The sequence below is a fragment of the Rhizobium leguminosarum genome (assembly GCF_002953715.1).
GTDB lineage: Bacteria > Pseudomonadota > Alphaproteobacteria > Rhizobiales > Rhizobiaceae > Rhizobium > Rhizobium leguminosarum_V.
The window spans coordinates 3,308,117-3,423,459 of sequence record NZ_CP025012.1; the positions used below are offsets into that span (position 1 = coordinate 3,308,117).

The 115,343-nt window shown below is 57.2% G+C and carries 100 protein-coding genes and 7 pseudogenes (2 of these 107 running past the window's edge); 65 read left to right on the plus strand and 42 right to left on the minus strand.

Features of this window, described 5'->3' with window-relative positions:
- The 4 genes from CUJ84_RS16665 to CUJ84_RS16680 all read left to right on the plus strand — a co-directional run.
- Window positions 1–773, plus strand: partial view of an aldehyde dehydrogenase gene (locus CUJ84_RS16665; protein ID WP_105007020.1) — the 3' portion only. It extends 709 nt beyond the left edge of the window; 773 of the gene's 1,482 nt are visible here — the last part of the coding sequence; its start codon lies beyond the left edge, outside the window; its stop codon occupies window positions 771–773.
- A 189-nt stretch (window positions 774–962) separates the two neighbouring features.
- Window positions 963–1,601: an SDR family NAD(P)-dependent oxidoreductase gene (locus tag CUJ84_RS16670; protein WP_245457487.1), complete on the plus strand. Its 639-nt coding sequence runs from the start codon at window positions 963–965 to the stop codon at window positions 1,599–1,601.
- 23 nt (window positions 1,602–1,624) lie between these two features.
- Entirely contained in the window at window positions 1,625–2,113 is a 489-nt protein-coding gene (locus CUJ84_RS16675; RefSeq protein ID WP_105007022.1) for a tripartite tricarboxylate transporter TctB family protein, read from the plus strand.
- 11 nt (window positions 2,114–2,124) lie between these two features.
- Entirely contained in the window at window positions 2,125–3,618 is a 1,494-nt protein-coding gene (locus CUJ84_RS16680; protein WP_105007023.1) for a tripartite tricarboxylate transporter permease, read from the plus strand.
- Window positions 3,619–3,676: 58 nt separating this feature from the next.
- On the opposite strand, the gene CUJ84_RS16685 is transcribed toward CUJ84_RS16680, so the two are convergent.
- From CUJ84_RS16685 to CUJ84_RS16695, 3 genes and pseudogenes are all read right to left on the minus strand, one after another.
- On the minus strand, window positions 3,677–4,384 hold the full coding sequence (locus CUJ84_RS16685) for a dihydrofolate reductase family protein (protein WP_105007024.1): 708 nt from the start codon (window positions 4,382–4,384) through the stop codon (window positions 3,677–3,679).
- 77 nt (window positions 4,385–4,461) lie between these two features.
- Window positions 4,462–4,584, minus strand: a pseudogene (locus CUJ84_RS38000) (NAD(P)(+) transhydrogenase (Re/Si-specific) subunit beta); the annotation flags it as partial.
- Between the two features lie 46 nt (window positions 4,585–4,630).
- On the minus strand, window positions 4,631–5,656 hold the full coding sequence (locus CUJ84_RS16695; protein ID WP_105007026.1) for a zinc-dependent alcohol dehydrogenase family protein: 1,026 nt from the start codon (window positions 5,654–5,656) through the stop codon (window positions 4,631–4,633).
- Window positions 5,657–6,127: 471 nt separating this feature from the next.
- Between CUJ84_RS16695 and CUJ84_RS16700 the strand changes: the two genes are divergently transcribed.
- The 4 genes from CUJ84_RS16700 to CUJ84_RS16715 all read left to right on the plus strand — a co-directional run bounded on the left by CUJ84_RS16700 (window position 6,128) and on the right by CUJ84_RS16715 (window position 10,806).
- A complete protein-coding gene (locus CUJ84_RS16700; protein ID WP_105007027.1) occupies window positions 6,128–7,150 on the plus strand; it encodes a sugar ABC transporter substrate-binding protein in 1,023 nt (340 codons plus the stop codon).
- 31 nt (window positions 7,151–7,181) lie between these two features.
- A complete protein-coding gene (locus CUJ84_RS16705; RefSeq protein ID WP_245457488.1) occupies window positions 7,182–8,705 on the plus strand; it encodes a sugar ABC transporter ATP-binding protein in 1,524 nt (507 codons plus the stop codon).
- A 30-nt stretch (window positions 8,706–8,735) separates the two neighbouring features.
- The gene (locus CUJ84_RS16710; protein ID WP_033184586.1) at window positions 8,736–9,953 is read left to right on the plus strand and encodes an ABC transporter permease; all 1,218 of its coding nucleotides are present in this window, start codon (window positions 8,736–8,738) and stop codon (window positions 9,951–9,953) included.
- 67 nt (window positions 9,954–10,020) lie between these two features.
- A complete protein-coding gene (locus CUJ84_RS16715; protein WP_085065848.1) occupies window positions 10,021–10,806 on the plus strand; it encodes a glucose 1-dehydrogenase in 786 nt (261 codons plus the stop codon).
- A 19-nt stretch (window positions 10,807–10,825) separates the two neighbouring features.
- Here CUJ84_RS16715 and CUJ84_RS16720 read toward each other — a convergent pair whose 3' ends face one another.
- Complete coding sequence (locus CUJ84_RS16720; RefSeq protein ID WP_105007029.1) at window positions 10,826–12,211, minus strand: MmgE/PrpD family protein; 1,386 nt, start codon at window positions 12,209–12,211, stop codon at window positions 10,826–10,828.
- 196 nt (window positions 12,212–12,407) lie between these two features.
- On the opposite strand from CUJ84_RS16720, the gene CUJ84_RS16725 reads away from it, so the two are divergent.
- The 5 genes from CUJ84_RS16725 (at window position 12,408) to CUJ84_RS16745 (ending at window position 17,555) form a co-directional block, all read left to right on the plus strand.
- A complete protein-coding gene (locus CUJ84_RS16725) occupies window positions 12,408–13,151 on the plus strand; it encodes an SDR family oxidoreductase (protein WP_026238545.1) in 744 nt (247 codons plus the stop codon).
- Window positions 13,152–13,176: 25 nt separating this feature from the next.
- On the plus strand, window positions 13,177–14,001 hold the full coding sequence (locus CUJ84_RS16730; RefSeq protein WP_105007030.1) for an SMP-30/gluconolactonase/LRE family protein: 825 nt from the start codon (window positions 13,177–13,179) through the stop codon (window positions 13,999–14,001).
- Window positions 14,002–14,107: 106 nt separating this feature from the next.
- Window positions 14,108–15,046 (plus strand): NAD(P)-dependent oxidoreductase, encoded by a 939-nt coding sequence (locus CUJ84_RS16735; protein WP_105007031.1) that lies wholly within the window; start codon window positions 14,108–14,110, stop codon window positions 15,044–15,046.
- 29 nt (window positions 15,047–15,075) lie between these two features.
- Entirely contained in the window at window positions 15,076–16,560 is a 1,485-nt protein-coding gene (locus tag CUJ84_RS16740) for an NAD-dependent succinate-semialdehyde dehydrogenase (RefSeq protein ID WP_245457489.1), read from the plus strand.
- A gap of 56 nt (window positions 16,561–16,616) precedes the next feature.
- Entirely contained in the window at window positions 16,617–17,555 is a 939-nt protein-coding gene (locus tag CUJ84_RS16745; protein WP_011654912.1) for a LysR family transcriptional regulator, read from the plus strand.
- A gap of 128 nt (window positions 17,556–17,683) precedes the next feature.
- Here CUJ84_RS16745 and CUJ84_RS16750 read toward each other — a convergent pair whose 3' ends face one another.
- The 3 genes from CUJ84_RS16750 to CUJ84_RS16760 all read right to left on the minus strand — a co-directional run bounded on the left by CUJ84_RS16750 (window position 17,684) and on the right by CUJ84_RS16760 (window position 20,593).
- Window positions 17,684–18,139: a cyclophilin-like fold protein gene (locus tag CUJ84_RS16750; RefSeq protein ID WP_105007032.1), complete on the minus strand. Its 456-nt coding sequence runs from the start codon at window positions 18,137–18,139 to the stop codon at window positions 17,684–17,686.
- Complete coding sequence (locus tag CUJ84_RS16755; RefSeq protein WP_105007033.1) at window positions 18,136–19,338, minus strand: MFS transporter; 1,203 nt, start codon at window positions 19,336–19,338, stop codon at window positions 18,136–18,138. The genes CUJ84_RS16750 and CUJ84_RS16755 overlap by 4 nt, the downstream gene beginning before the upstream one ends.
- A gap of 415 nt (window positions 19,339–19,753) precedes the next feature.
- A complete protein-coding gene (locus CUJ84_RS16760) occupies window positions 19,754–20,593 on the minus strand; it encodes a hypothetical protein (protein ID WP_105007034.1) in 840 nt (279 codons plus the stop codon).
- A 235-nt stretch (window positions 20,594–20,828) separates the two neighbouring features.
- Here CUJ84_RS16760 and CUJ84_RS16765 point away from each other — a divergent pair, with 235 nt between their 5' ends.
- From CUJ84_RS16765 to CUJ84_RS16805, 9 genes and pseudogenes are all read left to right on the plus strand, one after another.
- On the plus strand, window positions 20,829–21,617 hold the full coding sequence (locus CUJ84_RS16765; RefSeq protein ID WP_245457490.1) for an HpcH/HpaI aldolase family protein: 789 nt from the start codon (window positions 20,829–20,831) through the stop codon (window positions 21,615–21,617).
- Between the two features lie 105 nt (window positions 21,618–21,722).
- Window positions 21,723–22,547: an SDR family NAD(P)-dependent oxidoreductase gene (locus tag CUJ84_RS16770; protein ID WP_018494287.1), complete on the plus strand. Its 825-nt coding sequence runs from the start codon at window positions 21,723–21,725 to the stop codon at window positions 22,545–22,547.
- A 25-nt stretch (window positions 22,548–22,572) separates the two neighbouring features.
- A complete protein-coding gene (locus CUJ84_RS16775) occupies window positions 22,573–24,024 on the plus strand; it encodes an aldehyde dehydrogenase family protein (protein WP_105007036.1) in 1,452 nt (483 codons plus the stop codon).
- Complete coding sequence (locus CUJ84_RS16780; RefSeq protein WP_027687926.1) at window positions 24,021–25,112, plus strand: tartrate dehydrogenase; 1,092 nt, start codon at window positions 24,021–24,023, stop codon at window positions 25,110–25,112. Before CUJ84_RS16775 ends, CUJ84_RS16780 begins: the two co-directional genes overlap by 4 nt.
- Window positions 25,113–25,137: 25 nt before the next feature.
- The gene (gene ltnD / locus CUJ84_RS16785; protein WP_105007037.1) at window positions 25,138–26,037 is read left to right on the plus strand and encodes an L-threonate dehydrogenase; all 900 of its coding nucleotides are present in this window, start codon (window positions 25,138–25,140) and stop codon (window positions 26,035–26,037) included.
- A 24-nt stretch (window positions 26,038–26,061) separates the two neighbouring features.
- Window positions 26,062–27,330, plus strand: a complete 1,269-nt coding sequence (otnK, locus tag CUJ84_RS16790) for a 3-oxo-tetronate kinase (protein ID WP_105007038.1) — start codon at window positions 26,062–26,064, stop codon at window positions 27,328–27,330.
- Window positions 27,327–27,969: pseudogene (locus CUJ84_RS16795) on the plus strand (aldolase). The gene otnK and the pseudogene CUJ84_RS16795 overlap by 4 nt, the downstream one beginning before the upstream one ends.
- Window positions 27,966–28,727, plus strand: coding sequence for a hydroxypyruvate isomerase family protein (locus CUJ84_RS16800; RefSeq protein ID WP_199788719.1), 762 nt, complete (start codon window positions 27,966–27,968; stop codon window positions 28,725–28,727). Before CUJ84_RS16795 ends, CUJ84_RS16800 begins: the two are co-directional and overlap by 4 nt.
- A 26-nt stretch (window positions 28,728–28,753) precedes the next feature.
- The gene (locus CUJ84_RS16805) at window positions 28,754–29,668 is read left to right on the plus strand and encodes an NAD(P)-dependent oxidoreductase (protein ID WP_105007040.1); all 915 of its coding nucleotides are present in this window, start codon (window positions 28,754–28,756) and stop codon (window positions 29,666–29,668) included.
- A 99-nt stretch (window positions 29,669–29,767) separates the two neighbouring features.
- Here CUJ84_RS16805 and CUJ84_RS16810 read toward each other — a convergent pair whose 3' ends face one another.
- Both CUJ84_RS16810 and irrA read right to left on the minus strand, forming a co-directional pair.
- Window positions 29,768–30,940 carry an MFS transporter gene (locus tag CUJ84_RS16810; protein WP_105007041.1) on the minus strand — a complete coding sequence of 391 codons (1,173 nt, stop codon included), beginning with the start codon at window positions 30,938–30,940 and terminating at the stop codon, window positions 29,768–29,770.
- Between the two features lie 58 nt (window positions 30,941–30,998).
- Window positions 30,999–31,415: an iron response transcriptional regulator IrrA gene (gene irrA, locus CUJ84_RS16815; protein WP_199788825.1), complete on the minus strand. Its 417-nt coding sequence runs from the start codon at window positions 31,413–31,415 to the stop codon at window positions 30,999–31,001.
- A 371-nt stretch (window positions 31,416–31,786) separates the two neighbouring features.
- On the opposite strand from irrA, the gene CUJ84_RS16820 reads away from it, so the two are divergent.
- Entirely contained in the window at window positions 31,787–32,875 is a 1,089-nt protein-coding gene (locus CUJ84_RS16820) for an alpha/beta hydrolase (RefSeq protein WP_105007043.1), read from the plus strand.
- A gap of 377 nt (window positions 32,876–33,252) precedes the next feature.
- On the opposite strand, the gene CUJ84_RS16825 is transcribed toward CUJ84_RS16820, so the two are convergent.
- On the minus strand, window positions 33,253–34,026 hold the full coding sequence (locus CUJ84_RS16825) for an SOS response-associated peptidase (protein WP_105007044.1): 774 nt from the start codon (window positions 34,024–34,026) through the stop codon (window positions 33,253–33,255).
- Window positions 34,027–34,110: 84 nt separating this feature from the next.
- Between CUJ84_RS16825 and CUJ84_RS16830 the strand changes: the two are divergent.
- Together CUJ84_RS16830 and CUJ84_RS16835 are read left to right on the plus strand one after the other, a co-directional pair.
- A pseudogene (locus CUJ84_RS16830) lies at window positions 34,111–34,925 on the plus strand (Ku protein).
- Window position 34,926: 1 nt separating this feature from the next.
- Window positions 34,927–35,190 (plus strand): hypothetical protein, encoded by a 264-nt coding sequence (locus CUJ84_RS16835; protein WP_105007045.1) that lies wholly within the window; start codon window positions 34,927–34,929, stop codon window positions 35,188–35,190.
- A gap of 254 nt (window positions 35,191–35,444) precedes the next feature.
- Here CUJ84_RS16835 and CUJ84_RS16840 read toward each other — a convergent pair whose 3' ends face one another.
- Window positions 35,445–35,900, minus strand: coding sequence for a hypothetical protein (locus tag CUJ84_RS16840; RefSeq protein ID WP_158686945.1), 456 nt, complete (start codon window positions 35,898–35,900; stop codon window positions 35,445–35,447).
- A gap of 161 nt (window positions 35,901–36,061) precedes the next feature.
- On the opposite strand from CUJ84_RS16840, the gene CUJ84_RS16845 reads away from it, so the two are divergent.
- Window positions 36,062–36,307, plus strand: a complete 246-nt coding sequence (locus CUJ84_RS16845; protein ID WP_105007047.1) for a hypothetical protein — start codon at window positions 36,062–36,064, stop codon at window positions 36,305–36,307.
- A 187-nt stretch (window positions 36,308–36,494) separates the two neighbouring features.
- Here CUJ84_RS16845 and CUJ84_RS16850 read toward each other — a convergent pair whose 3' ends face one another.
- The 6 genes from CUJ84_RS16850 to CUJ84_RS16875 all read right to left on the minus strand — a co-directional run bounded on the left by CUJ84_RS16850 (window position 36,495) and on the right by CUJ84_RS16875 (window position 41,763).
- Window positions 36,495–36,761 (minus strand): DUF982 domain-containing protein, encoded by a 267-nt coding sequence (locus CUJ84_RS16850; protein ID WP_105007048.1) that lies wholly within the window; start codon window positions 36,759–36,761, stop codon window positions 36,495–36,497.
- Window positions 36,762–37,063: 302 nt separating this feature from the next.
- Window positions 37,064–37,390, minus strand: coding sequence for a hypothetical protein (locus CUJ84_RS16855; RefSeq protein ID WP_105007049.1), 327 nt, complete (start codon window positions 37,388–37,390; stop codon window positions 37,064–37,066).
- A 149-nt stretch (window positions 37,391–37,539) separates the two neighbouring features.
- On the minus strand, window positions 37,540–38,319 hold the full coding sequence (locus tag CUJ84_RS16860; RefSeq protein WP_105007050.1) for a heparin lyase I family protein: 780 nt from the start codon (window positions 38,317–38,319) through the stop codon (window positions 37,540–37,542).
- Between the two features lie 783 nt (window positions 38,320–39,102).
- A complete protein-coding gene (locus tag CUJ84_RS16865; protein WP_158686946.1) occupies window positions 39,103–39,366 on the minus strand; it encodes a metallophosphoesterase in 264 nt (87 codons plus the stop codon).
- A 20-nt stretch (window positions 39,367–39,386) separates the two neighbouring features.
- Window positions 39,387–41,288, minus strand: coding sequence for an AAA family ATPase (locus tag CUJ84_RS16870; RefSeq protein WP_105007052.1), 1,902 nt, complete (start codon window positions 41,286–41,288; stop codon window positions 39,387–39,389).
- A 37-nt stretch (window positions 41,289–41,325) separates the two neighbouring features.
- The gene (locus tag CUJ84_RS16875) at window positions 41,326–41,763 is read right to left on the minus strand and encodes a hypothetical protein (protein WP_158686947.1); all 438 of its coding nucleotides are present in this window, start codon (window positions 41,761–41,763) and stop codon (window positions 41,326–41,328) included.
- Window positions 41,764–42,256: 493 nt separating this feature from the next.
- Between CUJ84_RS16875 and CUJ84_RS16880 the strand changes: the two genes are divergently transcribed.
- Entirely contained in the window at window positions 42,257–42,820 is a 564-nt protein-coding gene (locus CUJ84_RS16880; RefSeq protein WP_199788720.1) for a type II toxin-antitoxin system VapC family toxin, read from the plus strand.
- 28 nt (window positions 42,821–42,848) lie between these two features.
- On the opposite strand, the gene CUJ84_RS16885 is transcribed toward CUJ84_RS16880, so the two are convergent.
- Both CUJ84_RS16885 and CUJ84_RS16890 read right to left on the minus strand, forming a co-directional pair.
- A complete protein-coding gene (locus tag CUJ84_RS16885) occupies window positions 42,849–44,114 on the minus strand; it encodes a pentapeptide repeat-containing protein (RefSeq protein WP_105007054.1) in 1,266 nt (421 codons plus the stop codon).
- Entirely contained in the window at window positions 44,107–45,927 is a 1,821-nt protein-coding gene (locus CUJ84_RS16890) for a glycosyltransferase family 4 protein (protein ID WP_105007055.1), read from the minus strand. Before CUJ84_RS16890 ends, CUJ84_RS16885 begins: the two co-directional genes overlap by 8 nt.
- Window positions 45,928–46,065: 138 nt before the next feature.
- Here CUJ84_RS16890 and CUJ84_RS16895 point away from each other — a divergent pair, with 138 nt between their 5' ends.
- The 8 genes and pseudogenes from CUJ84_RS16895 (at window position 46,066) to CUJ84_RS16930 (ending at window position 57,335) form a co-directional block, all read left to right on the plus strand.
- Window positions 46,066–46,998, plus strand: a complete 933-nt coding sequence (locus tag CUJ84_RS16895; RefSeq protein ID WP_105007056.1) for a patatin-like phospholipase family protein — start codon at window positions 46,066–46,068, stop codon at window positions 46,996–46,998.
- A 7-nt stretch (window positions 46,999–47,005) separates the two neighbouring features.
- Window positions 47,006–47,899: a nucleotidyltransferase domain-containing protein gene (locus CUJ84_RS16900; protein ID WP_105007057.1), complete on the plus strand. Its 894-nt coding sequence runs from the start codon at window positions 47,006–47,008 to the stop codon at window positions 47,897–47,899.
- A gap of 1,528 nt (window positions 47,900–49,427) precedes the next feature.
- Window positions 49,428–50,684, plus strand: a complete 1,257-nt coding sequence (locus CUJ84_RS16910) for a DUF4238 domain-containing protein (protein WP_105007058.1) — start codon at window positions 49,428–49,430, stop codon at window positions 50,682–50,684.
- Between the two features lie 715 nt (window positions 50,685–51,399).
- On the plus strand, window positions 51,400–52,068 hold the full coding sequence (locus CUJ84_RS16915) for a hypothetical protein (RefSeq protein WP_245457491.1): 669 nt from the start codon (window positions 51,400–51,402) through the stop codon (window positions 52,066–52,068).
- Between the two features lie 48 nt (window positions 52,069–52,116).
- The gene (locus CUJ84_RS16920) at window positions 52,117–54,432 is read left to right on the plus strand and encodes a DDE-type integrase/transposase/recombinase (protein WP_105007060.1); all 2,316 of its coding nucleotides are present in this window, start codon (window positions 52,117–52,119) and stop codon (window positions 54,430–54,432) included.
- A 3-nt stretch (window positions 54,433–54,435) separates the two neighbouring features.
- Window positions 54,436–55,446 carry an ATP-binding protein gene (locus tag CUJ84_RS16925; protein ID WP_105007061.1) on the plus strand — a complete coding sequence of 337 codons (1,011 nt, stop codon included), beginning with the start codon at window positions 54,436–54,438 and terminating at the stop codon, window positions 55,444–55,446.
- A gap of 11 nt (window positions 55,447–55,457) precedes the next feature.
- Window positions 55,458–55,823 (plus strand): annotated as a pseudogene (locus CUJ84_RS39375) (TniQ family protein); the annotation flags it as partial.
- 72 nt (window positions 55,824–55,895) lie between these two features.
- Window positions 55,896–57,335: a hypothetical protein gene (locus CUJ84_RS16930; RefSeq protein WP_245457492.1), complete on the plus strand. Its 1,440-nt coding sequence runs from the start codon at window positions 55,896–55,898 to the stop codon at window positions 57,333–57,335.
- A gap of 196 nt (window positions 57,336–57,531) precedes the next feature.
- On the opposite strand, the gene CUJ84_RS16935 is transcribed toward CUJ84_RS16930, so the two are convergent.
- Window positions 57,532–58,719, minus strand: coding sequence for an IS481 family transposase (locus tag CUJ84_RS16935; RefSeq protein WP_425349269.1), 1,188 nt, complete (start codon window positions 58,717–58,719; stop codon window positions 57,532–57,534).
- A 416-nt stretch (window positions 58,720–59,135) separates the two neighbouring features.
- On the opposite strand from CUJ84_RS16935, the gene CUJ84_RS16945 reads away from it, so the two are divergent.
- Window positions 59,136–59,675, plus strand: coding sequence for a HEPN domain-containing protein (locus tag CUJ84_RS16945; RefSeq protein WP_245457493.1), 540 nt, complete (start codon window positions 59,136–59,138; stop codon window positions 59,673–59,675).
- A 137-nt stretch (window positions 59,676–59,812) separates the two neighbouring features.
- Here the strand turns inward: CUJ84_RS16945 and CUJ84_RS16950 are convergent, their stop codons facing one another.
- Both CUJ84_RS16950 and CUJ84_RS16965 read right to left on the minus strand, forming a co-directional pair.
- The gene (locus CUJ84_RS16950) at window positions 59,813–60,013 is read right to left on the minus strand and encodes a hypothetical protein (RefSeq protein WP_105007064.1); all 201 of its coding nucleotides are present in this window, start codon (window positions 60,011–60,013) and stop codon (window positions 59,813–59,815) included.
- An 873-nt stretch (window positions 60,014–60,886) separates the two neighbouring features.
- Window positions 60,887–61,051, minus strand: a complete 165-nt coding sequence (locus tag CUJ84_RS16965) for a DUF3102 domain-containing protein (RefSeq protein WP_105007067.1) — start codon at window positions 61,049–61,051, stop codon at window positions 60,887–60,889.
- Window positions 61,052–61,791: 740 nt separating this feature from the next.
- Between CUJ84_RS16965 and CUJ84_RS16975 the strand changes: the two genes are divergently transcribed.
- Window positions 61,792–63,168 carry a DUF882 domain-containing protein gene (locus tag CUJ84_RS16975; protein WP_105007069.1) on the plus strand — a complete coding sequence of 459 codons (1,377 nt, stop codon included), beginning with the start codon at window positions 61,792–61,794 and terminating at the stop codon, window positions 63,166–63,168.
- Window positions 63,169–63,189: 21 nt separating this feature from the next.
- Here CUJ84_RS16975 and CUJ84_RS16980 read toward each other — a convergent pair.
- Window positions 63,190–63,397: pseudogene (locus CUJ84_RS16980) on the minus strand (ABC transporter permease); the annotation flags it as partial.
- Between the two features lie 479 nt (window positions 63,398–63,876).
- Here CUJ84_RS16980 and glnQ point away from each other — a divergent pair.
- The 8 genes and pseudogenes from glnQ to CUJ84_RS17020 all read left to right on the plus strand — a co-directional run.
- Window positions 63,877–63,951 (plus strand): annotated as a pseudogene (gene glnQ, locus CUJ84_RS38805) (glutamine ABC transporter ATP-binding protein GlnQ); the annotation flags it as partial.
- A 288-nt stretch (window positions 63,952–64,239) separates the two neighbouring features.
- On the plus strand, window positions 64,240–65,196 hold the full coding sequence (locus CUJ84_RS16990; protein ID WP_105007070.1) for an NAD-dependent epimerase/dehydratase family protein: 957 nt from the start codon (window positions 64,240–64,242) through the stop codon (window positions 65,194–65,196).
- A 31-nt stretch (window positions 65,197–65,227) separates the two neighbouring features.
- Window positions 65,228–66,448 (plus strand): glycosyltransferase family 2 protein, encoded by a 1,221-nt coding sequence (locus CUJ84_RS16995; protein ID WP_105007071.1) that lies wholly within the window; start codon window positions 65,228–65,230, stop codon window positions 66,446–66,448.
- Window positions 66,442–69,444 carry a trifunctional glycosyltransferase/class I SAM-dependent methyltransferase/polysaccharide deacetylase gene (locus tag CUJ84_RS17000; protein ID WP_105008219.1) on the plus strand — a complete coding sequence of 1,001 codons (3,003 nt, stop codon included), beginning with the start codon at window positions 66,442–66,444 and terminating at the stop codon, window positions 69,442–69,444. Before CUJ84_RS16995 ends, CUJ84_RS17000 begins: the two co-directional genes overlap by 7 nt.
- 7 nt (window positions 69,445–69,451) lie before the next feature.
- Window positions 69,452–70,525, plus strand: coding sequence for a glycosyltransferase family 2 protein (locus tag CUJ84_RS17005; RefSeq protein ID WP_105007072.1), 1,074 nt, complete (start codon window positions 69,452–69,454; stop codon window positions 70,523–70,525).
- A complete protein-coding gene (locus CUJ84_RS17010; RefSeq protein ID WP_105007073.1) occupies window positions 70,518–72,269 on the plus strand; it encodes an ABC transporter ATP-binding protein in 1,752 nt (583 codons plus the stop codon). The genes CUJ84_RS17005 and CUJ84_RS17010 overlap by 8 nt, the downstream gene beginning before the upstream one ends.
- Window positions 72,266–73,435, plus strand: coding sequence for a glycosyltransferase family 2 protein (locus CUJ84_RS17015; protein WP_105007074.1), 1,170 nt, complete (start codon window positions 72,266–72,268; stop codon window positions 73,433–73,435). Before CUJ84_RS17010 ends, CUJ84_RS17015 begins: the two co-directional genes overlap by 4 nt.
- 1,199 nt (window positions 73,436–74,634) lie before the next feature.
- A complete protein-coding gene (locus CUJ84_RS17020) occupies window positions 74,635–74,841 on the plus strand; it encodes a hypothetical protein (protein WP_032980530.1) in 207 nt (68 codons plus the stop codon).
- 372 nt (window positions 74,842–75,213) lie between these two features.
- Here CUJ84_RS17020 and CUJ84_RS17025 read toward each other — a convergent pair whose 3' ends face one another.
- The 7 genes from CUJ84_RS17025 to CUJ84_RS17055 all read right to left on the minus strand — a co-directional run bounded on the left by CUJ84_RS17025 (window position 75,214) and on the right by CUJ84_RS17055 (window position 80,883).
- Window positions 75,214–75,462, minus strand: a complete 249-nt coding sequence (locus tag CUJ84_RS17025) for a hypothetical protein (RefSeq protein ID WP_027683454.1) — start codon at window positions 75,460–75,462, stop codon at window positions 75,214–75,216.
- 102 nt (window positions 75,463–75,564) lie between these two features.
- Complete coding sequence (locus tag CUJ84_RS17030) at window positions 75,565–76,272, minus strand: TfuA-like protein (RefSeq protein ID WP_105007075.1); 708 nt, start codon at window positions 76,270–76,272, stop codon at window positions 75,565–75,567.
- Window positions 76,269–77,462, minus strand: coding sequence for a YcaO-like family protein (locus CUJ84_RS17035; RefSeq protein ID WP_105007076.1), 1,194 nt, complete (start codon window positions 77,460–77,462; stop codon window positions 76,269–76,271). The genes CUJ84_RS17030 and CUJ84_RS17035 overlap by 4 nt, the downstream gene beginning before the upstream one ends.
- 42 nt (window positions 77,463–77,504) lie before the next feature.
- Window positions 77,505–77,717 carry a hypothetical protein gene (locus tag CUJ84_RS17040; RefSeq protein ID WP_105007077.1) on the minus strand — a complete coding sequence of 71 codons (213 nt, stop codon included), beginning with the start codon at window positions 77,715–77,717 and terminating at the stop codon, window positions 77,505–77,507.
- A 20-nt stretch (window positions 77,718–77,737) separates the two neighbouring features.
- A complete protein-coding gene (locus tag CUJ84_RS17045; protein WP_105007078.1) occupies window positions 77,738–79,585 on the minus strand; it encodes a peptide antibiotic resistance protein in 1,848 nt (615 codons plus the stop codon).
- Window positions 79,586–79,594: 9 nt separating this feature from the next.
- Window positions 79,595–80,020, minus strand: coding sequence for a helix-turn-helix domain-containing protein (locus CUJ84_RS17050; RefSeq protein WP_105007079.1), 426 nt, complete (start codon window positions 80,018–80,020; stop codon window positions 79,595–79,597).
- A 170-nt stretch (window positions 80,021–80,190) separates the two neighbouring features.
- Window positions 80,191–80,883: a class I SAM-dependent methyltransferase gene (locus tag CUJ84_RS17055; RefSeq protein ID WP_105007080.1), complete on the minus strand. Its 693-nt coding sequence runs from the start codon at window positions 80,881–80,883 to the stop codon at window positions 80,191–80,193.
- A 627-nt stretch (window positions 80,884–81,510) separates the two neighbouring features.
- Between CUJ84_RS17055 and CUJ84_RS17060 the strand changes: the two genes are divergently transcribed.
- Entirely contained in the window at window positions 81,511–82,401 is an 891-nt protein-coding gene (locus CUJ84_RS17060) for a DUF6030 family protein (protein ID WP_105007081.1), read from the plus strand.
- 124 nt (window positions 82,402–82,525) lie between these two features.
- On the opposite strand, the gene CUJ84_RS17065 is transcribed toward CUJ84_RS17060, so the two are convergent.
- Window positions 82,526–82,903 (minus strand): hypothetical protein, encoded by a 378-nt coding sequence (locus CUJ84_RS17065; protein ID WP_199788826.1) that lies wholly within the window; start codon window positions 82,901–82,903, stop codon window positions 82,526–82,528.
- 205 nt (window positions 82,904–83,108) lie between these two features.
- On the opposite strand from CUJ84_RS17065, the gene CUJ84_RS17070 reads away from it, so the two are divergent.
- From CUJ84_RS17070 to CUJ84_RS17135, 15 genes are all read left to right on the plus strand, one after another.
- Window positions 83,109–84,182 carry an endo-1,4-beta-xylanase gene (locus tag CUJ84_RS17070; RefSeq protein WP_105007083.1) on the plus strand — a complete coding sequence of 358 codons (1,074 nt, stop codon included), beginning with the start codon at window positions 83,109–83,111 and terminating at the stop codon, window positions 84,180–84,182.
- Window positions 84,183–84,213: 31 nt separating this feature from the next.
- Window positions 84,214–85,365 (plus strand): glycosyltransferase, encoded by a 1,152-nt coding sequence (locus CUJ84_RS17075; RefSeq protein ID WP_105007084.1) that lies wholly within the window; start codon window positions 84,214–84,216, stop codon window positions 85,363–85,365.
- Window positions 85,365–85,871, plus strand: a complete 507-nt coding sequence (locus CUJ84_RS17080) for an acyltransferase (RefSeq protein WP_018481602.1) — start codon at window positions 85,365–85,367, stop codon at window positions 85,869–85,871. The genes CUJ84_RS17075 and CUJ84_RS17080 overlap by 1 nt, the downstream gene beginning before the upstream one ends.
- Window positions 85,868–86,770 carry an exopolysaccharide glucosyl ketal-pyruvate-transferase gene (gene pssM, locus CUJ84_RS17085; RefSeq protein ID WP_105007085.1) on the plus strand — a complete coding sequence of 301 codons (903 nt, stop codon included), beginning with the start codon at window positions 85,868–85,870 and terminating at the stop codon, window positions 86,768–86,770. The genes CUJ84_RS17080 and pssM overlap by 4 nt, the downstream gene beginning before the upstream one ends.
- A gap of 150 nt (window positions 86,771–86,920) precedes the next feature.
- The gene (locus tag CUJ84_RS17090) at window positions 86,921–88,423 is read left to right on the plus strand and encodes a lipopolysaccharide biosynthesis protein (protein WP_027683442.1); all 1,503 of its coding nucleotides are present in this window, start codon (window positions 86,921–86,923) and stop codon (window positions 88,421–88,423) included.
- Between the two features lie 29 nt (window positions 88,424–88,452).
- On the plus strand, window positions 88,453–89,484 hold the full coding sequence (locus CUJ84_RS17095; protein ID WP_105007086.1) for a polysaccharide pyruvyl transferase family protein: 1,032 nt from the start codon (window positions 88,453–88,455) through the stop codon (window positions 89,482–89,484).
- A gap of 12 nt (window positions 89,485–89,496) precedes the next feature.
- A complete protein-coding gene (locus CUJ84_RS17100) occupies window positions 89,497–90,318 on the plus strand; it encodes a galactosyl transferase (protein WP_105007087.1) in 822 nt (273 codons plus the stop codon).
- A gap of 83 nt (window positions 90,319–90,401) precedes the next feature.
- Window positions 90,402–91,346: a glycosyltransferase gene (locus CUJ84_RS17105; protein WP_105007088.1), complete on the plus strand. Its 945-nt coding sequence runs from the start codon at window positions 90,402–90,404 to the stop codon at window positions 91,344–91,346.
- A 171-nt stretch (window positions 91,347–91,517) separates the two neighbouring features.
- Window positions 91,518–92,486 (plus strand): glycosyltransferase, encoded by a 969-nt coding sequence (locus CUJ84_RS17110; protein WP_105007089.1) that lies wholly within the window; start codon window positions 91,518–91,520, stop codon window positions 92,484–92,486.
- 91 nt (window positions 92,487–92,577) lie between these two features.
- Window positions 92,578–93,552: a glycosyltransferase gene (locus CUJ84_RS17115; RefSeq protein WP_105007090.1), complete on the plus strand. Its 975-nt coding sequence runs from the start codon at window positions 92,578–92,580 to the stop codon at window positions 93,550–93,552.
- Window positions 93,549–94,433, plus strand: coding sequence for a glycosyltransferase family 2 protein (locus tag CUJ84_RS17120; protein ID WP_105007091.1), 885 nt, complete (start codon window positions 93,549–93,551; stop codon window positions 94,431–94,433). Before CUJ84_RS17115 ends, CUJ84_RS17120 begins: the two co-directional genes overlap by 4 nt.
- Window positions 94,430–95,410, plus strand: coding sequence for a glycosyltransferase family A protein (locus CUJ84_RS17125; RefSeq protein WP_105007092.1), 981 nt, complete (start codon window positions 94,430–94,432; stop codon window positions 95,408–95,410). The genes CUJ84_RS17120 and CUJ84_RS17125 overlap by 4 nt, the downstream gene beginning before the upstream one ends.
- Complete coding sequence (locus CUJ84_RS38005) at window positions 95,397–95,609, plus strand: hypothetical protein (protein ID WP_128410300.1); 213 nt, start codon at window positions 95,397–95,399, stop codon at window positions 95,607–95,609. Before CUJ84_RS17125 ends, CUJ84_RS38005 begins: the two co-directional genes overlap by 14 nt.
- Before the next feature lie 13 nt (window positions 95,610–95,622).
- The gene (locus tag CUJ84_RS17130; protein WP_027683437.1) at window positions 95,623–96,081 is read left to right on the plus strand and encodes a glucuronosyltransferase; all 459 of its coding nucleotides are present in this window, start codon (window positions 95,623–95,625) and stop codon (window positions 96,079–96,081) included.
- Window positions 96,078–96,554: a glycosyltransferase gene (locus tag CUJ84_RS17135; RefSeq protein ID WP_027683436.1), complete on the plus strand. Its 477-nt coding sequence runs from the start codon at window positions 96,078–96,080 to the stop codon at window positions 96,552–96,554. Before CUJ84_RS17130 ends, CUJ84_RS17135 begins: the two co-directional genes overlap by 4 nt.
- A 45-nt stretch (window positions 96,555–96,599) precedes the next feature.
- Here CUJ84_RS17135 and CUJ84_RS17140 read toward each other — a convergent pair whose 3' ends face one another.
- From CUJ84_RS17140 to CUJ84_RS17155, 4 genes are all read right to left on the minus strand, one after another.
- The gene (locus tag CUJ84_RS17140) at window positions 96,600–97,295 is read right to left on the minus strand and encodes an SGNH/GDSL hydrolase family protein (RefSeq protein ID WP_105008220.1); all 696 of its coding nucleotides are present in this window, start codon (window positions 97,293–97,295) and stop codon (window positions 96,600–96,602) included.
- A gap of 141 nt (window positions 97,296–97,436) precedes the next feature.
- Window positions 97,437–98,744, minus strand: a complete 1,308-nt coding sequence (locus CUJ84_RS17145; RefSeq protein ID WP_027683434.1) for an HlyD family type I secretion periplasmic adaptor subunit — start codon at window positions 98,742–98,744, stop codon at window positions 97,437–97,439.
- Window positions 98,745–98,759: 15 nt separating this feature from the next.
- Window positions 98,760–100,526, minus strand: a complete 1,767-nt coding sequence (locus tag CUJ84_RS17150) for a type I secretion system permease/ATPase (RefSeq protein WP_105007093.1) — start codon at window positions 100,524–100,526, stop codon at window positions 98,760–98,762.
- Window positions 100,527–100,896: 370 nt separating this feature from the next.
- Window positions 100,897–102,507, minus strand: a complete 1,611-nt coding sequence (locus tag CUJ84_RS17155; RefSeq protein WP_105007094.1) for a right-handed parallel beta-helix repeat-containing protein — start codon at window positions 102,505–102,507, stop codon at window positions 100,897–100,899.
- A gap of 688 nt (window positions 102,508–103,195) precedes the next feature.
- Here CUJ84_RS17155 and CUJ84_RS17160 point away from each other — a divergent pair.
- Window positions 103,196–103,894 carry an Ig-like domain-containing protein gene (locus tag CUJ84_RS17160; protein ID WP_105007095.1) on the plus strand — a complete coding sequence of 233 codons (699 nt, stop codon included), beginning with the start codon at window positions 103,196–103,198 and terminating at the stop codon, window positions 103,892–103,894.
- A gap of 232 nt (window positions 103,895–104,126) precedes the next feature.
- On the opposite strand, the gene CUJ84_RS17165 is transcribed toward CUJ84_RS17160, so the two are convergent.
- From CUJ84_RS17165 to CUJ84_RS17185, 5 genes are all read right to left on the minus strand, one after another.
- A complete protein-coding gene (locus CUJ84_RS17165; protein WP_105007096.1) occupies window positions 104,127–104,831 on the minus strand; it encodes a hypothetical protein in 705 nt (234 codons plus the stop codon).
- The gene (locus CUJ84_RS17170) at window positions 104,831–107,107 is read right to left on the minus strand and encodes a polysaccharide biosynthesis tyrosine autokinase (protein WP_105007097.1); all 2,277 of its coding nucleotides are present in this window, start codon (window positions 107,105–107,107) and stop codon (window positions 104,831–104,833) included. Before CUJ84_RS17170 ends, CUJ84_RS17165 begins: the two co-directional genes overlap by 1 nt.
- A 51-nt stretch (window positions 107,108–107,158) precedes the next feature.
- Window positions 107,159–107,866 (minus strand): sugar transporter, encoded by a 708-nt coding sequence (locus tag CUJ84_RS17175; RefSeq protein WP_105007098.1) that lies wholly within the window; start codon window positions 107,864–107,866, stop codon window positions 107,159–107,161.
- Window positions 107,867–107,940: 74 nt separating this feature from the next.
- Window positions 107,941–109,152, minus strand: coding sequence for a polysaccharide biosynthesis/export family protein (locus tag CUJ84_RS17180; protein WP_105007099.1), 1,212 nt, complete (start codon window positions 109,150–109,152; stop codon window positions 107,941–107,943).
- A 289-nt stretch (window positions 109,153–109,441) separates the two neighbouring features.
- Window positions 109,442–110,866 carry an O-antigen ligase family protein gene (locus CUJ84_RS17185; protein ID WP_105007100.1) on the minus strand — a complete coding sequence of 475 codons (1,425 nt, stop codon included), beginning with the start codon at window positions 110,864–110,866 and terminating at the stop codon, window positions 109,442–109,444.
- Between the two features lie 308 nt (window positions 110,867–111,174).
- On the opposite strand from CUJ84_RS17185, the gene CUJ84_RS17190 reads away from it, so the two are divergent.
- A complete protein-coding gene (locus CUJ84_RS17190) occupies window positions 111,175–111,774 on the plus strand; it encodes a transglutaminase-like cysteine peptidase (protein WP_024319421.1) in 600 nt (199 codons plus the stop codon).
- Between the two features lie 269 nt (window positions 111,775–112,043).
- On the plus strand, window positions 112,044–113,372 hold the full coding sequence (locus tag CUJ84_RS17195; RefSeq protein WP_105007101.1) for a UDP-glucose dehydrogenase family protein: 1,329 nt from the start codon (window positions 112,044–112,046) through the stop codon (window positions 113,370–113,372).
- Between the two features lie 166 nt (window positions 113,373–113,538).
- Here the strand turns inward: CUJ84_RS17195 and CUJ84_RS17200 are convergent, their stop codons facing one another.
- Both CUJ84_RS17200 and CUJ84_RS17205 read right to left on the minus strand, forming a co-directional pair.
- Entirely contained in the window at window positions 113,539–114,330 is a 792-nt protein-coding gene (locus CUJ84_RS17200; RefSeq protein WP_105007102.1) for a metallophosphoesterase, read from the minus strand.
- Window positions 114,331–114,833 (minus strand): annotated as a pseudogene (locus tag CUJ84_RS17205) (TolC family protein); the annotation flags it as partial.
- A 350-nt stretch (window positions 114,834–115,183) separates the two neighbouring features.
- On the opposite strand from CUJ84_RS17205, the gene CUJ84_RS17210 reads away from it, so the two are divergent.
- Window positions 115,184–115,343 carry the 5' portion of a KTSC domain-containing protein gene (locus tag CUJ84_RS17210; protein ID WP_012758625.1) on the plus strand. Its footprint extends 83 nt past the window's final position, so 160 of the gene's 243 nt are visible here — the first part of the coding sequence; the start codon lies at window positions 115,184–115,186; its stop codon lies beyond the right edge, outside the window.

Here is a 115,343-nt window from a genome sequence, read left to right on the forward strand (position 1 = left end):
ACGAGACCGCTGCCAAGCAGATGAAGCGAGTCGCGCTTGAGCTGGGCGGCAAGTCACCCAACATCGTATTCGAAGACGCCGATCTCGACCTGGCTGCGGCGGGCGTCGTGTCCGGCATCTTCGGTGCAGCCGGACAAATGTGCACCGCCGGCTCCCGCCTATTGGTCCAGAACTCGATCAAGGACGTTTTCACGACCAAACTCGTGGATCTCGCTCGGTACATCAGGATGGGCGATCCGATGGACCCGAACACCAACGTCGGTCCGATTTCGACACCTCCGCAGTTTCAAAAAGTCCTGGATTACATAGAGATCGCCCGCAAAGACGGCGCGCGATGCATCCTCGGCGGCAACAGAGCCACCGGTGCGGGCCTGAGTGCTGGCCAGTTCGTGGAGCCGACCATCTTCTCCGACGTCACCAACGACATGAGGATCGCACAGGAGGAGGTCTTCGGCCCGGTCCTGTCCATCATCGAGTTCGATACCGAAGAAGATGCCACAAGGATCGGCAACGACATCGCCTATGGCCTCGTCGCTGGTGTGTGGACGCAGAACATCGGCCGCGCGATGCGCATGACGAAGGCCCTCAAGGTAGGAACCGTCTGGGTGAACACCTACCGTGCCTACAGCTTCATGATGCCGTTTGGCGGGACCAAGAAATCCGGCCTTGGGCGAGAGAGCGGGATCGAGGCGATCAACGAATATCTCGAGACCAAGAGCGTCTTCCTGTCCACGGCGACCGAAGGCCCAACCAATCCCTTCATCATGCGGTGATGGTCCCTTTCCACGCGCGAAGCGCAGACTGCACCAAGCGAACTTAATACAAGAAAGTAAACCGCAATGAGCGCATCACCCCTTTCAACCTCGGCACATACCACAGGCCAATCCGTAAGACTGGCCGGCCGAAGGATTATTGTCACGGGAGCTGCCTCGGGTATCGGCCGCACGACAGCCGGCCTGTTTGTGGCGGAAGGCGCGAAAGTCACTCTCTTCGACCGAAACACCGACGCGGTTCAAAAGGTCGCCGAGGAGATTGCTGCCGGCTTCTGCAGCGTCGATATCACTAATGAACCTGACGTTGCACGGGCCGTCGAAAAGGCCGCGTCCGAGATGGATGGCATCGATGGACTGATCAACGCGGCAGGTATCATGTCCAAGGGGCTTGCTACCGAGGTGCCGGCCGACGATTGGCGTCGGATCATCGAAGTCAATCTGACCGGCACATACATCGTCGCGCGCTGCTGCATTCCGTTCCTGCAGTTGCACGAGCACTCCACGATCGTGAACATCGCCTCGGCTCAGGGACTTCTGCCGAACGCACCCGGCCACACGGCCTACGCGGCATCCAAGGGCGGCGTGGTAAACCTGACCCGCGCGCTTGCTGCGGAACTCGCGCCGAAGATTAGGGTCAACAGCATCGCACCCGGTATGGTGGACACGCCAATGGCGGATGGCTACCGCGCCAATGTGGGCATCTACGCGCTCAAGCGGTTGGCCGACCCAGAAGAAATTGCGCGAGCGCTTCTGTTCCTTACGTCATCGGAATCCTCCTACGTCACGGGCGCAGCGCTAGCGGTCGATGGCGGCCGTTCCTTCCACTGAAAACAAAACCGGGGAACACTCAAATGCAAAACGATCAACCAGCTCCGTCTCCACGCCGTCCGCTGGGAGCGAAAGATGTGACGGCCGGGGTGTTCCTGGTCGCCGTCGCTCTAGCCGGGCTCTACTATAATCAGGACTACGAAATCGGTTCGGCCGCCCAAATGGGGCCTGGCTACATGCCGATGCTTGTCTTCGGTTTGCTGGGCCTGCTCGGCGCAGCGGTGGCCATTCTCGGCATCAAAGGCGAGCACGATCCCCTGGAGAGTTGGGCGTGGAGGGAGATGGTCCTGATCCTTGGCGCGATGGCGGCATTCGGCGTCCTGATCGAGCGTGTCGGGATGGCCGTCTCGGTCGCGGTCGTCGTCGTGATCAGTGGCCTCGCTGACAGGGAGCAGACCATCCGGGGGATCGCCGGCCTGACTGTGGCGCTCGTTGCGATCTGTTGGGCAGTATTCACTCTCGGACTTGGCTTGAACGTGTCGTTCCTGCCTCCCGCCCTCACCCAGTTCTGAGCGAGAAAGCCATGATCGAGAACCTCGCCCTCGGCCTTTCGGTCGCGATGACTTTTCACAATCTCGGCTTCGCCTTCATCGGCTGCATGATCGGAACGGCAATCGGGGTCCTTCCCGGTATCGGTCCGCTCGCGACCATCGCCCTTCTTCTCCCGCTGACCTTTGCGTTGGACCCAATTACAGCGCTGATCATGCTTTCCGGCATCTACTACGGCGCTCAGTACGGTGGGTCCACGTCGGCGATCCTCTTGAACCTGCCCGGCGAAGTCACGGCTGTCGTAACGACACTGGAGGGTCACAAGATGGCGAAACGGGGCCGAGCCGGCGCGGCCTTGGCCACAGCGGCGATAGGATCGTTTTTCGCTGGAACTGTGGCAACGCTGGTAGTCGCCGCTTCCGGCCCCCTACTGACGAACCTCGCGCTCTCTTTTGGCCCGGCAGAGTATTTCTCACTGATCCTCCTTGGCCTGATCATCGCAACGGTGCTCGCCCAAGGTAGCATCTTCAAGTCGATCGCCATGCTCGTGCTCGGGGTGGCGCTCGGCCTCGTCGGCACAGACGTCCAGAGCGGCCAGGTCCGGTTTTCGTTCGGCTTCTTCGAACTTTTCGAGGGCATCGACTTCGTAGCCGTGGCAATGGGGATATTCGGTGTCGCCGAAATCATCCGCAATCTTGAACACCCGGAAAACCGGAGCGGGACGGTCGCCAAGGTGGGAAGCTTGATGCTGACCAAGGAAGAGTTCAAGCGGGCAACGCCGTCGGTGATCCGCGGCACCATCGTGGGATCAATTCTTGGCATCCTCCCCGGTGGCGGATTGGCACTGTCAACCTTCGCCTCATACATGCTCGAGAGGAAGGTCTCGAAATACGGCCACGAGTTCGGCACCGGAGCAATCGAGGGTGTCGCCGGCCCTGAAAGCGCGAACAACGCTGCTTCGCAGACCTCGTTCATTCCGATGCTCACCCTCGGCATCCCGGCAAATGCAGTTATGGCTCTCATGATCGGCGGCCTGATGATCCACGGTATTCAGCCTGGCCCTGGCGTGATCCAGGCCCAGCCCGCTTTGTTCTGGGGTCTGATTGTCAGCATGTGGATCGGGAACCTGATGTTGCTTGTGATCAATCTGCCATTGATCGGGATGTGGGTGTCGCTCCTGAGGCTTCCGTACAAGTACCTGTATCCGGCGATCCTCGTGTTCTGCGCCATCGGCGTCTACTCGGTAAACTATTCGCCGTTCAATGTGTTCGAGACGGTCCTGTTCGGCTTCCTGGGATACGTGTTCTTCAAGCTCGCGCTCGAGCCAGCACCTCTGCTGATCGGCTTCGTGTTGGGACCGATGCTGGAAGAGTATCTGAGGCGGGCCATGGTCGTATCCCGCGGCAGCGCTTGGGTCTTCGTAGAGCGTCCTGTCAGCGCCGTGCTCCTCGCGATCGCGGCCCTCGCTCTCGGCGCAATGCTTCTTCCTTCGATCCGCCGGAAGAAGGACCAAGCGCTCGAAGAGTAGCAACACTTACCCTCGATCAATCACAAGCACGGAACTCGTCGGGATATCCAGCGCAAAACTACGAATTTGATGGCTTGCTTGCTGCATAGCGAAGGTTGACCATCCCGTGACCGAGCTGCTGGCATTCAATCAAGGAGAGTTCCACCTTGCCAGCTAGGCCATCGGTGCCGAACTCCACCACGCTGTCGGTGCCGGACCGTGCTTCCAAGGCCGGCGCAACGATGAAGTTGAGTTCATCCACCAATCCACTGGCCAGTAATGCACCGTTGGTCGCCGCGCCGCCTTCAAGCACGATCCGTTCGATACCAAGCTCCCGATTCACGACAGCCAGCAATTCCCCGACGTCAAAATCGGCAGTCTCGGCGACGACGTACGAGACGCCGTCTGCCGCCAACTCAGCAAGATAGCTGTCAGGAACATCGTGTCCGAGTAGCGCAATGATGTGATCGCCGAAGAGGTCCGGTCCTCTGTAGTGAACAGCGCCCGATCGGTCGATCGCGATCCCAAAGCTCTTCGCCTCGCGGTTTGCGAAATGGGTAGGCCTGGCCACCTTTTGCGAACCTTCAGGTGCGTGGGGAGCACCTTTCGCCATCTCCGCCATGGTCACGCGACCCACCATCCATGCTTGGCACCGAAGTTCCTCGCGCACCTTGTCGCAGATTTTCGAAAAGTCGGAACGGTCTCCGTCCGGTGACTTGGTCCATCGACTTGGATGAAGGCTTCCATCCGGTGACGTCAGCATCAAACATGCGATAAAAGGTTTCACGAGCGATACCTGCTTCTTCGATTTCGATCGGACAGATTTGGAGTTCAGCGTCTGCCAGCCTCAGATGGCGCAATATCCTACGCCACCAAGAGAATAAGTCCGTCAATCGACTTCTTGTCGTCACCATAGAACACCCGGGTATTCTCCCTAAAAAATAGGGGGTTTTCGATCCCGGAGTATGCCGTCCCCTGCCCGCGTTTCTTGCAAGATCGCGACGTAGGCGCGAAGCTGGCCGTGACAGCGCCCTTAATCGAACACGAACACGCCCTTGCCGATTTTCCGCTGCTCGAAGAGAGCGTAGGCCTCGACGGCCTGATCAAGCTGGAACTCGTGTGTAAAGAGCGCGTCCACGTCTATACCGCGTTCGGCGACGAAGCCCGCGCACTCATCCTGAAGGTTCTTGTTGAAGGTGAGCGAGCCCACGAGGTTTTTCTGATTGGTGATGAGTTCGTCGCACTCAAACTGCATCGAGCCATGGACCCCTACCAGGCAGGTAGTTCCCCACCGCCTGATAGCCTGAAGGGCCTGCTGGCGCGCCACCAAGTTGGAACTACATTCGATCGCTTTGTCTGCCCCCAGGCCACCTTTCGTGAGGTCGCGTATAGCCTTCACGGGATCGTCTTTCATCGGGTTTATGACAAAGTCCGCCCCGAAGTCTTTGGCCATTTGGAGGCGTTCTTCACCAACGTCGAGGGCGATGACGCGCGCACCGAAGGCCCTGGCGAAGACGGTGCAGCTTAGGCCCACCGGCCCCTGTCCGAAGATCGCGATCGTCTCATCCGCGAGCAAATTGACCCTTTTCAAAGCGGCGTAAGCCGTGCCGCTACCACATCCAACGGCTGCTCCCGCGTTGAACGAAAGCTGCTCCGGAAGCTTGATGATCGTGTGAGCCGGCACCTTCATGAAAGGAGCGTGCGCCCCATGGCCATTCCCGCCGAACGCGATCCGGGTGTTGTCGCAGTTCTGCATCCAACCGGTGCGGCAGTTCGGGCACGTGCGGCATCCGTCATAATGGTATACCATGACCCGATCACCAACCCGCGCTTCCCATGGACGAACCGCGGACCCAACCTCTTCGACAATACCGCAGGGCTCATGCCCTTCGATGACGATTTGATCCTCGCGCCTCTTGGGCTCGTTGAGGTGGTTCAGGTCGCTACCGCACATTCCGGACGCCTTGATCCTTACGATAACCTCATCAGGACCGGGAACTGGATCGGGATAGTCCCGAAACTCCATCTTCCCCTCGCCTAGAAACACGAGACCCTTCATAGTCTTTCCTCCACCTCGCTGGCTCGGGCCTGGCCCGGCCATTTACCCGCTGCGCCCTTGGAACGCAGTTGCTGCTCGCAAATCTCGCGCATCAGCACAACAACGATAAGGGGCGAATGCGGCTCAGGCCGCGTGGCTTATAGCTCGGGATTATAACCCGTCATAGCGTTGAGACTGCAGTCTAGCCTCTATAAGCGAAGCGCTAAGCCAATGCTTTAGGCCCTATCCGGCGCGATCTGCCGTTATAACCTTACGTTATACCACCTTGGTCGCCCCACTGTTTTGAGCAGTTCTAGCGTGTTACCCAATTTAATCAGGAGGCACGAGACGCTGGCCATTCGGGAGCATAGGCCGCGCTCGCAAAGCCTAACAGATTACTTGGCGATACTAGCTGTTTGGCCAGGTGGAAATACCGGAGACCGATGCCGGAGACCCACGTCTTCAGACGCTGGGATCGGAGGAGCAACATGCATGAGGGAGGTTTCCATGCACGCTACGCAGAATAGATACCGCACACACTCCAAGGCCGTATCAGGCTCGATTTTCCGGTCGTCAGCTTTGACGCTGACAGCCCTGCTCTTCGCCGGTTCCGCAATGGCGAAAGACCTGACCTTCGGCTACGTTCCGGCGAGCCTCGAATATCCCTACAACGTCATGACGGCCAAGGGCTTCGAGGAGGCCGCCAAAGAAAAGGGCGTTAAAACAGTCGTCATTGACCCGCGCGGCAGCGTGGAAAAGCAGGGGAACTCCCTCGACGATCTGCTTTCTCAGAAGGTCGATGCAATTGGTTTCCTCCCGCTCGACTCCGTCGTCGCGGAAGGGTTTGTTGACAAGGTCAGCGACGCAAAGGTGCCAATCGTAGCTATCGCCTTACAGGTCGGCGATTCAGCGAAGCGTCAACTGAAAGACCCCTACCCAGGCCTATCGGCCCTGGTTGCAACGGACAACTATCAGTCCGGAGTTGTTGCTGGCGAGATGGCAGCTGGTGTGTTGCCAAAGGACAAGACAGCTAAAATTGGCATCGTCATGGGTGATCCGGCCTACACGATCGTCAAGCTCGATACCGACGGTTTCAAAGCCGCACTGGACAAGGCTGGGGCGAAATACACCATCGTTGCCGAGCAGCCGACGAACTGGACACCCGATGAAGGCGAAGCCGTTTGCCAGAACTTCCTGACGGCTCATCCCGACATCGACTTGATTTACAGCCATGCCGACGACATGGCGATCGGATGTGCACGCGCAATCGATGCATCAGCCTCGAAGCCGAAACTAATCGCGACTGGCGGTGGATCTAAACTCGGCCACGACGCAATCCTTGCCGGGGAAATGTATGGCTCGGTCTGCACGAGACCTCAACTTCTCGGCAAGCTGATGTTTGACGCCCTCTACGAGGCTGCGACAAAGCCGGAAACTCCCAAAGGTCGCTTCGTGACTTACGACATGCCTCCGATCACCAAGGAAACCATCGACTCCTGCCCTGAGCAGTGGTGAGATCTTTCGATTGATGAATGGGAGGTGTCCTTTGCAACACGAAAACCCGATCATGCAATTACGTGGTGTTGTTAAGGGATTTCCCAATGGCACACTCGCCCTGCGCGGTGTCGATCTCGACATCGAGCAGGGCAAAGTCCACGGCCTGCTTGGCGCGAACGGCGCTGGCAAATCCACGCTGATCAAAATCCTGTCCGGCGCGTATTGGGCCACGCTGGGCGACATAATCTGGCGAGGTGAGCCAGTGAAATGGGATAGCCCCAAGGCAGCCAACGACATGGGGGTTGCCACCGTTCACCAACACATTCCCTTGGTCCCGACACTCTCCGTTATCGAGAATATCTTCCTCGGCAACCGCGGTCTCTGGCGTCTCTCCACGGGCATCCGCCGGGAATACGAGACCCTGTGCGAACGCATTGGCTATCGTCTCGATCCCGATGCGCTGGTGGGTGATCTCTCCATCGGCGAGCGCCAAATGGTGTCCATCATGACAGCTGTGGGGACCGGAGCCGATCTGATCGTCATGGATGAGCCTACGGCCTCCTTGGCAGCGGACGAGCGTGAGCTGGTTTACGCCACCGTACGGCGGCTCTCGAAGGGGGAAAACAAAGCGATCTTGTTCGTCAGCCACTTCTTGGATGAAGTGATGGCGCTGACTGACCAAGTTACCGTCTTGCGAGACGGAACGGCCGTCCTCCGTGCCAACACTGCGGACCTGGACGAAGACCGTATTGCCGAAGCCATTGTCGGAAAGCAGATTGTCGCCCTCGAGCGACAAGCGCAGGAACGGACACCAACCACTGGAACGGCGCGTCTGCAGTTGCAGAACCTGGCCTCCAAGGGTCGCTTTGGCCCTATTTCGCTGGATGTCGCTCGTGGAGAGGTCTTAGGCGTTGCCGGGCTTCTGGGCTCTGGCCGGAGCGAATTCCTTCACGCGATCTATGGCTCCGACCGAAACGCTACCGGGACAGTGCTGCTCGACGGATTGGCGGTTGCGCGCAACACCGGAGCGGCCGTAAAGGCGGGGATGGGTATGGTCCCGGAAGACCGAATGGCTCAGGGCTTAGTCCCGGAGTTCGAGATTTGGCGAAACACCACGTTGCCAGCACTGGGCGGCGTCTCTGTTCTGAATTCAATGCCAGTCGAGGAACGCGAGCGCGAACGCGGTTGGGAAGCGATCCGCACTCTATCGATCAAGGCAAGTTCGCCCGACATCCTTGTGAAGGACCTCAGCGGTGGTAACGCCCAGAAGGTTACCATCGCCAAGTGGCTCTATAGCAACGTGAAGCTATTCCTGCTTGACGAGCCCACGGCCGGCATCGACATCGGAGCAAAGACTGACATCCTGCGTCTTGTACGCAAACTGGCCAGCGAAGGTCAGTCAGTCATCATAGTCTCTTCCGAATTCGAAGAGCTGCTCGCGGTCTCGGATCGCATCATCGTTCTGCGGGACGGTCATTGCGTAGCGGTTCGCAGTGCCCATGAAACATCCGAACACGAATTGCTTCTGCTTGCCGGCGGGCAGGCTGCTTCCCTTGAAGCGGCCGTCCACTAACCGGCATCGTTGAGAAAGCGAGAGAACGCCATGAATACAATTACCCAAAGCCCGGTCGAGAAAATCCCGGAAGCTCCCCAAATCAACTACGCTGCGCCGGCCACCAACTGGCGTCGCCTGTTCGGTCTGAGAGAGCGTGGCGTCTATTACGCCCTGCTGCTGTTGATTGCCGTGATAACGCTACTCACGAGTTACCTCGGTCAGTCAAACTACCTGAGTGTTTTGAACCTCTCGAACGTGGTCTATCAGTCATCGTTGATGGCCATCATGGCGGTCGCTATGACCGTCGTGCTCATCAGCGGAAACTTCGACCTCTCTGTCGCTTCGGTCGCGGCGCTAGCTGCCGTGATCCTGATCGGCAATGCCGACGCGATTGGTTTCATTCCAGCTGCGGCCCTTGCTATGGCAGTGGCTATGGCAATCGGCCTGATCAATGGATCGATCGTCCAGTTCCTGGGCATTAACGCCTTCATCGTCACCCTGGGCACGATGACTGCCGTACGCGGTCTCGTTCTGATCTACACAGACGGTCGCTCGCTATCTGCGTCGGACCCCGACGTCATCGCAACAATGAAGGCCTTCGAGGGCGGTCGCCACGATGGTTTCTGGCTGATTGTCGCGGGCGGCGTCTTACTGCTGGCTTTGGGAGCTATCGGCCTGGCGAGGACGCTGAGCAACAAAGCCCCAATGCGCCCCTCCTCTATTGGGATGACGATTGGCGGCATCGCGCTTCTTCTGCTCGCTTGGGCGTCGGGCGGTGAGCTGACTCTGCGCAATCCGGTAATCTACCTCGCCATCTTCACCACGATTGTCTGGTTCACGTTGACCTTCACAATGGTGGGACGCCGCGTATACGCCGTCGGCGGCAACTCCGAAGCAGCCAGGCTTTCCGGCATCAATGTGCTTCTCTACAAGCTGATGGCCTTCGTCTTCTGCAGCGGAGCAGCAGGGTTCGCCGGCATCCTTTTCGCCAGCCGGCTGCGCTCCATCAATCCCGCTGGCCTCCAAGGCGCTGAGCTTACAGTTATAGCGGCAGCCATCCTCGGTGGGACGTCCCTGTTCGGCGGCGCGGGCAGCGTGATCAAAACCCTTGCGGGCGCGCTCCTCCTGTTCTCCCTCACGAATGGCTTCAACATCTTGAACCTTGGCGCGAACTGGCAGGGCCTGATCGAGGGCATTGTCGTGGTCGTAGCCGCCGCGATCTACACGGTCGGTGGGAACAAGTCGAAGTCAAAGACCGGCGGCTGATCTGACATACGTTCAGACCGCCCGGTCCACTGACGGACGGTCTTTTCTTCAATATCTGAACACTGGAGTGCATTTCGTGACCGATATTCCAAGAGTAGACTACGCCGGCAAGGTTGCCTTCGTGACCGGAGCCGGAAGCGGCGTCGGAAGGGCTACGGCTCTGGCATTCGCCAAGGCTGGTGCTTCGGTTGCCGCCGTCGATATCAACGAAGTCGGCCTGAATGAGACCGCTGCCATCATCCGTGACGCAGGCGGAAAAGTCCTCCCGATCACATGCGATGTCACCAAGGGTGACCAGGTGAAGGGCGCGATCGACAAGACGGTGGAGACGTTCGGACGACTGGATGCGGCCCACAACAACGCCGGTATCGAACAGCCGGCGCAACCGATCGGCGACATTTCAGAGGAGCTTTGGGACCGCGTCATCGCGGTGAACCTCAAGAGCGTGTTCCTCTGCATGAAGTACCAGATCGAAATCATGCTTAAGCAAGGCGGCGGGGCCATCGTAAACACGGCGTCGGGTGCCGGTGTCCTCGCTATCAGAAACCAATCCAGCTACTGCGCATCGAAGTTTGGCGTAGTCGCGGCTAGCAAGGTGGCAGCACTAGAGTATGCCGACAAAGGCATCCGAGTGAACGCCATTTGCCCTGGCATCATCGATACCCCCATGATCTCCCGTTACACCAATGACACGGACGAAGGCCGCGCCTTTATGATTGCCCAGGAGCCTATAGGTCGAATGGGCCGTCCCGAGGAAATCGCGGGTACGGTGCTTTGGCTTTGCTCAGAGGCGGGCGGGTTTGTCACGGGTCACGCCATGATCGTTGACGGCGGCCAGACAGCAGGCATCTGAAGCGCGACGGGAACGCTGGTCAGGCGAGGCACCTGACCAATTCGGTTGCATCATCGAGCGTTTCCAATCGTTCGGCGAGGGCCACGGCTCTCGCCGAAATTGCTTCCGGGACCGGATCTTTCGCAACGGACGCGCATTCGAAAAACTTCACACAGACTTCCTCCCAGCTCATCGGATTGTCCGCGTTGCCGGGAACACGACGCCCTTCCTCGATCCACCGGCCGCCCTCACCGGTGGTTATTTCCACGCGCCCTGGCGGCAGCTCCAGCTTCCAATCCAGTGTGGAATCTCGCACCAAGGTCATCTTCTGGCCCACTGACAGCACTTTCTTGTCGTTGAGCGCCGCTTCCGTGAAGTCGGTAACGCTCAATCCCCTCCGCACGACGGCTACCGAGACCAAATACGGAAGGCTGAACTTGGCGTCGGCGAGAGTTGCGGGCGCGCGCCGCTCATCAAGCGGCTGACACATCAGGTCGTGATAATCGCCGACGTGCAGGCGGATTTCAGCAATTTCATCCGGCTGTATGTTGTTACGGGTCACGATGTCGATGGCGGCCTTCATGTGGCTGTGCGCGGTGCCGACACATGGCCAACGCTTGTACAGCGTTCCACTCCCGAGGAATTCCCGCCCGAGGTCGGCGACTATCTTTTCGCGATCGTAGCGGCCGCCGAAATAGGTATTCAAGAAGCCGTATTGCCCCTCGAAGGCCTTGTCGATGCCCGTAACGCCCTTCTCGGCCATCATCGCGGCAAGCACAGCTCCCTTGGCCGAAAACCCCGCATACATTCCACGCAGGTCACTTCCCCTGCCCGCTACCATCTCCATGATCCCTGAAGACTGCATGGTCGCGATCCCCATAGCGGCTGCCGTCTGCGAGGGTGACAGACCCATCACGCGACTGGCGGATGCTGCCGCCGCAAAGACCGCCAACACAGTCGATAGGTTCCAGTCTTTGTTCCATCCGACATTGCACCTGAGCCGGGCGAAGATGTCCTGGCCAGCGGCCACCGCGGCGATCAGATCTCTCCCATGCACTCCACCTTGCCGCTCCGCGACAGCGAACACGGCCGGCACAATCGAGCTGGCGGTATGTTGTCCCCACGGCGTTTGGTCATCGTAGTCGAGGCAATGAGCCAGGGCACCGTTCGCCATGGCCGCCATGAGGGCCGGAGCCTTCCCTCCGAACCCGAGGACCGTGCAGTCTGGCCGCCCTCCGGTTTCGGCGACGATTTCCGCGACTGCCTGAACTGCCGGTTCCATACCGCTGGCGGCAAGGATGACGCCAAGCGTGTCCAGGATGCTCTTTTTCGCCGCCCAACGTGCGCTTTCATCGAGTCGATCGTAGTCGACCTCGGCAGCGTGAGTACCGAAGATATGGACAAGATCGCGCGTTTCATCAGTCATTGTCGAAAACCCTATTCCTAGTCAGTGAGCTGATGTTGCACGAACCGAAACTGATCTCATCACCAACCTGCATCAACGAGGTCCCCCAAACGCGATGATATAACTTTAAGTTATATCGTCCTGGTCGCTAGCGACATTGGTGGTTCTCAATTCAGCTCCAAAGTGGAAAGTTCTAAGAATGAACATGGAGGAGAATATGCCGTCACTAAATGGCAAGACCGTATTGATCACAGGTGCACTGGGAACGATCGGTAGATCTTTGGTCGAACGCTATGGCCAGGAAGGAGCGCGGGTCATCGCGTCCGATCTTCCGGGGGCGGAAAACGCCGATGAAACGGTTCGCGGTCTGGCGCAGGAAGCCCGCTATTTCGGCGCGGATCTGAACCAACTCTCCGATCTCGAATCCGCGGTCACGAAGCTTGCCGACGACGTCGGCGGCATCGATATCCTGGTGAACAACGCGGCATTCGTGGTCAACAAACCCCACGAGGAGTTCTCCATAGAAGAATATGAGGAGGAGGTCCGCGTCAACTCTACTGCCGCCTTCGTGCTGGCAAGAGCCTGCAGCAAGCACATGAAGCAGAAGATGTACGGCAAGATCATCAATCTGACTTCTCTGACCCTCAACGGAAACTGGGAGGGTTTCGTACCGTACGTCGCCTCCAAGGGCGCGATGTTCGGGCTGGTGAAGTCGATGGCGCGGGAACTTGGCAAGTACAACATCACCGTGAACGGCATCTCCCCTGGCGCGGTCGTCTCGGACGCCGAATGGAGGCATTTTGGCGAGAAACGAGAAGCCTATCACCAGTGGATTCTTGAGCGTCAGAGTATCAAACGTAGGATCGAGCCGGTCGATATCGCCAACCTCGCCGTGTTCTTATCCAGCCCGCAGGCGGACCTTATTAGCGGACAGGACGTACACTGCGACGGCGGCTGGTAAGCCATCGGTACTGGGAGGAAATGTAATGGGAGAGGAACACCCGCGGTTGCTCGCGGACGGCTTTCTATTTCTGGAGGCCCCAAAGTGGCATGAGGGCCGCCTGTGGCTGTCCGACGTATTCGATCACAAAGTCCACGCTCTGGACGCCAGTGGCAAGCGCAGCGAATATCTGGAGATACCGAACAGGCCATCGGGGCTGGGGTTCATGTCTGATGGATCCCTGGTGATTGTGTCGGCCATGGATCGCAAGCTTCTGCGTTTCGATGGATCGGCGATCAGCGAATACGCCGATCTTTCAGCTCATACGAAGTGGTGGCTGAACGACTTCGCGATAGACGCTTCGGATCGCATCTACATCGGAGACTTCGGCTACGACTTCGTCGCCAATGATCCGCCCTGCTCTACGACGCTCCATCGAGTGGACAGAGACGGGTCAATCTCGGTGGCAGCGAGCGATGTGGATTTCCCGAACGGCTCCGTTGTCATCGATGGCGGGCGCACTCTTGTAGTTGCCGAGACCTGGAAAGCCCGCATCAGCGCGTTCGACATCGATACGCAAGGAAACCTGAGCAACCGTCGCATTTTTGCCGATCTCGATGGCCGCCAACCGGATGGGCTCTGCGCTGACGCGGACGGTGGCGTCTGGGCCGGCATATACAACACCGGCGAGTTTGTCCGGGTGCTCGACGGGGGCCGGATCACCAACACCTTCAAGTTCGATGGCTCTGCAATATCGTGCACACTCGGAGCAAAGAGCGGCCGCCGTCTTTTCATGACGGCGTTCTTGGGCTCCGAGGCTGATATGGCTGCAGGCCTGCGCAAAAGCGCGGTTTTCTATGCCGATCTTTGAAGTGCCGCGTGGATATAACCTAAAGCTATACCCACGCCACCGAACGCGTTGCGACCCGTCTCGTCGGCCGATAGCCTGACGCCAACTCAACCAAATCGAAGCTGCCATGACTGTAAAATCCATCCTGTCATTCCCGCCGCTCGCCGGCATGACCTACCCAAATCTCGATCAATCGGATCTGATCCGGATCGTGGCCGGCCCTGAAGGCGTCGCCGAGGTGTCCGAGGCAGATAGATCGGCCGTGCGGGTTCTGATGACGAGCGCCACAAGAGGATGCAGCGCAGAGCTTGCCGATAAGCTGCCCAATCTGGGCTTTGTGGTTTCGCAGGGAGCTGGAAGTGACAAGATCGACATTCCGGGTCTTGAAAAGCGCGGCGTGCGGGTTCGTTGCGTTGGCGAGGCGTTGACCGACGACGTCGCTGATCTTGCCATGACGTTGACCATCATGCTCTGCCGCGATCTCGTCCGGGCGGATGCCTTTGCGCGGGGCGGCGAGTGGGAACGCGGTAGATTTGATGTCGGCGATAGCCCGGTCGGCATGACGATCGGCATCGGCGGGCTGAGCGGCCGCATTGGTCAAGCAATCGCCGCGCGTGCCTCTGCCTCGAAAATGAAGATCGCGGGATTGAAAAGGGGATCGAACGAGGGTCTCGGCGCATCCCTTTACGACGGATGGGAGGCACTGGCCGAAGCGAGCGATGTCCTCGTCCTGGCCGTTCCCGGCACAGCGGACCTCAAGCATGTGATCGGATCGCGAGAGCTTGCAGCTCTTGGGCCGAAAGGACGGCTCATAAATGTCGGCCGCGGTAACCTCGTCGACACAGAAGCGCTCATCGTCGCTCTGGAGACTAAGGCGATCGCTGGTGCAGCGCTTGACGTTCTCGACACAGAACCAGTGATCCCTCCCCGGCTGGCGGCTTTGCCCAATGTGATCCTGACACCGCACATCGGCGGACAGACTTGGGGGCAGCGCTCTCGAGGTGCCCGGATCGCCGAGGATGAGGTCCTCGCATTTCTTGCGACCGCGCACCCGCTGCAGAACTAACCTGCCTACATCAATCAGAGGCGAGATCGATGCCGATCGATTTCCAAAGGACCGACGAAATGACTGACAAACATCAATACACTTACCCGAAAATTGGGCTCCTGATTGATGGAGAATGGATTTACGACCGCGAGGCGCTCTGCGACGTGGAAAACCCCAGTGACGAGTCGATCCTCGGCCAAGTGCCCAAGGCGACGGCACGGGATCTGCAGAACGCATTGGAATCGTCAGCGCGCGGTTTCGAGACGTGGCGTAAGACACCCCCAACGGCAAGGGCAGCGGTGATGCGACGCGCCGCGGCGCTTGTTCGTGAACGTGCAAAAGACATGGCACCAATCTTCACGGCTGAATCGGGGCGGACCTACGCTGAGGTCTTGGCCGAAATCGAGCGGTCCGCGACGTTCCTGGACTGGGACTCCGAAGAAATCCGCCGCCTGTACGGCCGGATAGTGCCAACCGATCCGCCCATCCAGCAATTTGTGGTCCGCGAACCTGTTGGTCCAGTCGCAGCCTTTACGCCGTGGAACGTTCCGATGAGCGCTCCCTCCCGTAAGATCAGCGCGTCGCTGGCCGCCGGCTGCTCGATCATCCTCAAACCCGCCGAAGAAACCCCAGCAACGGCGTGCCTGTTCGCTCAGTGCTTCCTCGACGCCGGCCTTCCAAAGGGCGTTCTGAACGTCGTGTTCGGCGAACCCGACGAGGTGTCGCGCACGCTGGTCCTCTCGCCCATCACCAGGCTTGTTACGCTCACCGGTTCGATCAACGTGGGCAAGCACCTTACAAGACTGGCAGTCGAAACAATGAAGCCGGTCCTTATGGAGCTTGGCGGTCATGCGCCTGTTATCGTCGATGAGAACACCAATGCCGACGAGATCGCACAGCTGGCCGTGAATTGGAAGTTCAGGATGGCCGGGCAGTTTTGCTCCGCCCCCTCTCGTTTCCTGATCCATCGCTCGCGGTACGAGGATTTCGTCTCAAGCATCTCTGAAAAGGCAAGCAAGCTGAAGGTCGGCGATGGCTTTACCGAAGGTGTGCAGATGGGTCCGCTCGCCAATCGACGGCGTTTGGCCGCCATGGCTGACCTCGTTGAGGATGCGGTTTCCCATGGGGCGAGAGTCACAACCGGCGGCAAGCGTGTCGGGAACCGTGGATGGTTCTATGAGCCCACGGTTTTGGCGGACGTGCCACTCGACGCCCGGGTCATGAGCGAGGAACCCTTCGGTCCGATCGCTCCGTGCATGGCGGTGGATTCCATGGACGAAGCCCTGAAGATCAGCAACAGCCTCAGCATGGGGCTTGCCGCTTTCGTGTTCACCAACGACATGGAGCGCGCCGACTATCTGTCGCGGGAGCTTCAGGTTGGATCGGTCGCCCTCAACGTCTTCACCAGTCCGGGGGGCGACGCGCCCTTCGGCGGCGTTCGCGAAAGCGGTATTGGCCGCGAGGGCGGAACGGAAATGTACCACAGCTATACGGTTGCGAAGACGATCGCGGAGCGTCGGGTAAAAGTTTGATTTTCAAGCTCAAAGGCTTAGACTCATCTTCGAACCAATGGAGGTGAGTTCTAGCGATGGCGCTTGAGATCGATCCCAAAAAGCTTCTCTATTTTGCCGCCGTCATCGAGCAAGGCAGCTTGAATCGCGCGGCGCGCCAGTTGAGCGTGTCGCAGCCGGCCTTGTCGACATCGATGGATCGCCTGGAGGCCGAGCTTGGGATGCAACTTCTCGAGCGCGGCCCTAAAGGCATTGTCGCGACAAGGAAAGGCGACATCCTTTACTGTCATGCGCGTCTTATCAGGGAAGAGATTCAGCTCGCGGAACGGGACCTTTTGAACGCGGACGATTGTCGGAGCGAGTCCATTCGCATCGGCAGCCTACCAAGCCTTGCCAGCAAAATCGTGCCGATGGCGCTCAGCAAATGGCGCGAGACCCACGAGGGCGGCCATCTCGAGGTCGTCGAAAACGCTCAAGTCGATCTTCTCACGGGTCTTCTTCGTCGCGATTTTGATTTCGTGATCGGGTTCACAAAGGTCTTCGATATGCTCGACGGCCTACGTCAGAGGGTCCTCTTCCGCGACACCCTGCGTGTGATCGCTGGAATAAACCATCCGCTGCGGGAATTGGAAACGCTTACCTGGGGCGATCTGGTGAAATATCCGTGGATCAGCCCAACGTCACGCAGGACACACACGGTCTTGGATCACATCATGCGGACCATGGACGCTCCCCTTCCCCAGATTACGGTCTGCGGATCGGTGTCCTTGCTCAAGTCATTGGTGGCAGAGACCGAGCACTTGGCCCTGTTGCCGGCCCATGCTGTCCGCGAGGAGGTCGCCGAGCAAAGGCTCTACGAACTGCCTTTCTTCGATCCCACGCTCAATAGAGATATCGCGGTCTTTTTCCGTGAGGGTTACGTCATGGATCAGCCAAGGAAAGACCTTGTCGCGTGTGTGACCGAGGTTGGCATGGAGCTTTGCAGGGACAAGAAGTTGGACGAAGTTCCAGCTTAACGCCATCATGCGCAACCGCCCCTCCCCAACCGAGACCGAGTGAGCTTCAGCGTCCCGTCTGCGGGTTCTGTAGCGGAGCCGTTTGGCCTTGATGCTGAAAGTTGAGCTATCGTTGGCTCGACGAAAGTTTAGGCACGTTCGATGCGGACCGAGAAATTTCCTCGAATGCGCAGCGGATCAAAGCCATCCTCGAACCGACCGAGACGGATCAGGCCATCCCATTTGTAGCCGCCATAGAAAAGCGCCAGATTCCCCCACGGCTTGAAATAGCAGAGGTCTCCGGGTCGCTCGTTATCAAAGGGCCCACTTCCCTCTTCGGTTAGCTTTCTGGGTAGCCGAACGATTTTTTCGTTATGACTGTAGTCCTCGATTGTGAGGTCCAAAGGCAACATCGATGCGAAGTCCCCCGCGGGCGGACTGTCGTCGAGTGTGGCGGTCATTGTGGAGTCGCCAAAGGTAAATCTCACCCGTACAGCAGTCGAACTGTTTCCGTTGACCTGGGCAGGTTGTTGGCCGAGTCCAGCATTTGGTACGGTCATGGCGGCACCTATCCCGAGAAGAATGTTTCTGCGACGAGTAATCATGGCTTCACCGTTGCACGCCATACGAGGACCGCAAACATAGACGACCCAACGAGAGTGACCGCAGCGAACAGAAAAGTAGTTTGCCAGCCCGCTCCATCAAACAGCACCCCACCCAACGAAGCGCCGAACGTGATGGCGAGCTGGATTGTCGCAACCTGAAGGCCGCCCCCCGCCTCCGCGTCATCAGGCATCGCTCTGGTAAGCCATGTCCCCCAACCAACGGGTACCGCCGTCCCCAAGAGTCCCCAGCCTACAAGAAGAATTGCTGTGATCGGAACTGAGGTGCCGAAAGCCACCAGACCTACGGCGACTGCTGCCATGGCAATCGGAACTACGCTCAGAACGCTGAATAGCCGGGTCTGCAGCAAACCACTGATTAAGTAGGTCCCCGCAACGCCCGCCAATCCCATCAGCAGGAGGAGAAGCGAAAGGGTCGACACAGATACCGCCGTCACAGTCTCTAGAAAGGGTCGGAGATACGTGAACAGCGCGAACTGTCCGGCGAACAGCAGGGTAATGGACGCCATCCCGAGAGCCACCTGTTTACGCCGGAGCAATCTGATGACGTGTGGCGGCCCCTCTCTCTTCCGTGGCGGGAGGGACGGAAGGCTGACCCATTGCCAAACAAGCGAAAGCAACGCGAGCGGGACAACAGCAAAGAACGCGCCACGCCACCCGACATAGCTCCCCAGCATGCTCCCCAAAGGCGCTGAGATCGTTGCCGCGATGGCATTGCCAGCGTTGAGCGTGGCCAGCGCTTTGGGAACCGAGCCGGCAGGGACTAGGCGCATGACTATGGCGGTGGACATGGACCAGAAACCGCCGATGGCGACGCCCAGAAGAGCGCGTCCGACCATCAGAACTGAGTAGTATTGCGCAAAGGTGACGACCAGCCCCGAGATCACAAGGATTAGCGACAGCGATACCAACACGAGGCGTCGGTCGATCCTGCGGGTGAAGTTCGACACGAAGAGGCTGGTGACAACCGCGAAGATGCCGGAGACCGATATCGCCTGACCAGCGCGACCGTCGGTGATCCCGAGGTCGCCAGCTATAGGTGACAGCAGGCTGACTGGCATAAACTCAGAAGCGATCAGCACCGCGACGCAGAGGGCCATTGCGAAAACCGCACCCCATGCCGCAGGAGCTGCTTGGGACTCGGGATGGATGCTGGATTCGATTACAGATTGATGTGTCATTCCTCAAAGGTAAGCCAGGCGACGTTATTTGATTACCCGCTGCAATTCGCTTGTACTTATCGATGACAGTCATCAATCGGCGTCATCGCTAGGCAAGTTGTGGGGTGAAAGTTGAACGAGGCGGTGTCGAGAACACCGGCCAAGATCAGAAAAGGGACCGAAAAGACGGTGAGCCCTGAAGTTGGCAACGTCAGAGTCTGTGGTCGCGGGTCACATCGAACGTGGAGAACTGACCCAAGTGCTCGATGATTGATGTCCATTGTTCGAGGGATACGACTTCTACTATCCCAACCGCAGGCAGGACAATCCTGCGCTCTCACTAAAAGCGGGTTCCCTGCGGTCCAAAGTCGGACAGGAACCAATGCGCCAGGCACAATAATGCCGGCGTGACGGGTCACGCCGGCATTTTGCGTTATCAGAACTTTGGCAGCGTAACCGAGAAGAACAGGGAATCTTCGTTCGCCTTGATGTCAATCGGAGCGTCGGACGGCAGCAGTTCAATGGCCGTCTTGTCGCCATAGGTCTTTCCGTTGACGGTGATATTGCCCTTGCTCATGAAAAGCACTTCGATCTGGGACCGGGTGCCCGTGTTGAACGTTGCGCCGCCGTCGACCTTCACGAAGCCGATCTTGGTATCGCGTTCGGTGAACGTGCCCAGGAGCTTCTTGGATACGCCGGACGTCCCGGTCTCGATCCAATCGTACGATTCCGGGTCCATCATGACGACGTCGTCGTACCGCGGCTTGGCAAGAACCATCTTCTTACCCATGGCTTCTTCGTAGCAAGCCGTCGCGCCGTCCACGTTGTGCTTCTGACCCTTGTCGTCGATCCAGGTGAAGATGCCGTCCTTGAACTCGCCCTTGGCCTTGAGAGCCTCATTCGCTTCTTCCCGACGCGGCGTGCTGAGGAAGCCTTCTCCGCTCGCGCCACCGAACTGGATCACCATCATTTCGAGGCCTTCCGGACGATCCTGCGGCCCGTAGTGGACGCTTTCCGGGAAGTACGCGACGGAGCCTTCGCCCATGATCTTGTGCGGCGACGCCGGATACTTGCCCTTTAGGACATAACGGATTTGATCGAAGTTGTGGCGATGGCGTGGGGTACCCCAACCGCCGGAGCCCGTGAGGCCTACGTTGAGCAGGTAGTTGTTCGGAGAGCCATCCTCTCCTTGCAGCAGGAACTTCTGATCGAGCTTGCCTACACGCATTGATCCGACTGCACCGCCCTCTGCACTAGCTACATCTGAAATACGCATCTTTCACTCCTCTCTTGTCTTCGGTGAAAACCGTCCGGTTAACTCCAGATAATAGAAAAGTGGGTCGCTCCGTAATCCTCCCCAAAATCGAGCTATAACATCTTGTTATTACTCTGGGCCCTCGCCCCGCCGGCGCTCTTGATCGCGGTCATGGTTGCCTGCACAACCTTAGCACAGCCAAACGGCACGAATGATGAAGTCAGAACGCGAGACCCTCGCGAGTTTGGAATTCCATATGCATCCGATCGAAACGCCTATCAAAAACCTGATGAAGACACGCATGAACGCCGGCGAGGTAGCCGTTGGCATGATCGTGCGCATCGTCCGCGGCGTCGAGATCGCAGCGATTGCCCACAGCGCGGGCTTCGACTGCCTCTATATCGACCTGGAGCACAACAGTTTCTCGCTCGAGACCGTCAGCCAGATCAGTATCACGGCGGCCGCACTTGGGGTGACGCCGCTTGTTCGTGTAGCCGGGCACAACAAGGCCGACATCAGCCGCACCCTCGAAACAGGAGCGCAGGGCGTGATCGTCCCTCACGTGGAAACCCGGGCTCAAGCGGAAGACATCGTCGAAGCGGCATTGTTCGCGCCCAAGGGTGATCGATCGCTCCTCGCGACCAACGCCCATACGCTTTTTCGAGGGGGACCGGCTGCCGAAACCATGGCGAAGATGAATGAAGCGACTTTGGTCGTTGGGATGATCGAGTCCGTAAACGCCGTTGAGAATGCGGCGGACATCGCGTCGGTGGACGGCATGGACATGCTTCTCGTGGGCACCAACGACCTCTGCAACTCCTTGGGCATTCCCGGCCAGCTCGATAGCCCGAGAGTCATGGAGGCCTACAAGCACGTCCTTGAGGTCTGCAGTGCGAAGGGCAAGCACCTGGGAGTGGGCGGGCTCAACACGCGTCCTGAAATCGCGAAGGAAATCCTCCGCATGGGCGCGCGGTATGTCTCGACGGGCAGTGACACAGGCTTCCTGACGAACACGGCGATAGCAACGGCCGCTTCGTTTCGCTGAGCCCAACAAGAACATAGCCGTCCAGTTGGCGGCCTGAGGAATCACATCTCGATCCATTGGACCGCAAAGCGAAAGTCCAGTTGGAAAGTCTATCGGAGGACTATCGTGAACATTGGAACCGCCTCGAACAACGTTGCTTCCGCTCTCCTGGCCGAAGCTCGAGATTTCAGCGTTAAAGACCGGGTCGTCCTCGTGACTGGTTCCGGCCAAGGTATCGGCCGCGAACTCGCCCGACAGTTCGCCGCTGCGGGAGCGATAGCTGTCATCGCCGACCTCAGCATAACCAACTCCGAAAACGTCGCGAAAGAGATCTCGGAGGCCGGCGGCAGGTCGTTGGCGTTGTCGGTGGACGTCTCCCAGAAGGACTCTGTCGATGCGATGGTCGCTGCGGTTAAGAAGGAATTCGGCCGCATCGATGTCCTGGTCAACAACGCTTCCCTCTTCTCTGCACTCGTAAAACGCCCGTTCGATGAAATACCGGAGTCGGAATGGCAGAAGGTAATGGACGTCAATGTGAACGGCGTCTTCTTCTGTGCTGCCGCTGCAGCGCCCGGAATGCGGGACCGCGGATTTGGTCGCATCATCAACATCTCTTCCGCCTCCGTCCATCGGGGAACGAAGAACTACCTGCATTACGTGACGTCGAAGTCGGCCCTCATCGGGATGACCAACTCGCTCGCCCGTGAGCTTGGGCCGTTTGGCGTCACCGCTAACTGCATTCGTCCCGGCACCGTCGCGACCGAGGTGGCAGAGCGCAAAGCCGGCCTGACTCAGGAAATCCTTCAGCGAAACATCGATCTCCAATGCATACCACGCACCATCGTCCCCTCGGACCTGGTTGGTATCACGATGTTCCTCGCCTCGCCGGCAGCGTCTTTCATCACCGGGCAGACTATCGCTTGCGACGGTGGTTACACACATAGCTTCTGATCGGTCGATCAAGCGGAGTAAGTTGATGAGACATTACGGAAACCTTTACATCGATGGCCGCTGGCAAGAGCCTGCTAAGGCCGGCCAGAAGCTGTTGACAGACCCGTACACGGAGACATCGTTTGCTTCCGTTACCACGGGCGGCATGGCTGCCGACGTGGACAAGGCCGCGTTGGCAGCGCGCCGGGCCTTTGAGACCTTCTCGAAGACATCGCTGGAAGAGCGGGCAGCACTGATCGACCGCATCATCGCGGCCTACGAAGAGCGTGTCGATGAGTTCGCCGACGTGATGGCGCAGGAAGTGGGGATACCTGTCAGCGCGCGAGCGCAGGCAACCGGTCCCATCGGCCATATGAAGGTCGCACGCGACCTCCTGCGAACATATCATTTCGAAAGCCGCCTCGGGGACACAATCATCCGTCGCGAGCCAATCGGAGTTTGCGCACTGATCTCGCCCTGGAATTGGCCCGTCCAAACGCCGGTTATCAAAGCGATCTACGGCATCGCTGCCGGCTGCACCCTGCTTCTGAAGCCTTCAGACGCATCGCCCATCAGTTCAATCATCCTTGCCGAGGTCTTCGAGAAAGCCGGCGTACCCGCTGGCGTCTTCAACCTGATCATCGGCAGGGGCAGCGAAGTTGGCGCAGCGATGTCGATCCATCCCGAGGTCGACATGATCTCTTTCACAGGCTCGACATCCGCCGGCGCACGTGTTGGCGAGGCCGCTGCCCAGACGATCAAGCGTGTGTCGCTGGAGCTTGGCGGCAAATCGGCGAACATCGTCCTCAAGGACGCCGACTTGGAGAAAGCCGCCCGGTGGAATATCCAGCGCTGCTTCTTTAACGCAGGCCAATCGTGCCATGCTCCCAGCCGGATGCTTGTTCACGAAAGCCAGATCGACGAAGTCTCCAACTACCTGGTCGACGAGGTTTCGAAGTACAAGCTGGGCGATCCTCGTGATCCGGCCACGACCATGGGTCCCGTGGTCAATCAGTCTCAGTACGATAGCATCCAACGCTATATCCAGATCGGCATCGACGAAGGTGCCCGCCTCGCTTGCGGCGGTACCGGGAAACCCGAGAGCCGTAATCAGGGTTATTTCGTCAAGCCGACGGTGTTCACCCACGTCACCCCGGAGATGACTATCGCCAAGGAAGAAATTTTTGGTCCGGTGCTTGCTGTCATCTCCTACTCTTCCGAGGCACAGGCCTTGGAGATCGCGAACGACAGCCCCTACGGCTTGGGCGGCTACGTCTTCGCCGGCGACAGAAAAAAGGGCTATGAGTTCGCTGCCGGCCTTCGTGCCGGACGCATCTGCTTTAATGGAGCTGCCACCAATTCGGTCACGCCGATGGGCGGCTACAAGCAGTCCGGCATCGGCCGGTCCATGGGCAGCGTCGGCCTCGAGGAATATCTCGAGACAAAGTCCGTCTACGGGTTTGAGGAGGAGGCAACCTCGTTGCCAGAATTCGCATGACATCCCCATCCGGAGACCGCACCCACAAAATCGCCGCGATACCCGCCGATGGTATCGGGCCGGAAGTCATCGGTGCGGGTCTCGAAGTCCTGCATGCCCTTCAGCAGCGCTCAGAGGGATTGCGTTTCGAGATCACGCAATTCGACTGGGGTTCTGACTACTACCGCAAGCACGGCAAGATGATGCCGGAAGACGGTCTCGCGCAGCTGCGGAAACATGATGCGATATATTTCGGCGCTGTTGGCGCGCCCGACATTGCAGACCACATCACCCTGTGGGGCCTGCGGCTTCCGATCTGCCAGGGCTTCGATCAATACGCGAATGTCCGCCCAACGCGGATTCTCCCGGGGATACCGACTCCTCTACGCGACAGAGGGGTCGGTGACCTCGACTGGGTTATCGTCCGCGAGAACTCGGAAGGCGAATACTCCGGCCACGGCGGCCGCGCACACCGAGGCTTGCCAGAGGAAGTGGCTACCGAGGTAGCCATCTTCACCCGTGTGGGCGTCACCCGCATCATGCGATTTGCATTCCGCATTGCTCAATCAAGACCGCGAAAGCTGCTTACCGTGGTCACGAAATCCAACGCGCAGCGCTTCGGACTGGTGCTGTGGGACGAGATCGCCGCTGAGGTGTCCACGGAATTCCCCGACGTCAAATGGGACAAGGTTCTTGTCGACGCCATGACAGTCCGAATGACCCTTCATCCGGAAAGCCTCGACACGATTGTCGCCACAAACCTCCACGCCGACATCCTGTCGGATTTGGCCGGCGCACTCGCCGGCAGCCTCGGTGTGGCTCCGACGGCCAACATAGACCCCGAACGGCGCTTTCCCTCGATGTTCGAGCCCATCCACGGATCGGCCTTCGACATCACCGGAAAAGGCATCGCAAATCCGATCGCCTCGTTTTGGACCGCATGCCAGATGCTCGACCATCTGGGCGAAGCCGAAGCTTCGGCCCGCCTTATGAAAGCCATCGAGACGGTGTGCTCGGCTGGGATTTCAACGCCTGACGTGGGCGGGACAGCGACTACCCGCGAAGTTACAGACGCAGTGATCAAGGCAATCTTTGGATCCAACGCCTGATCGTTGGAACGTATGGAGCAGTAAAATGAAAGTTGGTGTTTTCGGACTGGGCTCGATGGGATTCGGGATGGCATCCTCCCTCATTCGGGCAGGCCATGAAGTCTTCGGTGCAGACGTAAACCCCGAGGCTGTAAAGCGCCTTCGCGCCGCCGGGGGCTCTGAGACCGATCTCAATGCGGCCGCGGGTGAACTCGATGCAGTCGTCATTGTCGTTCTGAATTCGGCACAGACCGAAGAAGTGCTGTTCGGCAAGGATGGCGTTGTCTCGAAGCTTTCGCCCGGTGCCGTCGTGATCATGTGTGTCACCGTTGCCCCGGACTATGCGAGAAGAGCGGCCGAGCGCTGTTCGATACGAGGCATTCACTTTCTCGACGCGCCGATCTCGGGCGGTTCCGTCAAAGCCGCCAACGGCAAACTTTCGATCATGGCTTCCGGTACTTCCGAGGCGTTCTCATGCGCCCGCCCCGCCCTGGATGCGCTTGCGGAGACCGTCTTCGAGCTGGGTGATGCCGCTGGCGTAGGCTCGGCCATGAAGGCAGTCAACCAGATGCTCGCCGGCACGCACATCGCGGCAATGGCCGAGGCCATTACTTTCGGCATTACGCAGGGCATTGATCCCCAGACATTCCTCAAGGTTATTCCGCAATGCGCCGGTACAAGCTGGATGTTGGAGAACCGCGCCCCGCACGTAGCATCCGGCGACTATACGCCTCATTCGGCTGTCGAGATCTGGCCCAAGGACCTTGGCATTGTCCTCGACGTCGCGAGAGCGTCGAAGTTCGCAGCCCCACTCACTGCCGCGGCGCTCCAGCAATTCGTTGCTGCCTCGGGCATGGGACTTGGTCGTGAAGATGACGCCGCAGTGGCCAAGATTTACGCACGCAACGCCGGCATCGAACTTCCCGGCGTGAAGCCCGGGTCGTGAGCTAATCCGGTAGGGACAGACAATATGGCAACATTCTTTGGCGCAATCGCCGATGACTTCACCGGCGCGACCGATCTGGCTGGGTTGCTTGCCCGATCGGGCGTTCCGGTCTCCCTTAGGATTGGTGTGCCGGCCGAACCGCCGCAGAACACCGCGCCCCTGGAGATCATCGCCCTCAAGTGCCGGACCAGCCCCGTCGATGAAGCGGTGCAAGAGACACAGGCAGCTCTCCAATGGCTGAAGGACGCTGGTGCGCAGCGCTTCTTCTGGAAGTATTGTTCTACGTTCGACTCAACAGCTAAGGGCAACATCGGTCCCGTGGCCGAGGCCCTCATGGAGTCGCTCGGCGTCAGCCAGACCATCTATTGCCCCGCATTTCCGGAGAACGGCCGCGCCATCTTCATGGGAAATTTGTTCGTGGGTGAGCAGCCTCTTTCCGAAAGCCCGATGAAGGATCATCCCCTCACCCCGATGCGGGACTCCAATCTGGCCCGCCTCCTTGGGCCTCAGGTCACGAAGCCCGTCGGGTTGGCAAACCGCCTGTCTGTGGCCAAAGGTGCTGCGTTCCTAGCGGACCGTCTGTCGAGGCTTGCCTCGCAGGGCGTTGCCCACGTCGTTGTCGACGCGGTCGCCAACGATGACCTCTATATCATCGCGGAAGCTTGCCAGGACATGGTTCTGCTGACGGGAGGCAGCGCCGTGGCAATGCCCCTGCCCGAGCTGTGGGCAAAACAAGGTCGGATCGAGAGATCGGCGGCATCCGGTTCCCGCTCGTTCGATCCCGGTCCCGCTATTGTGCTGTCCGGCAGCTGCTCTGCGATGACCAACCGCCAAGTCGCCGAGTTCTTATCGAAGGGCGGACCCAGCTTCAGACTCGATCCCCTGGAGATTGCCGAGACCGGCAATGCAAAGGTGCTCAACTGGTTGGCTGCGCAGGATTCATCCGTCACCCCCCTGATCTACGCAACCGCGGCACCCGACTCGGTCCGCGTTGCGCAAGAACGATTGGGCGTAGATCGTGCCGGCTCTCTGATTGAGCAAACCTTGGCGGTATGTGCGGAAGAAGCTCGAAATAACGGCTACCGCAGGTTTGTTGTTGCGGGTGGTGAAACCTCTGGCTCGGTGATCAAGGCTTTGAGCGTGAGCCGCCTCAACATCGGGGCTGAGATCGCACCTGGCGTTCCGTGGTGTTTCGCGACGTCGCAGAAAGCCAGGATCGCGGTCACTCTCAAGTCCGGTAACTTTGGTAGCGAGGAATTCTTCTCGAGGGCCTTGGAGGTTCTCGATCAATGACGGAAGAAGCTCGCCTACGCGAACAAATCTGCGATCTTGCAAAGTCACTTTTCGACCGAGGGCTTACGCACGGATCGACGGGCAACATATCGGCGCGCATCTCGGACGGCGGTCTGTTGGTATCTCCGACGGGGACAAGTTTCGGCCGCCTCGATCCGTCGCGCCTAAGCCGCTTCGATAGCGACGGCCGGCATGTTGAAGGCGACAAACCCACGAAGGAAATGCCTCTCCACTCCGCATTCTACGACACCCGAAGCCAAGCGGGCGCTGTTGTTCACCTGCACTCCTGCCAGGCAGTCGCCTGGTCGATGATGCCGGATGTGAACGAGGACAACTTTCTCCCGCCTCTCACGCCATACGCGATCATGCAGCTCGGCCGCGTCAAACTGCTGCCCTTCTTCCGACCGGGCGATGGGTGAAGCCGTCCGCGGGCTGGCGGGAAAGCGTACTGCCGTGATGCTTGCCAATCATGGGCCGGTCGTCGCCGGGAAAGACGTGGAGGCGGCCTGCAATGCGATCGAGGAGCTGGAGGCCACAGCGCGGCTCGCGATGCTGACCTGCGGATGCCGCCCCCGCCAGCTCAAGGCGGAAGTGATTCTCGATGTCGTGACAACATTCAATGTGGAGTGGGAAGCATGAAATTCTCCGCGAACCTGGGCTTCCTCTGGAATGATCGTCCGCTGCCCGATGCTATCAGGGCTGCTAAGGATGCAGGCTTCGATGCGGTGGAGTGCCATTGGCCGTATGCGGCTTTTGCCTCGGACGTCAAAGCGGCCTTGGAGCAGACCGGGCTCAAGATGCTCGGTTTGAACACCTCGCGCGGCAGTGTTTCAGTTGGTGAAAACGGATTGTCCGCCCTTCCTGGGCGCGAAGAGGAAGCGCGCGCCGCAATCGACCAGGCCGTTCAGTACGCGACCGAGATTTCAGCTGGCGCAATCCATGTTATGGCCGGAAATTCGAGCGGCCCCCGCGCGCGTTCAGCGTTCATCGAGAACCTCGCATACGCCTGTGAGAAAGCGGGATCGAACATCACGATCTTGATCGAACCCCTCAACCACTACAATGCACCGGGGTACTTTCTCAGCACGGTCGAGCAGGCAGCAGACATCATCCGCGAGGCAGCGCGACCGAACCTTAAAATGATGTTCGACTTCTATCACGTCCAGATCATGGGTGGTGACGTCACGCGCCGTTTCGAGGCGAACCTGCCCGTGATCGGCCATGTGCAGATTGCCTCCGTGCCCGATCGTGGAAGCCCCGACCATGGCGAGCTTGACTACTCGTTCGCGCTGCGCCGCGTTCGCGAACTCGGTTGGGCGCGGCCGATCGGTGCCGAATACCTTCCGGCCAACGGGACGGTGCCCGATCTCGCCTGGCTTGCATCATTCAAAGACTGACAGCGAAATTCGGAGAGGAGATTTCCATGAGCAACAAACCAGTCATCGGCTTTATCGGCGTTGGCATGATGGGACACGGGATGGCGAAGAATATTCGCATCAAGGGCTATGAGCTTTGGTTCCTTGATCAACGCCCGATGCCCACGCTTCTGGAGATCGGCGCTAGGAGCGCTGCCAGCCCCAAGGACATGGCCGAGAAGTGCGACATCATTCACATATGCCTGCAGAACTCGGGTCAGGTTGAAAAGGTCGTCAAAGCTAGCGACGGTATCATTGCCGGCGCACGTCCTGGACTGGTCGTAATCGACACTTCGACCTCCGACCCCTCATCCACCTTGCTGCTGGCACAGGAGCTTGAGACGGCTGGCGCTACCCTGATCGACGCTTCGCTCGGCCGCACGCCCAAGGAAGCCGAAGAAGGCACTCTCGACGCCATGGTCGCAGGCGGTGACGACGTGTTCGAGCGGGTGAAGCCTGTCATCGAATGCTGGGCCGGTCGGATCATCCGGGTAGGTGCCGTGGGGAACGGCCACAAGATGAAGTTGCTGATGAACTTCATCGGAATGAGCTATGGTGCGCTCTATGCCGAAGCGGTTGTCCTCGGAGCAAAAATCGGCATCTCGCCACAGGCGATACGTGATGTCATCACGGGTAGCCGGATGGACAGCGGCTTCTTCGGCACCTTCATGAAATACGTCGTCGAACGTGACCGCGATGCCCACAGGTTCATGATCTCATACGCGGCGAAAGACCTTCGCTACGTCAACAACATGGCTGCCGACTCCAAGGTGACCAGCGTGATGGCGTCTGCTGCGGTCCAGTACTACACGCATGCCGAGGCGATTGGCCATGGCGACGACTTCGTTCCGATGCTCAGCGACCTGGTCGGGAAGCTCAATGGCGTGGACATGGAAGAAGAAGTTCGCAAGGGAGCGCGGTAACGCACGCAGGGATTCTCTTTCCGTCCGCGTTGTATTGCCTCGGCTGTATTAGCCGAGACCAAACAATAGAAACTGTCAAAGGCAGGGCATCCTTTGGGCTCAGCTGCCGGCTTGACCACGCCTAATGATAAACAGTGCCACGAACGTTGATAGCGACACGAGACCACCCGTTGTCACGAAGATGGCCGGCAGCCCGGCGACATCACCAACCAACCCCAGCGCAGGCCCGCTGAAGGCAAGCGCGACATCAAGACAGGCTGAATACAGTCCCATGGCCATGCCGCGACTTTGCGAGGGCGCGGCCCGGACAACTGCGATGCCAAACCCCGGGAAAACGAGGGAATAACCGAAGCCTACCAAGGCGGCTCCCGCCAGGGCGACGATCGGCTGGGAGGCGAGTCCCATCGTCACAAGACCGATCGCTTCGACGATGGCAAACACCAGTGCGGTAAACGGACCGCCAAGCCTGTCGGGGAGATGTCCAAGCAAGATACGACTTGCGACCAACGCCGTCGCGAAAGACGTCACGGCAAGCCACCCGTCTGCCCACTGGCGGTCAACGAATAACAGACTGGAGAATGCAAGGATGCTTCCGTAACCGAGACTTGCAAATGCAGAACCGAGCCCGGGGAGCCAAACTGCTCTGATGACGCTAAGCCTGGATGCGGAGGGCGAAGAGCGGCCTGACACGGGCTCAAGCGGTGCAATCATTGCAGCCATCAACAGCGGCAACAAGATTGTCGCCGTCGCGATCGCCGCAAAGCCTTGCATCGCAAACAAGGCGCTTCCGATGGGGGCACCTGCAGCGAGCGCTCCAAACATTGCGGTGCCGATCCACGCAATCACTTTCCCTGAGTGCTGTGATCCGACGGTGGCCAGGCCCCAAGCTACTGAGCCGGTGATGATAAGACTCTCCCCGGCACCAAGCACACCGCGCCCGGCGACAAGGATCGCGGCAGACAAGACAGGTTGACTGATGGTGATCAAGGAAGCGAGATACAGTGCGCCGGCGGCAGCAGCCAAGGACAGTCCCAAGATGACCGCCTTTTTCGGCCCCTTACGATCCGCAAAATCGCCGGCCCACAATCTCGTCATCAGGGACGCACAGAATTGGCTGCCAGTTATCAGCCCGATCACGAACGTGCCGAAGCCCAAGTCACTACTGACGTGGATCGGAAGCACGGTTATCCCCATACCGGCTATGAGGAAGCCCACGAATACGACCGCCATTTTAGGCGCGAGTGTAACGAGGACATTGGCTCGCGCTGTCAATGTTCATGCTCCAAGCTCAAGGAGTATAAGACGACATGAGCCATCGTCCCGAACATGCTCATCGGCCTGAAATCGGACGTACCCGGATTACAACGTCGATATTGGCTATCTCAAATCCTTCCGGCGGCTCGGGAATGTTGGCTATCGAGATGCTGCTGGCATCTATGTCCCGGATTTCGCCGTCGCCCTCGACATAAAAATGGTGGTGATCCGAAATGTTGGTGTCGAACAAGGTGCGCGCGCCTTCGACTGCGAGCACTCGAACCAGCCCGGCTACGGTGAAATCGTTCAGGGCATTGTAGACCGTAGCGACCGACAGACTGATCCCATGCGCAAGCACTTCCGCATGAAGCTCCTCGGCTGTGACATGGCGATGGCCGCCGGCAAAGAGGAGGTTGAACAAAGCAATGCGTTGCTCGGTCGGCCTCAGTCCCACCGCACGCAGGTCTCTGGCAACCGAAGATGTGCGTTCCATGCTGTTCACCCAAGTTCCACTTTGTGATCCTCCCACCTATATCCTCGCTGTAGCTTGCCCGGCTACATCGACCTTAACTGACCTATAACGCAGCGTTATTGCCTCATGATTGAGGCCCAACAGGTAGGCTTTTCATCAAACCTTCCATATCACGAATGATCGGGAAGTCGGCTGGACCAGCTTGTGATTGAGTGTAGGGCCGCATCAGCGGCCCTTCTCGTGAGGCAACAGCGCCAAGCCAAGCTCGCTTCGACGACACGCTGCCGCATTGATGAAAATTTCTCATAATAACGAGCGAAACGCCCGGCCTAATCGCAAGGCATGGTGTCCATTACATCACCGTCAGGCAGCCACAACAACTGGAGATCGACATGAACACATCCAACGAAACCGTCAATCATGAGGAACCCGACGCTGGACGCCGCACTTTGCTGAAGATGACCGGTGTCGGGGTCGCAGCGATTGGCGTCGCATCGGTCGCCGGCGCGCCCGCGTTCGCACAGGGAAATGCAGAATGGGACAAGGTCTTCCCGAAGAGCAGTAAGGTCGACCACGAGAAGGTGAGCTTCCAGAACCGCTATGGCATCACCCTGGTCGGCGATCTCTATCTGCCGAAAAACCGTGGCACCGGTACTCTGCCGGCCATTGTGGTCGGCGGCCCGTTTGGCGCGGTGAAGGAACAATCCTCAGGCCTATACGCTCAGACCATGGCGGAACGTGGTTTCATCACAATCGCCTTCGATCCATCCTATACTGGGGAAAGCAGCGGCGAGCCGCGGAATGTCGCTTCCCCTGACATCAACACCGAGGACTTCAGTGCTACAGTAGACTTCATTGGTCTGCGCCCTGAAGTGGATCGCGAGCGGATCGGCGTGATCGGTGTTTGCGGTTGGGGCGGCATGGCGTTGAACGCCGTCGCCGTGGACAAACGCGTGAAGGCCGTCGTTGCCAGCACCATGTATGACATGACGCGCGTCATGTCCAAGGGCTACAACGACAGTGTAACTCTAGAACAGCGCACACAAGCGCTGGAGCAGATGAGCCGCCAGCGTTGGGCGGATGCCGAAAAAGGGAACCCCGCCTATCAGCCGCCTTACAATGTGCTCAAGGGTGGCGAAGCGCAGTTCCTGGTCGACTACCATGACTACTACAGCACGCCGCGCGGGTACCATAAGCGCGCTGTCAACTCCGGCAATGCCTGGACGCAGACCACCCCACTGTCGTTCATGAACATGCCGATCCTGACTTACATCGCGGAAATCTCACCGCGCCCGGTCCTGTTCATTCATGGCGAGAAGGCTCACTCTCTGTATTTTGCGGAAACCGCCTATGCCGCAGCCGCGGAGCCTAAGGAATTGATGATTATCCCGGGGGCCAACCACACCGATCTCTACGACAAGGTGGATGTGATTCCGTTCGATAAGCTTCAGTCGTTCTTCGACCAACACCTCAGCGTCTGACGGCTACGTCAGGCATCGCCAATGGCCGCCCGATGGATCGAACAGACCATCGGGCGCTTTCGTTCGTGGAGCGAACCGCGTCGATAGATGGACTGAAAACAGCCTCCTGATCCCACTCACGGGATTTTTTATTCGGGCGATCAACGCCAATCCAAAATGCAGCCCGGGCATCAGGACTGAGGCCTCGAAGATCAATGAAACCGCTAGGCCGCTGCGCCATATCAATCAGCCAACGCGCCCGGGCGGAGAGGCGGCGAAATACTGAGCGCGACCGCAGAAATTGGCTTGGCGCGGTGTTACGATCCTCGAACAAATAGGTTTATTCGATCAATGGCAGGGATCGTACTAGCCCGCGCATATTTCGACGCAAGCATCATTTAGAGTAAGGTTGGCTGGGACACCGGCTCCCCGGACGTGGTCACGATGGTCGAACCATAGGGCTCCCGCGACGTCACCACGATCTGGTCGTTCGGAAGCGGCCGGGCGAGCGCCTTCGCCTCCTCCCAGGGTGCACGCATCCATACATCCACCTCTTCATGCGTCAGCAAGAGGACCGGCATTGCCTTCGGGTGAATCGGTTTGACGACGTCGTTCGGATCGGTCGTCAAAAATCCGTAGAGATCATCCGTAGTCAGGCCATCTTTGACCTTCCGAACGCTTTGCCACTGCGGAACCCAAACGCCAGCAAAAAACATCAGCGGCTTGCTTTCATCACGGGCGAACCAGGCGTTCGGCGTGTTGCCACCCTCTTCCTTGCTGGCAGGGTCCGGCTCGGCAAAGCTTGTCACCGGCACGATGCAACGGTTCTCGACCCCAAACCAGCGCTGCCAATGTGCAAGATTGAGATTGCGGACATTGGTCGTGCCCTTATTTGGTTCCATCCGAATGAGCATATCCATATCGACCGGCTTGCCCTTCTGCCGCAACTTCTCTGCTCGGGCGTCGACCGCTTGCTTGATCACGAAAAACGGCGAAGGCAGCCCCCACCTCGCATGTGCAAGCTGCTTCCGACCGTCCGCCGTATTGCGAACGATTGGCCCAGCTTGGTCGGGGTTCATCTGATAGGCGGGCATCAGGTTAATCAGGCTCTCGACGTCCACTGCCCATTTGCGAACCCAGTCTTTATCCTCCATGCGGTAGAGATTGCACATTGATCGCAACGACCTCCATTTCGCCTGGCCGATAGCCTCTCCCGGGGCCGCTCCGCGGCGCAAGGCCAGCTAGGGGGATAGGTCATGGCTCCGAAATATTACTGGAAAGGCTATCTCAAACTCTCCCTGGTCACCTGCCCCGTGGCTATGACCCCGGCCACGAGCGAAAGCGAGAAGGTTCGCTTCCATACCCTCAACAAGGAGACGGGCAACCGCGTCGTCTCCCGGTACATCGATTCCGTCACGGGCACAAGCCCGTCAAGGACGAGAACGAAGCCAAGGGCTACGCTCGCGGGGAGAACGACTACGTTATCCTCACCGAGGACGATCTGGATGCCGTCGCGCTCGACACAGTGAAGACGATCGACATCGACAAGTTCGTCCCGGCCGACAGCATCGAGTGGATCTACCTTGAGAAGCCGCATTACCTGATGCCGAACGACGCCGTGGGCAACGAGGCATTTGCGGTGATCAGGGATGCGATGAAGGCCGACACGGTTTTCGGCGTGTCGAAGCTCGTGATGGGCCGCCGAGAGCGGGCGGTGGTCCTGGAACCGCGCGGCGAAGGCATCGTGCTCTGGACGCTGCGTTTCGGCGACGAGGTTCGACCGGAGGAGAATTACTTCGAGGAAATCGACGAGAAAGCAGATCCGGATCTTATTCCGCTCGTCCAGAAGCTCATCAAGCAGAAAACCGCGCGCTGGTCGCCGGACATGGTAAGCGACCCGATCCAGGAAAGCCTGCTGCGGCTCATCGAGGAGAAGAAGAAGCTCCTCAAGCCGAAGAAGGCCGCCAAGGGTAGGAAGGAGGAAGCCGCTCCTGCTTCGAACGTGGTGAACATCATGGAGGCACTTCGCAAGTCGGTCGAAACAGATCTCAAGAACAAGAAGACGGGATGACATGCGTCTGGCGGATACGAGGATCGAGCACGACGCCGGCGGTTGGAAGATCGATTTCATCGGAGATGACGGCGACGCCGTCTCTGTGAAGGTCGCCGACGAGCACGCAGTCAGCGCTGATGAAGCCCTCGAAAGAGCGAAGGCCGTGATGGTGCAGTTGACCGCATACGGAACCCGAGGTGGAGGCCGTAGCCTCAACTCATACGACGCCGTCAGCAATGGCAATTTCGACGACGACCAACCGCTTCTGGACACCCGGCATTAGCTGCCAAAGCTTCGGCCCCGCCGCCCCTGGCCAACGGGCAAATAAAAAAGGCCGGGGCGAAATCGCACCGACCTTTCCAACATCGCTCTTCATACCAGTGCCAGTACATCCGTGGTCAAAAGCAGATAAGCGACTTCGGCAGTCGCGAACGCTCGCGTGGAGCACTCACCAGCAACGCCGATGACCATCAAATAGTGTCGGATTGTGTTCAATTCAAGTTGCCCGGCAAGAAGCTCCGCCAATCCGACGGCCGACTACACGAGCGTCGCGTTGGCCCGCCTGTCTACCAAGGGCGCGATACCAGCATAAAAGTATGGAATACTGTCTTCCAGACCGTTTGCAACGCGGCCCTTGACCTTCGCCATCACCAAAACGCCAACGCGGAAATCGGGCTCGCCGATCACCAACACGAACGGATTATCCTGATCCCCGCGAAGATAACGTCCGCCAAAGTGACGCCGAGCGGTTTCAAAAACATAGGCAGAGGCAAGAAAGTGCAGATCGTCGGGCAACTGCGCCTGTCTTTGATGGAAGTCCTGCAGCACCTTGTCAACGAGGTGCAACGAGTCCTCCGAATAGTCGAGCTTCGATGCATCGATCGGTGCTCTAGGGCTGGAGAAGGCATTGACGAAATCCACTGCCTGAGAGGCCATCGCATCTTCGATCGTCGCTGGCATCCTCTTACGTTTTAGAAAGTCGAATAGTCCCATACGTCGTGTGCTCCCCGTTGTTTCAATCGCGCTTCCACAGGATCGCTCGCATTTTATGCATGAGCGAAACGCGACGGCAATCCAACCTGGGGTATGATGAAGCTTGATTGAAATGTGATGGTTGGCGGGCGTCGTTCCCTCAAAACCCATTGGAAGTGAATATGAAAATCGCTGGCATGTTTGCTGCGTTGCTCCTCGTCATCGCACCGCATCAGGTCGAGGCACGGCAGCAAAAACCTCCACGTCCGATGACAAAGGAGGAGAACCACAAGCTTATCCTATATGCGGTCAAGCAGTGTGAAGGCGTTCCAACTGCAAGCACCGAACAGGTGTTGTGCATGCAAGCCGTATTTTTGCGAGTCGCGAAATTGTGGAATGCAGGTCAGACCCCGCCGTTTTTGAAGTAGCCAATCATCCTATGGGCGTCCGCGGCGGGTCGATTCCATACGGTATGTTCGTGGCACCGGCCAGCTGCGGAGGACGAAAGGGCCACGATCTGCGCCGCACTATCGATATCGCGTTGCCCACCAATGATCCAATGGTGTTGCGTCGCTGCCGTGTCAGTCGGCTGTCTCGCCGCGACCCTGCTGATTGTCATCGGTGAACGACAGTTAGGGCAGCGATTCCCGCCTCATCGGCCGCACGCAACAGCGCTTCCCGGAATTTTTCTGGAGCAATCTGCCCGCTGATTGCATCGACGCAGGCTTTTACGGCAGCGACATATTCCTCGCCGTCATCGGATGGCCAGTCCTTGATCAGGATATGCGCCGCATCGCCGAGCGTACATACGATCCTGTGCGCTGCCGGACCGCGCAGAGCGAGCCCGACCGGCATGAATGCCGACGACGTATTCCAGCACATTGTCGACCCCTCAAGGTAAGGATATTGCGGTCCCCAAGCGCAATATACGCGTGTATCTTAAATCTGGATTGAAAAACATGACCGATTGCTGCTTCGTCGCAGAGCTGCCGCCTGGAAAAAGAGAGGGCGCTCTACGACCTCATGCCGGAGCGCCCTGGGCTGCTTGGGCCGTGTTGCATTGATGGACGACGGCAGGGCGTTCAGATGACGGGATTCGAATCAAATTGCAACGTCGGGCGTCGCAAACATCATCAATAATGTAACGCGGCATTTGCTCCATAAGTTCGAGAATTTGTGGTGTCCTATTCAACCGTGAGTGTGCCGCCCTTCTTGGAGTAGCTTTTTCCTCCAAGCGAATTGATCGTCGCGCAAGCTTCCTTGGCGAACTTCTCGCACATCTGGCTCCCCTTGATGCGCCAAGAACCTGTGTAGCTGTTCTTGTCCCCGTCGACCGTAGCTTCGATCTTCCCATCTTCTTTGTAGATTGTGATGCCCGATCCGCTCTTGGACTTCCAATGGATCGTGTGGCCCACCAACTCGCTTTTCAATTGCTCACCCGTCAGGGTCGCTGCATACGCACCAGATACGAAGGCTAGCATCATGCAGCCCGAAACTGTGATCGTCTTCATCGTTCTCTCCCTGGTTTGACGCCGCATCCATCGATGATTATCCCTCGTCGCGGTCGTTATCGCCATTTTGGCGATCAATCCGGGCGACCGCGATGACCAGCTCGCGGTCACGGGGTCCCGCCGTCGCAAGGGTGCATTTCATGGCTGCCCTATTGAGTGCCGTCGACCAACCCGCGCGTTGATCCGCGCCGGATGCCTGTATACCAGGCAACGAGCGGGGTATTTCCCTTCCCGGCGGCCTTCAGGCTCCGGTAGACGCCATACTTGAAATAGACCGGTGAATCACGGTCAACGTTGGGGCCTTTCAGTCCGACCTTCTTGGCCCCGTTCACCCACACGTTGATGAAGCCCGCAGGCGTTCTGGACCAGTTTGCGTTGACAGTGATGCTTGTCCATCTCCCCTTCATGGCATTCGCCGAGGTGAGCCCGATCTGGCGAAGGGGAGGCAAGGGACGCATGGGACTTGCCTGCCTTACCGCAGGATTTCCAAGCTCAAAAATATATCGCCCATCTAGAATCTGGAAAAGAACCGGGCCTTTGCCGTTGCCGAACTGGTGGAACTGACCAAGCTTCGTGTTGACCGAGCCGCTTGCGGGCCAATCCGTTGGGATGAATACCGAGAAATGATACCAATATTCATGGTCCTGGCGCGAAGCTGGTATGGTCTCAAATTTCTCAACCCGTTCACGCTGCCTGTGACAGTCCCCAGTCGAAGCCGGACAGTCGCCTGAACGCAGCTCGAAGCGTTCCGCTCTCGTCCCGTCAGGGGCTGAAGCACGCTGATACGAATAGGATTTAGATGACTGCAGCGAAAAGCTGCCGAAACCGTCGGCGGCCGCCACCGTTGCTACATTGACAAAACAGAAGCTGACGAAAAACGAACCTACCAACGTCGCCAGAGTGGTATGCCGGGAACGAAGTCCGCACATCCGATCCTCCTGAGTGGCGGCAACACTTTGCTAGTCTTGGCCATATACGGCCGCCCTTTCCCCCGCAGCAAAGAAGAACACGATCAACCGGTGTTTGCAACGAGCGAAAAGCTAATCAATTCGTGTGATAGATGATGCAATTCGGGAATCGCTTGGGTAGTGTTGCGCGATTGGAGGGGCTTGAAAGCTCGTTGGCAAACGCTTGCGACTGAAAATCTGGGGGGCTGACGTGGACAATGAAATTCCTTTGACAGGTGGCGGACGGTCGACAGTCATGCGGCGCGACCAAGTGGTTTTCGCGAAGGCGGTCCCTGGTCGTTTCATCGTCGAGGAATAGGGGTTGCACATCCGACCTCCGGCTTTTGACCGCTCGAGGGAAAAGGCCGGTGGCGAAACCGTTAAGGCGGGAGATTAGAAACTGCCAACCACCGAGGCCGCGCATTTCGATCAATCGGTCTTCGCACCTCCGCCGATGTGATATCGATCGGCCCTCGAAAGACTGCTTGCCTTTGTTCTCCGGGACCGCGCTAATCGCGCTGATCCATAGTTGGCGCTCGCTTTACCCTAAGCGGCTGCCTATCGACGCCTTTCGGGATTAATATGCGTTGACCGAGCGGTTTGAAGCCAAGTTCGTCGAGCGCCGAACCCAACGACCGCTTAGCTGGCTCTCGCGCTTTATCAGCCATCTCATCGCTGTCATCCACGTTGCATTCTCCGGGGTTGTTGATGCCAGACGGAAATCGGTCCAGAGTGTGCCGCCAATGAACCGGACGCCATCGATATTTACACCATACATTCGTTCTCGAGGAAATTGATGCTTGGATAGCGCTCGGCGACCTGCCGGGCGTCACTGATGCCCGACTGAAGAGCCGCTCCCCAATAGTCATGGTTGCCGGCGATAAAAACGACGCGCTGATCGCCGAAACGGGAAGCGAGCAATTGGATGCCGCGTGCAACGCCCCGTGTTGTCACGTCACCCGCACAAGCGATGACATCTGCCCCGGTCGGTACAGCGAATTCGAAACTGCGGCCGACCTCCAGGTGCAAATCTGATATCACCCATAACCTCATGACTGCTTGTCCAAGGCTGTCCGCGAACAGATGCGATCGATTTCCGCCAGACTCATTTCGCAGGTTACCGACAGAACCGACGCCAGTATTTCAAGTGCCGGCCGACGAGCCGCAAGAATTTTCGTCGCGCGTTGCACTTCCATATCCAGGCGCTCTCGCACCAGGTCCCGAAGTTGGGGGTCTGCCCGGCGGAGGGCCTCCCACGGCCGGTTCCCGGAGCCCATCTCGAAAAGGAGATCGTTTCCGAAACCGTAGATCCGTTCCATCATCGTCGCCATATCTGACGCCTTCGCCAGATCAGCCTCCTCTCCCCCACCGGAGCCGACGATATGATCGCCAAAAACCAGGCGCTCCGCCGCCAGTCCCGCCAGGCAAATTGCGATCCGGTCGCGAAGGTGATCTGCTGTCGACATCATCGTGAGGAAGTCTCTGAAAACCGTCTGACCAAGAGAGATGGCACCCCGTTGACCCGTGGATTTTCCGCGTGCGATCATTACTTTGATAAGACTCTCGGGCCTTAGGTGATAGCCAACAACCGCATGCCCCGCTTCATGGATTGCCAGACGATAGCGTTCCGCCCGCGTGAACGTTTCGAACGGCGGCATCGCAGATGAAATGTCGGCTTCTGTAACCGTGGTTCGATTGTCATCGCGCGAGATCCGCCGGGCGTCACGAACAACCTTCGCAATATCAGCGCCCGACCAGCCATCCGTTTTCTTTGCAAAATCCACAAGCTCGCCATGAAAGGCACCGCGAAGATGAAACCGCGCGATCGCCTTGCGATCCTCCTCGTCCGGTAAGGGGATATGAATGATCCTCTCCAGGCGTCCGGGCCTCAAAAGCGCGACGTCGACCGCCTCGGCATTGTTGGTGGCACCGATTACCACGACGCCCTCCCGGCCTCCCGCGGGATCAAGGCACTCAAGAAGTCCGTTCACCACTTGTCGCTTGTAGTCGTAGTGGGGCGTCTCGATCCCAGTTGCGCGATCACCGAAGCTGTCGAACTCGTCTAGAAGCAGGATCGCCGGCCGCACGGCAGCCGCCTCCGCGAAGGATTTCCTCATCGCATTCAGCATCTCGCCTAAGTGACCCTTCGACTGCCATGCCGCCCCAGAAGCGACGATTAGTTCGACATCGCAGGTGTTGGCAAGCGCACGAGCGAATGTGGTTTTCCCCGTGCCCGGTGGCCCGCTCAGCAACACGCCGCGGTCGACGTCGGCCCACTCGAGGTCCCCACGCCGCCAAGCCGTCAGGTCGTTCGCAAGCCGAAGCCCCCAGGATTTGGCTGGTCCGTAGCCCGCCAAGTCCTCGAGCCGAGGCGATGCCGCGTTTTCCGGGAGCGGCGACGTTTCCTCTTTGGCTTCCGGCATAGACTTCAGTTGGCGAACCACGCGATGAACAGGTCTGCCCGGTCTTAGAGCGAGCCGAATTTCGTGCAGCCTTCGGCTCGAGAGAAATTCGGCGTCTTCGTCGGAGATTGCCATCCCGAGTCTGAGCGCGGCAGCCTTAAAATACACTGCTTGAAGTGCGGGGAGATCAGCTCGAGCATCGACGATCAAGGAGACTTCGGAGGAAATATCGTTCTCGTCAGTGTAGAAAAGGATGGCCCTCTCGATTGCGCTGAACTTCCGGACGAACTCCCATTCACTGGTCCTGACCTGGTGTGCCTGAGCGACGAGCGTACTGGTCCTCGCCTCTTTGAACATAGGTGACCCACTTTCTACCAGATCGCGAGCGGCCGCCTCGTAAACTTCGATGTCCGTCTTGTCACCGAGCCTGACGGCAATGGCGAATTTCGCTGCCGATAGATATGGGCGAATGGCGCGCCTGATAGCCATGCCCGCAACAAGCGTTGCCATACTGTGCGGGGTGTTCGCCCGCGGTGAAGTGCGTGTCATCTGAAAACCTCGATGATGGACTGGACGACAGGCATTGCTACGCCCGTATTCGTCTCACCATCGTCTCCGGTCCGATGAGCGCATCGTCGATCTCAAGTTCGAGAAGGCCTTGGAGAACGAGCGACGCGACCGTCGCTACGGGCTGGCTTTCACGAACCGTTCTCAAACAATCGGCCAACGAGAGCGGCCCGTGCTCGTCTAGCCCGGCGAGTAACCGGACGCGGTCACCGAGCGGAACATTGTGGCCGGCATATCGGAGCAGATCTTTAGCGTTTCGCAACCGAAAACCGTCGTAAATCTCGGATCGGTCGACCACCCGATAGCGGCATTGCCGTGTCGACGCGACTTCGCTGATGACAGCATGATCCCGGGGAAGCTTGCGATCGAACGTATCTAAAAGCCAGAGGCTGCCGTCAGCATCCTCCATCTGCAGATCTGCGACGTGGCTCGCCCGGCCAACTTTCAACGCGGTCACCCCGTTCGTCCACGTCCGAACGTCGGGGTTTAAATCGAGAATACATGCCAAATCGCGAACGACATTGGAGCGGAATGTTGGGTGATAGGGGCCTTTGAGCTGCGGCCGACGAACGACCGGCGCGGCAGCGTCACCCGCTGCTCGTCCCCTGCTCTGGGCGTCATAATGAGATGCCATCTGTGACCTCAACACGATACAAATTGGACACTTCCGCTCGCGCGGCTGCGTTCAACGTATTCGTATTGGGAACAGATCTCGCTTCATCATGACGGAACGTATAGTGAACATTCGTTGGGGTGTCAATAGCGTGCAGCTGGTAGGCGTTGACGGTGCACAGTTTGCGACAAGGCGAACGTTGCGATGGCAGGAAAGAAAGTTCACCGCAAGCGCGAGCGCACGGAGCGGGCGCACCGCTCAGATTGTAAAGTTAACCATTTGTTTACCGTAACCGGGCACCGTGATCTTATTCAACGTGGCTAAAGCGAGAGCGTATATGGCCAGTGAAATGTTCCTTCTCGACACGAACATCATCAGCAACTCCAGCAAGCTGCGTCCGCACCCGACAATTTCGGAGTGGTTGAGGAACCAAGAACGGGTTGCCATACCTTTTGCAGCCTTCTTAGAGATAGAGACAGGCATTTCCCAACGCGCCCGCGACAACGCCTTCGCGGCAAACGAGCTATGGAAATGGCTTGATCAGGTTACTGGTACCGACTTTGAATATCCGGTGCCGACTCCCGGAGTCGCGCGCGTGCTCGGGAAGATGCTGTGCTGCCGGCCGCTCACGCACTTGTGGTTCAGGGACCCAACGTATCACAAGAGAAAGCCGGGGCAGGATCTGTTCATTGCTGCTACGGCGATCGAGTACAAGCTTCCGATCGCGACCATCGACGAGTCCGATTTCGCGCTCATACACAGCTATTTTCCCTTGCCCGGCGTGTTTAACCCGGCATTCGGTGTATGGGCGGTACCAAGTGCGCCCATATACAAAGGAACAAATCAGTCCAGCACAGGGCAGGTTGAGGAAATCAGATTCGTGACGGCTAGCACGGGCTAGCGAACACTACGCTGCGAGCCGCTTCCTCTCAGGTCTGCCGCAGGTCGTTTATATACCGTATCATCGACCCTTCGAAATCGTAGACCACTGGTCCGAAGATCCGGTTGGTACGATGCCGGGGATAGGCGATCTTCTCCGCCGTCTCGGGCGACAACGATGCCGACACAAAGGTAAAATCAGGACCGCTCCAATCAACACGAACAGCGGTTGTCGGTCTCATCACCAGAACCGTCCCAGCCGTCCCGGGGTCCAGCGTTTCGCGATCGCGGACTGGGATCACCCGCCAATTCATTCCGCTGTTGTGGAGTAGCGTCGAAAAATTGTTGGCGAATTCCTCCACATCTTCCTCTTGCGGTACGATGTAAACACCACTCGCCTCGGCGTTTTGCTCCTGCAGTGTGTCAATCAAATCGCGCATCGGCATGACCACCTTTGCTGCATCAATTGCGCCCTCGGAAAGAGCCTCTTGGATCGTAAGGCGAAAATCGAGATCAAAAAATGCCACTTTCTGGAATTCCGATGAGGGTCTCGGTTGAACGCATATGATGCCGCAGTCCCCAAATGCCTGGGTGATGTTTCTTATGAAGCGAAGGCCAATGTTTCGCTCGCCGAGGATGACCACGGTGTTGAGCCGACGGCTTGGACGCAAAGCTGATAGGCTTTTGTTTTCGATCCATTTGGTCAACGCGGAAAAATTGACAACTTCCACCCGCTTGGCAGGATCGCCTCTGGGCCGAGTAGGCGGAATGCCGATCAGTGAGCGATCAAAGACCGAGGCCAAGCGTTCGACATATTCATCGCGTGCCACGACACTCTCAACGACCACGAGAACATCATCGATTAGGCTTTGGCTGTCCAATGCTTCGAGCATGGCCTCGAGCAATACATGTCGACCGGTACCGGGAGGCATTGTGACGAGGACTTTAGAAATACGCCCCCTACCTTCATTGTGATCAAGTACACCGCCAATCACGGTCTTGTGAAATTTAGAAGGTACTGTCCGGGAGTTCCTCACAAGCTGCGTTTTCTTCGGAGGCATAATTGCCCCAGACAAGGTCGTCCGATTAAAAGTTGTTGATCGAATTTGCGCGCGTCGAAGGTTTGCGCCAGTGAGATCCGCTTCAGTAAAATCAAAGCCTGAGAGGTCGCTTGCGCCGAAGTCAACCCCTCGCAAATCGGCACCTCGAAAATCCACCCTGGGGTCCAGTTTAGCAATGCGAGTGAGTTCAAGGAAATCGTTCGAAACCGCACGACTAAGCCGGTTCAAAATTTCAATATCTCTTGGTTTAATCATCTGAGCCGACCCCTGTCATTGTCGCTTCGCTGAATGTTATCTGACCGGAATTATCGTCAAAAATGGCCTTCTGTAGAAAAACGCTCATTACCTTCTCTTTCGCGACGCTGCCCTCCTGCTCAGGAGTGTCGAACTTGCAATTGAGATCTTTCCGACTTGCCAAAACACGCACCGTCACCTCCGGCAGACTATTAGGAGGCGTAACAACCTGACACAGTGCTTCATCGCCGAGGGCTCGGTGCTCAAGAACGTCCCTTCCGTTTGGATCAGTAACTACCCATACCCCGCCGGCGACTGGCTTGAGTCCCTTGACTCTAGGTGTATCACCAAGTCGCGGCCCCGAGATAATCCCCGCCGTTGGGATGACGTCGACGTAGGCCTTGTTGAGACTAATCTCGGCGCTTATGCTACCAAGTTGAATTGGTGTAGCTCCGAACCATAGCTGGGCAAGAACGTCGAAGCTTTCCGCGGTGCTGCCCTGCCCTACAGACAATGAAAGTTCCACGCATCTTTCAAAGTGATCTTTCTTCGTGGATTCGAATTCGATGGCGGCCTTCTGTCGGCGAATGGGGTTTTGCAAAAGGCGACTACGTTCAGTATTAGGCACCGATGCAGAGACGCTGTGCAAAAAATCATGCGCTGTTTGCTTCCACGTACAGCCACGTTCGCTCTTGAGCCTTTTTCTCAGATCGCGCGCATCTTTTCTCGCTAGTTGCAGGTCTTTCGCGATCTCGATTATTGCATCGGACACCAACTGCACATCGCGAGATCGGCTCGCGCCCCCGTTGAATTCAACTGCGTGAATTCCTGTTGTGCCCAGCACCGATTCAACAAATTTGAAGAGTCCCGTTTCCTTTCCGATGATCAACGGCACTTCACTTCCGATCGCTTCCCAACCGACGAGCCCGAAGCCTTCGTGGAACGAGGGCATAATGGTCAAATTCGCGCTTCGTAGAAGTTTCCTTATCGTCTCGGGGCGACTATCAAAAAGCATGGGTATGACGGTCACGTTCCGCCCGGCTTTTCTCTTCGCAAGTTTTTCAAGCGAAGCACGGCTAACTCGACGCTCATCGACGCCTAATACGAACATCGTCGCGCTTCTTAGTGGACGGATAAATCTGCTTGCTGTCTTCACAGCAAGTCCGACTGCCTCTACGGCTAGCTCGACCTGCTTTAGCGCCTCTTGCTCTTCGTCGAACCTGCCCGCCACTACGATGTTGAGGTCATCCACGTCTGAACTGTTTTTCGTGAATCCCTCCGGAAAGCCAGGAACGAGGCAATGTGCTTCGCTTCCGCTCAGAATTTCCGCATTTCTTGTGAGAAATGTGCCTACTCCGAACAAGAGCGCGTCGGGACGGGAAAATAGGTCGATCTGTTGTTGATGATTGTGACCCGTTTTTTCGCCTTTGCCGCCAGCAAGGTTTTGGTATCGCTGGTACGACATGTGGTGGATAAGCGCGAGCCTTCCGCCCAAGCGCTCGGCGGTTTCTGCTGCCTGGAAGCCGGTGATGCAGTCATGCCCGACAACTACAATGTCGGATGGGACGGCGAGCATGTTGTCATGCAACCAATTTTGGATTTCGGCTGCGCAATTCGATGAAGGACGTCCCTTCTCATCGGACGATACCTCTACGAGATCTATCCCGTGTCGCGATGCGTCGTTCCGGTCATCACGCCCAATTGACGTAACTGCGCATATAATCTTGTTGTCGTCGCCGCAAACATTGGCGAGGCCGGATGCAAACGAGTAATTAAAGGAATTGACGCCACCCTCTCGGGTGCCCCACTCAGTCGCAATCAAAACGATAAGCACCCAGAACCTCCAGCATTTGACGCTGGATTGTTCTAGCTATAGTTGTTCTAACGGAATATTAAGGCGGAGCGAGGCGTCCGAAACTTAACACGCATTTTTGCCGGCGTGGGCTTGGGTTTGGCACTATCTGGAACGACCATGGAAGTGAACTCAGCTAGGGAGCCATTTCGTATTCTCAGCCTGGACGGCGGAGGGGCGAAAGGCTTTTATTCCCTCGGAGTGCTCAAAGGCCTTGAGGGAATGCTCGGGTGCCGCCTTCACGAACGCTTCGACCTTGTTTACGGAACAAGCACGGGATCGATCATAGCAGCGCTGATATGTCTGGGCTTTAGCGTTGACGAAATACATGATTTGTATCGGGATCACGTGGTTAAAGTCATGGGCCGACGTTTTCCGTGGAGCAAATCGAAGGCGCTCGCCGAGCTTTCGACCGAGGTCTTCCAGAATCGGATGTTCGCCGATTTCAAGACGGATATAGGCATAGTGGCTACCCGGTGGGCTTTCGAGACGCCGCTGATATTCAAGACGTCTGTGAATCAGGCTCACACTGACCACGGCACCTTCGAACCAGGATGGGGATGCACGATAGGAGACGCCGTTCAGGCCTCTTGTTCCGCCTACCCGTTTTTCAGCCGGAAGCTGATAACAACCAGCGACGGCCAAAAGATTCTCGCTGCGGACGGTGGCTTCTGCGCGAACAATCCCACGCTTTATGCAATCGCGGATGGTTTGGAGGCGTTCGGTGTGTCGCGTGCGGATCTTCGTGTTGTAAGCATCGGAGTGGGCGACTACCCCGCGCCGAAACGATACACGAGCCTCGCTCACTGGATAGGCTATCTGTTCACGGTCCGCCTGTTGCAGAAAGTGCTCGAAATCAACACCAAATCCATGCAGCAACTACGGCTGGTCCTTTTCAAAGATGTTCAGACCATTCGCATAAGCAAATCCTATAGCGAGCCGAGTATGGCTGCTGATCTATTTGAGTCAGATGTCGACAAGCTGGACCAAATCTATCAGCGGGGCCGCGAATCCTATCGCGATTTCGAACCTGATTTGAAGAAGTTTTTCTGAGGCAAAGATGGCTATTCCCGAAAATCAGCTCGTTACTTGGTCACACCAGCCGGCACCCGGTCCGTCGCGAGACACCTATGCCGCCGTCAAGCCGGCGTTAATCGATCGCTCATCCCCCTTTGCCGACAAAAATCCTGACGTCTTCCTACAGGGCTCATATGGAAACGACACGAACGTCGCGCGCGACAGCGATGTTGACGTTGTTTCGCTTATCGCAACGACTTTCGCCCATGATGCGTACACTCTGAAAGCGGAACAGTACCAAGCATTCCAGCGGAACTACGTTGGCTCTGCCGCATACTCTTACCAGCAGTACAAGAGTGATGTCACCGCTTGGCTTACCAAGAAATTCGGGGCCGGCGTGAAGTCCGGGAAGAAGGCAGTCTTCATCCCCGCAGGACAGAACCGCCGCGACTGCGATGTCCTTCCGGCTATCGAATATCGTTACTACTACAGCTTCATATCGCAGGCCGAGCAGTCGTATGCGAGTGGCATCTGCTTTTATCTGCCTGACGGAACGCAGATCGTGAACTACCCCAAGCAGCACTCCGCCAATTGTATTTCGAAGCACCAGCAGACAAACTCGTGGTTCAAACCAACCGTGCGCGTTTATAAAAACATGCGGAACTACATGGTCGATCGAGGCCTGTTGGCGGATGGCGTAGCGCCTTCCTATTTCATCGAGGGCATGCTGTACAACGCTCCAAACCACATGTTTGGAAAGACATTTCAAGACACGTTCGTTGCGACTTTCAACTTCGTCAACGAAGCAGATCGATCGCAATTGAAATGCGCTAATGGCATCCACCTGCTCCTTGGTGAAACGGCGGTCGCTTGGCGCGCCGCCCAATGCCAGGTCTTTCTGGATGCACTGCGAAAGCTATGGCAGGAATGGCAATGACATCGAGAAAGCAATGGCCTATGAGGCCCACGAATTAGATTGCAGCGCACGTCATATGGACGGCACACGACCATGAAGACTAGGGGACGAGCAAAGGTTCACACAACCTGCGCGAGAGCAAATCTTGCAAGTCAATGCGGAAGAAAAGCTCGGCCCTGACCAGATCAGCAATACCCGATCTTCGATCAGGGCGGACATCGTGTCGATGTAGTCGTCCCGACGGTCGAGGAAGCTTAGCTGTCATGGTGATTCCATTCCTCGTTGACGGTCGTGCAGTTCAGCGTGCCGTCGCTTTAGAGCCCGCCGGGGCCACCATTTGCAAGGATGGCTCCGGCTGGCTGCTTCTCGCTGTCTGCAACGAACCGGACCTCAAAGGAACCGTTACCATCGCGTACAGTCTGAGCCTGGCCCGTCTTCGCGCGGTCGAACACGTCATGAATACGACGCTCAGCGTCGTCCCTGGTCCATACTCGCGCGTCGTCCACCAATTACCGAACTCCTAGTGTGAACTCCCATGATAGAGAAATGCGTAGCCTTTGCATAGAAGACTTCGAGAGAATGGGGCAATCGGAAATGCAAGCAAGACCCGTACCTTACAGACCGGCGCGGCGCTCGTATCATGCCTTCCGACGCGCCTGGCTTTGTGAGCCAGTCCCTATCGGTTCAGTCGCGCGGCGTGCCAGAGATTATCATCAGGATCCCTGTAGGCGGTTTTCGTTTTGCGCCTCAATAGGAAAAGGCCGTGCGACAGGCCAGCCAAGCACCGGTTGCGGCCACAATCGGCCTAACTATCTGAATAGTAAGCAATTTGTGTATTCCTATCCCCATCGATATCGACGTGCCACCGAAAGCCCGGGGCAGACCTTGATCCGGCTCGGTTTTGTCGCTTTGCAAAATAAAGACCTCGCTCTTAGCACTTTCTCGGCCAACCTAGCTCTATACATAAGGGCGTCTTCTAGGGAAAACCGGAGCCTCGCTTCTCGACGAGGTGCCGGCCTATGTAGCGGCGGAATTTTGTGCCGTATGCTCGACGAACGCGTCGGCGAAAGAGTTGATGGAGGGTACGGAAACCCAAAAATTCGCCATCGAGGATTAGATATTGCTTTGGGAGGAAAGGAAGCAATTCAAGAATTTATTTCGCTTTACGTGGCACCGGTTGCAAGCGGGTTACCAACCCGCGCCGCATGTACTCTCCGCTCCTCCATTGGGCGTCACTCAACGAGCACAAGTCGGAATACCATACCATCATGCGATTGTTTCAAGATCATGCCGAAGAAAATGTCTCTTTTGCGCCAGGCGACGCAATCGTCTCGCCAATGACGCGGCGCACGGTACATACGCTGCCCACGGTTGTGAGCGGATGTCCAGGACTCCGATACGACGTCACGGATCGTTTGGACGAACGAACCGTAGAGCTGTCGGCCTCAGCGTCTGCAAAAGCGGCTCTCAAGACTCACGACTTGATTGTGCCCCAGACCGCTGGCTGGAAAGATCGCCTCTGCTGTAGGCTTTACCAGCGTGGTTCCCCATGAGCGAAGGCTACAAGCATAACCACTACGTGCCGGAGTGGTATCAAAAGCGGTTTCTGCCGTCCGGCGAATCAAGGCAATACTACCTCGATCTAAACCCTGAGACCGTGATCCGAGACGGACACAGGTTTACGCGGCGCGCACAGTTACGTTGGGGGCCACGCCAGTGCTTCGCTCAAGACGATCTGTACACAACAACTTGGGGCGGGCTGGAGAACCGCGATATCGAGAAGTTTTTCTTCGGCAAGTTAGATAACGACGGTGAAGCGGCGATTGCGCATTTTGCCGACTTCACTTTCGGAAGTGCAAGCCACGATGCCTTTGAGACGCTTCTTCCCTACATGAGCGTGCAAAAGCTCCGCACGCCAAAGGGCCTTGGTTGGCTGCGGCAGATTGCTGCCGGCGGACGCGGTAAGGATGACACGCTTCTTTTGATGCAGAGGATCAAGAACATCTTCTGTGCAATTTGGACAGAGTGCGTCTGGCAGATTGCGGATGCTTCGTCGTCACCGACCAAATTCATCATCTCAGATCACCCCGTCGTCGCCTACAATCGGGAGTGTTTCCCCGGGTCCCAGCACTGCACAGGATTCAACGACCCGGACATAAGGTTTGCTGCAACACAGACCTTCTTTCCGTTATCGCCTGACAAAATACTCATTCTCACGAATCTTTCGTGGGTCAGGGACCCCTTTCAGAACCCCCTAAAGCTTCGACCCAATCCGGAATTCTTTCGCGATTCCGTGTTCAGCTTTCTCGACATCCAACTGCAACGGCAACTCTCGGAAGCGGAAGTGCTGCAGATCAACTACATTACGAAGAAACGTGCATACCGATACATCGCCGCCGCCGAGGAAGAATGGTTGTATCCAGAGCGGCATATCAAGTCGGATCATTGGCGTAAGTTTGGCAACGGGTATTTGCTGATGCCCGACCCGCGCCATATCCATGGCGGCGGGGAGATGCTTATAGGCTATAAGAGCGGCCAGAGCGATGGATTCAGCGAGTACGGGCACAAACCTTGGCAGCAAGGATACAAGGATGACGATCGCGAGCGCCGGGAATGGGCAGCAATGGACAAGTTCAAGGCCGAGTGGGCGGCAACCTACGGTCCGAACTATCGTGGGGTCGTTCACGACCTAGGGAAACCTTCTTACTCAATGGGCGAAGAGTGGTATAAGAAAGAGTGCGAGCGCGACAAACAATACCTCAAGCGTCCAGGCGAGCGCGTCAGACGGCGGCGTCTCAGACCGTAGTTCGCGATGGTGCACTCTTCTGCGGGCGGCTCCAAGGGAGGTGAGGTAGGCCGGCATCTCTTGCCGCTCGAGGCCGGACGTCCAAATCGCAGAGATTACTCCAAGATCGCGCCAATATTATAGCACTAATCGTGTCTGCCATTAAAAATAAATGGCTCTATCATAAAGATTAAATCAAATATCAAGGAATTACCTGTGTATATATAGCTCGGTGACACAGAATAAACTCAGCTAATTCGATCGTCAGTCGCTTACGAATAATTTCGAAACAGGTTAAAATACAATTTTTCCATTTTATAACTAAACTATGAGTCCTGTTAACCAATCTAAAGTTTGAACATCTTGAACACAGATTCGCCCCTTTACGGCACAGCTGGGGACTGTATGTTGCCGGAACGTTTAGATGGAGACGAACATGCGCTTTATAGAAATACGCGGCATAGCTGCCTGATTTCGGAATAGGCGCATACCATTCCGACCAGGCTCTCTTCCCGCACATGGCAAGAGGACGTTGGAATGAACTTCAATTCTCAAGTTGCACGTGACATCTATCGCAAGCGCGCGGGCCTCAGCTTTCTGAACCGCCCCGCAGCACCCCCGTCGCTCGCCGAACTCAAGGCCAGCCTCGCCCCATCCCCGGTCAGCACCGTCAATGCCTCGCCAGGAGGCTGTCAAATATCGTCCTGAGCCCGATTGGACCCAAGACGATACGCTGTTGTTCACAGAGCCGACGGCAGGGCCAGCATTGCGCAAGCCCGCCGCCAAGAAAGCGAAGACCACTCGCGGCTTCTGGTTGTTCAACAACGTCCTGCTTTACATGGAGAGCGAGCTTGAAAATCGCGTCTCCCACTACATCGCAGCGAGGAACGACGTGCAAGCAATCTACTCCCAGTACCCAGCAGCCCTGTACCACGACGCCGAAGGCAAGCTTCGCTGCCACATCTTCGACTACTACGTCGTCTTCAAGGACGGTTATCGCGTAGCGGTCGCGGTCAAGTACCATCGGAAGAAGGAGCAGATGCTGGAAATGCTCCAACAAATCCGCGCCGATGGTATCACAGGCATCAGCAAAGGTAAGAAGCTGACCCCCGGCGTCGCAGACGAAGTCTGTCTCATGACGGAGGAAGAAGCGAGCATTGAGGTTTTCGAGAATGCACAGTGCATCCTTGACTCGCGGCACCACCACGACGAAGCGGAGTTCAACCTCGTTTACGACATCGTCTCCCGCCTCCCAGGTGACTTCCGTTTCGGCGAATTGCTCCGCAATTGTGCCGCCCACGGCAAGCGCCGGACTGCAGTGTTTCGCTTGATCGACGCCGGCTACCTGAGCCCGGTTTCCTCAGGTCGCATCGATGACCTGACCTGGCTCCGCTTCGTCGGATAAGCCGCCTCCCCCCAAATTTCCCGGTTTCCAGTTTGAAAGGGTTTCTAAGTGACCTTCAATCCTGTCCCTGCGCGCATCTTCCAGCACGCGCACATCCATCTGAGCTGCGACGATCGCTTCTCCTACAAGAACGCAAACTTCATCCCGATCCACCGGGATAAGGACGGTTGGCGCTTCCGTAGCGAAGACGACTTTAAGCACGAAATTTTCCTGCCGCACCATGAGGTGTACTGGAAGCTGGCGTCTAACGAAGCGTCGATCACCTATAACTGGCATCACACCGAGGTTTCGAAGCTGCGGCTTCTTTTCGGCGATCGCGTCTTTTCGGACTTCTCCGAGAAGAAGCAAAAACAAGCCCTTTTCTACGAGAAGCTGGTCTTGCGCTACGACGACGAAGTCGAGGCCCTTGGTCACAAGCCGCGTTGGAGTGAGTATGAGCTTGCCGAGAAGCTCCGGCACTACACGAATCTGATCGATGATGAAGCAAACGCCGCGGCCCAGCAGGCCGCCGGTGCGGACATCGAGGAGAGCGAAGAGGGTTCGGCGAAAAGCAAAAAGCCTCGCAAGAAGCGCTCGGATCAAACTGTCACAGTTCAGAGGTCCAGCGCGCCGACGGTCAAAACGTTTTGGCGTAAGCACAAGCTTTACCACGAATGCGGTATGGATGTCCTGGCATTGGTGCACCGCCACCACGGCCCTGGTCCCAAGCTCCACGCTTTCGACAAGGAAGCCGTTCTGTTTGCCTATACGGAAGCGCGGAACTTTCTTGACAGGTTGAAGCCCAAGTACGCGAAAGTGTACGCTGGCTACATCGCAAAACTAAAGAAGCACAATAAAGGCAAAGCGACACCGCTTGCCCACGTCTCCCGCAAGAAATTCGTCGCGATGATTAAGCGCTTCGACGCTTACGAAGTGACGGCTGCGCGCTACGGCGAGGCGTACGCGATCAAGAAGTTTCAGCGGATTGCGCGCAGCTACGACATCATCCGCCCCGGCCAACGAGTCGAGATGGACCACTTCAAGGTCGACTTGATGTCACTGCTCGTTGAGACCGGCTTGTGGATGGGCCTGCCCGAGGCCATGCAAAAGGTCATCGAAGACCGACGCATCCACTTTGTGGGGATCATCGACGTCGCCACGCGTTACGTGCTGGCGCTCAAGGCGAGCCTGAATCCAAAGGCGGCCTCTGCCAAAGCCGCACTGAGAATGATGATGACCGATAAGACGGCATTGTCTGACTACGTTGGCTCGAAGACGCCTTGGATTGGGAAACTTTTCCCGACCGCAGTGTACAGCGACAACGGCTCGGAATTCATCTCTGAGCAAACTCAGAGCGTCTTCCGCAACTCCGGAATGACCAATCTCCGGCCGAAAGCTGGCGCGCCCAAGCGCCGTCCGTTCATCGAAAGTCTGTTCCACACCATTGGCCCGATGATCACGGCATACTTCGACGGGCGGACGTTCAGCTCAGTCGAGGAGAAGGGTGACTATGACCCGGTCTTGAACTCCACCCTGGCGGTAGAGGAACTGATCAAGATTTTCATCTTCGCAATTTGCGATGTCTACCACAGAAAGCCGCATTCCGGTCTTGGGGGCAACTCGCCGCACAATGCTTGGGTACAGGCTATCCAAGACTACGACGTCAGACATCCACCGGGTGACGCTCAGATGATCAACATCTTCGGTGAGCGCTTCACGCGAACCATGGGTGACCATGGCGTGACCTTTATGGGTCTTACCTTCAATAGCGATCGTCTGCATGACCTGCGGACCACGCTTGGCGAAGTAGAGATCAACATCAAGGTCGACTACGAGTTTGCATACTGCATCCTCGCCCAGGGGCCCGATGGTTGGTTCCCGGTTCCCAACACCAGCGGCCTCGACCGGAACGTTACGGTCTGGGAGTGGATCGAGGTCCGCAAGCAGCGCCTCGCTGTCAACGAGATGTATGCCAAGGAAGGCATGGACATCTACTATGACGGCCTTAACCGCCTCCGGAGCATCGGCTTGGCCGCAACCCTCCGTGCCAACATTGGCCCGCGCGCTCCAACGCAAGCCGACATGGAGGCGATCGATCGCGAACTGTTTGGCAAATGGGTCGTCACTCCTGTCCAGGCAAATCCAGTTCTGCAGCCGGAAATTCTCCTGGCGGACGATCCTCTCCGCCGCGGTTCGGTCGAGCCTATGCCTCCGCCACGCCAGGCTATTACCATGGCGGAGGTAATGGCCATGGTTGGGGCTGGCGAAGACGACATCCCCGCGATCAGCGCACCACGCAAGTTAGTTGGCGCTCCCTCGCGTGTAGACAGTGCGGAGACCGACGAAACACCACGTTCCAACTTCCAGTACGACGGCGAGGACTAATCAATGAGCGTAGCCCCAAGGATTTCTGTTGAGGAAGCTCTGGCAATCGAGAGCCGGCTCGAAATCACTCGCCCCAAGGTTCGCACCCACCCGATTCCGACCGGGCAGGAAAAGCTCTTGGGCGATGTCTACCTTCGGGACATCGTCAAAAACATCAAGGATGGCCAAAAGGGTGGCGGCTCGCCCGAGCGCACGCTGCTGGTTATCGGCAAGGCCGGTACCGGCAAGTCGTTCGCCCTGCAGCACCAGTTCCGGCAGATTCCGGAGTTCCAGCCAAGACGAAATGAGTCCAACGAGTTGAAGACGCCACTCATCAGTTTCGAGGCGGATCGCCCTTGCGGTGCTATCAGCCTTGGTAACGGCATCCTGAAGGCGATGGGCTTCCCCTACAACCCGGACGAACGGAAGCCCGGTCGCCTTTTCGAAACAGTGAAAGCGTTGCTCGTGGAAAGGGGCGTGCTGGTGCTACACCTCGACGAGGCTCAGCACATGTTTCGGCACAAGACAGACGACGCCGTCCAAGAGGTTCAGGACAGGCTAAAAAGTCTGCAGCAAATCCCGAACTGGCCCCTCCACATCATCTGCAGCGGCGTTGACGAGCTGTCTAAGTTGACTGGGACAGAAGACGAACAGCTGGGTCGGCGGGCGCGCGTGATGCGCTACGAGCGCCTCAACTTCCCTGGCGACAAAGCCGAAGTAGCGAAGGTACTCACCACGACGGCCGAACTCTGTGACTTGCGGATCCCCACCGAACTCCTTGAGGACGACTTTCTCGGTCGCCTTGTCCAAAGCAGCAAGGGTGGATTTGGCCGCATCTGCTCTGCCGTGCAACAGGCCTGCTTTCGGGCGATCGAGCTGGGCCGTTCAGAGGTTACAAAGGCCGATTTCTCGCGAAACTACCAACGTAAATACGGGTGCCTCCCGGCAGACAACATCTTTGAAGTTAAAAACTGGCAGGGTATCGAGCCGCGATTTGCGCTCGCGGATATCACGCCTCCCAAGAAAAAGCGTTGAGGAGGTCGTCCATGCGGTTGCCAGTTTCAGTCCAACAGCGCCCAGACGAGCCACCGCTGAGTCTCGCTTCGAGACTTGCACTCGCAAACGGCTATCCATCATTGCAGTCGTTCCTCTCCTGCACGCCAACGAATATGCCGGCGGTCTACCGCGGAGACGCGGATGCGATGAGGCTGTTGTCGAAATATTCGGGTATTCCTGCGGGGGACATTTCGAGGTTCGCGATCCCCCTCGCAACCGTCGGCGACCACTGGCACCTCGGGGAGCACAAGATGCACCGTGCAATGCGCATCGGCCGTCGGCACAGGTACTGCGCCAGGTGCGTTGTCGAAGACGTAAAAATCGGTGAATCAGACCGCCCGTTTTCCAGAACTTACGTTCGAGCGTCGTGGCTGACTAAGGCGACCTCTGCCTGCACGAAACATAGGTGCAAACTGAGTGAACGACAGGTGGCCCCGCTCGAGTACGGTGACTTTTCGCGGTTCGTGGCGCGCAATTTCGAACAGATCGAACTCGCCGCGACCTCCCTCGAATGCGCGGAAGACGTCTCCTTGGACCGCTATATCGAGGGCGTCCTCGCCGGGAGGAAAACCAACGCGTTCTTGGACGGATTGCAGCCGTACGTCTGTGTAAACCTTTCGGTGCATATCGGGCGCTTCGCGAAACGGCACGCCTCGGCCAAGGACCGGGCAGCGTTCAAGGGCAAACACACGACTGCACTAGGTTTCGAGATCATCGCCCTTGGACCCGAACGGATCGAAGCCGTAATCACGTCCGCGGTGGCGTCGGTGCGCCCCATGGCCACGGAACTCAAGCGGTTTTTCGGCTCTTTGCTGAGATGGCTTAGAACCAACGCTCGCAATCCGGATTTGCGGCCGGTCATCGATCTGGTTCAAGCAATTGCGATCCGCTGCCTGCCGCTTGGTCCAGGAGACGTATTCGCAACTCGGGTGGACGCTGAACGCCGCCTGCATTCCTTGAAAACAGCCACCGCTACGTACGGCATTTTCGAAGAGAGGATTCAGACGCTGCTGACTGAGGCAGGCCTTATCAAGCCTTCCGAGCTTACCAGCGCGCAGATTTATTTTGACGCGCGCCAAGCTCACGAAGTGCTGACAGCAGCTCTCGACACCGCAACGTCGCCAGAGATGGCAAAGGCCTTGGGCTTGTCGCTGGAGGCGATGCGACTTATTCTTGTGGCCGGCCTCATCCCCTGCGTGGAGGTCCCTACTCAGGCGGATGTTCGCATCTACTACCGCGTCCGGAAGTCGGACTTCGAGGCCTTTCGCTCGACACTTTTCGAGAAAGCGCCCGTGGTAAGGATCAACTGTGGCTTGGTTACGCTGGCTTCCGCTGCGCGCAAGTGCTTGCGGCAGAGAACCGAAATCTTGCGACTGGCGCTTGACGGCAAATTGGGCTCGCTATCGAAAATTGACGATACAGGCCATCTCGCCAGCCTACTGGTAGATTGGGCCGAAGTTTACGAAAAGCTCGAAACGCAGTTGCCGCGCAACGGGTCAGACGCGCTTGATCAAAGCCATCTTCTAAACGCTCGAAAGGCAGAAAGACGTCTTGCCGCAGCCAGCGGCACCTTGCGCGAACTGATCAATCTGGGTCTCGTTGCAACTGCCAACGTCTACAATCCCAAGCGAAGCCGAGTACAGGAATATGTCCTGGCATCGTCGATTGACGAGTTCAAAAAGGAGCATGTTTCCCTCGCCCGCCTCTCCGACATTTTGGAGAAGTTTCCTGGGAAGGTCCGAGCTGACCTAGATCGAAGAGGGATCGGTTCACTCTATGAACCGACCGGTCGCAACTCTCGCTACTACCTCAAGAAGGACATCTGCTCGCTGCTTTCCAAAGAAGGCGCGGAAGCCCTTGATGCCTAACTAACCCAGCTTCGGCAACATGAAACCCACGTTGTCAGGCCCGCTCACGCGGGTCTTTTTTTGTCCCTCTGAAATGGCGGACAAATCTATCGGAACATAACTCCCTCAAGCTTGCACCACCGTTCGTTTTGCCCCATTGATATTGCTACGTTTTTTTGGGCCCCGCGGACAAACCTACGGCGCAAGATCATACGGTTTATTCCTGAGACATAGGTAACACTTTTGGACCGAAAGGGTTCGGCAAAGGTTCAAGCCTGCATGTCTCATCATCGAAGTATCCCAGATCGTAATCCATAAAGCTTGTAAGCCAGATATGGTCTTCGACCTGTTTGATGCCGACGGCCTGACCGGCGAAGACCAGACTGAGATTGATCTTCTTCCGCTTGTAGCAGATGCGTCCGCATGTTGTGACGGTGACTGTCTGGTCGTGGAGCGGGTAGTCGAGATCGGGTAGGCCGCGGTAGGCGCGCGGTGAAGCGTCGTAGCATTCTGCCGGGCAGGCCATGTTGAGCGCCTGGTGGGGCCGCTCGGTGTTGAACTCCTCGACGAAGTCGTCGAAGCGGGCTTGCTGCTGCAGGAAATTGTCTCCGGCCGGCTTGGTTGTCTCAAGTTTCAGTGTCAGATGCATGCGCTCGTGGCGGCCGTTCTGCTGCGGATGGCCGGGCTTGATGCGCTCGATGTCGATACCGAGCCTGAGCCACCAGACGGCGAGCCGCGACAGATTGAACAGTCCGTTGGGGCTGGCGAAAGGCACTCCGTTGTCGGTTCTGATCGCCTTGGGCAGGCCGAACTCCTTGAAGACGCGTTCGAAAACGGTAAAGGCGTAGACTTCCTTGGTCGTGTGCAACGCTTCGCAGGCCAAAAGATAGCGGCTGGCGAAGTCGGTGATCGTCAATGGGTAGCAATAGCGCTTATCGGCAAGCATGAACTCGCCTTTGTAATCGGCGCACCACAGGTCGTTGGGCAGCCCTGGATTGGAGAGGGCTGTTCCTTCAGCCCTGTTGCGCCGCCGCCTACCGTGCTTGACCAGGCCGTTGCGGTCGAGGACGGCATGCACGGTTGAGATCGCCGGTGTGTGAACATCCGGATATAGCCGCGCCAGCCGCTCCCTGATCTTTGGTGCGCCCCAGTTGGGCTTGTCCTGCTTGGTCCGCACAATCAGCTTCTCGATTTGGAAAGGAAGCTGATTGGCGTGCCGGTAAGGCCGTCGCGATCGATCTGTCAGTCCTTCCAGACCGCTGTCGTTATAGCGGCTGATGATCTTGTGACCGGTCTTGCGGGAGATGCCGAATTCGCGGCACAGCGCCGCTATCTTCTCGCCATCCAGAACCCGCGCAACGAATTTGAGACGCTCGTCCATGCGGTTGCATTCCTGCCACGGCACCTTCGCTCTCCTCGCAAAGGCAAAAAGTGTAACCCATGTCTCCGGTATGAACTGTCACCCCTCTCTCGGGAAGGACACTCCATGTGAGGGTGCGCTCATCGTTGCTATAGTTGCAGTCGTGGCGTTTTTCGGCTGGTCAACTTCCCGCGCAGAGCAAGAAAACGGCAACTGCAGCATGCTGATCATCGAGAAGAAGATAGAGCTGGTTACGCGGGCGACCGAATACCGCCGAGCCTGCATGGCGTCCAAGGGCTGTGGCATGCAACCTAGCTGCTATGTCGAAAGCTACAGTGGTGCGTCGTGTTTCATCCCGAGGTGGATGTTCTGGGTCAATAAGGTCTGACGCAAGGGATTGCTGCGCTGGTAGCCGTGCGCGGCGTTTGGCCGTAGCTCCGGTTCAGCGGGGGACTTCACCTTTGGGCGATATTGACTCCGACCTGCATCGTGCCAACCTGCACCAATACGTTGGAAACAAAGGGGAGGTTCTTGTCTTGGATGCAGCATACCCTGGGGATACAGCAAGCGTTCACGATATTCTCAAGCTGGCATCGCATTACCGAACGGCCGCGACTTTGCTTGGGGAATGCTCTCCTCGGGGCAAACCGCCGTCGCACGCTCCGCGCCGGTTTCTGGCCCTCCACTCGATCGAGCTCTACCTGAATGCGTTTCTGCTCGCCAAAGGGCGTGACCCTAAGATGATCCGCGGCCTTCAACACGACATTGGCGAGCGATCGCGATGGGCGAAGGAAGCGGGCTTAATCTTCCGAAAGCGAACGGAGGAACACTTGGCCACGCTGTCCTCCAACAGGGAATATCTCGTCACAAGATACGATCCGGCCGCCACGCTATCGCAGGTCAACCGAGTGATGGCAACGCTCGAAGAGTTGTCGCAGAAGGTGCGGAAGGTCGTAGAGGGCGCTGCGCCACTGCAGCAGAGAGCCAGCGGCAAAGGCTGATGAAGCCGTTCAGCGAACAGGCTTTAATCCAGAAGAGAAAAAGGTTCTCCCGGCTACCACCCGTTAGCTTCGCGTTGGCGCTCGTCGACCGCTCGGCGCATGGCGTCCTCGCGACTGCATTCATACTTTTCCATGTATTAGCTCACTAGAGACTGCCGGCGGCCTTCGTCCATGATGGCAAAAACGTTCCTGAATTGCCGATCGACATCTGATTTGGTTTTGGTTGGTCGCCTGCCAATGAGCTTAGACACCGCGAAGTACGCCAGCGATCCGACAACGATCCCGACCAACAGCCCGAGAACCGTTTCCTGATCGAGGAAATCACTCAGAAAAGCCATTGGCGCCCTCCTTGGTTTCTTCTCAGAATGACCGAGAGCGCAATGAAATCAAATACTCCGTTTGGACGACATCCCTAATCCTTGACCGCAACCTGCGCTGTGAGACCTTGAACCCGGAGTCCATGAGCGGAAGGGGGAAGGCAATGAGTGGGTTTACAGATGAAGAACGGGCGGCGGAGATGAAGCGGCGCGACGATGCGATTAGATTGGAAGAGGCAAGAAGAACAGCAGCGTGGCGTCGTGCCGAACTTGTCGAACTGGAGCAGGCAGACACCAGGTGCCTCCATTGTGGCAGGCCGATGCGATGGTGGGAGGCCACGAGCCCCGAAACTCCTTTGTGCGACATCTGCCTCTGAGGACACTCAACCTGTGGAGAAGTCGATAGGCACAGGATGACTATTCATTTCCTAAAGGCAGTGCTGGTCGTCGTTTGCGGTTTCCTTCCCGGATGCTGGCAATTCGAGTGCTATCCCCCATGCCTCCGCTGCTACGCGATTTGCGGGCTTCGGAAGGCTGGTGGACCAACGGGTGCCCTCTTCTCGACGACCGCTTCTCTCGTCACTATCGGAGAGACAATGAAGCCGTCTCGCCGGAGCTTACAGGACGAATGCGAGTGCGGTTTCCGCCAGGTGGTGATGCGGCGGCTTTGGAACGATACCTGCTGGCAGAGGGATTCCAGATTTCTTCACCTTGTGGTGAGCGTGCTCCAAGAGTCCGTCAAGCTCAGTTTCACCAAGAGGGTTGCCCATACCCGATGAATGCCAAAATAGCTTGGGAAAGAGCGGATGACGGAAAATTGGCCTGGATTAAAGGTCACGTCTTTTACAAATATCCCTAGGCCCAACGCCAAAGAGAGTCAGCGCCGACAGATCGTCATGCCGCCGATCGTTCCTGCTGGCCTGCCTCCCGTGCAAGGCGCATATAGCGCTGGGCTTTGATGTAGCTGAGACCGGATTTGTCCCGGACCCACGGCATGAAATGCCCATGCGGCAATTCGGCCTTAATGGCGAGGAGCTTCCTGCCGAGGTCGATGGCCATGTCTCGTTTGCATACCAGCGAGCGCGGCCAACCTCGGGCACTTTGTTCTTGATCGAGATCGCCGTGTCCTGCGATGCCATGCGCTCTTGTGCGAAGGCAGTGAGCCGATAATAGATGGCGCCAGCAAGGGCATGGCGCTGATGGCTGAAGCCGCGGAGTTGATTGATGGTCGCCATGATCGGCTCGAGCGACGATCCCTTACCTGGCAAAGCGGAACCTTATCGAAACGGTCCAGGTACGGAACCAACGAACGACGAGGTTGCAGGATTGCGTGACGGTCTCATCGCTCGACGCCTTCAGGGATGCTCATGTGCCAATCGCCGAAATCGCGAATGAGAATGGGAGCCATCCAATCGTCATCCTTGACGTGCTCGCGAAAGCGGGTGGGCATCCAATCTGCAACGGTTGCGGTAGCAACGTTACGCGGTTTTTCCGGAAGGCAGATCTGATCGACGTACCGATCAGAATTCCAATTTTCGCGAAGCCTTGATCGCCTCCGAGCGACAGTCTGGCCCGCCTCTGTCGGGATCTTTATTGCCTGATTTCGAGTGCCGATTGAGGTGTTTCGTGCAGGATCATACACCGAAGTCCCTCTCCACGGCATCAACACCTCCCGCAAAGCGAAACTTTCTCCGAGCCTCCGCATCCGCTCGTTAGCAATTTATTGACCATAAGCTGGCTTAACTGGGCGTGATGGATGCGGAGTTCCGCCCGTCGTCGAGTGTTTGGTGTGGGCGGGATTGTTCGTGTTGAAGTATCCAGTGCAAGGATTGTCGGGCGCAGCCCTGGGCGGAATTGCCAGGCTCCTGTCGCGTGCGGAACGCTTCGCAGCGCAGTCCATTCTGCCCGCTCTGTTTGCGCTGCCGGCACTTATCGGTTCTGCATCATTTGCCTCCGCGGAAGATCGGGCCCTGAAGCTGTTCTTTACCCATACGGGCGAGAGGGCGACGATCACCTACAAACGGGACGGAAAGTTCGATCCGAAGGGCCTCGCCCAGATCAATCGGTTTCTGCGCGACTGGCGAAGGAACGAGCCGACCCGGATGGATCCCCGGCTGCTCGACCTGGTCTGGGAGGTGTACAAGCGCAGCGGCAGCAAGGACTACATCCACATCGTCTCCGCCTATCGTTCTCCGACCACCAACAACATGCTCCGCAACCGCTCGCGCAGCACGGGCGTCGCCAAGAAGAGCCAGCACATGCTGGGCAAGGCGATGGATTTCTACGTTCCCGGCGTGAAGCTTTCGACGCTGCGTGCGCTTGCCATGCAGATGCAGGTTGGCGGTGTCGGATATTATCCGACCTCAGGATCGCCCTTCGTGCATCTCGACGTCGGCAACGTCAGGGCTTGGCCCCGCATGTCCCGGCAAGAACTCGCGCGACTATTCCCGAATGGACAGACGATGCATCTCCCGGCCGATGGCCGGCCGCTGCCGGGATACAATCAAGCGATTGCGAACTACAAGAAGCGCGTCGGCCCCACCTCGATCCAGATTGCCAGCACCGCGGGAGAAGACGAAGACGGAGGAGCGTCGACCACGTCAAGTCGCGATACCACAGACAATAAACTCGTGACGGCGCTTCTGCCCGCGCCCCGAAGCCGAGCGTTGAATGCGCTGGCGCTGCAGACCGGCGCGGCCGAGCGGGATGACAAGCGGTCCGCTCCAGATGTTTCATCTTTGCCGATTCCGATACCGGCGATGCGGCCAATCACCCTCGAGCATGACGCGAGCGCGGACGACAAACTGGAGACTGCATCGATCGGCCCAATTGATGTCCTTCCGGACAGGCCGGCGCCTGCATTGCCGGCCTACGCCCGCTTCGAACCCCTCCGTGTTGCACACCAGGCCTCCAAGCAGGGCGCTGATATGATCGCCTCCCTGCCCATGACCGCTTCCTGGGAAGAAGCAAATTTCTTTGGATCGACGTCCGACGCGGCGCTGATGAAATGGGCGTTGCATTCTCCTGGCGAGGTGATGGGATTGAACGCGCCTCGCGTTTCCCCGCGCACGGTTCATCGTGAGGTCAATGCAGCGACAGCAGGTAAGGATATCATTCCGGTCGCCGCCACAGACCTGTTCGATGCGAGCCGGTTTGCATCGCCCCCGGAGGGCTGACCTCAATCATCAAGGCTTGATGCGCTGCACGAAGCCGGTCAGAAGCGCCAGAACGACCATGTGAGAACCGGGTTGGCGGTCCCGAGAAACCAGGCGCCGCCGCCCGGCGCCAGAAGCCTGTCGTGGTCGGGACCAAACTGGAAGACGGCGTCGTCGTTCGAGGCGACCATCGTGAGGCTGCGCGCCACCAACAGCCGAGCATCACCACGACGGCGGGAAATTCCATATATCAGCGTAGAATAGAGGGCGGCACTGCGGCCAACCAGCATTTTTTAGCAACTCCTAAAAAATCACCCCGCTTTACAGGCAGTGCTCGCGCATCGGTTCGAAAATCGGATTCGATTTTCCGAAACAATGAGGTTGATTCAATATGTTAATCCGCTATCTCCGCGCCTGAAAAAGACGCGTGGACGCCGTAGTCTGGATAGTCGAACGACGATGACGATCATTTCCGCGCTCGGGAAAATCAGACCAAAGTCCGACCCACCCCGGACTTCGTGCCCATACAAAACCTTCGACCACTGTAATAACAATAATATATTCTCAAGTAACGAGGCGAGGCGATGTGAGAAACTGGATCGACTTCATTGGATCGCATTTATGTGACGCCTTCTACTTGGAAAATGATACCCAGAAACTGGTTGTTGTTGACAATTTTTGCACCGGACCTTTCAAAAATATTGCACATATTCGGGATGCCCGTTTCCACCGAGCGACATGCTTTTCGATGAGCCAACCTCAGCTCTGGATCCGGAACTCGTTGGAGAGGCTCTCGATACCATGCCGATTCCTTCGATCGAACCGCAAATGGTGGGGGGCCTCTCATGGAACGGATAGTCGAGATCGGGCAGGTCGTGATGATCGCGCGACATCATCTGTAGCATCCGGTCCGGCGCGGCCGCTCGTTATCGAGCGCGGCATCGGCAGCGACACGAATCACCTTAAAGTAGGTAAATTTAACGATTAACATTAATAGGCGAGTATTTCTTAGAACCCTTCTAAGTAACTGTCACGAATTACAGGTGGTGCTAATAAACGGGCACCTTATCTCAAGTCACAAGGCGCAAAGCAATGAAGAGCGTATTGATTTCTGGCGGAGCTGGGTTCATCGGATCGCACTTGTGTGATCGACTTTTGCTGAGGACGGACATTCAGAAGCTGGTCGTTGTTGATAACCTCTGGACCGGGCTTTTCGAAAATATCGCGCACATCAGGGACCCCCGTTTCCACTTCGTGAAATCCGACGTCGAGACGCTGCAGACCTCGGATAAATTCGACGAAATCTATCATCTCGCATCCCCTGCATCGCCGCCGTGGTACATGAAGGAACCGAAGAGGACGATCTCCGCCAATCTTCTCGGGGCATTCCGGTTGCTCGACTTGCTGAAGAAGGGCGGACGTTTCGGTTTCACCTCTTCTTCCGAAGTCTATGGCGATCCTCTGGTGTCGCCGCAGCCGGAATCCTACAAAGGCCAGGTCGACTGCACCGGACCGCGCTCGTCCTACGACGAGAGCAAAAGGTGCACGGAGTCGCTGCTGTTCGAGATGCAGCGTACCCAGGGGCTCGACGTCAAGATCGTCCGCCCCTTCAACATCTACGGTCCCCGGACACGTTCCGACGATGGTCGCGCGGTCTCCAACTTCATCACCCAGGCGCTCTCGGGCCGCCCGATTACCGTGTTCGGCGACGGCCTTCAGTCACGCAGCTGGGGCTATGTCGATGACGTTGTCGATGGTTTCGCACGATATTTCTGGATGAATAAAACCGACTATAAGGGGCCTCTGAACGTCGGCAATGATCGCGAGATTTCGGTTCTCGAAGTCGCGCAATATGTCTCCAGACTCGTTGGCGGCGTGCCGATCGTCTTCGAGCCGTCACCGCCGCAGGACCCCACGAACAGACGGCCTGATTTGACCAACGCGCACTATGTCATGCCCGAGTGGTCGTGCAAAATCACCTACGAACAGGGCGTGGCGATGACGCTCGATTGGTTCAGGGACCAAATGAAGGCGCACGCTGCAGAATAAACCATAATGACTTTCGAGACTCGCGTCCTGGGTGCAGGTGGCGTATGTTCACGGTGCGATTGAGAGAGTAATGATGCGAGAACCAATTCCGTCCGATCTGAAGGATATAAGTTTTCCCGTACCGATCCACTATCTCGATCTCGCCACCTCTCACCTCGATGCCGTTTCGCCCCCTGTCTCCGATGGGCTCGTGGTCTTTCTGTCGGATGGTCTTCCCGTCGGACAGGCCTATATCGACAGGCCCGAGACGGCGGCGGCACTCGCCGAGCGTGTCGTGCGACCCGAGACGCTCGAGCATGCGCGCCAAGTCGCGCAAACCCCTCAGCGCAACCGCGACGTCAGCATTCTGATTTGCACAAAGGACCGGCCGGAGGAACTACGCCGTTGCCTGGCCTCGATCCCCAAACAGTCACTCAGCCCCGTCGAAATCATCGTGGTGGATAATGCCTCTGCAGGCGAGGCAACGCGTCGCGTGGTGGAGGAATCGGGCGCCACCTATGTCCGCGAAGATCGGGTCGGGCTGGATTATGCGCGCAATGCGGCGGTTCGTGCGGCAAGAACCGAATTCGTCGCGTTTACGGACGATGACGTCGTTCTCCACGAGCGGTGGCTGGAGAACCTGATGAAGGGGTTCGATCTGCCGGAGATCGCCTGCGTAACCGGGTTGGTCCTTCCCGGAGAACTTGCAACGCCCGCACAGTTTATCTTCGAAAAGCATTGGAGTTTCGGCAGGGGCTATCTGCGGCAGGATTTCAATCAGGACTTCTATACCAGGGATACACGTTACGGCGCTCCGGTCTGGACGATAGGAGCCGGCGCAAGTCAGGCCATCCGCCGCAAGGTCTTCGACGAGATCGGCCTGTTCGATGTCCGCCTGGATATGGGCGCTGCCGGATGCTCAGGCGATTCCGAATACTGGAACCGGCTCCTCCATCATGGCCATGTCTGCCGCTACGAGCCGACGGCGGTCGCCTGGCACTTTCATCGCAAGGATATGAAGGGGCTCGCCAAACAGATCTACCAATATATGAGTGGCCATGTCGCAGCCCTGCTGGTGCAGTATCAGAACACGGGAAATAACGCCAATCTGCGGCGCATCCTGCTCTCGTTTCCGAAATATTACGCCGGAAGGGTTAAAAGACGTCTTCGCAAAGGCACGACGTCGCACGACGTCTTCCTGAAGCAGGAGATGCTCGGAAGCGTAAATGGCGCGCTCTACGTTCTGCGGCGATGGAAGAGGCCCGCATGGTGATCGCCGCGACGCCTGACATCTCATTCCTCATCCCCGCCTATAATGCAGCCGATACGCTTGCCGAATGTCTTGCCAGCCTGCAGCAGCAGTCGCGATCGAACTGGCAGGCTGTCGTGGTCGATGACGGCTCGACCGACCGCACCTGGGAGGTTCTCGAGAGCATCGCAAAAACGGACGGCCGCATTCTCCCCGCCCGTCAGCCGAATGCGGGTGCGGCCGCAGCGCGAAACCATGCCGCACGCCTCGCGGTCGCTCCCCTGCTCTGCATGCTGGATGCTGACGACTGGCTGGATCCGACCTTCATCGAGAACATGCAGCCGGTGGCGGAGGATTCATCTCCAGCAGCCATCGCCTATTGCGCCTTCCGCCGCGTCGCCCCAGACGGCAGGCTTATGCAGGTAGAACAACCTCCCATCTTGACGGGAGACGTCGCCAAGCGTGAGTTCTCCTCCTTTTGTGCACTCGCCATCCATACGGTTGTCTTTCCCAGAAGCCTTTTTGAGCTTTTGGGAGGCATGGATGAGAGCTTGCAGACCTGCGAGGACTGGGATCTTTGGCTTCGCATGGCCTTTTCCGGCGCCGAATTTCGTCGCGTCGACCAATGCCTCGCTTTCTACCGCATGAAGGCGGACTCGCTCTCCGGCGATCCAATCAAGATGGTGCGCGACGCCGTTCGCGTGACGACAAAGGCGCAGGCACTGCGGATGCAGCAAGGCTTGTCCGCCGAGGGGCCGGAGACAGGCTGGATCACGCGCCCCGTCAGCCAGCTGCGCATGCTCGCCTGGGTCGTGTCGGCCGGGCTCGATCCGAAGGCGGATATTGCAGCCCTTGCAGCGCTTCTGCCTGAGATGCCGGACGCTGCGGGCTACGAAAACTTTCTGGCCGGTGTAATCCTGCATGGCTTGCAAACCGGGCTCTCCACTGATCGGGCCGACGATCTCGTTGATGTGCTCGATAAATGGCGGCCGGCGTTCCTTTTGCTCATCCAGCTGATTGAGAAACATTCCCTGCCTGGCACTGGGCGCAAGATCATTGAGGCCGCGTCTTGGCACATATCCGCCGCAAACCCATTGCGGTCATTCACGCTCGGCAATGTCCAGGTGGTCAGTGCCGCGCTCGAAACGCTTTCGCGAATCCCCAAGGCCGAGCCAGCCGACACGCTCGTCATGCACGCCCTGTCCGGCGGACAGCACGTCGGCACCTTTGTCGGGCCGCTCTGGGGCGATCTTTCGATCCGGGCGCAGATCAGGCTGATCATGCAAGAGATGCAGGCCGAAGAGCATCTGCAAACCCCGCCCACGCTCGCCTATATCAGGTCCTGGACACGGGAGGCGTTGCGCGGCTACAGAGCCTTCGGCGGCCTCATCATCCGGAACGGTCGCCGGCGAGGACGTCTCGAACGGCTTTTGGCGCATCTCGGACGCAAGGCTCTCCTTGCCTCTGCGCCAAGCGACAAACAAGACAACGACACCCGACTGTCCGACATCCTCCGGACTCTCGAACGAGATCCAGCCCCGCTGTTTTCAAACCCCTCTGGCCCGCAGCCGGAGGAAAGAAACGCCGCTCCCCCCGCTCGCTCGGAAGAAGAGTACTGGGAACATATCTTCGAACGTCCCGATCCATGGAACTACGTCTCGGTCTACGAGCAGGTTAAATATGAGCAGACGTTGAACCTGATCCCGGAAGGGATCGAGAAGGCCCTGGAACTCGCCTGCGCCGAAGGGATTTTCACCGAAAAGCTGGCGCGAAGGGTCGGCCGGCTGACGGCCACCGATATTTCCCAGCGGGCAATAGACAGGGCGGTCGAGCGCTGCCGTGACCATCGAAACGTCGAGCTTTGCGTTCTCGATTTCGTCAGACAAGATCTCCCGCCCGAACAGGATCTCGTCGTCTGCTCCGAAGTCCTTTATTATATGAAGGATGAGGAGATGCTTGCCGCCGCCTGCCGGAAGATGGCGGCAGCGTTGAAGCCAAACGGCTATCTGATTACCGCCCATGCGCATATCCGTGAGGACGAACCCGCCCGGACGGGCTTCGACTGGGGCAATCCCTTCGGCGTCGGGACGATCAAACAGGTTCTGGCCGCACAAGCTGATCTGGCCCTGGAAGAGACGATCGAGACCGAACTCTACGCCATCCACCGGTTCCGAAAAGGCCCCGTGGCCGATCCCGTCCTGCGCATCGAGGGTCATGGAACCCCACTGGACGCGGATGTGGCGAAACACATCATCTGGGGGCCGGCTGGCGTCAACCGCGAGGTAGCATGGACAACGGAGGTCACGACCTCGGTTCCCATTCTCATGTATCACAGGATCGCGGAGGAAGGTCCCACGGCACTCCGGCGCTTCCGCACGCCGCCGGAAATCTTCCGCAAGCAGATGCAGTTCCTTCGGCGACAGGGTTTTTATACCCTAACGGCGCAGACCCTGGCGGATCTTCTGCGCAGCGGCAAGCCGATCCAGGGCCGGCCTGTCATGCTGACCTTCGACGACGCTTACCTGGATTTCCTGACGGACGCCTTCCCGATCCTTGCCGAGAATGATTTCAGCGCCGAGGTGTTCGTCGTGACCGACAAAGCCGGCGGTCGGTCGGACTGGGATTCGGCCTATGGAGAGCCTGCGCCGCTGATGTCGTGGTCGAACATTCAGGAGCTGCACCAGAAGGGCATCTGCTTCGGCTCCCACCTCGCATCCCACACACCAGCCAGTGCGATGGACAACGAGGTCTTTCTGGCCGAAGCCAAGCTGTCGCGCAATGCGCTGCAGAGCCGACTGGGCACCGCCGTGGAATCAATAGCACTCCCCTATGGCGCGACGGACTTCAGGGTTCCAGGTATTCTGGCGCATGCCGGCTACGCGGTCGGCTTCACCACACGGCCGGCGAAAGCCACCTTCTCCGATAATCTTTTCGGTCTGCCACGCCTCGAAGTCCGCGGCGATCGTCCGCTTGAAGCCTTCCCTGAACTTATGGGCCTGCCGGGAGCTTATATCGGATGACAAGACCATGACTGGCGCAACGGCCCCTCTCGTCACAATCGTCATACCGGCCTACAACGCCGAGAAGACGCTTGCCGAAACACTGAGAAGCGTCTCCAGCCAGTCCTATGACAAGCTCGAAATCCTTGTGGTCGACGACGGGTCGCGGGATAGTACGTCCGAACTTGCCAGCGACTATGGCCTGACCGATCGCCGTGTCCGGGTTCTCCGCCAGGAGAATGGAGGGGTTGCGCGCGCGCGCAACCGCGGCATCCAGGAGGCCCGCGGCCCCTATATCGCCCCGGTTGATGCCGATGACACATGGCATCCCAGCAAGATCGAGCTTCAGCTTCAGGCGCTGCGGAAATTTCCCGACGGACAGGGGGTCGCCTACAACTGGTATGCGGCGATCGACGAGAACGGCATCATTTTCGGCCATTCACGACCGGTCATGCATCAAGGAAACATCTTCGAACCTCTGCTGAGAGAAAACTTCATCGGCAATGGCAGCACACCCCTGATGCCGCGCACGGAGATTCTTCGCTGCGGCGGCTATGATGCCGGCCTGCGCGACAACGGCGCCGAGGGATGTGAAGATCTGAAACTTTATCTGGCCTTGGCCGAGACGCTGCCCTTCGCATTGGTCCCCGATTTCCTGACCGGTTATCGCTTCACCAAGGGAAACATGTCCAGCAACGCCTACCGAATGCTGAAGTCCCATACCCTGGTGATGGCCCCGATCATCGAACGTTATCCGCAGCTTGCGCGCGATATCCGGACAGCAGAGTTCAACACGGCGAGCTGGTATTTCAAGAAGGCCTTTTTCGACGCGGACTACGCACAGGTCGGCAAGCTGGCGCCGATGATGGCAAAAAAATACCTCCCGCAGTTGATCCTCCATGGCGTGCAGCAGGGCTGGCACCAGACGAAACGCCAGGGCATCCGGATGGCAAGGCATGTCCTAGGAAAGCCCTCCCGGCCAAAAAAACGCTTCGCCGCGGAGATTCCCCAAACCGGAACGGCATTCAGCGATCGTTTCACTGCCATACCTGCCGAGCAGGCGATCAGCCCGACCTCTTCACGGACGGCCGGCAATGAATAGGTTTCGACAACCAGCTTCCCCTAAACCGACAGGCGCCTACCTAGTCGTCGCGGCTCGGTTCCGTGAGCTTCGCCAACTCGTTCCCTCGTTGCGGCTCAAGATGACGGTGATGATCGTCCTGGGCATTCTCACCGGGTTCTCGGAAATGGTCGGGATCACCTTTCTGGTCAGCCTTGTCTTTCTTCTCGGGCAGGAAGGCCCGGTTTCCGGCAGCGCCGTTGCATGGCTTCCGGCGTTTTTCGGCGGCATCGACCTCAGTCTTTCGAAGCCTGTGCTGATCGGCATTCTCATCGGCTCCATCCTGTTCCGGATTTTTCTGGGATGCGCCAATTCGCTGATTGCAAGCGCGGTCAACCACCGGATTAGCGACCGCATGCGGGACCGCCTCTACGCCAAGGTCTTGACCATGCCTTTCCAGCGCTTTCAGGATTATGAGCGCAGCGACCTGATCAATGTCATTGCCACGGAATCCTACGCAGTGTCGTCGGCACATGCGAGCCTCGTCCGCCTTGGGGTCAATTTCGGCACGATCGTGATCTTCGGCGCCGGCATGCTGGTCATGGCCTGGCCGATCGCCTTGCTCGGGCTCGCCTTCGGCTTCATCCATAATTTCGCATTGGGTTTCTTTGCCGGCGCCTACCGCCGTCTCGGCGCCTCCGCCCTGGCTGCCGTCGAAGCCTTGACGCAGTTGAGCTGGACAACGCTACAGACTTTGAAGGCAGTCAAAAGCTTCGGGCTCGAAAAGCGCCATCAGCAGCTCTTCGAGACGCTTTCCGGAGAGGTGGGCCAGACCTGGCGCCGGTCGGACTGGATGGGAGCGATAACCTCGCTTCTGAGCGAAATCCTGACCTTCGGGGTCATCCTGACGATCATTCTCTCCTCGGAATTCCTGCCGGTCGATTTCAAGGCGGCGCTCTCGGCCACGATCCTTCTTTACAGGCTTCAGCCGCATATCAAGGGATTTGATTCCCAGATTCTCAGCCTTTACGAGATGGAAGCGTCCCTGCAAAACGTCCTGGCGCTGCTTTCAGAGAAGGATGACATCAAGCAGGCCTCGCAAGGGGAGAAGGTAAGCCGCCTGGCGGAGGCGATTGTCTTCCACAACGTCTCCTTCGCCTATGAGCGATCGAACGCGCCGGCGGTTCACGATCTCAGCTTCGCAATCAGAGCAGGCGAGACGACGGCTCTGACGGGGCCGAGTGGCTCCGGCAAAACCACCATCCTCAACATGATTCTCGACCTCAACCCGCCGACCCAGGGCCGGATCACGGTCGACGGCAGGGATCTGACAACCATCGACCGTTCCAGCTGGCTGCAACTGCTCTCCGTGTCGGGCCAGGACGTTGAACTGATGGAGGGCACGGTCCTCGACAACATCCGGTTTCGCCGCGATATCTCGGAGCAGGATATCCGCTGGGCCGCCGATGTGGCCTGCGCAACGGAGTTCATCAAAGATCTGCCGTATGGCTTCGATGAATGGCTGGGCGACGAGGCGATCCGGCTTTCGGGCGGGCAAAGGCAGCGCATAGGTCTGGCGCGCGCGCTGGCCAGCCGGCCTCAAATCATGCTGTTGGACGAAGCAACAAGCGCGCTCGACGAAGAGACCGAGATGCGGGTGTTTTCAGCGATGAAGGAAGACGCCGGCAGAACGCTGATTGTCGTCAGCCATCGGCCCGCTGTCGCCAGGCTGATGAAGAACCGGATCGATCTCCGCCCACCCACCCCCACATCCAAGCTCGGGTGACGGCGATGGAGATGCCAACCACATCCCGCATTCCAGTGGCCGTCATTATCCCTGCCTATAACGCCAGCCCCTACCTTGCCCACACGCTCCAGTCCGTCAGCGACCAGACCCACAAGGCTCTGGAGATCGTCATCATCGACGACGGTTCGACGGACGACACGGTCTCGATCTGTCGCCGCTTCGCCGCGGACGATCCAAGGATCCGGATTCTGTCGACCGAAAACCGTGGCGTCGCTGCCGCCCGCAATACCGGGATCGAAGCATCGAAATCCGACTATATCGCTTTCCTCGATGCGGACGACCTATGGCATCCGACCTATGTCGAAAGACTGCTTGCGGCTCTCCACCCCCTGCCGGACGCCTGGGGCGCGGTCTATGCCCTTCACCGCTTCATCGATACCGAAGGATATTGCACGAGATCCGGTTCGTCGCTGAACGCCCGGGACAGCATCCTCAACCGTCATCTCGTATTCCGCTTCGTCGGCAATGGCAGCGGCTTCATGGTTCGCCGCGCTGTCGTTGACAAGATCGGCGGCTACGATCCAAGCTATGCCAGCAGGGGGATTGGAGGATGCGAGGATTTCGATTTCGAACTCCGCACCGCTGAACATTTCAAGATCGAGACGGTGCCGTTGGGTCTGGTGGGCTATCGCTCACATTCCGCAGCAAGGTCTTCAGACAGGTCGCGGATGGCGCGATCGCTTCTGGCGGTGACCGAGCGATGTATCGCTCGCAATCCCCAGCTTCCGGCTTTTGTCGTCGGCTGCGCCCGCGCGTCGGCGCATCTTTATGCATTTTCAAAATTTGCCGCTTTGAAAGATTGGTCCAGCGCTGCGACCTCGCTCAAACACATTTATCATCATAGTCCAATGCTCGCCTCCGGCATCCTCGCCAGATTGATCCTTACAAAAGCCGACAGAGCCAAACGCAGGGCGTTGTCGAAAATCTGGCCAGCGAGGCAAAAAAAGCAAAAGAATCTCAGGAAATTCGAAGAGATCGACCCGCTTCTCCCCTTGGTCGGCGGTTGGTCTCGCTTCAGAACGAAGACATTGCTCAGCCGCTTGTCTGAGATCGATCGGTCTGGCGAATGCTCTACGGCGACCTCATTGCTCGGTCGCTATGTCGCACCGGAGAGATCGAGCACCGTCAAACATCCAAAGGTTTGACAACCCTTCCTCTCCATCAGCCTGTGACTATCTCGCTATTTTGTACTACAAATTTTTATATCGAGGTAGAATAGCAATTGCTAAAAAAGAGAGTAATCTACATAAAAAAAGAACTACCCCAATAATGATCTTCGACAATGTCGAATTTAACTGAAATCATACCTACGTACTGTGCAGGCATTCCGACTGGAGGACCCGTCACCCACCCCGGCGGGTCCTCCACTTTGCTTCTCGGCTGGTTGCACAAATGCGGTCACCGCTATCGCTGCATCAGCTTAAATAGATCTCAGTTTCGGATGACGATATTAGGCTATTGAGATTGGCTTGATGAGAAATCCCGCGTCACCAGCAAGTGAATGTCGAAATGCCGGCTTTACTTGGTCAGTATTTCTCCAAAACTCCAATTTGGTTTCGGGATATTTTTGGATACGCAATGAATTTTTAAAACGGAACGATCGTCATCAAGACGATATTATTAGAAGATAGGAATCCATAAGTATCACGACAATTATTGATCAGAACACACCCAAAGAGTATTGATTTATAAAATTTTAGTCGTCAAATAATTGATACTTGAATACAACCATTGCCTGAAATTCATAATTTTACCTTTTGATAAATTTTAGTTATTCAAGTAAATTATCACTGCCGGTTTATTAGTTCCTTCATTTCACACGCATCGGCGTTTAGCTTTCGCGCGAGGGCTGGAAATCTCCCGAACGCTATTTCCCTCCCCCGGTTCTCAACGATCCGACAACCTGCCGGCACACTGGCGATGTTGTTACGGCCGATGGCCCAATAGTATCCTGGGCCGGCCGCGCGTGGAAAAGCTGCCGATGCAATTCAACACCGCGGCACGAAAGATTAACACACTGATAAATAAAGACATTATACAATTCGATATGATCTGGACTGGCCGATTCAGCCAACAGCATTGCGACTGTCACTTCAAACGTCGGCATATGAGGCTGTACTTGCCAATGGAAATACCGACGCAAAACCCGCGGCGTCAGAAATGCCTATCCTCTTGGCGAGATATGCTTGGGCGAAGTTGGACAGTCCTGATTCAATACATCGGAGGGCCAGACCTGTGTCGAAATGGTCGCACCTCGCCCGCGAATTAACCCTTCATAAAGCATTTGCTTGCTCAACTTATAATTTGTGTCATGGTCACTGTAAGTAGCGAGGGAGCCGACCTGATGAGTGATATGGCATCGCAGATTCCGGAATTTGGTTACGATGAGCGCGTGATGATCTGCCGCAAGCAGATCGAAAAGGCGGTCTATCAGTTCATTACAAATACGAAGGTCGAGGGATGCGATCCGGCCGAAGTCGCAATGGCTATCGCAGACATTGCCGACGATTACATTCTGCTGCTGGCCCAGAAGCGCAATTTGACCCATTGAGGTCAATGGATCGGCCGTCAATCGGCCGATCGTCCGCACGATGTGTGAGACCCAAAATCGCCGCTGCTTCCCTGCCCGGAGGCAACGTCAACGAAATCGCTTAACCTTTGCGTCGAAACCATCCGAGCGATGGATGTCGAACAGTTTCCGAATAAACCGCCCAACCATTCAACAGCGCATGCGCCCGGCCCAGAAACGAACCAGGCTTCTCCCAACCTACAATTCTCGCCAGCTCACAGAACGGATTTCAATTGACCGCTCACTGGCACACCAACACATGCATAACCCCGAAAATCGATGCTGATTTTCGGGGTTATGCATGGATTTGAAGTGGTAGAGCGTTTCCAGCACGTCCGATCGGACACACGCCGGTTAATGGCTTCTCACGCTCACTTGCGGAACCGGGGAGCTCAATTCGGCCAATTCCCTGGTCAAGCCCTCCCCGACCTCCTGCTTCACCGCCTCAAGCGCAAGGTCGAGGCAATTCGTCGCAAACGGCAGTTTGACATCCTGCGCGACCTGTCGCGCATAGGCAATCATCCGCGCCAATGCAACGAGTTCGTCCAGACCGTCTTCTGCCCCTTGGTCTGCTTTTATCTTGACAACCGATGTCACGCCCATGCCCCATTTCTCCAATGAATTGAAGGATGATACGCGTCTGGACGTGATCCAGCCCGTGAAAAAAGCGTGACACAACCCTCGGTGACAATTGCCGATTTCGCTTTACAATGCAGGGCGCGTGGCGAATGAGGTTTCGTGCAGTTTCCACGGCAGATCGGCATTCGAGCGAATGTCGCCGGCGTCCTGCACGGCTTTCAATAATTCCAGGGCATCAATGCGTTTTTGATCGACGGCATTCGACAAAAGGGCCGCCAGCAGTCGCGGACGATCCGGCTCGGCCAGCCCTGCACATTGCTCGACGACCGCCCGCCACGTTCGCTTCTTGAAGAATATCGCGCTTGCGGCATCTTCGAGCTCTTGGCGCAACCCACTGGCCAGCTCTCCGCTATCCTCCATCACATCGAGCGTTGCGCTGACATTGACGAGCGGTACGGTCAGCGGCTTGCTGCCCAGTCCGCTCGGCGCGTGAGTGAGTGCGACGGCGGCATCGTCGACCAGCCGGCCGATGCGATAGTCTTCGAAAATGCGGCCGATCCCGATCATGCCGAACGGATGGCATTCGGCAGCGCGCAACGCGCCCATACTTGCCGCCCCGAGAACCCTGACGCCCAGCGAAAGAGCGTGGAGAATTTCCTTGTGCCAGACCGGCGCGGCATATTCGAAACCGCCGTCGATCAGGCCGATGACATTGGCCCCCTGTTCCACCGCAGCCAAGACATCGCCCTGCGTGGCAGGCGGCAGGACGCATATCCCCTCGCCGGCCAGCGACGCCGCATCGGGAAGACTGGGACCTGCGAAAATGATCTTCAAAATCCTATTGCCCTGGCAAGCGCCCTCGTTCCGAACCGCTGGGCGCGCTCCCCCTCCGGATTTTCGAGCTCGGGAATGACAATCTTGACGACACTGAAGGGAAGCGTGTCGTCGCTGAGGCGCACCGCGATCACCGAAGCGATCCGCCTGTTGCGTAGTCGGTCGAGCACATGCTGCAGCAAGTGGGGCAGATCCTGCTGCCCATGTCCTGCCACCCCGTCACGGCCGATGGCGGTCGCGGGCGGTGCGGCAACCGCAGCGAAGGCCTGCCGCATCAGCGGCGGCAAGCATCGAGAGAAAGTTGCGGGAGAAATATCGTCTCTGGCTCCGCTGATATAGGTCAGCCGGGATTGCACGGCCTCCGTCACCGCCCGAATGGCCGCACGCAGGGGAGACGGATGAGCGCCGGTACCCCCGGTTACCTCGACGAGGCGAATGTCCCTGTCGCCGTGAAGAGCCCGAGGGCCTGGAATAAGATCCCCAGGGCCTAGCATGGCGGTGAAACAGGGGATCTCGATGTCGCTGGTGATATCGAAGAGCCTGAGCGCCAATCCCGATGTTTCGATCTTGTCGATCAGCCCGTCCAAAGCGCCGTCCTGGAAGCCGCGGGGATCGACGCAGCCGGCATAACGATCCGCTTCCGCGCCCACCTGCCACAGCACATGGGCGTCACGCTCGATACGCTCCAGGACGCCATGAAAGATCGCCTCCTCGGCATTGTTTCCCGACGCCAGGCCGTCCGAAGACATCCAGTATCGCGCGTCCCGTGTGCGATCGAGCACCACCGCTTCAAAGGGGACATAAACCTCGTCGCCGGTCAGGATATTGATGCCGGCAACCCATTCCGTCTCCTCGTCCGGTCCGAGATCGGGTTTATGAAGAGCGGTCAGGCAGTTCAGCATGTCGGTCTTGCGCCCCATCGCCTGCAGATGGGAAGAGGTGTCGTGGATGAGATCGACGGAGGGTTCGCCGGCAACCGCCCGTTCGAGGGCTTCCATGACAGTGGATACTTTGGCGTCGATATCGGTCAGGCCCTTTCCCTGGGCAATCACGATCGAGCGGGAATTGGGAGCGTATGCGCACCAGACGGGGATTCCGATGTCGTCCAGGCCGGTATGTCGCGCAACCCTGGTAATGCCGAACCCGGCCAAAAGAGGTTCGACGCGGGAAAGGGTTTCCCGCGGCGACATAACCCTATCGGAATATACGAACCGATCCGTCAGAATGCCGGCTCAGCCGTCGACGTGACCGGAGAGCGCAACCTGCGCCGACGAAACGGCGACGGCGAGGTCGACGCCCTTCACAAATGTGCCGCCGACTTTGCGCAGGTCGTTCGCAGTCCCCAAATCCCCCGTCGGATTGAGAGGCTTGACCGTACCCGCGCCGAGATCGGCAAGCCAAAGACCCGCCTCACCGGGTATACCTATAATGACAGCTTTCGCCATGTAATGCCCCTAAGTTATTGTTAAAAACCGGCCTTCAATAGGCCCTCCCGATATAGCTCTTTTTGCCAGTGTTCCTTGAAGGGAACGATGGCGAGCCACTTCTCGACGTCGAAGACCGGGTTGATGCTTTCGGCTCGTTGCCGATGGAAGAGCGCCCGTTTTCGATCGCCGATCATTGCGCAACTGGCCGCGGCGATGCGATGGGCCGGCGCTTTGTCTTTCATCGCCTCGACATAGGCGATGGCCTCCTCGTACTGTTCCAGGAAAAAACTCGCTCCCGCAGCACACCAGAGATAGGCGTCAGGCGCTATCGGATTGAGCGAAATCGCCTTTCTGATCTTGGCGAGCGCATCGCCGGGGCGGGATGCATGCACGAGCGTATCGGCATGGCTATAGATGACGTCGGCAAAATGCGGGCTGAGTTCTTCCGCCAGATGAAGTGCGGCAACACTGGCATCGACATCGCCGAGATAGAGTTTGGTGACGCCAAGCTCGCGATGGCCCGCCGCTGATGCCGGATCCCGCTCGATGGCCCGAAGTGCATTCTGTTCCGCCAGATGCAGCAGCTCATTGTTTCCCTGCGCCGTCACGAGCCACTCGCTGGTGAAGGTCCTCGCCAGCCCGGTAAATGACGGAGAAAAATCCGCCTTATGCGACAATGACTGCTTGAATGCCTTCCGTGCCCGGCGGATATGCGGCAATGTCAACTTGCTCATCAGGCTCGAGCCGACCAGATAGGCGTGATAGGCCTCAGGATTGGCTTCGAAGCGTAAGCGCTCTTCCTCGTTTTCAGCCAGCTCACGGGCCACCGACATGGTCAGCTGCTGCGCGATCAACCGTCTCTGACGCGGCAATATATCGGGCGTCATCGCAAAGCGATTGGCCCAGATGATCTCGTCCGTGGGAAAATAAACCAGCTGGGCGAATAATCCCTCTTCGGAAAGCCTTGTATCCAGAAGATAGGCTATCGAATGACGGGCGACGACGGCAGCCTTCTCGGAGTCGCGGCGGATCTGGCCGGCCGTATGGGGTGCTACGATGGAAATGTTTCTGAGTGCGCAGAGTTCGATCGTGACGTCTTCGATCAGGGCGTTGGCAAGCGCAAGTCCGGCATCGGCATGTTTCGATGTCGGGGGAAGCAGCACCAGGCGAGGCAAGATCAGCGGCATCGGCGATATGCGTTCGATGTCGGCAGATGTCTCACCGCCGACCTCTGAACTCTTCACCTGTACCCTGGCATGGCCGTCGCCGTTCGGCAATTTCTCGCTGAGGGACGAACCGCCAGATAGCCGGTGCAGTAAGGCCCTGACCTGCTCGTCATTTGGGTCCCGTTCGAGGATCTGTAGGGCGGCGCTGGAAATGGTGCGGGCCGCGCCGGGCTTTTGCGCATCCGGCAACGCATCCAGCAATGCCTGCCGCAATTGCAGCGCCTGAGTGTCCCGTTGCGCCCTGATCCACGCTTCGATCAACTTTGTCGCTGGTTTGATATTGCCGATGAACCCGCGCTGGGTCAGTTCGGCGATCGCGTTCAGCCGCTCCAGCGGCGAACCGCCGGCGCGAAAAATATCCAGATCGCTGGAAACTGCCTGCGTGTTGAGACGAACCGTGGTGGCAGTGAAATCGAACGGCATTTCGGCGCGTCCGCCGTCTGTCTCGCGGATGCGAGAAAGCAGTTTGCGCAGATTGAGCCGCGCCAGATCAGCCTCGACGTCATTCCATAGAAACTGAGCCAATTCATAACGGCTGAGCTCATGGCTCGCGCCGGCATAGATATGGGCCATCATCAACAGGCCCTTGATCGGATAGCGAACCGGATCGCCATTCGTCTCGATCAACCGCAGATCGCCGAATGTCTGCAGATGGAGCACAATCCGTCCTCAGCTGTTCATAACCGAATCGTGCAACTCACTGTCGCTTTCAGGCAACCCCGCGGCTGCCAGGCTTTTGGCCAACGCCACCAGCTTCTGCCTGATATTCGGGTCCTCGATGGCGATGAATGCCTTGTTGAGCGCCAGCCCCTCTTTCGAGGACAAAAAGCTGTTCAATTCACTCGTCTGGCCGTCGATCGGCCCGGCGCCGCCGTTTTCGAAGAAAAAGCCGACGGGCACGCGAAGAATCTCGGATATGCGCTGAAGACGGCTGGCGCCTATTCTATTCGTTCCTTTTTCGTATTTCTGGATCTGCTGGAAGGTAATACCCAGAAGTTCGGCCAAGCCGTTCTGGGTCATTCCGAGCGTCTTCCGCCGAACTCTCACGCGGTTGCCAACATAGACGTCGATCGAATTCGGCGATTTAGCCTTCATGTGAATAAGTCTCCCGCGTTATCAGCACGCCCAGCTGTATAATGGAGAGTTTAAGCAAGAATGCAACTAAAAGTAAATATTTCGTAAGGGTTTTTTTCAGCAGTTCACACAGTAAAAGCAACCTGCGGATTATTGCAACGGGCGCCATTTGGCGCGGGTGCGATCCTGCTCTATCGCAGACGTCGCAGCGGACGAATGCCGTCCGAAACCAGTGCCGCTGCGACGCCGTGTCTAAGAGGCTTTTGCGCAACGGCGATCATCGACTTGGCGAAAACGGGAATCCTTCCGACATATTCAAAACGAATATTGTCGAAGCCGGCATCCAGCAGCAGCGTACTTAGCGTGTTTTTCGACCAGAACTTGATATGCCCATGATCCGTCAACGGCATGAAATGGTCGTCCATTTTCCCCACCGCAGCCAGGGCAAGGTTCTTCAGATAACCATGATAGGGCGTCGACATCACGGCGATGCCGCCCGGCTTGACGAGATCGTACATCGTCGAGGTGAAAGCCTTCGGATCGTAGACATGCTCGACAACCTCCAGGCTGATAACGGCATTGAATGTGCCGTATTGCCTGGAAAGGTCGTCATAGGCCGAGCCGACATTCAGCGGCAGTTCGGGATAATTGACATTGGCCTTAGCGATACCATCGCTGGAAGGATCGACGCCGACGACATAATATCCCTTTCCCGCAAGAGCCGCAGCTGCCCCGCCGGTACCGCATCCCAAATCAAAGACCTCTTTCTCAAGAGAACCGTCGAAATGGCTCTCCAGCACATCGAGCACGGCGGGCATGATGTAGGAGTGCGCGGTTGTCGGTTTGGCGTGAACATAGGTGGTTGCGTCTAGCTCGACGGACATATCCCTCCCCCTCGGCGATTGCGCGGCAAACCCTATCGAAGAATACGCCGAAAATTTGATGAAACCTGCCAAGCCTCAAGGATAAACAAAATATAATCTGTGGTTTTATAATAAAAAATAAAATCTTTGCGCGAAAATAGGATGCATTTATAATACAAATAAATACATATAGATAATAAATCTATGCATCTCCAGAAATAATCTGGAAAATTTGCCCGATATCATAATTACAATAACAATAGTCCGCCGAAATCACGAGGAAGGCGAACTAACGGCGATCGATTCATAGCCGGAATGGTGAGATCATTCACTGTCTGCTATCGCGATTGTCCCTAGCTATATTGGAGATTCCAGGTTGACATCGGATTGAAACGCCTCCGCCGAAATCTGCAGCGCGCCCTGCCTGATGACGCGGCACAAAGGTGCCCAATTGCCGACACGAAGCCAAAGATATTTAACGGCTGAATGTATATGCTGGATCTGGAGCAATTCCAGCAAAAGTGCGCAGCGGTTTGCGTCCGGAATTGCGCAAAAACAAAAAGATAGAGGGTTCCGTGGCTTGGAGAAAAACGGAAATGCTCTAGACAGCCCGATCGAAACCCTTCTCGCACGCCGGAGAAGATAAGCTTGCCCGACAATTCTTCGTCCGCATATGCGAAACAGCCGGTGAGAAAACCGCGGATTCCCGTTGTCTTCTGGTTGCTGCTGACGATTTCCCTCACGCTGGTCATGGGAACGGTGCTGCTTTCCAACGACATGAAACACTTAAAGACGGTCAGCCATTATTTTGGCTTCGATCTCGTTCCCCCTGAGGTTAGGCCGCCGCCGCCCAAAGCTCTTCCCCGCCCGGCGCCTCCAGCCACCTTCGCGCTTCCCTTGCATGTCATTGAACCGCCGGCGGCACAGACCGCGTCGACTTTTCTACGGACATGGCGGATATCCGGTGCCACAATGTGTGCGGCGCTGCGCAATGCCGGCATCGAAACCAGCGATTGGGCGGCGGCGAGCTTCAACGCCGATACGTTCGAATGCTTTTTCGAGCAGAGCGGCAAGCGGGAAAAGGATCAGCTCCCGAGCTCCATCTTCGTCATCGTTCGCGGCGACGCCGCAGGCACGATCAACAATATGCGCGTGAAGATCGTCAATCCCGAGACCGATCAAAATGGCCAGCTCGATCCCGGCATTCTGCGAATTTTCCAAATCATGCTGCGGCAACCGCAATGGCTTGATTTTCACGAGACCCTGAACGCCATCAAGAACCTGAGGGATATCAAAGAAGACGGCTTCGGAGCCAGTATCAGCTTCACCCGCGAGGTGCTCAATCCCGGGAATTACAATTTCACACTCTCGCTGGATGCGACTTCAGGACCACAGAAAAGAACGAGAAATTATTTTTCCGGCAGAATATGGCTGCCCTTGCCCGACCCTGCGGTCGACATCAACAGCGCGCAACCGGAATCAGTCTCCGAGCCCTCTGACACCGGGGCCCCGGCAGAAAGTCAGGAGCATCGGCATTAGATGCAATTCCAGCAAAGGTACGCAGCAGCTTCACACAAATTGTGAAAAAAAGAGATAGAGCACTTCGGCGTGTCGGAAAAAGGCAGACATGTTCTAGATTTCTGGCTTCCCGCCGCGCGCCGACTTATCTCGCCATGTAACTTGCATCGTCGTGATCTCTGGCCAGAATCTTGTAAAGCTCTTTCAAACTGTCCGCACCCGGCCGTTCGGTGCTGTCCCCACCCGCCAGGCGCCAGACACGCTCGACATTGAGGTCCTGCGTGACTTGCGCAAGGTCTTCGTTCAGCGAGCGAATGACGACCTCCGATTGACGCAGCCGCCACGACATTCTGACGAGCGCTGCGAATGGGAGGAAAATGACGCCGACGATGCCGAGAACAAGGGCTGCGAACTGCCGGTCATCGAGAAGAGATAGATCGTTTCGAACAGTCGCCATAAAAAAAACGGCATTTTGAAATGCCATATAAAAACAGCTCATCAGATAGCTAGACCAATCTTCCATCACGAGCGCCCTCCCCGAGCGGTTTATATCTTGGAATATGCTGAAAAGTCTAGCAGACACTGAGAATATCCCCTGCGGCGAAAGTATATTTGAGGTTGCATTACTCTGCTGAATTGAACGCGAATCCCGTGATGGATCGGTGCCGACGAGCCTGGCCCTTCAAATTCCACCCCAGACATGAAAAAAGCTAACAGTGAGAGATAAAATGAATAGAAGACGTTTCCTCGCCTCGGTTCCGCTCGCTCTGTTGTATGTTCGCGCGGGCCAGGCCCTGGCACAGGTGCCCGCCTCTGCAGGGCTGCGCGCCCTTGCCGACAGGAAGTCGTTCCGATTCGGATCGGCAATCGACCTGCAAAACATCAACGATCCAATCGCTTCCGAGATCTACATCGACAACGTCAATTCAATAACGCCGCGAAACGAGCTGAAGTGGAATGCGACGGAAAAGAGACCGGGCATTTTCAGCTTCGGCAGCGCCGACCGCATGGTTGCATTTGCACGTAAAAACAACATGAGGGTTTATGGCCATACGCTGATCTGGTATCGCGTCCCGGGCTGGGTGTCTGATATCACGGACGCAAAGACCATTCAGGCGGCCATGAACCGTCATATAAAACAGGTTGTCACTCGCTATAAGAACTCGATCGATGCTTGGGATGTGGTGAACGAGCCGTTGGAGTATGATGCAGCGGATCTGCGGGATTGTGTTTTCCGACGCCTTCTTGGCGACGATTATATCCGTATGAGTTTCGACATGGCGCACCAAGCCAATCCCGGTGCGACGCTGGTCCTCAACGAAACGCATCTGGAGAAAAAATCCGACGTGTTTGAACAGAAGCGCGCGCGCATCCTGAAAATCGTCGAGGATCTCGTCGCCAAAAAAACGCCGATCAATGCGGTGGGGCTGCAGGCGCATTTCCGCCCCGGCCTCGACCGGATCGATCCGGAAGGAATGGGACGCTTCTGCGCGGCGCTGAAGGACATGGGTGTCGGCGTTTTCATCACCGAACTGGACGCGTCCTGCCACTTCCTGAACCGCGACAAAGCCTTCACGCCGGCATCCTACGCCGATATTTTCAGTGACGTGATCACCGTGGCGGCAGAACATGGCGACTTGAAAGGCGTGACAGTATGGGGCATGTCGGAAAAATACGGCGAGCGCGATGAGAAAGCGGCCGATCCCGCTGCGGCTTGCACGAAGCGCGTTAATCTTTACGACGAAAATAATGCGCCAAGAAGTGCAATCGACGGTATCCGGCGGGCAATAGAGGCGATGTGATGCACAAGACAACGGAGACGCGAACAGATTCATGAAAAAAGCCGTTATTTATGTGGAAAAATTTTTGCCTGCCAGCCAGGCATTTGTTCTCAACCAGGCGATAGCGTTTCGTTCTTTCGAAGCTGAAATTCTTGCCGGCTCGCGAATTTCTTCGGCGCATACAAAAAAATCCACTGTTCCGGTTCATGACATCCGTCGGTCTCCCATTGCGCGGGCCGGTGAACTGCTGTTGAAAATCCCGCAGATCGGCCTTCCCTTCCTCTTTCCTGCGATCGGCAAAGCCGATCTCGTTCACGCCCATTTTGGAAAGAACGGCTATGTCATCGGCCCGCTGGCCCGGGCCGCCGGCAAGCCGCTGATCACGACGTTTCACGGCTTTGACGCCACCTATGGCGGCGATCCGAAAAAGCCGGGCGGCTTCAATCAGGTGCGCTTCTTCGCCAAAGGCCGGAGCGAGATGGCCGGATGGAATAGCTGGAACATCGCCGTTTCCGATTTCATCCGCGACCGGCTGCTGGCGCTCGGTTTTCCAGCCGAACGCGTCTATCGCCATCATATCGGCATCGATCTCGATCTCTTCAAAATGGAACCCCGTCCCCGAAAAAAAGGGCGCGTGGTTTCAATTGCCCGCTTCGTCGACTATAAGGGCCACCGTTTCATGATCGACGCGCTTTCGCGTGTGGCTGCGGCCGGCACCCCGGTCGAATTTGTCATGGTCGGCCAGGGTCCCTTGAAGGAGGAAATCGAAGCACTGGCGCGTCGTTCCTTGCCAAGCGTCACGATCCATGAAAATCTGTCGCAGACTGAGATAAGAGATCTGCTCGCCAGTGCGGAGCTTTATCTCCACGGAAGCGTGACCCTCGACAATGGTCACGCCGAAGCTTTCGGCCTCGCAAATCTCGAGGCGGAAGCCGTCGGTACTCCGGTCGTCGCTTTTCGCTCGGGAGGCGTCGGCGAAGCGATCGAAGAGGGGAAAACTGGTTATCTCGTGGAGGAGCGGGATGTCGCGGGAATGGCGGAGGCGGTCGGAAGACTGCTCAACGACCAGGCTCTGTGGACAGCCTTTAGCGCGCGGGCACCGCTTCTGGTGGCCGAGCGCTTCGACTTACGTCGTCAGACGGGGACGCTCGAGGACTATTACAGTTCCGTGCTAGACGAATATTCCAGCCGGGGTCGGACTTGATGGTGCAGACAGGAAAAAAGCCGAAGTGGGGACTGAACGTATTTCGGCCGCTGCGGAACGGATTTGTGAAGGCCAAGTGGCTCTACTATACGAAATTCTGGGGAATGGACATCGATCCGACGGCCAGCTTTTCCTTGAGCGTGCGTTTCGACAAGACCAACCCTAGGGGATTGCATATCGGCGCGGAAACTTACGTCGCCTTTGAGGCAGCGATTCTGACTCACGATCTCACGCGCGGGCTCTATCTCCACACGAGGATCGGCAAGCGCTGCTTCATCGGCGCCCGCAGCATCATTCTGCCCGGCGTCGAGATCGGCGACGAATGCGTCATCGGCTCGGGCTCAGTGGTAACCAAGAGCGTGCCGCCGCGCTCGCTCGTCGCTGGCAATCCGGCAAAGATAATCCGCAGCGACATCAAAATCATTTCGCGTTACGGACGCATGGCACGCGAAGATGAGATGGTCTCGCAGATCGTGACGCACTTGCCGACTGGAGAAGCACGATGAAGATGTTTGCCTACAGGGGGAAACACGAGAATTTTGGCGACGAACTGAATCATTGGCTTTGGGAGCGACTGCTGCCCGGCTTCTTCGACGACGACGAAAACCAACTCTTTCTCGGCATCGGTTCGATCCTCTACGACAATTTCGACCCGAATATGCAGAAGATTGTATTCGGCTCGGGCTATGGCGGCTACACAAACCCGCCGAAAGTCGATCGCAACTGGACGTTCTATTTCGTGCGCGGAAAGAAGACTGCCGAAGTCCTCGGCATCGATCCGAGCTACGCCATCGGCGATTCGGGTATCCTCACGCGCAGCTGCTGGGATGCAAAAAGCATCGAGAAGCGTTACCCGGTCTCTTTCATGCCGCATTACGAAAGCGCGATGTATGGCAGTTGGGATAAGGCCTGTGAGCTCGCGGGGATTCACTATATCGATCCGCGCTGGTCTGTGGAAAAGGTTCTGACCGAAATTAGCGCATCGCATAAAGTGGTCTCCGAGGCGATGCATGGCTGCATTATCTCAGACGCGCTGCGCGTTCCCTGGCGGGCTATCCGGCCGATCGCCCCGGGGAATCGAGCCAAGTGGTACGATTGGGCAAGTGCGCTTAATCTCGAGATCGACTTCGACGCGATTGGCCCGTCAAATATCGTCGAGGCAGGCGCATCGCTGGTACGGAAAAACACCTACCTTTTGAAGAACATAACGTTCCGCCACCGCCGGATCCGACAGCTCACTGGCAACTATGTCTTTGGATCGACGGTCAAGACGTTGCAGCGGGTAGCAGAGAAGCCGGGTCAGCTCAGCACAGATGAGGCTATTATAAAGGCGCACGACAGAATGCTGCTTGAGCTGAACCGATTGAAGCAAGATTTTTCCAAGAAAACGGCAAGCGTCCTGTGATGTCGCAAACCGGGTTCGTGACGAGGCAACAGGCATGATCCTTTCTAACTCCATCAACCCGCTCTCCCCGGATAAAGGGGAGAAGCAGTTTGGACGGGTGTGCAGCCCACTTAAATGGTCGATGTCCTGGTCGTGCGGAGCCATTCATCTATGAGCAGTGTTACCGACCGACTGATCCAAGGCAGCATATGGCTGAGTCTGTCCCGCGCCATCGTCAACGGGCTTTCCGCACTCAGCACCTTTGTCCTGGCTTGGTATCTCGTGCCAGCCGACTTTGGTCTCGTTGCTATCGCAACGACGATCCAGGTCATTTTGAGCTCCGTCACCGAACTCTCGCTGAATCAGGCGCTTATCCGCCACGAATCTCCGAGCGAAGTTCACTTCAGTGCGGTGTGGACGTTGAGCGTGACGCGAAGCGCTGTTTTGGCGCTGCTGTTTGCCGCCAGTGCCTATCCGATCGCCGAGTTTTACAACGAGCCCCGGCTGACGAGCGTCATGCTTGCTTTGAGTTTCAGCCTGCTCCTGAGTGGTCTCGCCAATCCACGCCGCGTCATGCTCCAGCGTGACCTGATCTTCTGGCAGGAGTTCGTACTCAACGTCTCGCAAAAGCTGGTCGGCTTCGTCGTGACGGTGGCAATTGCTGCCATCTACCAGAGTTATTGGGCGCTCGTTGTCGGCACCCTCGCCTATCAGGTCACGAATATCATCGTTTCCTATACCGTACTGCCGTTCTGGCCGCGCATAACCTTCCGGCATGCACGGGAATTGTTTTCGTTCTCGCTCTGGCTGACGGCCGGACAGATCGTCAACACGCTGAACTGGCGGGTCGAGTATCTGCTGATCGGCAAGATGCTGGGCGCCACGCAGCTTGGCCATTATACCGTCGGCAACACTCTTTCGACTCTGCCGACGCGCGAGGCGACGGCGCCGTTGAACCAGACGATTTACCCGGGCTTTTCGAAAGTCCGCAACGACCCGGTCCGGCTTGTCGCAGCCTATCAGCGTGCACAGGCGCTTCTGGCGGCGGTGGCGCTTCCGGCCGGAATCGGCATGGCAGTGGTAGCTGATCCGATGATGCGGCTTGCTTTGGGAGAAAAGTGGGTTCCCGCCATCTTCATCGTACAGGCGCTCGCATCGGTCTTCGCTCTGCAGACCCTCGGTTCGCTCGTCCAACCGCTGGGCATGGCAAAGGGCCATACCAAGATGCTGTTCATCCGCGACACGCAGATGCTGGTGGTCCGCGTGCCCATCATCATCGCCGGTCTCATGATGGCCGGGCTTCCGGGCGTCGTTTATGCCCGCGTGTTGACGGGTCTGATTTCCACCGTAGTCAACATGCTTCTCGTCAAGCGCTTGATCAATCTGCCATTCTTCCAGCAGCTCGCGGCAAACTTCCGCGCGCTTGCCAGTGTCGCCGTGATGGCTGCCGGCGTCTGGGGATTGTCACATGTCCTGAACACCCCCACCGACAAGTTGGCGCTGGCCCTTCACCTGGCCATCCTCGTCGTCACCGGCGGTATCCTCTATGTCGGTTCCAGCTTTGTCCTTTGGCTTGCGATGAAGAAGCCAAGTGGCCCGGAAACCGAAGTTCAGCGTATCGTTGTCAAGTTCCTGTCAAAAGCCAAACGTATTGCCGTACCCAAGTCGGCCTGAAGTTAAACGAACATGAAAAGAGAGGCAGAATGACCAGCCAATCCAGATCAGAGCTGATCGCAAAACTCAATGGCATGATCCATGATTGCCTGAAGGACTATGTCTCGCGCGACGAACCGCTTGCGATTCTCGACTTTCCCGACATCCGCAATTGCGGCGACTCGGCAATCTGGCTGGGTGAGATGGCCTATCTCAAGGATCGCTTCGGCAAGCGCCCGGACTATGTTTCCCGGCTGTACGACTTCTCCGCCGACGAACTGAAACGGCGCGTACCGACCGGCCCGATCTTCATTCACGGCGGCGGCAATTTCGGCGATATCTGGGTTGCCCACCAGGATTTCCGCGAATCGATCATGGAGCGTTTCCCGGATCGGCAGATCATCCAGTTCCCGCAGTCGATCCACTACAGTTCGCCTGAGCGCATCGAGCAATCCAAACGGGCAATCGGGCGCCACAAGAATTTCGTGTTGCTCGTGCGCGACGAAGAATCGAAGGAGTTTTCCGAAAAACACTTCGACTGCACCGTCCGACTATGCCCCGATATGGCTTTTGCCATCGGTCCGCTTCCGGAAAGGGCGACGCAGATTCCCGTCCTCGCCATGTTGCGGGAGGATGCGGAACGGGTTGGCGGCACCGATCGCAAGATTCCTTCCGATATTCCTGTGGAAGACTGGATTACCGAGTCGAAACGGAAGGTCGATATCGCCAAGAAGTTGGGGGTCGCTTCGGCCTATCTCGCATTGAAGCCGAGCGAAGTGGCCTTGCGCAGACTGGACGCTGCGGCACACAACCGTTTCGAGCGCGGCATCAGTCAGATTTCGCGTGCCCGGGCAATCGTGACCGATCGCCTGCACGTCCATATCTGCTCGCTGCTGCTCGGCCGCCCGCATGCCGTGCTGGACAACAGCTATGGAAAGATCCGCCGCTTCATGAATGCTTTCTCCGGCGGAACCGACCTTTCATACAAGGCAACCTCGCTCGAGGACGGAATAGAGTGGGCGCGTCGTCAGGCGGCAAAGGGGCGTGTCGATGAAAAAGAAGCTGTGAGCTTGCGGGCTTAAGGGGGTCATTCGATGACACTTGTCACCTTCATTATCCCGGTCCGGCATCAGGACAATGCCCGCGATTGGAGCAGGCTGAAGGCAAACCTGACCCAGACCGTGGCCTCCATTTCCAACCAGACCAATGGAGACTGGCGCGGCATCATCGTGGCCAACGAAGGCGCCGATCTGCCTGACCTGCCGGAAAAATTCTCAGCCGTGCGTGTCACCTTTCCGCCGAACGACCTGCATGAGCTCGGAAAGGGCAGCAAGGAAGACTTCCTTGATGCCTTCCGGGCAGACAAAGGGCGTCGCGTTCTGAGCGGCATGCTGAATGCCACGGACAGTCGCTTCTTCATGATTGTCGATGACGACGATTTCGTAAGCTCTCGGATCGTTCAACACGTATCCGACTATCGGGACGCCAACGGGTGGACGATCGACCGTGGTTATATCTGGGACGATGGCGGTAGTTTCCTGTTTGGCCACGACGACTTCAGCCATCTCTGCGGTACCTCGTTGATCATTCGTGCCGATCTCTACGAACTGCCGACCCGCTTTGAGGATGCTTCGCTCGACTGGATCAAGTCGATGCTGGGCAGCCATGTCCGCATAGCGGATATTCTTGCGCAACGGGGAGCGCCGCTCACAAAGCTTCCCTTTCGCGGGGCGGTCTATCGGGTCGCCCACGGCGGATCGCATAGTCAGGCACCGAGCCTGCTGCGACAGTATTTCCTGAACCGCGGCGTGCTCACCAAACCGCGGCGATGGTTGCGTAATCTTCGTAAGCTGAGGATACTCGGCGAGGGTCACAGGCGCGAGTTTTTCGGTAAGACGCGGTCGACCCCCGCGTAAGCGCCGATCCCATTCGAACATCGCACAGGCAGTCAAAATATGAAGCTTTTCTCTTTCGACTTCACCAAGAGGGTTGGTAACTGATGTCGGATCTCTTCGTCAGCGTGCTCTTTTCATCTTACAATGGCGCCAGCCGCCGGCTGCGCCATACTTTGGATTCCCTGGTGCGCCAGGAGCTTCCCCATGATCGGTGGGAACTGATAGCCGTCGACAACAATAGCAATGACGGCACGTTTGATCTTTTGGAAACCTATAGCGACAAGCTTCCCATCACCATCCTGCAGCAGCGCAAGCCGGGAAAGTCCGGCGCGCTCAATATGGCCTTGGATCGGGTGAAGGGGGATCTCATCGTCTTTACGGACGACGATGTTCGTGCCGAGCCGAACTGGCTGAAAGCGATCATCGACTGCGCCGCAGCCCATCCGAGTTATGGCGTCTTCGGCGGCAGAATCGTCCCTGAATGGGAGAAAGAACCAAAAGACAGGTTTATCGAATGGATTCCGATGGGATCCACCTTTGCGATAGTCGATGACACCCAAAGCGGACCGTGTGACCCGACGAAAGTCTGGGGCCCGAATACGATCGTCCGGCGAGAGTTGCTCGGAACAAGCGTGCGCTACCGCGAAGATATCGGTCCTCTTCCCGGAAAGATTTTTGCCATGGGTGAAGATGCGGAAATCATCATTCGCCTGGCGGCCAATGGCGCCAAGTCCTATCGATGCGCCGAGGCCGTGGTCCATCATTGGATTCCGGCATCGAGCGTGACGGAGGATTGGGTACAGAAAAGAGGCGAGCGGCTTGGCTACGGCATGCCGGCGCTCTTTCCCGACGAGGTGCCTGGAGGGGTGAGGTTAAGCGGAGTTCCGCTTCCGACCTGGATCGAAAGCGCACAATGGGCCTTCCGAGCAGCAATGCTTTATCTCCTGCCGCGATCGAAGAAACGTTTCTGGGCGATCTGGAAATATTATTACATGCGTGGCTATCGCGCCGGAATTCGCCGATACGTTTCTCAAACGATGACGCAGTAATCGATTGCACAGGAGGCAGTAATTTGAAACTCTCGGTGCTCATCAAAAGTTTATGGCAGTATTTGCGCCCACGCATCGACAGCGTTCTATCGCAGGCCCAAGACATCGGTAAAGGCGTGACCCGAATCGCACAGGGAAGCGATCCGACCGAAATGAGGTCCGGAGCATCAAATGAGCAAAGTCAAGGTTACAATACTGTTCTCAACTTATAACGGTGAGAAGACTCTGCCAACGATGCTTGACGCACTATGCGCTTCCACCCTAGCGCAGGAAGAATGGAAAATCGTTGCGGTCGATAACAACAGCAGCGACAACACTGCAGCAGTCTTGAATTCCTATAAGGAGCGGCTTCCGCTGGAAGTTTATTTTGAGCCAAAACAAGGTAAGCAGTACGCATTGACTTTGGGCTTCCGCCATCTGGAGGGCGAGCTCGTCATTTTAACCGATGACGACGTCATTCCCGCGCCGGATTGGATCGAGCAGTTTCTCACCTTGGCAGATGAGCAGCCACAGTTTGCCATATTCGGCGGCCTAATAACGCCCGAATGGGAGGAAAAGCCGGCATCGTGGCTCATCAATTACGGGCATCTGGGGATTCTTTATGCGCTAAATGGCGGTCTACCCGAGGGGCCGATTTCAGCGGCATTGATATCGGGGCCGAATTCGGCCTTCCGTCGTTCCATTTTAGGATCCGGCTATATCGTTCACGACGGCCTCGGCCCGGATGCCACTGTCGCTCAGTTCCCCATGGGTGAGGATACTGCTTTCGCTCTCAGGTTGGAAAAGAATGGAGCCAAGGCTTTTCACTCGCGGCATCCTGGGGTTCGGCACATTGTCAGGAAGGGCTATGTGAACGAAGGCTGGGTTTTGCGGCGCGGCGAGCGTTATGGCATGGGCTTGGTTATCGTTCGGCCGGACCTCTTCGACAGCAAAACGAAAATTGGCGGTCTGCCCATCGCTAGCGCCTTGAGATGGCTTCTGATGGTGCCGGCCAGCGTGGTCGTCAAGAGATTTCCCCTAAGCGGCATTCGCTTCAAATTGCTCTGGGCGCAGTCGGTGAGACAGGGGATCCTGCGCCAATTTCTCAGGCAGCGATCTACGATGAATAAAACGATCTACTCTCAGGTCGGTGCCAAATGACGAAAGTACTAAACAGCGGCATCGACAGGAAGTGCTCCAGCTGCGGAGGCAGCGGGCAGGATTTTCGCACGTCAGGAGGCGAGTGGGTTTGATGACGGATCCGAGAATTAGTGTCATCTTTTCGTCCTTCAACGGCGCCAGCAGACGGCTTCAACAGATGCTGGATTCGATGTTGGGGCAAAACCTTCCAGTCGAACAATGGGAATTGATTTCCGTCAACAACAACAGTAAAGACGAAACACAGGAGCTTCTCGATCAATATGCAAAGAAGCTTCCAATTGTTGTTGTCAATCATGCCCGCCCAGGCAAATCAGGAGCTATGAACGCAGCTCTGGCGATAGCTCGAGGAGCGCTGATCGTTTTTACGGACGACGACGTCGAGGCAGATGCGAACTGGTTGAGTTCGATCGCTGCATGCGCGGAGGGGAACCCGGATTTCGGCGTTATCGGCGGCCGAATTCTTCCAAATTGGGAGCATTATCCCCATGGGGATCCGCTGTTGGACTGGATTCCCATGGGATCAACCTTCGCCATAGCCGACCAGGAATCCAGTGGCCCATGCGACCCGACAAAAATTTGGGGTCCGAACACAACCGTGCGTCGCGAATTGCTTGCCAGCAATGTTCGATTCCGCGAAGATATCGGGCCGCTTCCAGGAGGTCTTTTCGCAATGGGAGAGGATACGGAAATTGTCAGCCGCCTATCCCGAAGCGGCGTGAAAACCTATCGGTGCGCCGAGGCCATTGTTCATCATTGGATTCCAGCCTCCAGCGTGACAGAGGCTTGGGTACAGAAGCGTGGGGAACGTCTTGGCTATGGAATGCCGGCGCTCTTCGCCGAGGACATTCCAAAAGGTATAAGGATCGGGGGAATCCCCTTAAGAACCTGGATCGAGAGCGCCAACTGGGCGGTTCGGGCAGCCCTCCTTTACCCGTTGCCGCGATCAAAGAAGCGGTTCTGGGCCATCTGGAAGTACTATTACATGCGTGGCTACCGCGCCGGACTTCGCCGATACGCACCGGCAGTAAATCATTCTGGTCGACTAGCGCAGGAGGTCGTGCATTGAAATTATCGGTGCTTATCAACAATTTCAATTACGGCCAGTATTTGCGCCCATGCATCGACAGTGTTCTGTCGCAGGTCTATCGCGACTTCGAAGTGATCGTGGTCGACGATGGTTCCACCGATGATTCCCAAGAGATTCTTGCTTCCTATGGCGAGCGGATCCTGACCGTGTTGAAGGAAAATGGCGGCCAGGCCTCGAGCTTCAATGCGGGTTTTGCGGCTGCAAGTGGCAATATCCTTTTTCTCCTCGATGCCGATGATACGTTTCTGCCCGGCAAACTCGCCCGCATCGCCGAGATCTACGATCGCAACGAGATCGACTGGTGCTTCGACCGCGTGACGACCAATGAAGACGACCAGCCTCCTGCGGAGCTGCAGGTGACGCTGTTCGACAAGCGGGATACGCTGCGCAGAGGCGGCTTTCCCTCGCTTCCGGTTCCGACATCGGGCTTGAGCTTCCGCCGCGATCTGCTGTCTCAGATCCTGCCAATGTCTGTCGCGAAAGACGTCGTCCTCAGCGACAATTACATCAAGTTTGCCGCCGCCTATCTGGGTCGCGGCGCGATCGTCGAAACTCCGCTGACGTTTCAGCGCATTCATGCGTCGAATCGCTACACGGGCACAAGCAGGGCAAAGACGCTGCGCCCACGGATCATGATCGCGACAGGGCTGGAACTGGCGCGCCGCTATGACGGGCTGCAGGCACTCGGCAAGAGCCTCGTGGCCGGCGGCATTGCCGAAACGACATCGCTGCTGAAGCTTCGGGGCGAAGCTCGCAACACGGTGGCCGGCGGTCCGTTCGGCGATGCTGCCGCGACCGAAGTGGCCTTGATGGCGGCGCGCAAGCGTTTGGGAAATATGCTGCGGAGAGGACAGTCATGAATCAGCAAGAGACTTCTCCGCATTCATCCGTCGGCACAGAAGCAGGCGCCGCGCCGCTGAAGATCGCCGTCGGCGTGCTGACCTATCGCCGCCTCGACGGGATCGCCAAGCTGCTTGACGTCATGACGCGCCAGGTCAGGCACCCGGGTCGTCCCTTTCATCTCACCATGGTGATCGTGGATAATGATGCGGCCGGCAGCGCAAGGGCCACGGTAGAGAGCTTTGGCCAAACAGGTGCCTACGACCTGATCTACGTCATCGAACAAAACCAGGGCATACCCTTTGCACGCAATCGCGCACTGGATTCAGCGCCTCCCGGCACTGACCTCTTCTGCTTTCTCGACGATGACGAATGGCCGGTCGACGGCTGGCTGGACGCAATGCTGGAGACACGGGAGAAAAACCGCGCCGATTGCGTCTACGGCCCCGTCCAACCGGTCTATCCCGAAAACCCGCCGGAATATTTCATCAAGGCAAAGGTGTTCGAGCGCAAGAAGAACACGGACGGTCAACGCATTTCTTATGCGGCCTCGAACAACGTCATGTTCGACTATCCCCTGATCCGCTCATGGAATCTGCGTTTTGAAGAGAAGATGCGCTTCACCGGGGGCACGGATTACCTCTTCTTCAACCAAGCCATCCGCCGTGGCATGCAGGTCTTCTGGGCTGACAAGGCGCTTGTCCATGATATCGTTCCGGCCAGCCGGATGACCTGGAAATGGGTATTGCAAAGACAATACCGGCTCGGCAATACCTTCGCAGTCAGCGAGGTCCTGCATGGTAACCTCAAGCGTCGGATCTATCGCGCGGCCTATGGCGCCACGAGAGTGATCCTCGGACTGGTCATGCTGCCGGCGATCTTGATTTCACCCTATTGGGGCATGCGAGCCCTCACCCATGTTCTGCGCGGCGCGGGCATGGTTAACGGGATTCTCGGCCATGCATACCAGGAATACAAGCCCAATGCCGCTCTCTGATATTTGTTTGCGCGAGCGCCCTTGGAAGAGTTTTGACCCTTATTATGTTCCAGTTGAAAATATCATGAGTGATTGGCTGTCCATGAACTTCAAGGCTTCAATCAACCGGGCCAAAAATGGTACACTTCTATTGAACTATCGTGACACAATCGCTGTTCGTACAGAACGGTTTTTCGCCCCTATCATCGGTCAAATATAGGAGATGCCTGTCTATGACTGAGAAAAAATTGAAGGTTCTCGCTGCATCGTCAGGAGGCGGCCACTGGGAGCAGTTGATGGCCATGCGCGGCGCATTCGAGGGCTGCGATATCGTCTTTGCAACGACCATCCCGGGACTGCTTGCAAAATACGATATTCGGGACGGACTAGTGCTTCCCGATTGCAGCCGCGACTCGATTACCATGTCGATCCGGTGCTTTTTCAGCGCCTTTTCCATCGTCATCAAACAGAGGCCCGACGTTGTCATCTCGACCGGTGCCGCGCCCGGGCTTTTTTGCCTGCTTGCCGGTAAATTGACGGGCAAGCGGACGATCTGGATCGATAGCGTCGCCAATGTCGAGAAGCTGTCCCTGTCGGGTAAATTGGCCGGCCATATTGCGACGCTCTGGCTCACGCAGTGGCAGCATCTCTCACGGCCGGATGGCCCCCATTACGCAGGAGCTGTCCTTTGATCCTTGTCACCGTCGGAACGCAGCTGCCGTTTGATCGCCTCGTCAAATCTGTCGACACCTTCGCAAAGGAACTGTCCAAACCGGTTCTGGCGCAGATCGGCAAGGGCACCTACACGCCACAGAACATGAAATGGATCAAGAATATCGAGCCCGCGGACTTCGATAGAGTCTTTTTCGATGCAAGTGTCATCGTCTCTCACGCGGGAATTGGCACTGTGCTTACGGCGAAACGGTTTGGAAAGCCGATCATTCTCGTTCCTCGGCAGGCATCTCTCGGCGAGCATAGAAACGATCATCAGCTTGCCACGGTAGGCCAGCTCGCAGGCCGACCGGGTATCTACGTTGCACATACCGATGACGATCTCAGGAACTATCTGCTCGAAGACCTGGATAGCCCGTCTCACGAAGACTCGTCGGAGGCCGGTCGGGCTTCACTGGTCACCTACCTGAAAAGCTATATCGCGGCAGTCTGACCCCCGAGGGCCGCCAGGGATTGTGGCGGGCAATGAGAGAATTTTTCATTCTCCGCAATTGTTGCCGGCGATACGTTTGACGAGTTCAGGCGCGATGATTTTGGCGGCCATCTCGGGCAGAGGATGCACACCATCAGGAATTGCCGCGGCCAGATCATCCGGTGTGAGACGCTCCCAGTGCGGCCGGTGGTCGACAAACTCCAGACCACGTTTTTCCGCCTCCGCCTGATGGGCAGAGACATAGCTATCGGCAAAGGGGCGGATTAGCCCCCGCAGCCCTGAAAACGGATTCATGGCCATGACGATGATCCGCGCTTGCGGCAGGCGCTGCCGGAGCTGGTCGAGGATGTCGCCGATATTCTTTCGGCTTTGCGCAAGCGACACGAACCGATGCAATGTCGCATCGTTGGCGTAGAGTTCAATCAGGACGATATCCGGCCGCGCGGCAACGACGCGATCAACTTGGGTAAGGCCCCATTGTGACGTCTCGCCGCTCTTTGCAACGCTCTCGACTTTCACGGGCCTTTGCAGGCAGGCTGAAAGCCCTGTCTCGAGAGCGGGCTGCCATCCCCCGCGGGCCGTCAAGGATGTTCCGAAAGCCACGATTTTCAGCGGCTGAGGACTATCGGCATGGCCGTTTTTGACCGCTGAAAACATCACCAGACACGCCAGAAACAGAACCAGTCCACAAGCCGGTCGCCTCTCAGTCGGCGCCGCTCGCCACAGCAGCAAACACATCATGGGGAGACCTTGCAGCGGGCTTGAGACAATTTCGTGAAGGCCGATCATGCCCGTTCGAGCAAGGCGAAACTATCCAACCTCAGCTTGGCGGATGGCTGCTTTGAGACGTCCGGGCTCTTAACGACGCAAAACAGCCGCCAATCACTCCTGGCGAAATACGTGCTGCATCTGATCGGTCAGCGGCTTCGTCAGATAGGATATGACGGTCCGGTCGCCGATCTTGATAAAGACCTCGGCCGGCATGCCGGGATAGAGCTTTATCGTCTTCATCCTGGCAATGCTTTCAGCTTTCGGCTTGACGCGCAGGGGATAGTAGCTGATGCCCGTGCGCTCATCCTTGACGATATCAGGGGCGATTGAGGTAATCTCACCGCTCACATCAGGCGTCGTGCGTTGATCGAAAGCACTGAAACGCACATCGACCGACTGGCCGACGTGAACCTGGTCAATATCGCGGGTGGCGACTTTCGCCTCGACCGTAAGTTCGTTATTTTCGGGAACGACGAGCATCAACGTCTGGCCGGGATCGATGACACCATTGACGGTGTGAACCGAAAGTTCGTGAACTCGCCCAGTCAGCGGCGCGGTTATGTCGAGTCGGTGCAGCTGATCGAGTGCGGTTCCGCGGCGCTCTTCATATTCGGCGATCTGCGCCTCGACGTCGGTCAGGTCCTTTGCGATCTCCGAACGACGATCCTCATCCAGCTGGATCGACTGGCGATCGATCTCGATTGCCTTACCCTCGGCCTCCGCCTTTGCTGCGATTTCCTGGCCGCTGTTGCCCTGGAGATCGGCGCGTGCGCGCTTGAGCGTATTCAAACGCTGAAGCGTGACAAGCCCCTTCTTGTAGAGCGTATCAATGCCCTCAAGCTCCTGTTCAATCAAGCCCAAGGCATCGTTGGTGGCGTTGATCTGAACGACCAACCCCTTTACCTGCTCGCCCAGTTGGTCCTTGCGCGATGCCAACTGGCTCTTCATTCCGATAAGCGCCGTCCTGCGACTGTCGAACAACTTCTGCTCACCATCGAGAAGCTTCTCCGCGGAGGTGCTGGATGTCAGATCACTGATGTTTTCCTCGACCTCGAACGAATCGGAACCGATTCGCTCCGCCTTCAGACGGGCGCGGCGCGCATAAAGCTGAGCGAGCGTGCTTTCGACAATCGAGAGGTTCGCTCTTGTCGTCGTCCCATCGAGCCGTATCAGCACCTGCCCTGCCGTCACATGGTCGTTTTCGGCAACCAGCAATTCCGACACGATACCACCTGTCAGGTGCTGGACCTTCTTGACATCGCCGTCGACGACGATCACGCCCTCGCCGATGACTGCGCTCGAAAGCTCTGTCGTCGCTGCCCAACCGCCGATGCCGCAAACGAGGGCTATAGACAGCACACCGACAACGGCAACATGCCGATTGAGGGAGCGTTTCGATTCACTGATAACTTTACTCACAATCTTCCTTCTGGCCTATTCGGCCGCATTCATGCCGTCGACCACGACTTTAAGCTGAGCCACGCGCTCGGCAATCGGCGTGCGCGCCGCTTCCGGCCGGCTGACCCTTGCCAGAACTTCCTCTTTGGGACCGAACGCGATCATGCGGCCATCCTGCATCATCAGCACGAAGTCGCAGACCGCCAGAACGCCGGACCGATGTGCGATGACAACGACAATGCCGCCGCGCGCCCGCACGCTCATGATCGCGGCACTCAGCGCCCGCTCGCCTTCTTCATCGAGATTGGAGTTCGGCTCGTCGAGCACGACGAGGAATGGGTCGCCGTAAAGCGCTCTTGCCAGCGCGATACGCTGCCTCTGGCCGGCCGAAAGCGCGGCACCGCCTTCTCCGATTTCGGTTTCGTAACCGTTCGGCAGACGAAGGATAAGATCGTGAACACGCGCCGCCCTCGCTGCGGCAACCACTGCCTCGGGCGACATCTCCTTCGCGAAGCGGCAGATATTCTGCGCGACGGTCCCGGAGAAAAGCTCCACATCCTGCGGGAGATAGCCGATATGCCGGCCAAGTGCGTCACCGTCCCACTGGTCGAGTGCCGCGCCATCAAGGCGAATGGATCCTCTGACGGTCGGCCAGATGCCCATCATCGCCCGCGCCAGCGACGACTTACCCGAGGCACTGTAACCAATGACCCCAAGCGCGCTCCCTGCCCTTAAGCCGAAGCTGACATCGGAGATGACCAGGCGCTGACCCGCCGGCGGTCCGCTCGCCAGGCCCTCGACAGTGACTTGCTTGGTAGGCGCAGCGAGCGCAAGCGGGGCTGGAATCTCAGGAATGGTTTTCAGCAGGCTCGAAAGCCGCCCCCAGCTCTGCTGAGCAGAAACGAAACCACGCCAATTTCCGATCGCCGCTTCGACAGGCGCCAGGGCGCGAGAGGTCAATATCGAGCCGGCGATGATAATTCCCGAAGAGGCCTGCCCTTGAATGACCAGGATTGCGCCGGTCGCGAGCGTCCCCGATTGCAAAGCAATACGGAAAATCTTCGACAAGGTCGCATATCCATTGCCGACATCCGATGCCTGCCGGGTGATCGTCCGGTATTCACTGTTCTTGCGGTCCCAGATTTCGGCCATCGTGCCTGCCATGCCCATGGCGTGAATGACCTCGGAGTTGCGGATCGAGGTCTGCGCGAAAGCATTCCGCATATTGGCGGAGTCAGACTGCTTTTTTGAGAGCGTCCGCGTTCCCTGATTGGTCATGAACGTCAGGATGGCGAGAACCAGCGATCCACCGATCGCGATATATCCGATCGCCGGATGGAATAGGAAGCAGATCACGATATAGAAAGGCAACCACGGCAGATCGAACATCGCTGTCGGGCCCATACCGGACAGGAAGGTTCTGATCTGGTCGAAGTCGCGCAACGGCTGAAGCCCGTCGCCGCCGATTTTGACCTTCAGCGGAGCCTTGATAAGTGCCCGGAACACACGTCCGTTCACCATCTCGTCAAGCGAACCGGCAACACGCACGAGCATCCTGCTTCGCAGAACCTCGAACGCACCTTGAAAGGCGTAAAGCATTAACGCAAGCATTGCCAGCGCAGCCAGCGAGGGTATGCTTTTGCTGGGGATGACCCGGTCATACACCTCAAGCATAAAAAATGAACTTGTAAGATAGAGGATATTGATAAGCGCGCTTGCTATTCCAATGAAAACAAGACCCCCCTTGCATTTCCTCAATGCTTTGGATGGCTCGCTGACATCAGCTGCTGAACTCTGAAACACGAAGTAATCCCTCTCTTACCGCATAACCCATAGGCATACATGCCAGCGCACCGCGGCTACGGACCCATCAAGCCCGATCAATGACACAGCCGCATCTGGATCGGCGGCACCGGCGCCGATCCTCCGCTTGCAAACTCACTACTTATTATATGAATCCCACCAAAAAATGACCAAAAACATCCAATTTATAGCGCGCGATTTTCAGGGGTTCTAACTTGACGCTACGCTAAATATACCGGCCTAAGCAAGTGAAAATCGCAAACCGCCCAATAACGGCTCAAAGGGATGGCCGTACCGCGTGCATAAACACGATGTTTACTGGGGCATTAACTATATATTCAGTCTATATTTCTCTCTGAAGATGACAGACTCAGACCAGCGAATGTGAGCTATGGAATGCATCTACGTTGATGGAGACGCTCAACGAGTCCGTATCGATGTGCGAAGCACCGTCAGAGATCTTGTACTGGAAGGATTCGCTGACGTTTCCGCTAATGCCGGCGAGTTTTGCCGCATCGACCGTATAGGTATAGTCGCCATCGCAGTCGACATGCATGAAGCCGTATTTCCCCGTCAGCGTCAGCCCATGCTTGTCCACAGCACTGTCACCGAAGCGGCGGAGCAGCACAGTCCCATTGGAGGCACTGTCGTTTTCGAGGAGATTGCCGTGATAGGCGCTGCCGGTGTCGGTCGAGATTTTCAGACTGTCATGAACCGCGACGATTCTTGGCGTCGCAACCAGCGGCGCGGTATGCGTTTCCGTTGCGGGTGCCGGGGTAATTGTTTGCGGCTGCGCTGGTACTTCCACATGCTGCTCGACGACTGGCACGGTAGGCGTCTGCTCAATGTTGGATGACGTATTGCTGTTCGTGCTGCCAGCGGCGCCGTCAAGCTCGGCCTGCGCTTGTTCGAGCGTCTTGTTCTCGCCGATGGAGAACGTGTTCTGAGCAGCAATTGCGAGCGGCATCGTCAGCGTCGATACCAGGCTGTCGATGATATTGTCATGAAAAGAACCCGATGCGGACCTGTCAACCTTCAGCGCTGACGAGGACAGGTCGTCAAAGACATTGTCATGGATATCGATGTTCTCACGAACGTAGTTTGGATAGCCCGCTGCGCTAACCAGCACGCCATAAACACCACCATGCACATAGTTTCCGCTGATGTCATAGTTCTTCGCATCGCCCTGATCGCCAAGGCCGATACCGTAGGACCAGCTATAGCCGCCGTATCCCGAGATGTCGTTGTCGTGGATGGCGATATTCGTGCCCGCCTGGGCACTCAACCCAAAGCCGCCGCCGATGAGCGTGTTGCCATCGACCACGGCGTTTACAGCCCTGACCAACACGAGGACACCCTTGGCGCTATTGGTCTCCGTCTGCTCCAGATGATTGTCCTTGACAAGAATATTGCTGCTATCATTGAGCTGGATAGCGTCTGCCGCTGCACCCTGGCTGTTGGTGACGGTATTGTTGATGAGGGTGACACCGTTGACCTTGTCCATCCAAATGCCATCGGCATGCACCCCGGTCAGCTTGCTGTTCTCAATCGTGATGTTCTGGCTGCTTTGGAAGCTGATCGAGCCGGGCTTTCCAGCAAGGCCTGTATTTGTCACCTCGACGTTGCGAACCGTCCAGTTCGACACATTCCCTGCATAGATCGCGTTGGCGCCGGTATCGGCGATCTTGATGTTCTCGATGACGATATTCGAAGCCTTGGAACCGTGGATGCCGTCATTGCTGCTGTGAATGACCGGCGCATCGCCAACACCGTAACTGCCGATCGTGATGGGAGCGGCGACGCTGCCGGAGTATTTCAAATCGAACTGTTCGTTGAACACGCTTCCCGCAGCCAGGAGCACGCTATCGCCCGGATTGAGCTTGAGCGCCTCGACAGCGGAAAGCGTCGCGAAAGCCGCCTGCTCGCTCACTCCACTGTTCTGATTGGATCCCGTTGCCGAATTTACATAGTAGACGGTCACGCCATGGTCTCCCAAAGATACTGGAAAACCTTTTACCCGCGGACCTCTCTCTGCCTCCTAAAATGGAACACTAAAATACGTTCTATCTAGCGATAATTCTTATGTCCGCTACAAAATATCTTCATTTCTCGAATATTTCGCATTGCAAAAAAAGTTGCACTGCACAATTGTGAACAAATTAGTTGATATCGGCAGTGGCAATAAGATTATCTTCTAGAACACGCATCTTAATTTGTAAAAGTTGCGCCTCGAAAGAGGCATTACTTGATAAACATATGTGACAAGAGAACGACATCAGTTACTTCTCCGAAAAGCATGAGATAGAGCGGGCAACGAAACAAAACAGCGATATCACGCCATAGCCCGTAGTGATTATATCAACATCTCATCTGCACATCAGAACCTCAACGTATTCTTATAAATTGCCCCTGAATAAACATTCTTCCCTTCCGAAGAAACATGAATTCATATCTGTCGTTTGACATTTTCACTTATTATTAACGCAATAAACACCAGGCACCTCATTGTCTTATGCCAATTGAAGGTGTGTCATTATTGTACAATACACCCCAAAATGTTCACTTGCTGTTAATAACACCCTTGACTCTCTGTATTAAGATATCCTTAATCGGGCGGCTCGCTAAAGGTCAGAATTGACCTAGCAAAGAACAATTCAAGGAGAGAACCGATGGCTGTTCACGCAACCGACGATAGTGCAACATTCCTGGAAACCGACGCCATTTCAGGAAACCTGCTTTCCAACGATTCATCCGATAACGGACACTTGTTTCTGCGCGCCTTCGACGGCGCGAGCGTTGGCGCCAAGAGCGGCAACAGCCAGATCACAGAGATCCAGGGCGACTACGGCACCTTCTTCGTCAAGCCCGATGGCAGCTACACCTATGTGCTAAGCGATGCTGCCAAGGTCAACTTCACCAATGGTGAGTTGCTCCAGGAGAAAGTCGCGTACAAGATTTCCGACGGCAGCGGTCATACCGATGTCGGCCTGTTCACCCTGAACATTCAGGGCGTAACCCAGGTAAAGCCGATCGCGGTCGACGACCACTACAGCTTCACCGAGGGTGACGCCATCGGTGGCAACGCCCTAGATAACGACATTGCCGGCGACAATGGTCATCTCTTCCTCCGCCAGTTCGCCAACACGACCGTAAACGGCGATCCAAGCGCAACGACCGACGTTGCCGGCACGTATGGTACGTTCCATGTCAAGGCGGATGGAACATTCACCTATGATCTGGCAGCAGATATCGCTCCGGGCGATCACGTCACGGAAACCATCCAGTTCTACAAGATCTCCGATGGCGAAGGCCACACCGACGTCGGCGTTCTGACACTCAACATCACTGGCGCGGACGCAGACGTCTGATCATTCGATAACCAACTAAAGAACAACGCCCGCCGCGCAGATGGCGGGCGTTGTTTTATACAAGTTGAGCCGCGTCACGAGAATGAGCAGTAGGTGCTCAACGGTCGGCAACCATTTACACCGCTTCGAGCTTTCGGCAATATTCGGAACGATCACCCCGGAACAGCACGAATTATATGCAGTCCGGTGCCGTTTGAGCTTGGAAATGTCTCCAAAAGCCTGCTTCGTTGATTTACTTGCTGCAACGCTGTCGGAACCGCGCCGTCGCAGCGTCTCCGACGCTCGTCCAGGCTGGATCGAAGATCGGACGAAGCTGCGGGCTGATCTCTCTTATCGTGGCATTGACCCTGCAACGATCGCCCAGTTTCAGCATGGTCGTGAGATCGCTGTCGAGCGCGCTCTTTGCCGCGGCAAGTGTTGCATCGGTGAAATCGTTCCAGAAGTAAAATCGCGTCAGGATCATCACCTCGTCGTAAGGCGCGAGCACAACCGAACGCTTCATCATCCCCGCAATCGCGACCGGTTCTTCCGCAATTGTCGACTGCACGGCCGCAAGACGAAGCCAAAAATTGCTATTCGTCGGCATACACGAAAGCGCATACCGCAGATACTGACGTGCACTCGACGCCGCAGCCGCCCAGGCGTCGTAGTTGACATTGACATTCTGCCGATCGAGTTGCGCCAGAACGAGGGTTACGCCAGCAGCCACAATGTCGGATCGGCAATATTGACCGTCAACGACGTCGACACTACGCGACGCATATTTGGTCACGACATCGTCCGCGACGGTCTCTCCACGCTCGATCCTTTCGGCGACGATCGAGATGCTGGCCGTTCTTATCGAAGCGTACAGCTCTCGACCGGCCAGCACCACAAAGACGACGGTGACGATAACGAAAGCGATCCTGGTAACCGAAACGAACTGACCGCGGAACATCAGCTTTCGGTATAGTATCGCGAATAGCGCTTATAATAATACTCGCTCGAACCGAATGTCCGGTAAAGTTTCATCTGCGACGGGTCGACCTTGGTCAATATAGTACCAACGCATTTCGCATAGAGTTCCGGCTCGGACAGCAGGGTCGACTGCACGACCTTGCGCGATGTCTTTCCCCACTCGATAACGAAAACCACCGCATCGAGCTTCGAATTGATGGCGCGTGCATCCACGACCGGCGCCAAGGGGGGCAGGTCGACGATAATATAATCGAAGCTTTGACGCGCCGTTTGAAGAAGCTGATCCATGCCGCGTGACGCAAGCAGCTCCGACGAATGCGGAACACGATACCGTGCCACCGTCGGCAAAAATGCCAGCTTTGTTTTGGGATCGAGAAGGATCAGATCCTTGAGCGGACGGCTGTCGACAATCGCCTCGAGCAAGCCGGCCTCGGCATGGCGGCCGATCGCCCGGGTGGCGCCGGGATTGCGCATGTCGCCGTCGATAAGCAGGCAACGCGCACCCTGCATTGCCAGGAGCTTGGCAAAATTGATGGATGTCGTCGACTTCCCCTCGCCGGGCAAGCTCGACACGACGCCGATGACCTTGCAGCGCTGATCGGCAGCACTGAGGTCGATGGCAATCTTGGCGCTTCGAAGCGTCTCGGCAAATGCCGAGAGCGGATGCTCCTCGACATAGGTCGTGGTCTTCCCGCCCCTGGCGATGCTTCGCGGATTGCTGGGATCAACGAGCGTCGGATCGTCGACGTTATTTTCAATCAGCGGCATGACACCGAGAGACTCGACATCAAGCACGTCCCGGACATCATCGCCGGTGCGGAAGAACCGATCCCGGAATTCGCGGAAGGCTGCGATACCACTTCCGAATGCACAACCCAGGAACATCGCGAAAGCAACGACGAGGGCTCTCTTCGGAGCGCTCGGCTTCGTCGGCGTCTCCGCCGTCGTGATGATGCGCGCAGCGGTAATCGGAAAGCTCTGCTGCTGAATTGCTTCCTGATAACGCGTCAGGAAGCTCTGATAGAGATTCTTGTAGGTATCGCGCGTGCGCTCGAGCTCGCGGAGCTGCACTTGCGTTTCGCCAGCCGTTGCAGCAACGCCCGTCGCCTGTGTGACACTGTCGCGCAAAGAATTTTCCCGCGATTTCGCGACCTGCAGCTCGCTTTGGTAGCTCTCGGCGATGCGGTTCAACTCATCGAACATGAGCCTTTTATATTCTTCCATTTCCGCACGAAGCCGAACCGCCTGGACGTGATCGGGACCGAGCCGCGCCTCAATTTCAGTTTCGAGCTTGGAAGCCTCCAGATACTTCTTGCGCAGGTCGTTCGAAATGGAGCTATCGAGCACATCCGTGACGATCGCATCGGTCTGCTTAGCGTCGATGATCGACTTGACGCGCGCATATTTTGCCTCGGCCTTCGCCGTCTCGGCCTGCGCATTGATCAATTGGGTATTGATCTCGGAAAGCTGCTGATCGCTGATCAGCGTACCGGATCCAGCCTCGACAAGTCCATGCTCGCTGCGGAATTTTTGCACGGCGAGGTCCGTGTCCAGCGCCTGCTGCCGGAGCTCTTCGATACGCTCCTGTAGCCACTCGCCGGCCCGGCGTGTCGCCTCGTATTTCGAATTGAGCTTGTCGACCAGATAGACGTCGGCGATGGCAGCCGCGATATCACGCGCTAGATCCGGTGACTGCGAGGTATAGCTGACATCGAGAACATAGGATTTGCCGACGCGTTCGACATCGATATTGCCTGCGACAGTCTCGGCAGCGCCTCGCCGCCTCATTTCCGGATCAGGTGCGACGGCTGCGTCATCGGCAAACCACGACCGAAAATTCATGAAGGATTTTAACGTTGAGACAGAAAAAAGCGAGCTTTTCGGTCCCATGAACTCCGGATTGTCGACGAGTTTCAGCTTGTCGACGACGGCATAGGCGATGGTGTCGGACTTCAAAAGCTCGACCTGACTGAGGACAGTACCTTCATCATCGTCCATCTGGCCGAAAGCCGCCAGCTGGTTGATCACCTGGCTATCGCTGCGGTCGATCAGCACGCTTGTGTCGGCGGTGTAGACAGGCACCGAAGTCAGGACATACACAATGCCCAGAATGGCGAAGGCGAAACCGCACGCCGCAACCATCCGCCACTGTCGGCGGGCGATTGCGATGAGCTTGTCGAAATCGATGAAGTCAGCTTCGTTTCCCGTATCGCGGGAGGGGTCGATACGTGGCGTAAGTTTATCTGGCGATAGCAATTTCGATCTCCAACAAAGGCGTCAAGTGCTAAGATCTACGGGCAATTCCAGCTATTGTATGACCGGGACACTCTGACTCGTCGACTGCGTCGGATCGGTGGACGACTGCCCTCCCGCTCCTGTGCTGACGATCGTAGTCGTGGTCGTTGAACTATCTGCGCCGGCATTTGAAACCTTCAGCGTACCGGCGGTCGTCGCGCTGCCGTCAAACGGCGTACCGTCGTCTGCCCCAGGCCCCGTCTGGCCAATCGACCCATCATTGCCGATACCGGATGCGGCTGCTGCAGCACTTCCACCCGGACCAAGAGCTGCGGTCCCGCCTTCGGCGAGAACCTTCGCAAAGGCGGCAAGCAGCGGCGCGAGATTGGGATCGGCAATCGCCGCGTCGGCAACGGCTTTTTCGATCGCCAGCTTGAACTGCGGATCCGGCACCTGACAGCTGTTTGCGGCCCGCGCCAGACCGGAGCCGATAGCCGCCATCTGTGCGGCGCTGGCCTTCTTGGCCTGCTCGATCACCAGCGACAGCGCGTCATTGCTGCTCCCGACCAGCGCGCGAACACGCGATGACAAAACCAACGGATCGGACATGTCGAGCAGAACGGCGGGATTAGCTGAAAATCCACTAATATCGCCGGAAGCCAGACTTGCCGGACCCAAGCAAGCTGCCGCAAAAGCGCTTGAATTCATGCCGGCAAACATCGCGACGACAATTCCGCTATACGCAAGCTTACGATAAACACCAGACCTTGCCATAACCATCGTCCTTCATCAAATCCGCTATATAGGCCGCCGTCATTGATCTTTCGCGATCGATGACAGCCCGCCTATGTCAATCAATTTCCAAGATCCTGGACCGCGTTACGGGTATCATTCGCATCGTCGGTCACGCCGGAAACAGTGGACGATACCGAGTTTACGATGTCAAGGAACTTGACCAATTCAACAGAGTCCGAATTGGAAATATAGATAATATCCTTGTCTTCCATCTTGAATTGCTGAACGGCAAACAAGGTTGCCGGATCGCGAAGATTGGCGCGGATGATCACCGGAACCGTTTCACCCGTAAACCTCGTCGCGTCCACGTGCATCGCTGCAACCGTTTTCTTGGGGACAAGGCGGTAGAGCAGGACCTGAGCCGGATCAGCGCGGTCGTCGCGCAGGCCGCCCGCCTTGGCGATTGCCTCTCCAAGGGTCAGGTCGGATTCTTCGAAATCGAAGCGGCCACTCGTGCCTGCGGCGCCGAGCATAAGATAGGTACGGCGCTCATGATCGATCGAGATCGTATCATCCGGTGCGACATAGATATTTTCGGCCGGGTTCTTCAACAGCGTCGTGTAGGCGACAGTTGCCGTCTTGCCGCGACGCTGCAGCGTCACATTCGTCTCGATATTGTTGGTCGTCAAACCGCCCGCGGCGGAAATGACATCGAGAACACGCTCACCGGCCGGGCTGATCTCGATGCGCTGGGGATTGTTGACATCACCGAGCACCGCAACCTGACTGGAGCGACTCGTCGTCGTCGTAATAACCACCTGCGGCTCGATCGCGCGGCTCGCCAGGCGATCTTCGACGTCCTGCTCCACGGTCTCCTTGAGGCGACCGGCAGCCGGAACCCGACCTGCATAGGGAATTGTGATCGTCCCGTTTCTATCGATAGTCTGGCTCGGCAAAGAGATGTAATTACCCGGTCGACTACCGGCATCGGACGGAATGAAAAGACCGCCGGACTGAGCTTCGAAGATGGCGACCTCAACGACGTCACCGTAACCGAGCGGAATTTCAGGCGCCCCGCCTCGACCACCGCCAAACCCCTTGAAGGAGGTCGGCTGGGGAGCGGAAAAATACGACAGGACGTTCTTGCTGAGATCAATCAGGGCGTAGTCGATACCGACCCGCCGCTCCTTCGTTGTCACTTTCACTGCTGCATCCCGATCAACATCTTTGTGATCGGGGCCGGATCTTGGCAACGATGTGCAGCTTGCCAATATAGTCGTTAGCGCTACAACAATGGCGACGCGTGTACTACCGATACGAGAACAACCCATAGAATACCCTGTGTTGACGCCCCTGACGCTACTGCTCCGCAATCTGACAAAATACAAGACGATCCCCGATCAATAACACTGAAAGCCGATTAACATTCCCCTAACTGTGGCAGGCTGGCAACGCCGAGCCCTTTAGGAAGCGAAAACCGACTTCGGTCCGACTTTTCTGGCGTCGCAACAATCCGAAGGCTGCACCCGCTATAAAATTTCTTGGGTTTCAGAGTCAACCGTTCGCACCTGCACAATCGATCTTTTCCGAAAATCTTATTAAAATCCATCCATTTAAACTTTAAGTGGTTAACGGCCGCTCATATGCCATGTCCGCCTCTCCGTTGCTACGCCCGAGGCTTATCGCGACAACCGCACTGAGGAAGGCGGAGTAAAACACCGCAAAACCCGGTATCTGCAGCGAAAAGTCGACCGCCGCATGAAGGGCGACCAAAACCGTCGCCGCCAGGCCAAGAAGAACATAGTGCCTCAGACGCCGTCTTTGGGCGAGCCCGCGCCAGAACACCCTGGCAAGCACCGAGAAGGTAAGGACCGCCGTAATCGGGAACAATATTCCGAGGCCCAGAAATCCTTCAAGATAGAAATTATGCGCGCGGTCGAAGACCCCGAAAATTCCGCAAGCCGGATCGCGGTAGGCGGAAAACACCGTCCGGAAGGTTCCGAGCCCCGTCCCCGTCCACCAGTGATCCGAAATGGCACGCCATATGCCAGGCAGAATGCAGAACCGATCATCATCCTCGAGCCGCCGCTCTTGCGCGCGCAAAATCGCCTGGCCTGCAAACACCGTCAGTAACACTACGACGAACCCAATCGCCGAGAGGAGCTTCAGCATCGAACGCCATCTTGGCGCCGGTCTCAGCTGACGTCTCGAGCCGTTCCAATTGATGACAAGCCATGGAAAATAGATGAGAGCGGCAACAAAGGTCGCAAAGATCCCGGCGCGCGAGCGGCTCAGCATCAGCGCGGTGAAGCATGCGCACAAGAGCAGGATATAGATCCACGATCTCAAGAGAAGCGCGTTTCGGCCCGGCTCGCCGGGCGGATAGTTCGAATAGGCTCGGGTAATGTCCCTGACCAGGGTCAGCATCAGCAGCGTTCCAAGCCCGAGGAAGGTCGCGGCGGTATTGCGGTTGACGAAGACCGCAGTCAGGCTGTCGAGGTAGGCGCGTTTCTCCACGACGATCAGGATGTTGGGAAACAGCAAAAACTGCAGCAGGCCGAAAACAGCGATGATGCCCGCGGTAAGCCCGAGCCCGGTGAGCACTTTCCGCGCGCGCTGATCGGTATCGCATAAGAGAAGCCCGGTCAGAAATGTGACGAAAGGCAGGGCGACCCAGAGGATCGACGCGAGCGTGTCGGCCGGTTCGACCGAGATCGCCGCGGACTGGGCACCTGCCAGGTCACGCGCGGCATTCCAGGCGGGATTCGCCAACCAATTGGCGGGCGGTTCGATGGTTTGGATGAACGCCCAGCCCGCCAGGACGACGAGTAGAAACAAAGCGATACTGAAAACCCATCTGCTTTGTCTCGGCTCTCTGAACAGCAGTCCCGAAATGATGGCGAGGGCAAACATCCCGATCGCGGCGAAGGCGAAGGGAAAGGGCGTAACGCTCCCGAACGGTATGAGCGTCAATATAACGAGGCCGATGAAGGCAAAAAGCAAAACCTCTCGCAAGACCCGCTTATTGATGAGGTTGGAGAACATGTGAATTCGTTTACCAGAGTAGACGGCGACCAAAGCCATTGCAACCAAAGAGATTAATTTACTCGTACTAACATAAGTTGAACATCAAGCACTTGCGTGCTAAAGTGTAACAGAATTCCACATCGTTTAAAATTGTCGCGAAAGGTTTAAGCCAATCGAGACAAGGCCCGGCTATGCTCCTTCCAAGCAGCAGAAACGGGACAGATATTCTGCGCCCAATACTTGGCAGATCATCAGATCGCCATGCCATTGACCGAGAAAAAAGGCAAGCCTGATCTCAATCGGTTGTCCTGACGGGGATTTAAGAGATGAAGAAAACATTCGTTACACTTCTGGCACTGGCCCTTACAGCAGGCAATGCGTGCTCGGCGTTTGCCGCCGGTCCCGCAGGTTTTGCCCGCGGTCTGACCGGTAATTCGGCGGTCAGTTATATCTCTGAAAAAGGCAAGATCATTCCGCCTTTCGCCCAGGTGCTGTTCTGCGCCCAGAACCCGACCGAATGCCGCGACAACAATGGTTTGGCGGTCGTTGCGCTGACGGACAAGCAAATGCTGCAACTGAAGGATGTCAACACCGCCGTCAATCGTACGATGATCGGCCGGAACGACTCCCGCAACGAACTGAATGGCGACGTCTGGAAGGTGAATGTGCGCAGCGGCGATTGCGAAGATTTCGCTTTGACCAAGCGCAGCCGGCTGATCGCGATGGGCTGGTCGTCGCGCGCTTTGCGGATCGCGACGGCATATACGCCCTCCGGTGAAGGACATGCGGTCCTCGTCGTCAGAACCGACAAGGGCGATCTCGTCCTCGACAACAGGAAAAGCAGCATCAAGAACTGGCGCGATACCGATCTGCGCTGGGACAAGATTCAATCGGGGACAGACCCCTACGTCTGGTACCGGCTATAACGGCCGAGGCAGCGACATAGACTGATTGATCCTGTTTCCGGATTGAAGTCGAGCCTGCTCTGACGAGCCGCTCGACTTGTCATATCGCCCACACAAACCTATGTTTTGGCTATCGACGGGGCAGCGCGCGGCAAGCTGCGGTGCCCGGAGTTCGGTATTCGATGTGGGTTTCAGGCGATCTTCGGTATTGTCTTTTCGTCCAGATTAACTATGACGATCGTCATGCTGCGACGCAGCATGACGTTCTACTCTAATGATTTGAGGGAAATATGCGCATCACGATGATTGGATCAGGCTATGTCGGCCTCGTTTCAGGCGTTTGCTTTGCGGATTTCGGCCACGACGTCATCTGCGTCGACAAGGATCTGAGTAAGATCGAAGCCCTTCGCGAAGGCCGCATTCCGATCTACGAGCCGGGTCTGGAGCAATTGGTCGCTGAAAACACCAGCACCGGCCGGCTGTCATTTTCGACGGATGTCGGCGAAAGTGTCCGCAGCGCTGACGTCGTGTTCATCGCAGTCGGCACGCCCTCCAGGCGCGGCGACGGCCATGCGGATCTCTCCTATGTCTACGCCGCTGCGCGCGAGATTGCCACCTATGTGGAAGGCTTCACTGTTATCGTCACCAAGTCGACGGTACCGGTCGGCACAGGAGACGAAGTCGAGCGCATCATGCGCGAAACCAATCCCACGGCGGATGTCGCCGTCGTTTCCAATCCCGAGTTCCTGCGCGAAGGCGCCGCCATCGAGGATTTCAAGCGTCCTGACCGGATCGTCGTCGGGCTGAACGACGACCGGGCACGCGAAACCATGACCGAGGTCTATCGCCCGCTTTACCTCAACCAGGCACCCCTGGTCTTCACCACCCGCCGCACCTCGGAACTGATCAAATATGCGGCCAATGCTTTTCTCGCGATGAAGATCACTTTCATCAACGAGATCGCCGATCTGTGCGAACGGGTCGACGCAAACGTCCAGGACGTTTCCCGCGGAATCGGTCTCGATGGCCGTATCGGCTCCAAGTTCCTGCATGCCGGGCCGGGTTACGGCGGCTCGTGCTTCCCCAAAGATACGCTTGCCCTTGCCAAGACGGCGCAGGATTACGATGCGCCGATGCGTCTCATCGAGACGACCATCTCGATCAATGACAACCGCAAGCGGGCGATGGGACGCAAAGTCATTTCGGCCGTCGGCGGAGACATTCGCGGCAAGAAGATTGCGATCCTTGGGCTGACCTTCAAGCCGAACACCGATGACATGCGCGACAGCCCGGCCATCGCAGTCATCCAGACCCTGCAGGACAACGGCGCGCAAGTGGTCGGCTACGATCCAGAGGGCATGGAAAACGCCCGCAAGGTGATCGAGAACATCGAATATGCGAGCGGACCCTACGAAGCGGCCGCTGGTGCGGATGCGCTTGTCATCGTCACCGAATGGAACCAGTTCCGCGCGCTCGATTTCAACCGCCTGAAGCAGTCGATGCGCTCTCCGATCCTGGTCGATCTGCGCAATATCTACCGCAGCGACGAGGTCCGCAAACACGGCTTTACCTATACCGGCATCGGCACCAATCTCTATCAGGATGTGACCAACACCTGAAATAGCCTGCTGAACTTCTGATCGTCCTGACGCCGCGGAGCACAATCTGCGGCGTTTGATTTTACAGCGCCGTTGTCTTTTCAGACGCGCAAAGGACGCTCTAACTCTTTCAATCCTCGCATCGTGATTCCCGAAATCGATTCCGATTTTCGGGAATCACGATGCTTTAGAGGATCCCGACCCGTGTCCCCTTTATCGTCAACACGGTCAGCCGGCCCGTCGCCGAAACCGCCGTGTCGATTCCGATGCGTTGCGGCCCGAATGTCGGGATTCGCGCCGGGGTGTGCCCGTGGATCACCAGCACAGGAAGCTGCGGTCCTTCATCCAGGAAGGGCTGACGGATCCACATGAGGTCGCCGTCTTTCTGCCTCTTGAGGTCGACGCCCGGCTTGATGCCCGCATGAACAAAGAGGACCCTTCCTATCCGCAGCATGATCGGCAGCGATTCCAGGAATTGGATATGCCGTTCGGGTATCATGTTGCGAATGACGCGGGCAATTGTTTCGCTTCCAGCCGCGGACTGCAGCAGATGCTCGATATCGATACCGTATGAGTGCAGCGTCTCCGGTCCGGCAAAGCCGAGCCATTCGAGAATGCGCGCCGGTTTGCGATAGAGCTTCACCAGCTCCGCGTCGTGATTGCCGCACAGGGCGAATCGTTGAAATCCCGGCGGCGGCGTCTTGCTCAGGAACTCCAGCACCGCGCTCGAATCAGGCCCGCGATCGACATAATCACCGAGCATGACGATGAGTTTCGGCCCCGGAATGCGCGCGGCATCCTCCTCGATGCGGCGATGCGCCTTGACGAGCTCGTTATAACATCCGTGAACATCGCTCATCGCGTAGACCGCAGCAAATTCGCCTTCGGCAAACGTCAGCCGAGCGCGTCTCTTAAGGTTGCCAGCCAGTATCGGTATCTGTTGTCGCCACGGCCCTAGATAGTTAAACATGTAACCCATTTATGAGACCCGACCGCATGGCGGGTTGTCGGAAATAATCCATCTCTTATCCATCGCTGCAACGGCATGAGGGTCAGTATTCATAAGAAGTTGGCCTGATCGCGGCCCATCGAAGTTGTAACCGGAACCAATTGCCATATTCAAAGCAACATTGTCCTTCGCCATTTGCTGCACCGTCTGCGCCAGGTTCGCCTGGCTGGTCGCCACCGAACGCTGCGCATCCAGCACATCGAGCAAGGATGATTGTCCATCCTTGTAGCTCCCGATTGAAAGCGCAAGAGTCTCCTGCGTTGTCTTCACCGGAGCGCGCAACGCCTGAACGGTTTGCGTGTCGCGGTGATCGGACGACAATGCATTCTCGACGTCTTCGATGGCGGTCAGAACGGTCTGCTTCCAGGCGAGATACAGCACCTTCGTATCGGATCTCGTAGTCTCCACATTCGCGCGCAGCCGTCCACCATCGAAAATCGGCAGGTAGGCCTGAACGACCAGGTGGTCAGGCCCGCTCACGCAACTCGCCAACGATAGTAAAACGACTGTCGCGAGAAACGGCAATTTGTAATCATTCATACTTGGGAGGGTGCTGCGGTTAATATTACGCTATAGTTTGCTATATGATGGTTAATCCGGCGTTAAACCGGCGACTATTGCGTTTTCCGCGACATAATCGGCCAATATTCCCCAAATGGAGGAGCCGCAGGTATAGGATTTCCACAGGCGAGGCGTCCGAAGAAGCTGTAAAAATCAACTATAACGAGAGTCATCACGAAAAAATGAACGTTAAAGAAGATGATGCTTGACGCCCCCGCGGCGCAGCATAATGATGACGCGTTGCGAGTGTGAATGACATTTCTTGATCAGGAATCTCAGATCCAAAACTGCGGGGTGCAAAGTGGAAACTGCGGTTGATTCGAAACTTATCGAGGCGATCACCTACGACGAAGACAGCCGGCATCTACGGGTCTATCTGACCAACGGTCAGAGGCGAGAATATGAAGGCGTTCCCAAGGGCG

What these genes read in the sequence shown, in the direction of transcription:
- CUJ84_RS16675 (WP_105007022.1), top strand. Translation starts at nt 1,625, where the DNA reads ATGCAAAACGATCAACCAGCTCCGTCTCCACGCCGTCCGCTGGGAGCG.
- CUJ84_RS16680 (WP_105007023.1), top strand. Translation starts at nt 2,125, where the DNA reads ATGATCGAGAACCTCGCCCTCGGCCTTTCGGTCGCGATGACTTTTCAC.
- CUJ84_RS16695 (WP_105007026.1), bottom strand. Translation starts at nt 5,656, where the DNA reads ATGAAGGGTCTCGTGTTTCTAGGCGAGGGGAAGATGGAGTTTCGGGAC.
- CUJ84_RS16700 (WP_105007027.1), top strand. Translation starts at nt 6,128, where the DNA reads ATGAGGGAGGTTTCCATGCACGCTACGCAGAATAGATACCGCACACAC.
- CUJ84_RS16710 (WP_033184586.1), top strand. Translation starts at nt 8,736, where the DNA reads ATGAATACAATTACCCAAAGCCCGGTCGAGAAAATCCCGGAAGCTCCC.
- CUJ84_RS16720 (WP_105007029.1), bottom strand. Translation starts at nt 12,211, where the DNA reads ATGACTGATGAAACGCGCGATCTTGTCCATATCTTCGGTACTCACGCT.
- CUJ84_RS16725 (WP_026238545.1), top strand. Translation starts at nt 12,408, where the DNA reads ATGCCGTCACTAAATGGCAAGACCGTATTGATCACAGGTGCACTGGGA.
- CUJ84_RS16730 (WP_105007030.1), top strand. Translation starts at nt 13,177, where the DNA reads ATGGGAGAGGAACACCCGCGGTTGCTCGCGGACGGCTTTCTATTTCTG.
- CUJ84_RS16735 (WP_105007031.1), top strand. Translation starts at nt 14,108, where the DNA reads ATGACTGTAAAATCCATCCTGTCATTCCCGCCGCTCGCCGGCATGACC.
- CUJ84_RS16740 (WP_245457489.1), top strand. Translation starts at nt 15,076, where the DNA reads ATGCCGATCGATTTCCAAAGGACCGACGAAATGACTGACAAACATCAA.
- CUJ84_RS16745 (WP_011654912.1), top strand. Translation starts at nt 16,617, where the DNA reads ATGGCGCTTGAGATCGATCCCAAAAAGCTTCTCTATTTTGCCGCCGTC.
- CUJ84_RS16750 (WP_105007032.1), bottom strand. Translation starts at nt 18,139, where the DNA reads ATGATTACTCGTCGCAGAAACATTCTTCTCGGGATAGGTGCCGCCATG.
- CUJ84_RS16755 (WP_105007033.1), bottom strand. Translation starts at nt 19,338, where the DNA reads ATGACACATCAATCTGTAATCGAATCCAGCATCCATCCCGAGTCCCAA.
- CUJ84_RS16760 (WP_105007034.1), bottom strand. Translation starts at nt 20,593, where the DNA reads ATGCGTATTTCAGATGTAGCTAGTGCAGAGGGCGGTGCAGTCGGATCA.
- CUJ84_RS16765 (WP_245457490.1), top strand. Translation starts at nt 20,829, where the DNA reads ATGCATCCGATCGAAACGCCTATCAAAAACCTGATGAAGACACGCATG.
- CUJ84_RS16775 (WP_105007036.1), top strand. Translation starts at nt 22,573, where the DNA reads ATGAGACATTACGGAAACCTTTACATCGATGGCCGCTGGCAAGAGCCT.
- CUJ84_RS16780 (WP_027687926.1), top strand. Translation starts at nt 24,021, where the DNA reads ATGACATCCCCATCCGGAGACCGCACCCACAAAATCGCCGCGATACCC.
- ltnD (WP_105007037.1), top strand. Translation starts at nt 25,138, where the DNA reads ATGAAAGTTGGTGTTTTCGGACTGGGCTCGATGGGATTCGGGATGGCA.
- otnK (WP_105007038.1), top strand. Translation starts at nt 26,062, where the DNA reads ATGGCAACATTCTTTGGCGCAATCGCCGATGACTTCACCGGCGCGACC.
- CUJ84_RS16800 (WP_199788719.1), top strand. Translation starts at nt 27,966, where the DNA reads ATGAAATTCTCCGCGAACCTGGGCTTCCTCTGGAATGATCGTCCGCTG.
- CUJ84_RS16805 (WP_105007040.1), top strand. Translation starts at nt 28,754, where the DNA reads ATGAGCAACAAACCAGTCATCGGCTTTATCGGCGTTGGCATGATGGGA.
- irrA (WP_199788825.1), bottom strand. Translation starts at nt 31,415, where the DNA reads ATGGAACGCACATCTTCGGTTGCCAGAGACCTGCGTGCGGTGGGACTG.
- CUJ84_RS16820 (WP_105007043.1), top strand. Translation starts at nt 31,787, where the DNA reads ATGAACACATCCAACGAAACCGTCAATCATGAGGAACCCGACGCTGGA.
- CUJ84_RS16825 (WP_105007044.1), bottom strand. Translation starts at nt 34,026, where the DNA reads ATGTGCAATCTCTACCGCATGGAGGATAAAGACTGGGTTCGCAAATGG.
- CUJ84_RS16835 (WP_105007045.1), top strand. Translation starts at nt 34,927, where the DNA reads ATGCGTCTGGCGGATACGAGGATCGAGCACGACGCCGGCGGTTGGAAG.
- CUJ84_RS16840 (WP_158686945.1), bottom strand. Translation starts at nt 35,900, where the DNA reads ATGGGACTATTCGACTTTCTAAAACGTAAGAGGATGCCAGCGACGATC.
- CUJ84_RS16845 (WP_105007047.1), top strand. Translation starts at nt 36,062, where the DNA reads ATGAAAATCGCTGGCATGTTTGCTGCGTTGCTCCTCGTCATCGCACCG.
- CUJ84_RS16850 (WP_105007048.1), bottom strand. Translation starts at nt 36,761, where the DNA reads ATGTGCTGGAATACGTCGTCGGCATTCATGCCGGTCGGGCTCGCTCTG.
- CUJ84_RS16855 (WP_105007049.1), bottom strand. Translation starts at nt 37,390, where the DNA reads ATGAAGACGATCACAGTTTCGGGCTGCATGATGCTAGCCTTCGTATCT.
- CUJ84_RS16860 (WP_105007050.1), bottom strand. Translation starts at nt 38,319, where the DNA reads ATGTGCGGACTTCGTTCCCGGCATACCACTCTGGCGACGTTGGTAGGT.
- CUJ84_RS16870 (WP_105007052.1), bottom strand. Translation starts at nt 41,288, where the DNA reads ATGACACGCACTTCACCGCGGGCGAACACCCCGCACAGTATGGCAACG.
- CUJ84_RS16880 (WP_199788720.1), top strand. Translation starts at nt 42,257, where the DNA reads ATGGCCAGTGAAATGTTCCTTCTCGACACGAACATCATCAGCAACTCC.
- CUJ84_RS16885 (WP_105007054.1), bottom strand. Translation starts at nt 44,114, where the DNA reads ATGATTAAACCAAGAGATATTGAAATTTTGAACCGGCTTAGTCGTGCG.
- CUJ84_RS16895 (WP_105007056.1), top strand. Translation starts at nt 46,066, where the DNA reads ATGGAAGTGAACTCAGCTAGGGAGCCATTTCGTATTCTCAGCCTGGAC.
- CUJ84_RS16900 (WP_105007057.1), top strand. Translation starts at nt 47,006, where the DNA reads ATGGCTATTCCCGAAAATCAGCTCGTTACTTGGTCACACCAGCCGGCA.
- CUJ84_RS16910 (WP_105007058.1), top strand. Translation starts at nt 49,428, where the DNA reads ATGAGCGAAGGCTACAAGCATAACCACTACGTGCCGGAGTGGTATCAA.
- CUJ84_RS16925 (WP_105007061.1), top strand. Translation starts at nt 54,436, where the DNA reads ATGAGCGTAGCCCCAAGGATTTCTGTTGAGGAAGCTCTGGCAATCGAG.
- CUJ84_RS16950 (WP_105007064.1), bottom strand. Translation starts at nt 60,013, where the DNA reads ATGGCTTTTCTGAGTGATTTCCTCGATCAGGAAACGGTTCTCGGGCTG.
- CUJ84_RS16965 (WP_105007067.1), bottom strand. Translation starts at nt 61,051, where the DNA reads ATGGCCATCGACCTCGGCAGGAAGCTCCTCGCCATTAAGGCCGAATTG.
- CUJ84_RS16990 (WP_105007070.1), top strand. Translation starts at nt 64,240, where the DNA reads ATGAAGAGCGTATTGATTTCTGGCGGAGCTGGGTTCATCGGATCGCAC.
- CUJ84_RS17000 (WP_105008219.1), top strand. Translation starts at nt 66,442, where the DNA reads ATGGTGATCGCCGCGACGCCTGACATCTCATTCCTCATCCCCGCCTAT.
- CUJ84_RS17005 (WP_105007072.1), top strand. Translation starts at nt 69,452, where the DNA reads ATGACTGGCGCAACGGCCCCTCTCGTCACAATCGTCATACCGGCCTAC.
- CUJ84_RS17010 (WP_105007073.1), top strand. Translation starts at nt 70,518, where the DNA reads ATGAATAGGTTTCGACAACCAGCTTCCCCTAAACCGACAGGCGCCTAC.
- CUJ84_RS17020 (WP_032980530.1), top strand. Translation starts at nt 74,635, where the DNA reads ATGAGTGATATGGCATCGCAGATTCCGGAATTTGGTTACGATGAGCGC.
- CUJ84_RS17025 (WP_027683454.1), bottom strand. Translation starts at nt 75,462, where the DNA reads ATGGGCGTGACATCGGTTGTCAAGATAAAAGCAGACCAAGGGGCAGAA.
- CUJ84_RS17035 (WP_105007076.1), bottom strand. Translation starts at nt 77,462, where the DNA reads ATGTCGCCGCGGGAAACCCTTTCCCGCGTCGAACCTCTTTTGGCCGGG.
- CUJ84_RS17040 (WP_105007077.1), bottom strand. Translation starts at nt 77,717, where the DNA reads ATGGCGAAAGCTGTCATTATAGGTATACCCGGTGAGGCGGGTCTTTGG.
- CUJ84_RS17050 (WP_105007079.1), bottom strand. Translation starts at nt 80,020, where the DNA reads ATGAAGGCTAAATCGCCGAATTCGATCGACGTCTATGTTGGCAACCGC.
- CUJ84_RS17055 (WP_105007080.1), bottom strand. Translation starts at nt 80,883, where the DNA reads ATGTCCGTCGAGCTAGACGCAACCACCTATGTTCACGCCAAACCGACA.
- CUJ84_RS17065 (WP_199788826.1), bottom strand. Translation starts at nt 82,903, where the DNA reads ATGGAAGATTGGTCTAGCTATCTGATGAGCTGTTTTTATATGGCATTT.
- CUJ84_RS17070 (WP_105007083.1), top strand. Translation starts at nt 83,109, where the DNA reads ATGAATAGAAGACGTTTCCTCGCCTCGGTTCCGCTCGCTCTGTTGTAT.
- CUJ84_RS17075 (WP_105007084.1), top strand. Translation starts at nt 84,214, where the DNA reads ATGAAAAAAGCCGTTATTTATGTGGAAAAATTTTTGCCTGCCAGCCAG.
- CUJ84_RS17080 (WP_018481602.1), top strand. Translation starts at nt 85,365, where the DNA reads ATGGTGCAGACAGGAAAAAAGCCGAAGTGGGGACTGAACGTATTTCGG.
- pssM (WP_105007085.1), top strand. Translation starts at nt 85,868, where the DNA reads ATGAAGATGTTTGCCTACAGGGGGAAACACGAGAATTTTGGCGACGAA.
- CUJ84_RS17090 (WP_027683442.1), top strand. Translation starts at nt 86,921, where the DNA reads ATGAGCAGTGTTACCGACCGACTGATCCAAGGCAGCATATGGCTGAGT.
- CUJ84_RS17095 (WP_105007086.1), top strand. Translation starts at nt 88,453, where the DNA reads ATGACCAGCCAATCCAGATCAGAGCTGATCGCAAAACTCAATGGCATG.
- CUJ84_RS17100 (WP_105007087.1), top strand. Translation starts at nt 89,497, where the DNA reads ATGACACTTGTCACCTTCATTATCCCGGTCCGGCATCAGGACAATGCC.
- CUJ84_RS17105 (WP_105007088.1), top strand. Translation starts at nt 90,402, where the DNA reads ATGTCGGATCTCTTCGTCAGCGTGCTCTTTTCATCTTACAATGGCGCC.
- CUJ84_RS17110 (WP_105007089.1), top strand. Translation starts at nt 91,518, where the DNA reads ATGAGCAAAGTCAAGGTTACAATACTGTTCTCAACTTATAACGGTGAG.
- CUJ84_RS17115 (WP_105007090.1), top strand. Translation starts at nt 92,578, where the DNA reads ATGACGGATCCGAGAATTAGTGTCATCTTTTCGTCCTTCAACGGCGCC.
- CUJ84_RS17125 (WP_105007092.1), top strand. Translation starts at nt 94,430, where the DNA reads ATGAATCAGCAAGAGACTTCTCCGCATTCATCCGTCGGCACAGAAGCA.
- CUJ84_RS38005 (WP_128410300.1), top strand. Translation starts at nt 95,397, where the DNA reads ATGCCGCTCTCTGATATTTGTTTGCGCGAGCGCCCTTGGAAGAGTTTT.
- CUJ84_RS17130 (WP_027683437.1), top strand. Translation starts at nt 95,623, where the DNA reads ATGACTGAGAAAAAATTGAAGGTTCTCGCTGCATCGTCAGGAGGCGGC.
- CUJ84_RS17140 (WP_105008220.1), bottom strand. Translation starts at nt 97,295, where the DNA reads ATGATGTGTTTGCTGCTGTGGCGAGCGGCGCCGACTGAGAGGCGACCG.
- CUJ84_RS17160 (WP_105007095.1), top strand. Translation starts at nt 103,196, where the DNA reads ATGGCTGTTCACGCAACCGACGATAGTGCAACATTCCTGGAAACCGAC.
- CUJ84_RS17165 (WP_105007096.1), bottom strand. Translation starts at nt 104,831, where the DNA reads ATGTTCCGCGGTCAGTTCGTTTCGGTTACCAGGATCGCTTTCGTTATC.
- CUJ84_RS17175 (WP_105007098.1), bottom strand. Translation starts at nt 107,866, where the DNA reads ATGGTTATGGCAAGGTCTGGTGTTTATCGTAAGCTTGCGTATAGCGGA.
- CUJ84_RS17180 (WP_105007099.1), bottom strand. Translation starts at nt 109,152, where the DNA reads ATGGGTTGTTCTCGTATCGGTAGTACACGCGTCGCCATTGTTGTAGCG.
- CUJ84_RS17185 (WP_105007100.1), bottom strand. Translation starts at nt 110,866, where the DNA reads ATGTTCTCCAACCTCATCAATAAGCGGGTCTTGCGAGAGGTTTTGCTT.
- CUJ84_RS17190 (WP_024319421.1), top strand. Translation starts at nt 111,175, where the DNA reads ATGAAGAAAACATTCGTTACACTTCTGGCACTGGCCCTTACAGCAGGC.
- CUJ84_RS17195 (WP_105007101.1), top strand. Translation starts at nt 112,044, where the DNA reads ATGCGCATCACGATGATTGGATCAGGCTATGTCGGCCTCGTTTCAGGC.
- CUJ84_RS17200 (WP_105007102.1), bottom strand. Translation starts at nt 114,330, where the DNA reads ATGGGTTACATGTTTAACTATCTAGGGCCGTGGCGACAACAGATACCG.